This window comes from Sporosarcina sp. Y838, assembly GCF_056786515.1.
The window spans coordinates 1-83,413 of sequence record NZ_JBXCJD010000010.1 but is presented as its reverse complement, the minus strand read 5'-3'; the positions used below and the strand labels follow the sequence as shown (position 1 = coordinate 83,413).

Annotated in this window: 80 protein-coding genes, 1 rRNA gene, 1 pseudogene and 2 riboswitches; of the genes and pseudogenes, 24 read left to right on the top strand and 58 right to left on the bottom strand. The window is 41.3% G+C overall.

Annotation, left to right across the window (positions count from 1 at the left end):
• Positions 1–340 precede the first annotated feature (340 nt).
• A complete protein-coding gene (locus AC1TO4_RS13510) occupies positions 341–1,204 on the bottom strand; it encodes a nucleotidyltransferase-like protein (protein ID WP_482105766.1) in 864 nt (287 codons plus the stop codon).
• A gap of 127 nt (positions 1,205–1,331) precedes the next feature.
• On the opposite strand from AC1TO4_RS13510, the gene AC1TO4_RS13505 reads away from it, so the two are divergent.
• A complete protein-coding gene (locus tag AC1TO4_RS13505) occupies positions 1,332–1,709 on the top strand; it encodes a YgzB family protein (protein WP_482102971.1) in 378 nt (125 codons plus the stop codon).
• A gap of 44 nt (positions 1,710–1,753) precedes the next feature.
• Here the strand turns inward: AC1TO4_RS13505 and perR are convergent, their stop codons facing one another.
• The 3 genes from perR to bcp all read right to left on the bottom strand — a co-directional run bounded on the left by perR (position 1,754) and on the right by bcp (position 3,776).
• Entirely contained in the window at positions 1,754–2,197 is a 444-nt protein-coding gene (gene perR, locus AC1TO4_RS13500; protein ID WP_482102972.1) for a peroxide-responsive transcriptional repressor PerR, read from the bottom strand.
• A gap of 143 nt (positions 2,198–2,340) precedes the next feature.
• Positions 2,341–3,285, bottom strand: coding sequence for a D-2-hydroxyacid dehydrogenase (locus AC1TO4_RS13495; protein WP_482105765.1), 945 nt, complete (start codon positions 3,283–3,285; stop codon positions 2,341–2,343).
• A gap of 14 nt (positions 3,286–3,299) precedes the next feature.
• A complete protein-coding gene (gene bcp / locus AC1TO4_RS13490) occupies positions 3,300–3,776 on the bottom strand; it encodes a thioredoxin-dependent thiol peroxidase (RefSeq protein ID WP_482105764.1) in 477 nt (158 codons plus the stop codon).
• Positions 3,777–3,903: 127 nt separating this feature from the next.
• Here bcp and AC1TO4_RS13485 point away from each other — a divergent pair, with 127 nt between their 5' ends.
• Together AC1TO4_RS13485 and AC1TO4_RS13480 are read left to right on the top strand one after the other, a co-directional pair.
• On the top strand, positions 3,904–5,208 hold the full coding sequence (locus AC1TO4_RS13485) for a glutamate-1-semialdehyde 2,1-aminomutase (RefSeq protein WP_482105763.1): 1,305 nt from the start codon (positions 3,904–3,906) through the stop codon (positions 5,206–5,208).
• Positions 5,209–5,435: 227 nt separating this feature from the next.
• Positions 5,436–6,518, top strand: a complete 1,083-nt coding sequence (locus tag AC1TO4_RS13480) for an FUSC family protein (RefSeq protein WP_482105762.1) — start codon at positions 5,436–5,438, stop codon at positions 6,516–6,518.
• Between the two features lie 55 nt (positions 6,519–6,573).
• On the opposite strand, the gene AC1TO4_RS13475 is transcribed toward AC1TO4_RS13480, so the two are convergent.
• The 10 genes from AC1TO4_RS13475 to mutY form a co-directional block, all read right to left on the bottom strand.
• Positions 6,574–7,497, bottom strand: coding sequence for an ABC transporter permease (locus AC1TO4_RS13475; protein WP_482102977.1), 924 nt, complete (start codon positions 7,495–7,497; stop codon positions 6,574–6,576).
• 17 nt (positions 7,498–7,514) lie between these two features.
• Positions 7,515–8,519 (bottom strand): ABC transporter permease, encoded by a 1,005-nt coding sequence (locus AC1TO4_RS13470; RefSeq protein ID WP_482105761.1) that lies wholly within the window; start codon positions 8,517–8,519, stop codon positions 7,515–7,517.
• A gap of 108 nt (positions 8,520–8,627) precedes the next feature.
• Positions 8,628–10,247 (bottom strand): ABC transporter substrate-binding protein, encoded by a 1,620-nt coding sequence (locus tag AC1TO4_RS13465; protein WP_482105760.1) that lies wholly within the window; start codon positions 10,245–10,247, stop codon positions 8,628–8,630.
• Entirely contained in the window at positions 10,244–11,257 is a 1,014-nt protein-coding gene (locus AC1TO4_RS13460) for an ABC transporter ATP-binding protein (protein WP_482105759.1), read from the bottom strand. Before AC1TO4_RS13460 ends, AC1TO4_RS13465 begins: the two co-directional genes overlap by 4 nt.
• Positions 11,229–12,251, bottom strand: a complete 1,023-nt coding sequence (locus AC1TO4_RS13455) for an ABC transporter ATP-binding protein (protein ID WP_482105758.1) — start codon at positions 12,249–12,251, stop codon at positions 11,229–11,231. The genes AC1TO4_RS13460 and AC1TO4_RS13455 overlap by 29 nt, the downstream gene beginning before the upstream one ends.
• Before the next feature lie 140 nt (positions 12,252–12,391).
• A complete protein-coding gene (locus tag AC1TO4_RS13450) occupies positions 12,392–14,143 on the bottom strand; it encodes an ABC transporter ATP-binding protein (protein ID WP_482105757.1) in 1,752 nt (583 codons plus the stop codon).
• A gap of 95 nt (positions 14,144–14,238) precedes the next feature.
• A complete protein-coding gene (gene ntdP, locus AC1TO4_RS13445; RefSeq protein WP_482102983.1) occupies positions 14,239–14,784 on the bottom strand; it encodes a nucleoside tri-diphosphate phosphatase in 546 nt (181 codons plus the stop codon).
• Between the two features lie 177 nt (positions 14,785–14,961).
• Entirely contained in the window at positions 14,962–15,282 is a 321-nt protein-coding gene (locus tag AC1TO4_RS13440; protein ID WP_482105756.1) for a gamma-type small acid-soluble spore protein, read from the bottom strand.
• 63 nt (positions 15,283–15,345) lie between these two features.
• A complete protein-coding gene (gene fabL / locus AC1TO4_RS13435) occupies positions 15,346–16,092 on the bottom strand; it encodes an enoyl-[acyl-carrier-protein] reductase FabL (protein WP_482102985.1) in 747 nt (248 codons plus the stop codon).
• The gene (mutY, locus tag AC1TO4_RS13430; protein WP_482105755.1) at positions 16,092–17,156 is read right to left on the bottom strand and encodes an A/G-specific adenine glycosylase; all 1,065 of its coding nucleotides are present in this window, start codon (positions 17,154–17,156) and stop codon (positions 16,092–16,094) included. Before mutY ends, fabL begins: the two co-directional genes overlap by 1 nt.
• 119 nt (positions 17,157–17,275) lie before the next feature.
• Between mutY and AC1TO4_RS13425 the strand changes: the two genes are divergently transcribed.
• Complete coding sequence (locus AC1TO4_RS13425) at positions 17,276–18,259, top strand: metal-dependent hydrolase (protein ID WP_482105754.1); 984 nt, start codon at positions 17,276–17,278, stop codon at positions 18,257–18,259.
• A 70-nt stretch (positions 18,260–18,329) separates the two neighbouring features.
• Here the strand turns inward: AC1TO4_RS13425 and AC1TO4_RS13420 are convergent, their stop codons facing one another.
• Both AC1TO4_RS13420 and recX read right to left on the bottom strand, forming a co-directional pair.
• Positions 18,330–18,662: a YfhH family protein gene (locus AC1TO4_RS13420; RefSeq protein ID WP_482105753.1), complete on the bottom strand. Its 333-nt coding sequence runs from the start codon at positions 18,660–18,662 to the stop codon at positions 18,330–18,332.
• On the bottom strand, positions 18,652–19,464 hold the full coding sequence (recX, locus tag AC1TO4_RS13415; protein WP_482105752.1) for a recombination regulator RecX: 813 nt from the start codon (positions 19,462–19,464) through the stop codon (positions 18,652–18,654). Before recX ends, AC1TO4_RS13420 begins: the two co-directional genes overlap by 11 nt.
• A 107-nt stretch (positions 19,465–19,571) precedes the next feature.
• Between recX and AC1TO4_RS13410 the strand changes: the two genes are divergently transcribed.
• The 5 genes from AC1TO4_RS13410 (at position 19,572) to AC1TO4_RS13390 (ending at position 26,021) form a co-directional block, all read left to right on the top strand.
• Complete coding sequence (locus tag AC1TO4_RS13410) at positions 19,572–20,480, top strand: TIGR01777 family oxidoreductase (RefSeq protein ID WP_482105751.1); 909 nt, start codon at positions 19,572–19,574, stop codon at positions 20,478–20,480.
• Between the two features lie 48 nt (positions 20,481–20,528).
• Positions 20,529–21,332 (top strand): polysaccharide deacetylase family protein, encoded by an 804-nt coding sequence (locus AC1TO4_RS13405; protein WP_482105750.1) that lies wholly within the window; start codon positions 20,529–20,531, stop codon positions 21,330–21,332.
• 714 nt (positions 21,333–22,046) lie between these two features.
• Entirely contained in the window at positions 22,047–22,223 is a 177-nt protein-coding gene (locus tag AC1TO4_RS13400) for an SE1561 family protein (RefSeq protein WP_482102992.1), read from the top strand.
• 27 nt (positions 22,224–22,250) lie between these two features.
• Positions 22,251–23,792 (top strand): fumarate hydratase, encoded by a 1,542-nt coding sequence (locus AC1TO4_RS13395; protein ID WP_482105749.1) that lies wholly within the window; start codon positions 22,251–22,253, stop codon positions 23,790–23,792.
• A gap of 324 nt (positions 23,793–24,116) precedes the next feature.
• Positions 24,117–26,021 (top strand): heavy metal translocating P-type ATPase, encoded by a 1,905-nt coding sequence (locus AC1TO4_RS13390; RefSeq protein ID WP_482105748.1) that lies wholly within the window; start codon positions 24,117–24,119, stop codon positions 26,019–26,021.
• 56 nt (positions 26,022–26,077) lie between these two features.
• On the opposite strand, the gene AC1TO4_RS13385 is transcribed toward AC1TO4_RS13390, so the two are convergent.
• Positions 26,078–27,076 carry a YihY/virulence factor BrkB family protein gene (locus AC1TO4_RS13385; protein ID WP_482105747.1) on the bottom strand — a complete coding sequence of 333 codons (999 nt, stop codon included), beginning with the start codon at positions 27,074–27,076 and terminating at the stop codon, positions 26,078–26,080.
• Positions 27,077–27,102: 26 nt separating this feature from the next.
• Positions 27,103–27,483, bottom strand: a complete 381-nt coding sequence (locus tag AC1TO4_RS13380; protein WP_482105746.1) for a YtxH domain-containing protein — start codon at positions 27,481–27,483, stop codon at positions 27,103–27,105.
• Positions 27,484–27,703: 220 nt separating this feature from the next.
• Here AC1TO4_RS13380 and AC1TO4_RS13375 point away from each other — a divergent pair, with 220 nt between their 5' ends.
• The 3 genes and pseudogenes from AC1TO4_RS13375 (at position 27,704) to AC1TO4_RS13365 (ending at position 30,330) form a co-directional block, all read left to right on the top strand.
• Positions 27,704–29,218, top strand: coding sequence for an alanine/glycine:cation symporter family protein (locus AC1TO4_RS13375; RefSeq protein WP_482105745.1), 1,515 nt, complete (start codon positions 27,704–27,706; stop codon positions 29,216–29,218).
• Between the two features lie 135 nt (positions 29,219–29,353).
• A pseudogene (locus AC1TO4_RS13370) lies at positions 29,354–30,050 on the top strand (alanine:cation symporter family protein).
• Between the two features lie 58 nt (positions 30,051–30,108).
• Positions 30,109–30,330, top strand: a complete 222-nt coding sequence (locus AC1TO4_RS13365; protein ID WP_482102998.1) for a DUF1128 domain-containing protein — start codon at positions 30,109–30,111, stop codon at positions 30,328–30,330.
• Between the two features lie 51 nt (positions 30,331–30,381).
• On the opposite strand, the gene motB is transcribed toward AC1TO4_RS13365, so the two are convergent.
• Entirely contained in the window at positions 30,382–31,140 is a 759-nt protein-coding gene (gene motB, locus AC1TO4_RS13360; protein ID WP_482105744.1) for a flagellar motor protein MotB, read from the bottom strand.
• Positions 31,124–31,942, bottom strand: coding sequence for a flagellar motor stator protein MotA (motA, locus tag AC1TO4_RS13355; protein WP_482105743.1), 819 nt, complete (start codon positions 31,940–31,942; stop codon positions 31,124–31,126). The genes motB and motA overlap by 17 nt, the downstream gene beginning before the upstream one ends.
• A 170-nt stretch (positions 31,943–32,112) precedes the next feature.
• Between motA and AC1TO4_RS13350 the strand changes: the two genes are divergently transcribed.
• From AC1TO4_RS13350 to AC1TO4_RS13340, 3 genes are all read left to right on the top strand, one after another.
• On the top strand, positions 32,113–33,345 hold the full coding sequence (locus AC1TO4_RS13350) for an aminopeptidase (RefSeq protein WP_482105742.1): 1,233 nt from the start codon (positions 32,113–32,115) through the stop codon (positions 33,343–33,345).
• Positions 33,346–33,453: 108 nt separating this feature from the next.
• Positions 33,454–33,594: a hypothetical protein gene (locus AC1TO4_RS13345; protein WP_482105741.1), complete on the top strand. Its 141-nt coding sequence runs from the start codon at positions 33,454–33,456 to the stop codon at positions 33,592–33,594.
• 80 nt (positions 33,595–33,674) lie between these two features.
• Positions 33,675–34,247, top strand: coding sequence for a beta-class carbonic anhydrase (locus AC1TO4_RS13340; protein WP_482105740.1), 573 nt, complete (start codon positions 33,675–33,677; stop codon positions 34,245–34,247).
• Positions 34,248–34,357: 110 nt separating this feature from the next.
• Here AC1TO4_RS13340 and AC1TO4_RS13335 read toward each other — a convergent pair whose 3' ends face one another.
• Complete coding sequence (locus AC1TO4_RS13335; protein WP_482105739.1) at positions 34,358–34,903, bottom strand: GNAT family N-acetyltransferase; 546 nt, start codon at positions 34,901–34,903, stop codon at positions 34,358–34,360.
• Between the two features lie 7 nt (positions 34,904–34,910).
• The gene (locus AC1TO4_RS13330) at positions 34,911–36,713 is read right to left on the bottom strand and encodes a M3 family oligoendopeptidase (protein WP_482105738.1); all 1,803 of its coding nucleotides are present in this window, start codon (positions 36,711–36,713) and stop codon (positions 34,911–34,913) included.
• Positions 36,714–36,874: 161 nt separating this feature from the next.
• Between AC1TO4_RS13330 and AC1TO4_RS13325 the strand changes: the two genes are divergently transcribed.
• Positions 36,875–37,606, top strand: a complete 732-nt coding sequence (locus AC1TO4_RS13325) for a tryptophan-rich sensory protein (protein ID WP_482105737.1) — start codon at positions 36,875–36,877, stop codon at positions 37,604–37,606.
• A gap of 38 nt (positions 37,607–37,644) precedes the next feature.
• Here AC1TO4_RS13325 and thiT read toward each other — a convergent pair whose 3' ends face one another.
• Positions 37,645–38,202, bottom strand: coding sequence for an energy-coupled thiamine transporter ThiT (gene thiT / locus AC1TO4_RS13320; RefSeq protein WP_482105736.1), 558 nt, complete (start codon positions 38,200–38,202; stop codon positions 37,645–37,647).
• 83 nt (positions 38,203–38,285) lie between these two features.
• Positions 38,286–38,388: riboswitch (TPP riboswitch) on the bottom strand.
• Between the two features lie 107 nt (positions 38,389–38,495).
• Between thiT and AC1TO4_RS13315 the strand changes: the two genes are divergently transcribed.
• The 3 genes from AC1TO4_RS13315 (at position 38,496) to map (ending at position 39,871) form a co-directional block, all read left to right on the top strand.
• A complete protein-coding gene (locus AC1TO4_RS13315) occupies positions 38,496–38,837 on the top strand; it encodes a magnetosome magnetite crystal formation protein family (RefSeq protein WP_482105735.1) in 342 nt (113 codons plus the stop codon).
• A gap of 64 nt (positions 38,838–38,901) precedes the next feature.
• Entirely contained in the window at positions 38,902–39,018 is a 117-nt protein-coding gene (locus AC1TO4_RS13310) for a hypothetical protein (protein ID WP_482105734.1), read from the top strand.
• Positions 39,019–39,124: 106 nt separating this feature from the next.
• Positions 39,125–39,871 (top strand): type I methionyl aminopeptidase, encoded by a 747-nt coding sequence (gene map / locus AC1TO4_RS13305; protein ID WP_482105733.1) that lies wholly within the window; start codon positions 39,125–39,127, stop codon positions 39,869–39,871.
• Between the two features lie 62 nt (positions 39,872–39,933).
• Here the strand turns inward: map and AC1TO4_RS13300 are convergent, their stop codons facing one another.
• The 6 genes from AC1TO4_RS13300 to AC1TO4_RS13275 form a co-directional block, all read right to left on the bottom strand.
• Positions 39,934–41,076 carry a DEAD/DEAH box helicase gene (locus AC1TO4_RS13300; RefSeq protein WP_482103011.1) on the bottom strand — a complete coding sequence of 381 codons (1,143 nt, stop codon included), beginning with the start codon at positions 41,074–41,076 and terminating at the stop codon, positions 39,934–39,936.
• 77 nt (positions 41,077–41,153) lie between these two features.
• Complete coding sequence (locus AC1TO4_RS13295; protein ID WP_482105732.1) at positions 41,154–42,605, bottom strand: amidase family protein; 1,452 nt, start codon at positions 42,603–42,605, stop codon at positions 41,154–41,156.
• 217 nt (positions 42,606–42,822) lie between these two features.
• Entirely contained in the window at positions 42,823–43,434 is a 612-nt protein-coding gene (locus tag AC1TO4_RS13290) for a sterol desaturase family protein (protein ID WP_482105731.1), read from the bottom strand.
• A gap of 97 nt (positions 43,435–43,531) precedes the next feature.
• The gene (locus AC1TO4_RS13285; protein WP_482103013.1) at positions 43,532–44,746 is read right to left on the bottom strand and encodes a carboxylate--amine ligase; all 1,215 of its coding nucleotides are present in this window, start codon (positions 44,744–44,746) and stop codon (positions 43,532–43,534) included.
• A gap of 142 nt (positions 44,747–44,888) precedes the next feature.
• Complete coding sequence (locus AC1TO4_RS13280) at positions 44,889–45,731, bottom strand: glycerophosphodiester phosphodiesterase (RefSeq protein WP_482105730.1); 843 nt, start codon at positions 45,729–45,731, stop codon at positions 44,889–44,891.
• A 440-nt stretch (positions 45,732–46,171) separates the two neighbouring features.
• Positions 46,172–46,477: an alpha-helical endospore appendage domain-containing protein gene (locus AC1TO4_RS13275; protein ID WP_482105729.1), complete on the bottom strand. Its 306-nt coding sequence runs from the start codon at positions 46,475–46,477 to the stop codon at positions 46,172–46,174.
• 178 nt (positions 46,478–46,655) lie between these two features.
• Between AC1TO4_RS13275 and AC1TO4_RS13270 the strand changes: the two genes are divergently transcribed.
• The 3 genes from AC1TO4_RS13270 (at position 46,656) to AC1TO4_RS13260 (ending at position 49,199) form a co-directional block, all read left to right on the top strand.
• Positions 46,656–47,579: a S66 peptidase family protein gene (locus tag AC1TO4_RS13270; RefSeq protein ID WP_482105767.1), complete on the top strand. Its 924-nt coding sequence runs from the start codon at positions 46,656–46,658 to the stop codon at positions 47,577–47,579.
• Positions 47,580–48,311: 732 nt separating this feature from the next.
• The gene (locus tag AC1TO4_RS13265; RefSeq protein WP_482105728.1) at positions 48,312–48,458 is read left to right on the top strand and encodes a YjcZ family sporulation protein; all 147 of its coding nucleotides are present in this window, start codon (positions 48,312–48,314) and stop codon (positions 48,456–48,458) included.
• Positions 48,459–48,491: 33 nt separating this feature from the next.
• Positions 48,492–49,199 (top strand): methyltransferase domain-containing protein, encoded by a 708-nt coding sequence (locus AC1TO4_RS13260; protein ID WP_482105727.1) that lies wholly within the window; start codon positions 48,492–48,494, stop codon positions 49,197–49,199.
• Positions 49,200–49,269: 70 nt separating this feature from the next.
• Here AC1TO4_RS13260 and AC1TO4_RS13255 read toward each other — a convergent pair whose 3' ends face one another.
• Complete coding sequence (locus tag AC1TO4_RS13255) at positions 49,270–50,019, bottom strand: DUF2268 domain-containing putative Zn-dependent protease (protein ID WP_482105726.1); 750 nt, start codon at positions 50,017–50,019, stop codon at positions 49,270–49,272.
• Positions 50,020–50,360: 341 nt separating this feature from the next.
• Here AC1TO4_RS13255 and AC1TO4_RS13250 point away from each other — a divergent pair, with 341 nt between their 5' ends.
• Entirely contained in the window at positions 50,361–50,612 is a 252-nt protein-coding gene (locus AC1TO4_RS13250) for a hypothetical protein (RefSeq protein WP_482105725.1), read from the top strand.
• Between the two features lie 86 nt (positions 50,613–50,698).
• On the opposite strand, the gene AC1TO4_RS13245 is transcribed toward AC1TO4_RS13250, so the two are convergent.
• From AC1TO4_RS13245 to AC1TO4_RS13180, 14 genes are all read right to left on the bottom strand, one after another.
• Entirely contained in the window at positions 50,699–51,352 is a 654-nt protein-coding gene (locus AC1TO4_RS13245; RefSeq protein WP_482105724.1) for a M48 family metallopeptidase, read from the bottom strand.
• A 120-nt stretch (positions 51,353–51,472) separates the two neighbouring features.
• Entirely contained in the window at positions 51,473–52,837 is a 1,365-nt protein-coding gene (gene rlmD, locus AC1TO4_RS13240) for a 23S rRNA (uracil(1939)-C(5))-methyltransferase RlmD (RefSeq protein ID WP_482105723.1), read from the bottom strand.
• Positions 52,838–53,004: 167 nt separating this feature from the next.
• Positions 53,005–53,940 carry a diacylglycerol kinase gene (locus AC1TO4_RS13235; protein ID WP_482105722.1) on the bottom strand — a complete coding sequence of 312 codons (936 nt, stop codon included), beginning with the start codon at positions 53,938–53,940 and terminating at the stop codon, positions 53,005–53,007.
• Between the two features lie 112 nt (positions 53,941–54,052).
• Entirely contained in the window at positions 54,053–54,622 is a 570-nt protein-coding gene (locus tag AC1TO4_RS13230; RefSeq protein ID WP_482105721.1) for a thioredoxin family protein, read from the bottom strand.
• Positions 54,623–54,814: 192 nt separating this feature from the next.
• Entirely contained in the window at positions 54,815–56,245 is a 1,431-nt protein-coding gene (gene gatB, locus AC1TO4_RS13225; RefSeq protein ID WP_482105720.1) for an Asp-tRNA(Asn)/Glu-tRNA(Gln) amidotransferase subunit GatB, read from the bottom strand.
• Between the two features lie 2 nt (positions 56,246–56,247).
• Positions 56,248–57,711 (bottom strand): Asp-tRNA(Asn)/Glu-tRNA(Gln) amidotransferase subunit GatA, encoded by a 1,464-nt coding sequence (gene gatA / locus AC1TO4_RS13220; protein ID WP_482105719.1) that lies wholly within the window; start codon positions 57,709–57,711, stop codon positions 56,248–56,250.
• 25 nt (positions 57,712–57,736) lie between these two features.
• On the bottom strand, positions 57,737–58,024 hold the full coding sequence (gene gatC / locus AC1TO4_RS13215) for an Asp-tRNA(Asn)/Glu-tRNA(Gln) amidotransferase subunit GatC (RefSeq protein WP_482105718.1): 288 nt from the start codon (positions 58,022–58,024) through the stop codon (positions 57,737–57,739).
• Between the two features lie 73 nt (positions 58,025–58,097).
• Positions 58,098–59,225, bottom strand: coding sequence for a CamS family sex pheromone protein (locus AC1TO4_RS13210; RefSeq protein WP_482105717.1), 1,128 nt, complete (start codon positions 59,223–59,225; stop codon positions 58,098–58,100).
• Positions 59,226–59,231: 6 nt separating this feature from the next.
• The gene (ligA, locus tag AC1TO4_RS13205) at positions 59,232–61,244 is read right to left on the bottom strand and encodes an NAD-dependent DNA ligase LigA (RefSeq protein ID WP_482105716.1); all 2,013 of its coding nucleotides are present in this window, start codon (positions 61,242–61,244) and stop codon (positions 59,232–59,234) included.
• Between the two features lie 22 nt (positions 61,245–61,266).
• Positions 61,267–63,495 carry a DNA helicase PcrA gene (gene pcrA, locus AC1TO4_RS13200; protein ID WP_482105715.1) on the bottom strand — a complete coding sequence of 743 codons (2,229 nt, stop codon included), beginning with the start codon at positions 63,493–63,495 and terminating at the stop codon, positions 61,267–61,269.
• A 49-nt stretch (positions 63,496–63,544) separates the two neighbouring features.
• Positions 63,545–64,237 (bottom strand): heptaprenylglyceryl phosphate synthase, encoded by a 693-nt coding sequence (gene pcrB / locus AC1TO4_RS13195; protein ID WP_482105714.1) that lies wholly within the window; start codon positions 64,235–64,237, stop codon positions 63,545–63,547.
• A gap of 116 nt (positions 64,238–64,353) precedes the next feature.
• Entirely contained in the window at positions 64,354–64,683 is a 330-nt protein-coding gene (locus AC1TO4_RS13190; RefSeq protein WP_482105713.1) for a YerC/YecD family TrpR-related protein, read from the bottom strand.
• A 27-nt stretch (positions 64,684–64,710) separates the two neighbouring features.
• On the bottom strand, positions 64,711–65,766 hold the full coding sequence (locus tag AC1TO4_RS13185; RefSeq protein ID WP_482105712.1) for a DUF3048 domain-containing protein: 1,056 nt from the start codon (positions 65,764–65,766) through the stop codon (positions 64,711–64,713).
• A gap of 9 nt (positions 65,767–65,775) precedes the next feature.
• Positions 65,776–67,494: an adenine deaminase C-terminal domain-containing protein gene (locus AC1TO4_RS13180; protein WP_482105711.1), complete on the bottom strand. Its 1,719-nt coding sequence runs from the start codon at positions 67,492–67,494 to the stop codon at positions 65,776–65,778.
• A 160-nt stretch (positions 67,495–67,654) separates the two neighbouring features.
• Between AC1TO4_RS13180 and AC1TO4_RS13175 the strand changes: the two genes are divergently transcribed.
• Positions 67,655–68,347, top strand: a complete 693-nt coding sequence (locus tag AC1TO4_RS13175; protein WP_482105710.1) for a class I SAM-dependent methyltransferase — start codon at positions 67,655–67,657, stop codon at positions 68,345–68,347.
• Between the two features lie 192 nt (positions 68,348–68,539).
• Here AC1TO4_RS13175 and AC1TO4_RS13170 read toward each other — a convergent pair whose 3' ends face one another.
• The 14 genes from AC1TO4_RS13170 to rrf all read right to left on the bottom strand — a co-directional run.
• Positions 68,540–69,916, bottom strand: coding sequence for an MFS transporter (locus tag AC1TO4_RS13170; RefSeq protein ID WP_482105709.1), 1,377 nt, complete (start codon positions 69,914–69,916; stop codon positions 68,540–68,542).
• Positions 69,917–70,367: 451 nt separating this feature from the next.
• Positions 70,368–71,627, bottom strand: coding sequence for a phosphoribosylamine--glycine ligase (gene purD, locus AC1TO4_RS13165; RefSeq protein WP_482105708.1), 1,260 nt, complete (start codon positions 71,625–71,627; stop codon positions 70,368–70,370).
• Positions 71,628–71,640: 13 nt separating this feature from the next.
• Positions 71,641–73,176: a bifunctional phosphoribosylaminoimidazolecarboxamide formyltransferase/IMP cyclohydrolase gene (purH, locus tag AC1TO4_RS13160; RefSeq protein WP_482105707.1), complete on the bottom strand. Its 1,536-nt coding sequence runs from the start codon at positions 73,174–73,176 to the stop codon at positions 71,641–71,643.
• Positions 73,177–73,219: 43 nt separating this feature from the next.
• Positions 73,220–73,792: a phosphoribosylglycinamide formyltransferase gene (gene purN, locus AC1TO4_RS13155; protein ID WP_482103038.1), complete on the bottom strand. Its 573-nt coding sequence runs from the start codon at positions 73,790–73,792 to the stop codon at positions 73,220–73,222.
• Complete coding sequence (gene purM / locus AC1TO4_RS13150) at positions 73,789–74,847, bottom strand: phosphoribosylformylglycinamidine cyclo-ligase (protein ID WP_482105706.1); 1,059 nt, start codon at positions 74,845–74,847, stop codon at positions 73,789–73,791. Before purM ends, purN begins: the two co-directional genes overlap by 4 nt.
• Before the next feature lie 13 nt (positions 74,848–74,860).
• Positions 74,861–76,285: an amidophosphoribosyltransferase gene (gene purF / locus AC1TO4_RS13145; RefSeq protein ID WP_482103040.1), complete on the bottom strand. Its 1,425-nt coding sequence runs from the start codon at positions 76,283–76,285 to the stop codon at positions 74,861–74,863.
• Positions 76,261–78,495: a phosphoribosylformylglycinamidine synthase subunit PurL gene (purL, locus tag AC1TO4_RS13140; RefSeq protein WP_482105705.1), complete on the bottom strand. Its 2,235-nt coding sequence runs from the start codon at positions 78,493–78,495 to the stop codon at positions 76,261–76,263. The genes purF and purL overlap by 25 nt, the downstream gene beginning before the upstream one ends.
• Positions 78,479–79,165 (bottom strand): phosphoribosylformylglycinamidine synthase subunit PurQ, encoded by a 687-nt coding sequence (gene purQ, locus AC1TO4_RS13135; protein ID WP_482105704.1) that lies wholly within the window; start codon positions 79,163–79,165, stop codon positions 78,479–78,481. The genes purL and purQ overlap by 17 nt, the downstream gene beginning before the upstream one ends.
• Positions 79,162–79,416: a phosphoribosylformylglycinamidine synthase subunit PurS gene (gene purS / locus AC1TO4_RS13130; protein WP_482103043.1), complete on the bottom strand. Its 255-nt coding sequence runs from the start codon at positions 79,414–79,416 to the stop codon at positions 79,162–79,164. Before purS ends, purQ begins: the two co-directional genes overlap by 4 nt.
• A gap of 143 nt (positions 79,417–79,559) precedes the next feature.
• Positions 79,560–80,678 carry a 5-(carboxyamino)imidazole ribonucleotide synthase gene (gene purK / locus AC1TO4_RS13125; RefSeq protein ID WP_482105703.1) on the bottom strand — a complete coding sequence of 373 codons (1,119 nt, stop codon included), beginning with the start codon at positions 80,676–80,678 and terminating at the stop codon, positions 79,560–79,562.
• On the bottom strand, positions 80,675–81,163 hold the full coding sequence (gene purE / locus AC1TO4_RS13120; RefSeq protein WP_482105702.1) for a 5-(carboxyamino)imidazole ribonucleotide mutase: 489 nt from the start codon (positions 81,161–81,163) through the stop codon (positions 80,675–80,677). The genes purK and purE overlap by 4 nt, the downstream gene beginning before the upstream one ends.
• 364 nt (positions 81,164–81,527) lie before the next feature.
• Positions 81,528–81,627: riboswitch (purine riboswitch) on the bottom strand.
• Between the two features lie 87 nt (positions 81,628–81,714).
• Entirely contained in the window at positions 81,715–81,906 is a 192-nt protein-coding gene (locus tag AC1TO4_RS13115) for an NETI motif-containing protein (protein ID WP_482105701.1), read from the bottom strand.
• A complete protein-coding gene (locus AC1TO4_RS13110) occupies positions 81,903–82,439 on the bottom strand; it encodes a DUF2179 domain-containing protein (protein ID WP_482105700.1) in 537 nt (178 codons plus the stop codon). Before AC1TO4_RS13110 ends, AC1TO4_RS13115 begins: the two co-directional genes overlap by 4 nt.
• An 875-nt stretch (positions 82,440–83,314) precedes the next feature.
• Positions 83,315–83,413 (bottom strand): 5S ribosomal RNA (gene rrf, locus AC1TO4_RS13105); the annotation flags it as partial.

The following is an 83,413-nucleotide window of genomic DNA, read 5'->3' as shown; positions in this document are numbered from 1 at the left end:
CGACCGAAATCGACTTACTTCGAAACGTTTTGCTCAAGTGCGTTCACACTCTCGCGATATCTCATTGATGTTTTGCTGTTCAGTTTTCAAGGTTCATATTAACGAAGTTAACGAGTTTCATTCTTCGTTACTCATATCCGTCCTCCAAAAGCGACTTCTCTAATATAACATTTCGTATTTGTAGAGTCAAGTGTTTTTTTGAACTTCTTTTAAAACTTATTTTCAAAAGTTCTTTTCACTTTATCTCCCAAGCGACGTTAACTAGAATAACATGTTCAGCATTCATCTGTCAACTAGAAAAAAGGGACGAATGTAATTCGCCCCTTTTTCCTGTATCCAGTCAGATTACTTTGTAATCCCTATGATAGATTAATTCATTTTTAGAATCGCTCTGAACCACATGAATGAAGCCTTTATCAATCAAAAATTCGATGAATACCTCTAAATCAACTGAATACATTTTGGTTTCTTCGTGCTCGTGAAGCTGCTGTATTGTCCATATTTCTTGAGCCGCCATTACATCATTAATATGACGGGCTCCATCTTCTGTACGATTATGGATAAAGAACTCACTTGCAAGAAACAATAGTTCCAATCGTTTTTCTAAGGGTTCCTCACTCATGATAAGTTCTTCATATAGTTTATATATTGCCGGATCGATTCTTTTTACTTGGGACCACACTGTTACTTCCGGAAACAATCCATTCTCAATAACAGCTAGCCTTGCGAGGTGATGAAGTGATTTGACTACATGATGGTACGCGTCCATGAAGTTTCCTTCTTCAAAAAACGTCTTACCTTCCATATAACCTCTAACTAACTTTGAAAACTCCAACCCCATTTTCATATTACGCCCCGAATAAGGATATTCCTGTAATTCAATTCTCATTTTTTCTACGAATTCATTTCGATCAAAATAGACTTTTCCATAAAACAACCAGTCTACAACTTTCCTCTTTGTTCCTTGGACTACCCATTTCCGCAATTGCTTTTCACTAATTATATGCATAGCGGCTTTCTCATTTCCATTAGTGTAGTGTTTCGTAAAAATAGGGATTTCATCGTCAGCGGTTATGATGAGGAGAATCACATCGAATGTATCTGTAATCGGATCCCCTTTCCCTCTTTTCTCTACTAGAATGACGCCAAGCGTCTCTTGAAAACTTGCCCGCTCTTGATAAATTGGCCTTAATACCTGTTCCACTGCTACACCTCCCTGCCATTTCATTTCGACGAGAAGGTGCTTATATCCTTTAATCAAGTAGGATTGATACCGCGAAAAACGAAATATATGCTATAGTAATTGAGGATATATTGAGGAGGTATGATTGATGAAACCTTATAAAAATAAGATAAATCGAATTAGATCCTTTGCTCTTGCTCTAATTTTCGCGGGAGTCGTTATTATGTACATCGGGATTTTCTTCAGAAAATACGAGATTGTCATGCTCATCTTCATGTTTCTTGGTGTTCTTGCTATTCTTGCCAGCACAGTTGTTTACGCGTGGATCGGAACACTTTCTACAAGGGCCGTCCAAATTACTTGTCCAAGTTGCGGAAAACAAACAAAAATGCTCGGACGCGTCGACATGTGTGGACACTGTCGTGAGCCCTTAACGCTTGACCCTTCATTAGAAGGTAAAGAGTTTGACGAAACATATAACCGACCAAAGAGTAAAGCAGCAGCCAAAGAAGAGCCTAAAAATTAAAAGACGTCCGATGCCCCTTCGTATAGAAGGAGTATCGGACGTTTTTAATTGACCTTTACAACGCTTGAAGCACAAGTCGGGCATGTACCATATACTTCTAGTCGATGGGAATTCACTTTGAATCCCGTTACATGAGAAGCTAAATGTTCCACTTCTTCTAGCCCGGGGTGATGAAAATCAACGATCGTTCCACATTCGTCACAGATTATATGATAGTGATCGTGAGTCACAAAATCAAAACGGCTCGAAGCATCTCCATACGAAAGTTCCTTAATGAGTCCGGCATTTCGGAATACACGAAGATTATTATATACTGTTGCGACACTCATATTAGGAAAATTGTTTTCAAGTGCTTTATATATATCGTCAGCCGTTGGATGTGACTCAGAAGAGATAAGATACTCTAAAATCGCATGCCGTTGAGGAGTAATTCTAACTCCACTACTTTTCAATGTGTCCAGCGCGTCTTTCAATCTCACTTCAGACATCGCTCTGCACCTCTATTCATAAAGATTCTTACTTTGTAATTATTATCATTAGTGTACTTAAAATAGAGTACATATGTCAACTAAAGTGCTGTAAAGACCATTTCCTTTTGACTATATCAATTAGGCCTCGGCCTAATTGATTATCAGTAACCAAGCTTTAAATCAATTAAATTCGCTAAATCTCTTTCATTACGCAACCATTTTTCTAAATTTTCTTCAAATATGACGAGTGCTCTTTCAACATACTTGCCAGATAAACTTGATACATGCGGTGATACTGTGCAATTCGGGAGTCCCCATAGTTCATTTTCAACAGAGAGCGGTTCCGTTTCAAATACATCGAGCACAGCATGTCTGATTTCATCACTTTTCAATGCAGTAATCAGGTCTGCTTCAGCGAAAAGGTCTCCACGACCGAAATTCATGAAGACGGCATTGTTCTTCATTGCCTTGAAATGTTCTGCATTGAGCATCCCTCTTGTGTCGGGCGTGCTAGGTAAAACAGATATGACAAAGTCTGCTTCTCCTAATTTATCCATCAATGCTTCATAAGTAATCGTTTCATCCATAGATTCGCTTTTCTTGCCTGATCGGTTACAACCAATTGTCCGAACCCCAAACGCCTGAAGTAAACGCCCAATTTCAGAACCAATTGCGCCAGGGCCTAAAATTAGTGCGGTTGAACCTTTTAACTCAATTGACCGGACTTTCCGACCCCACTCTTTTGACCGTTGTTGTTCCTGGATAAGCGGTAGTGACCGTTGCAGTGCTAAAATATGAGCAAGAACTGATTCGGCCATTGGAGTTTTATGAATGCCCTTTGCGTTAGACATTATGATATTTCGTTCTGCCACTTCAGCAACCGGTATTTTTTCTATGCCTGCGGATGCAACCATAATCCATTCCAACGACTTTGCCCTTTCCAACAAATCACTATCTACGTCAACGCCATATGTCACAATCGCAGTTGCCGTCTGGACTTCTTGATCTGCCGGCTTCTTATTAAAATGCATTGTCACTTGTGGAAATTTTGCAAGAAGCGCTTCTTCCTGGTGTTTCTTAATATCAAATGTGAAAAGTACATCCATTATTAATCACCCCTTCAAGAGTTTATAAGTTGTTCTAGAGTCGCAAGTGCTTCGTCGATATGGCCTTCAACTTTCACTTTACGCCACTCCTTAACGACTGTACCTGTTGGGTCAATCAAAAATGTTGAGCGTTCAATACCCATATATTCTTTACCAAACATTTTTTTCAATTTCCAGACGCCATATTTCTCAGCAACAGAATGCTCTCCATCGACAAGTAATGAAAATGGCAAGCCATGTTTTCCGATGAATTTTCCATGTGAAGCTTCATTATCCGGGCTCACCCCTAGTACAACAGCATTTAACTTACCAAAATCTTCATATGCATCTCGGAAATTACATGCTTGTGTAGTGCAGCCGGGTGTTGAATCTTTTGGATAAAAGTAGAGTACTACATACTTTTCACCAGCAAAGTCTTTTAATGAAATCATTTCCCCGTTCTCATTCGGCAATGTAAATTCAGGTGCATGCATTCCTTCAAGTGTCGTCATTTTCCATTCCTCCAATGTATTCTTTCCTTAATCCTACAAGACACGCCCTTCAGTTTCAATTTCTTTGGCTATCTGAGACAATTTGTTTAGAATAGAGAGAGTAAAGAAATGAACGGAGGAATTTATAGTGATAAGAACAAATTCAGAGATTGTTTATAATGAAGCGTGTGAACATATTGTTGGAGGCGTAAATAGTCCGTCGCGCGGATACCATGCAGTCGGTGGTGGTGCACCTACAGTTATGGAGCGTGCAGAAGGTGCTTATTTTTGGGATGTTGACGGAAACAAGTACATCGATTACTTAGCGGCTTACGGACCAATCATTACGGGGCATGCCCATCCGCATATCACTGAGGCAATTGTCAAAGCAGCGCAGACGGGTCTACTTTACGGAACACCTACTCGTCATGAAGTGAAATTCGCAAAAATGTTGAAAGAAGCAATGCCTGGCATGGATAAGGTTCGGTTTGTAAACTCTGGTACCGAAGCAGTTATGACGACAATTCGTGTGTCCCGCGCATATACTGGCCGGACCAAAATCATGAAATTCGCAGGCTGTTATCATGGTCATTCGGATTTAGTCCTAGTTGCAGCAGGCTCTGGACCAGCAACCCTTGGAACGCCCGATTCTGCAGGTGTCCCGGAGTCCATCGCTAAAGAAGTAATCACCATTCCATTCAATGATCCCGAAGCTTATAAAGAAGCAATGGAAACATGGGGCGACCAAATTGCATGTATTCTCGTCGAACCGATTGTCGGCAACTTTGGAATTGTTGAACCAAAAGAAGGATTTCTACAAATTGTCCATGATATCGCAGCTGAACATGGAGCACTTATCGTTTATGATGAAGTAATCACTGCTTTCCGTTTCCATTACGGTGGCGCTCAAGATATGCTTGGATTAACACCTGACCTTACTGCATTCGGCAAAATCATTGGCGGCGGTCTACCCATTGGTGCTTACGGCGGCAAAAAGGCTATTATGGAACAAGTAGCGCCTCTTGGGCCTGCATATCAAGCGGGAACAATGGCTGGTAATCCGGCTTCCATGTTAGCAGGGATAGCTCTTCTCGAAGTTTTACAAACCCCTGGAATTTATGATGAAATGGACCGATTGGGTGCTATTCTCGAAGAGGGTATTTTGAAGTCTGCAAAGGAACACGGAATTACATTGACAACTAACCGCTTAAAAGGGGCACTCACGTTGTTTTTCACCGATGTAAAAGTAGAAAACTACGAACAGGCTGAAGCAACAGACGGAAAAGTGTTCGCGAAATTCTTTAAACTTATGTTAAAAAACGGCATCAATCTAGCCCCTTCGAAATACGAAGCGTGGTTTTTGACAACAGCTCATACTGAACAAGATATTATGGATACACTTGTTGCGGTTGATAAATCATTCAAAGAACTTGCAACACTCACAAACGGTTGACCTAGCGGAAAATAGCTTTAACTTCATTTTGATGAAGTCTTCCACTTCTATTAGTGTTGGGTATTTGCAAAATAGGCCTCCAACTTGGAAGGGAAAAAATTCTAGTTAAATGAAGTTACTGTCTCCAACAGATGCCGCAGACTTTTTAGAGGAATTTATCGAGCAGGTTCGATAAAAGTCTGGGCGCAAATATGCCAAGGCGTATTTGATTAGAAAGGATAATCCTTATGATACTTGGTGCCCGCATATTTAAAACGGGCATTGCGATTGTGTTCGCATTGTTCCTAGCGGAAGCTTTGCAATTGCCACATCCATTATTTGCAGGAATCGCAGCCATCTTCGCCATTCAGCCATCGATTTACAGATCTTATTTAACAATTATCGAGCAAATCCAAGGTAATATAATTGGTGCGGTCATTGCGATCTCATTGGTTCTATTATTGGGTAACCAGCTTATTACGATAGGTCTTGCAGCAGTTATTATTATTATAATCATGAACAAATTCGGTCTTGAGAAATCCATTTCATTGGCACTCGTAGTGATGATTTCTATAATGGAAATTAAAGGTGACGAATTCCTGTCATTCGCCTTTCTCAGATTTGTGACAATGATTCTAGGTATTCTAGCTGCTTTCGTTGTGAACTTGTTGTTTATGCCTCCTAAATATGAAACAAAATTATTTGAATCTATCCATCTGGCTCAAGACGAAATTATTCGTTGGACTCGTCTGGCTGGAAGGCAGGCTTCCGAACATATAGCAACAAAAAAGTCACTGAATAAATTGAAGGAACGTCTCACACAAGTCGACCAACTTTATACTTTATTCAAAGAAGAACGTAGCTACTTTAAAAAGAACACAAGGAACAAATCACGAAAGCTCGTCGTGTACAGACAAATGATCGCCACTTCAAGGAGCAGTTACGAGGTTCTAAAAAAACTACATCAGCATGAAAATGAGCTGATTGAATTACCGGAACATTTCCGAATGATGGTGCAGGAACGGCTTGATGCACTGCTCACATACCACGAACACCTCCATCTGAAATTCGTTGGAAAACTGAAGTCTGATGCGGTAGGCACTAGTCCAAATGAAGAATACATTCAGCGTTACGAAGTAATGGAGATATTTGCAAAAGAGATTGCCCTCACAAAAGAAGAAGAAGAGTTTTCGGCTTATCATCTACTTCATATCTTATCTTCCATCTTTAATTACGAAGAACAACTTGAACACTTTGACAAAATGATTGTTTTATTCCAAAAGTATCACCACAATAAAGTAAATAAGAAAATAACAGAAGAAATCTACTAAAAAAAGTCCCACAAGCCGATAAATTAATCGGTTTGCGGGACTTTTTTTCAACGCCTCAACTCTTCATTTTCGGATCCAGTGCATCACGTAAACCGTCACCCATTAAGTTGAAGCCAAGTACTGTCAGCATAATTGCAATTCCAGGGAAAATCATCGTCCAAGGTGCCGAATGAAGGAAACTTTTAGAATCAGCTAACATCTTTCCCCATTCAGGATCCGGCGCTTGTGCACCAAGACCCAAAAATCCAAGTGCGGCTGCCTCAAGAATTGCTGTTGCAACGGCAAGCGTCCCCTGAACAATTACGGGTGCCATCGAATTCGGCAAGATATGGGACACTAAAATCCGTGCATCTTTCATACCGATTCCTTTTGCTGCTGTAATATATTCATCTTCCTTAATGCTTAACACTTTTGAACGAATTAGCCGCCCAAAGTTCGGTACATTAATAATCGCAATTGCAATAAGGGCATTTCGTAAATTTGGTCCAAGTACAGAAACAATTGCAATGGCCAATAAGATAGAAGGAAACGCGAGCATAATATCGAATATACGTGAAATAATCGTATCAACCCAGCGTCCATAATACCCGGCTATAATCCCTAGTGCACTCCCTACAACGACCGATCCAATAACCGAGAAGAATCCAACCCATAGCGAAATTCGAGCACCGTGAATAATTCGGGAAAAAATATCCCTTCCAAGGTCATCTGTTCCAAACCAATATTCGCTAGAAGGAGGAAGAAGCCGGTCCGTTAGTTTTTGGTCGTTAATGCCTTCTAGTCCAATGTTCGAACCAAGATAACCTTGTTCAGCCGCAAAACCGAATCCCGCTAACAGGATAAAGAATAGAACAATAACCATGCCGACGACTGCAACTTTACTCTTTTTAAAGCCGTTCCAAGCTTCGCGCCATGGTCCTGCCATTTTTTCAGCTTTGACTTCTGTAACTCCATTGACTTTAGGTGCAAATTCAGACATTTACGCTCCCCCCTTCCTCAATCATATTTAATCCTCGAATCAATGAGACTATAGAGCAAATCGACAACTAGGTTAATTATTACAAAGAAGAGCGCAACTATAAGAATTGCTGACTGGATGACCGGATAATCTCGGAACCCAATTGCATCATATATATAACGACCCACGCCAGGCCAAGCGAAAATTGTCTCTGTTAAGATTGCGCCGCCTAATAACATGCCCATTTGTAAACCGATGATAGTTAAAACTGGGATAATTGCATTTTTAAGCGCATGTTTGTAAACTACCCAAAACATCTTTTGTCCTTTAGCGCGAGCTGTACGAATATAATCAGAACGCATTACCTCTAACATACTCGAGCGGGTCATCCGTGCAATAATCGCCATCGGAATTGTCGCTAGAGCTAAGCCCGGTAAAATTAGATGTCGGAAAACTTGCCACAACTGATCAAAGCGACCTTGAATAATCGTATCAAGTATATAGAGATTTGTTATAGCGTTGACAGGATCTCGCACTTGCTCACGCCCTCCTGTCGGCAACCATGAGTTTTCTACCGCAAAAACCCATTGTCCCATTAGACCAAGCCAGAAGATAGGCATAGATACACCAATTAACGCTAAAATCATCGCTGAATAATCAAACCATGAGTTTTGGAACCATGCTGAAATAATTCCTGCATTGATACCGATAATAACTGCTATAACAATAGCGAAAAGCGCTAATTCAAATGTGGCTGCCAAATAGGGCCAAATTTCATCTGCGACAGGTGCCCGCGTTCTCATTGATTCACCAAGATCGCCTTTGAAAAGATCACCAAGGTATTTAAAATACTGGATATACCAAGGATTATCCAGACCTAACTTTATAGTAAGCGCTTCCACAGATTCTTTAGTTGCCTGCTGTCCCAAAATAATCTGAGCTGGATTACCTGGAATTGCACGGATAATCATGAATACGATAAATGTCATTCCCAGCAAGACAGGAATGAGCTGTAGCAATCTTTTACCAATGTAGCTGAGCATAACTTTTCACCTCTCCAACTCTGCTATCAATTTGTATGTACAGATAATAAGAAAAGAAAAAGGGAGAAATCCGCTAGACCTCTCCCTTTCCTCTATACGCCCAATCTCTTACTTAAATTCTACTTTTGAAAGTAAATCAGATCCCGTTGGATGTGGAAGGAATCCTGTTAAATCTGTAGCTCCACCTAGTAATGGCGTTGAGTGAGCAAGTGGTACCCATGGAGCATCTCCATGAATGATGACCTGTGCTTCTTTATACAATTCATTACGCTTATCTTCATCGACTTCAGTTTGTGCAGCGATTAAGATATTATGGAGTTCTTCATTTTTATAGTACGTGTAGTTGTTACTGCCAATATTGTCTTCATCTAGCAACACATATAAGAAGTTATCTGCATCTCCGTTATCCCCAGTCCAGCCAAGCATAAACGCATCTGCATCTCCTTTACTTGCAAGTTCCAAGTAAGTTGCCCATTCATGTGAAACGATTTTCGCAGTAATTCCAATATCTGCGAGGTTTTTCTGAATAACTTCGGCTACCTTTTTACCATCTGGCATGTATGGACGTGGTACAGGCATTGCCCAAAGCTCCATTTCAAAACCATCTTCAAGTCCAACTGATTTTAGTAGTTCTTTTGCTTTTTCGGGATTATAGTCATATCCTTCAACATCTTCGTTATAACCTGAAATGGATGGCGGCATCGGATTTTTTGCGATATTCGCACGTCCTTCAAAGAATGAATCAATAATTGATTGTTTGTCAATTGCATGATTAATCGCTTGACGCACTTCCACTTTATCAAATGGTGGGCGAGTAACTGTTAGACCTAAATAGCCTACGTTCATAGAAGGACGTTCAAACAATTGTAGACTTTCGTGGTCTTCAATTGACTTACCGTCAGATGGATTGATGCCATCTGCAAGTTCGATATCCCCTGCCATCAATGCGTTTAAACGCGCCGAGTTGTCAGGGATTGAACGGAAAATAACTTTCTTCAGTTTTGGTAAATCTTCGTCCCAATAATCTTCGAATTTCTCAATTGTAATTGTTTCATTCGGTTTCCATTCAACAAACTTAAATGGACCTGTCCCAACTGGGTTTCTTTCGAAGTCATCGTCACCTTTTTCAAATGCAGTAGGACTTGCAATAGCAAACATACTCATTGCAATATTTTTAAGGAATGGTGCTTGTGAACGAGTCAGTTTGATAATGACTGTATTATCACCATCTGCCGTTACCGAATCAATAACGTGTCCTTCGTCTCCTTTGAAACCACCAAACATTGAATTATAATACGGGAACTTTTCTGCATCCCCATTTGCCCAACGCTCGAAGTTTTTAACGACAGCTTCCGCATTAAAATCTGTTCCATCGTGGAATTTGACACCTTCACGAAGCTTAAATGTATACGTTAAACCATCTTCGCTTGGCTCCCACTCTGTTGCAAGTCCCGGATTTATCGTTGTATCTTTCTCGCCGAAATTCAAGAGTGTTTCATACAGGTTAACTGTTACTTTGAAGGATTCACCTTCTGTTACTCTCGATGGATCGAGTGAAGTTGAATCTCCACCACGTCCAAATACTAAAGTATCTTTTACATTTTGTACGTCTCCAGTGTTTTCTTCTTCCTTCTTGCCATCGCCCGTATCAGACGAACAAGCTGCAAGAGCAGTCGTAAGAATGAGGAGCAACATCAACGCAAGTGAACCTAGCTTTCCTTTTCTCATAAAGACCCCTCCATCTGTTTTATATCATTGTCTACCTGTTCACTGTAAAGGTGGCAGGCGACAGAATGACCCGAATCATATTCAACAAGCTGTGGTATAAACTTTGTGCAAATATCCATTTTAAAGGGGCAACGCGTATGAAACGTGCAGCCACTTGGAGGATTTGCAGGATTTGGAATATCCCCTTCAAGAAGAACTTGCTCTTTCTGGTAATCAGGATCTGGTACCGGCACTGCAGATAGCAGTGCCTGCGTATATGGATGAAGAGGTTTAGCATAAAGCTGCTCGCTTTTCGCCATTTCAACCATCTTCCCGAGATACATTACTCCAACGCGATCGCTTATATGGCGAACGACCCCTAGATCATGCGCGATAAAGATATAAGTGAGATTAAATTCTTTCTGTAAGTCTTGCATTAAATTTAGCACTTGGGCTTGAATCGAAACGTCAAGCGCTGAAACAGGTTCATCTGCAATAATCAGTTTAGGGTTCGTCATCAATGCACGTGCAATACCGATACGCTGCCGCTGCCCTCCGCTAAATTGATGCGGATATCGCTTAGCATGATATCCGCTTAGACCGACTACCTCTAGAAATTCATTCACTTTCTTTTTCCGTTCTTTTGAATTATCAATACCGTGTACAATAAGCGGTTCTTCCAAAATTTTGCCGATTGTATGACGTGGATTCAACGACGCATAGGGATCCTGAAACACCATTTGGATATCCCGCCTAGTTCTCCGCATCTCTTCAGATGATAAAGAGGTCAAATCTTTCCCATCAAATTCAACTTTCCCCTCAGTTGGCTCCAGAAGACGCATTAACATTCGCCCTGTTGTAGACTTTCCACATCCAGATTCACCAACGATGCCGAGCGTCTCACCTTCATTCACGTAAAATGATACATCATCTACGGCCTTTACATAGCCGACTGTTCTGCCAAGAATTCCTTTTTTTACAGGGAAGTACTTTTTTAAACCTTCAACCTTTAATAAGGGCTTTGTCGTCATGCGTTTTCCCCCCTTCTCTGTCATATAGGAAGCATCTCGTCTGGTGAAAATCTGAGGTTTCATAGAGTTCTGGGTCTTCAATTTGACAACGGTCAAATGCAAATTCACACCGGGATGCAAATCTGCATCCTTGCCGTATTGAACCCGGTTTCGGTACATTCCCCGGAATGGAGTAAAGCCTGTCCTTTTTATAGCGCATATCAGGAACGGATTGGATTAACCCTTTTGTATAAGGATGCTGTGGATTATCGAAAATTGTCTTAACAGATGCTTCTTCGATAATTTGACCGGCATACATGACAATGACACGTTCACATGTTTCTGCAACGACACCCAAGTCATGGGTGATTAGGAGCACTGCAGTATTCAATCGAGTGTTCAAATCCCTCATCAATTTAAGAATCTGTGCTTGAATCGTTACATCAAGAGCTGTTGTCGGTTCGTCAGCAATGAGTACTTTCGGATCACAGACAAGTGCCATCGCAATCATTACTCGCTGCCGCATTCCTCCTGATAACTGGTGAGGATAGTCTCTCATCATTTCCTTTGCACGAGGCAAGCCCACAAGTTGTAACATTTCTACTGCCCGTTCTGCTGCTCTTTTTTTTGACCAACCTTTTTCATGAATTAATACAGCTTCAATCATCTGATTGCCAATTGAGAATAATGGATTTAATGAGGTCATCGGTTCTTGGAAAATCATTGCAATTTCATTCCCTCGAATATGACGCATCTGCTTTTCTGTCATTCCAAGTAAATCCTTATCTTCAAAAAGTATTTCTCCACCAACAATTTTGCCAGGAGGTTGTGGTACAAGTCCCATTATTGAGAGTGAAGTTACACTTTTTCCGCAGCCAGACTCCCCGACAATTCCAAGGATTTCACCTTCGTTCAAATGAAAGTCAATATGGTCTACGGCAGGTATTTCTCCTGAATCTGTAAAAAAGGTCGTCTGCAAATCTTTCACTTGAAGGACAGTTCGTCTTTCATCCATCAGATCACCTTTTTCTGAATTATCTAGATAGTTATATTATACAATTTTTCTCAACAAAGGCAATACTATCTTCATATATTAAGATACTAAAAAAACCATCTTATTGAAATTTTTCATTTCAATGAGATGGTTTCTATTTGTTAATTTCCAAGCGTTTGTACTTGAAATAGACCGTAATATATTCCTTGCAAAGCCATTAATTCTTTATGCGTTCCCATCTCTTTTAGCTGACCTGCATCAATAACGAGAATTTTGTCAGCATGGGTAATTGTTGACAATCTATGTGCAACAATTAGCGTTGTTCGTTCATTAGCCAGTTTTTCTAGCGATTCTTGAATGAGCGCTTCGCTTTCAAGGTCAAGTGCTGATGTCGCTTCATCCAATATTAAGAGCGGTGGGTTTTTCAAAAAGACACGCGCAATCGCAATTCTTTGCTTCTGACCACCTGAAAGTTTCACGCCACGTTCCCCAACTTTTGTATCGTACCCAAGGGGCAGTGTCTCGATGAATTCATGGGCATTTGCCGCCTTCGCAGCTGCAATAACTTCTTCGTCGGTCGCATCCGATTTCCCCATCAATATATTACTTTTCACAGAATCACTAAACAAAATCGTATCTTGCAAAACAATTCCAATCTGTTCGCGTAAAGACTTTATGTTAACGTCACGAAGATCATGTCCATCGACAAAAACAGCACCGCCCGTCACATCGTGAAAACGAGGTATCAAACCGACAATCGTCGATTTCCCTCCACCACTCATGCCTACAAATGCGATTGTTTCGCCTGGTTCAACAACGAAATTAATCCCATTCAGGACAGGTACTCCACCCTCTTCATAAATAAAGCTGACATTATCAAATTCGATTTTCCCGTCGATAGGCGGAAGTTCAATTGCACTAGGCTTGTTTGTAATATCATATTCCTGTTCCATTAAATCAAAAACTCGGTCCATCGACGCAAATGATTGGGTGAGCGATGTCGATGCATTAACCAGTCTCCGAAGTGGGTTATATACCCTGTCGATGTAAGCGATGAAAGCCACCATCGTTCCGATTGACAAATCATTGTTGATGACTTGATAGCCCGCATAGGCAATGACTAGTAGAGGTGCAACATCTGTAATCGTATTTACGACAGCAAACGCTTTCGCATTCCACCTTGTATGATCAAGGGCTTTATCGAGAAAATTGCCATTTGTTTTATTGAAACGACCTTGTTCTTCTTCCTCAAGTGAAAAACTTTTAATAACACTTACTCCCGCCACTCGTTCATGTAAGTAACTTTGAACATCCGCAAGCGCTTGAGAACGTTTCCCTGTCAACTCCCGCAGTTTTCCAAAGAAATGCTTGACGCTATATGCGTAGAAAGGGAATGCAAGTAGTGTGACAAGCGTCAGAGGAACGTCCATTGTCAACATGATGGTAACTGCTATGATAATTGTAGCAAGGTCTAGCCAGACATTCATAAGTCCAATCATTACAAAGTTTTTCGTTTGCTCAACGTCATTAATCACCCGTGAAATGATTTCTCCGGCTCGTGTATTTGAGTAGTAGGTTAGACTCAATTTTTGTAGATGCGAATACAATTCCTTACGGATATCATATAAAATTTTATTGCTCACATACTGAGCGTAATATTGCCGGTAATACTCAACTGGCGGCCTGATTATAAAGAACACGAGTACAGTCCCACCAAGCCAATAGAATAACTGTTTTGTCATCTCAGCTGCAGTAAGCGTTTCCGATAAGATGATGTTATCGATAACAATCTTCATCAGTAACGGGATGAATAACGGGATTGCAAATTTCACAATTCCGATAAGAATCGTCAAGGCGATTAGCCAGTTGTATGGTTTAACAAACTTCATGTAGCGTTTTATACTGTCACCCATCTTTTTACCTCCTACTAAGAAAAGCTTAAGGCGCCTGGAGTCTAGACACCGACCCGTGTAAAAAAAGCCTGCCGCAAACAATCGCGATCAGGCTTTCACTTATCGTTCTTGACCTGTTTATGAAATTCATACCTCGACGTCCATACTTCAATGAAGTCGGGTGCGAACGGTCCTCTGCGCTGTTTGATCCAACCTAGCAGAGTCTCCAAGTTCTTTTGTAATATCTGATCAATAACATCTGGATAGCCCATCTGTTTCCTATGATCCGCATACTCGTCCTCATCAAGGATCATATAACTCATATCAGGAAAGACTTTTACATCTAAATCATAATCGATATATTTCAGCGATTTATTATCGTAGATGAATGGCGAGCTCATGTTGATATAATAGTAAACGCCATCTTCCCTAAGCATACAAATAATATTAAACCAGTGTTCGGCGTGAAAATAGCAAATCGAAGGTTCACGTGTCAACCATGTACGCCCATCCGATTCCGTAACCAGCGTTCTTTCATTAGCACCAATGACAATGTTACGCGTGCCTTTCAACACTAATGTCTCCTGCCAAACGCGATGGATTTTACCATTATGTTTATAGCTATGTACTTGTATCGTTTCTCCTTCTGTAGCAATCGTCATGAATAACCCACCTTTTGGTTGCCGGAAAATTTCGAAGCCGCTATTATTTCATCATTATACCAACAGAACGGTACTATTTGAAACCTTTCAACTCTTTTTCCCTTTCACGACGTCACTTTTAGATACAAAAAACCGACAGAAGCATATAGCTTCTGTCGGCCGGCGGTATCCATCTACTTATTTCGAACCGTTTTCGAACTGATTCGCGCGTTGTCCAGAAGCATTTGCTTTGTTGGCTTCTGATTGTTGGTTTTGTCTCCTAACCTGATTAACATCAGTTTCGGAACCAAACTCCTCAGTCATCGCATTTGTTTGGTTTTGGTATTGCCCTTGTTGCTGTGATTGCTGGTTTTGTCTTCTAACTTGATTTACATCAGTTTCAGAAGCAAACTCCCCAGCCATCGCGTTCGTGTTCTGGTTTTGTTTTTGTTGTTGTGATTGCTGATTTTGTTTCCTTACTTGGTTCACATCAGTTTGGTTCGGGTTGTTTTTAGTCAATGGATTTTCACCTCCGTGCAACTATCATGTGCAAAGAGACATTTTTTATTCATTTGGAATATTTTACAGCAATACTGAACGTCCTCCGTCGACGATTATCGTCTGTCCTCGGATCATATCCGAATCGTCCGAAATGAGGAACATAGCCGTTTTCACCATGTCTCTGATTTCAACCATTCGACCCGCAGGCGTATTAATACGTGCATCTTCAAGCAACTCTTCCCGATTTGGGAAGTGTTTCAACGCTTCCGTGTCAAGCGCACCACCTGAAACTGTATTCACTGCAATTCCCATTGGAGCAAGTTCAACTGCCAAATAGCGGGTAATTGACTCAATTGCCGCTTTTGAAACACCGACTGTGGTGTAATTTTCAAGGTAACGGATAGACCCAAGCGAACTAACACCGATGATTTTCCCGCCTTTATCCATTAGTTTTGCTGCTTCCTGAGCTCCGAACAACATCGCTTTTGCGTTTATATTCATTGTCCAGTCCCAGTGTGTCTCTTCTAGTTCCATGATTGGGCGCAAAACACCTGATGCCGCATTTGATACAAATACATCCAACCGTCCAAATTCCTCTTTCACTTGCTCAAACATCACGCGAAGCTTTTTAACGTCACCAACGTTTGCGCGAATCATAATCGCACGCCTACCAAGTGCTTCAATTTCTTTCACTGTTTCTTCTGCCGCGGAACGGCTCCTTGCATAATTTACAACAATATCATAGCCTTCTTTTGCAAGTTCAATCGCTAGGGCTTTTCCTAGTCCCCTTGAGCTTCCAGTCACCATTGCCACTTTATTTTCAGTCATTATTTTATTCCCCCTCGTTTAATTTCTTCCCAAATTTTCAACACTGGAACAGGTTTCGGCAACGCTTCTACCTCTTCTTGTGTGAAAAAGTGGTAACCTTCCAAGATTGTATCCGTTTTCTCAATACGTGCGCTATAACTTTTCATTTCCCAAGTCAAATGGGTAAATATATGTTTGAAAGATAATATTTCAACTACATCCATCAGTTCGATAGCAAAATGCTCATGTGCCATTTCTTCTAGTGGTTGATTTTTTGCAGACTCTACCATTGGAAATTCCCATAAACTAGCCAATAGCCCTTTTGAGGGTCGCTTTCTCAGCAGCCACTCACCTTGCCTATTTTGAACCGCAAATGCAGTAACAGGTATGATTTTCTTTTTTATTTTTTTCGTCTTGACAGGCAATTCTTCCTGCCTACCTTCGTGAAACGCTAAACAAAAGTCCCTAACTGGACACAGTAAACATCTGGGTTTAGGTGTACAAATCGTCGCCCCAAGTTCCATAAGTCCTTGGTTGAAGGAAGAAGGATCATCTTTGTCTATTAAATCCATGACCACCGCTTCAAAAATCTTTTTTGTCCGTGGAATTGAAATATCTTCTTCTATTAGAAGTAATCTGGAAATGACACGCATGACATTGCCGTCAATCGCATGCTCCGGAACACCATAGGCAATACTGAGCACAGCTCCTGCAGTGTACGGTCCAACACCTTTTAGCGTAGATATTTCCGCGCGATTTGAAGGCACTTTTCCACCGTAATCTGAAATAACTTCTCTAACACCAGTTTGGAGATTTCTTACCCGGGAATAATAACCGAGACCTTCCCACATTTTCAATAAATCATTTTCTTCGGCATCAGCTAGTGCTTTCATCGTCGGAAAGCTTTCAAGAAACCGTTTATAATAAGGTATTACTGTATCGACTCTAGTTTGTTGCAACATCACTTCTGAAACCCAAATATGATATGGATCAGACGTCTTCCGCCAAGGTAAGTCTCTTTTTTCGCGTCTATACCACGAAAGAAGAGATTTACGGAATTCATCTTTGTTTATTATTATTTGCATCATTTCCTCCTTATCGCATATGCTTATCTTTGAGCATAAAAGGGTAGTGTTATGTATATGGCTTTTTATAAAGTCTATCCAATGCCGGTCGGAAACGTTTTGGCCAAAGGAGTGATTATTTGGATACTGGAACGCATATCGTCATGGGTTTAGCACTTGGTGGACTCGCTCTCGCAGATCCCGTCGTTGCGACTGAGAGTGCTACAATGAGCGCAGTTGTTGCTGGCGTCATTATTGGCTCACTTATCCCAGACGTAGATACCGTTTTAAAACTAAGAAATAATGCTGTCTATATACGGCATCACAGAGGAATAACACATTCAATTCCAGCGGTATTATTATGGCCGCTTGTTATTACTCTACTCATGTCGTTTTTGTTACCTAATGCTAACTTCATACATGTGTGGGCTTGGACATTTCTAGCCGTATTTCTCCACGTATTCGTTGATATTTTTAATTCCTATGGAACGCAGGCTTTAAGGCCATTTTCCAACAAATGGGTAGCAATCGGCGTTATTAACACGTTCGATCCGATTATTTTCGCATTACATGCTATCGCTCTGATTATATGGGCAATGGGTGTAAATCCGGTATTTACGATTTTGACACTATACACCATCATTTTCTTTTATTATTTACTGCGTTTTGCCGTTAAATCTGCAGTAAATAAAGCTGTCAAAAATACAGTTCCCGATGCAATAGAAATTATCATCGCACCAACGATTCGCTTTTTCCATTGGAAAGTAGCTGTTTCTTCAAAGACGTGTCATTACGTCGGACGTGCTTACGGAAGATCTGTTAATATTTACGACCAGTTCGACAGAGAGCCGATGCCGTTATCCCCTGAAATAGATGTAGCGATGAATGATAAGAACATCAAAGCTTTCACATCTTTTTCTCCCATCTACAGATGGTCAATCACGACGATTGGCGATATATGCGAAGTCCGTCTTATTGACCTTCGCTACCGCAGTAAAGGTTATTATCCTTTTGTCGCAGTAGTGCATATCGATAAGGATTTGAATGTCCTAAATTCATACACGGGATGGATTTTTTCTGAGGATAAGCTTAATAAAAAGCTTAACTTCAGTCCAAACTCTTAAAAACTGATTGAAATTAATGAATCATAATAGATAGAGAAAATTATAGATACATTTCTCTATCTATTATTTATTACTTACCCTCTTTTACCGATTTCAACATTGCAATTGGTAATGCCTCATCCGCACGTTCTCCACCTAGCCTGTAACCCCATGCAAAACGACCTTTTAAGTAATCAACCTGGAAAAACATACCTTCATCCCCTTCAATACGGTACATTTCTCCAGGCACGATTGTTTTCGGATCAATTAAATAAGACTGTGCCATAACCACTTTTCGCTGATACACCGCAAATTCATTCATAATTCCAAGTTGCTCGGCCTTACGTGCTTTTTCACGAAGCCTTCCGATTTCTGTACGCAGCTCATGTTCCGTCATTTCACTATACTTTTTTTCATTCTCCATCTTCCTCAATCTCCTTCTTTTCGATAAATTGATCGATTTTCTCCATAGGAATACCCTTTTGGTACATTGCCTGTTTCACTTTATCTTTTAAGGTTCGCCCGTTAAACTTTGAACTGTATCGATTCCATGCTTTCTCTCCGACTGTTTCAGCAATCGCTTTCCATTCATCTTCTTCGCGGTCGAAGTCTATATTCGCAAGCGCCTTCTTAATCAGGTCAAATGAATATCCTTTACGTAGCAGTGCATTTTGAATCTTTTGTTTTAATTGGGCGGGTACTGCGGAACGATTAGCATTTGCTGTCTTTTCAGCAAGCCTTGTTGCGGCTTCAAGTTGTTCATCTTCTGAATAAGATTCAAGTACTTTGTCTTGTACTTCCTTTCCGATGCCTTTTTTATGCATTTCCTGTTGAATTGCTCTAGGCCCTTTACTGGACGAGTTTTTTCGGGTTCGAAGCAATGCTTCCGAGAATGATTCATCATTAAGGAATCCAAGGTTTTTCAATTTCACAAGAGCTTCCAGTACAATTGCTTCTCCATACCCTAGGTCCAAAAGCTTCTTCTTTACTTCAAACTCACTGCGCATTCTAAACCCTAAATAATGGAGCGCACGATTAAATGCCTTACGAATTTCATCTTCGTAGACCATCTCGTCAATTGACCACTCTTCAAGCGTCATCCCTTTTGTTAGACCAAATTTAACAAGTACCGATTCATGGACGCTGTAAGCATACTTTTCATCCAAGAAAATATTGTATCTTTCAAGATCTTTTTTCTGTTGTGATATTTTAGTAATTACAGGCACTTTTAACACGCCTCCCCTGCTTTCTATTAGTATACATGTTCCATCCTTGTGCTTCAGCCTAATTTGTCTCAATATGGGGTAAATAATACTAACGGGGGTGTAGGTTAATGAAAATCGTCATTGCAGGCGGCTCGGGTTTCGTCGGACAGAAATTGACGGCCACACTATTGAATGAAGGACATGAAATTATAATTTTATCCAGGAAAAAAAGTATGAATGATGGCAATGTGAGGTATGTATCGTGGCTCCATGAAGGTACTCAGCCTGAACTTGAAATTATTTCCGCTGACGTCTTTGTTAACCTAGCTGGCGTGTCCATCAATGAAGGACGTTGGACGGAAAAGCATCGTAAACAAATTTATGAGAGTCGGATGGAAGCGACTGATGAATTGCTGCGAATTATTTCAGCATTGAGTGAAAAGCCGTCAGTACTGCTCAATGCGAGTGCGATTGGTATTTATACAGCATCAGAAAGCACTATATATACAGAGGAGTCTACTGATTACGCAGAAGACTTTCTTGGTAAGACTGTTACCGACTGGGAAATGAAAGCTAGCTCTGTGAAATCCAATAATACTCGGTCCGTTTTCATGCGATTTGGTGTCATTCTTGGAAAAGATTCTGGTGCCTTACCACTTATGGTAATGCCGTACAGATTATTTGCTGGGGGAACCGTTGGGTCGGGCAATCAATGGGTATCATGGGTCCACATTGATGATGTCGTGCGTGCAATCGTATTTGCCATCAATAACGAAGACCTTCACGGTCCTGTAAATGTTACATCGCCTTTCCCTAAGAGAATGAGGTATTTCGGAAAAACGATTGGAGCTGTGCTTCATAGACCTCACTGGATTCCTGTTCCCTCATTCGTAATGAAAGTCGTACTAGGTAAAAAAAGTGCGCTTGTTCTGGAAGGACAGCATGTAAGACCTGAAAAGTTATTGAACAACAAGTTTGAATTCCGATTTGCGACACTCGAGTCAGCTTTAAGTGAGTTATATAAGAAAGACGTATAAATTAGTTTCCTTCGCACATCCTATCGCAAAAGGAAAGGTGCGTTTACAATGGTAAAACAACATGTTTTCGGTTTTTTCTTAGCTACTTTAGTCGTTTTGGCAGGTTTTGTTTTCAATCCCTTTTCAGCAATTGCAGAGGAATTTCATTGGGGCTTTAAGAAATCCATCAATGGAGTGCCACCAAGTGCTGGCGCAGCACTTGACTCTATGCTCGACAATCATGGAGCTATTTACAAAGGTAAGCCCGATGAAAAATTCATCTATTTAACGTTTGATAACGGTTACGAAAATGGCTATACCGAAACTATTTTGGATACTTTAAAAAAGGAAGAAGTTCCTGCTACGTTCTTTCTAACAGGTCATTATTTAAAAAGCGCATTGCCACTTGTAAAAAGGATGATTGCGGATGGCCATGGGATTGGCAATCACTCCTATGATCACCCCAACATGGCAAACCTTTCCGAACAACGAATGGAGGAGGAATGGACTAAGTTTGATAAGCTCCTCCAAAAGGAAACGGGCGTTGAGCGCACCTACTACACGCGACCACCTGAAGGCGTTTTCAATGACCGGGTTCTTGCTAAAGGCAATGAACTCGGATACAGGCATATCTTCTGGTCGATCGCATTCATTGATTGGCATGCTGATAAACCAAAAGGCCGTGATTACGCATATGGCGAATTGATGAAACAACTCCATCCAGGAGCCGTCATTCTAATGCACACGGTTTCTTCTGATAATGCACAAGCTCTGCCTTCATTCATCCAAGATGCTAAGAAAGCGGGCTATTCATTCCTAACGCTCGACGACCTTGTCTTTGAATATGAAAACATAAACTCTATTCTTAGGTGAAAGTAATCAGAAAAAACGTCCTCTTTATTCGGTGGACGTTTTTTCTGATTATATAATGAAATATAGACGAGCATGCCGCCTCCTGTGAATGGAAAACTAATCTTGTACCTATATATACCCCCGTAGCATCCAAACCATTCTATGTACTTGAAAAACATCCTTTTCATACGAATGCCATAAAAATTCATAAAGGCCCAGTCCATATCTGATTATCAGAATACGACTGAGCCTTTATGTATGAATTGAACCTTCACTTTCCATTTCCATTTGCATAAGTCGTATTCGTCTCCCGGCATACTGCCAGCGGACCTTTACGAATCCCCTCCTTCTAATTATCTATCACTTCTTCTTTACTATATCTTCTTCTTTACTATCCCTTTCTACGTAATCCTTAATTTTTGAATTAGTCGTTTTTCAACGTGCTTAGCTATGATTTGGAGCATCGCCTCCGCTAACTTTTATTTGGAACAACGAATCTTGCATAGTTAAGCTGATTCTATCTCTAGTAAAGTTATCAGCCTCCTTGTTCTTCGTTCTAATCAACCTAGCTGATACCCTCCCTTTCATTTGATTATTTGAATCATAACATATAGATTTAGTATTGTAAAGATTCTGTTAAGTTTAATATTCTATAATTTACAAAGGACTATTCTGCTTCATTGATAAATCCGGTTTTTTCGTTTACGATTATACTAAAGAAAAGAGGTGTACGGATTGGATAAACCACAAAATAGCGGCCATGTTGAAGGCTTAAAAACAAGACTTCATCAATTCCTTGAAACACTTGATACGATTGAACCAGAAACAGCAGACCTTAAGGAAATTGATCAGCTCATAGGCTTGTTGGACGACCTGGAAGAACAAATGGAAAAGATAAAATCAGACAAATAACAGTTGCGCTATAAGGGGGAAACGAGAATGTACATAGAACAGTTTGAGAAAAGCATGTATAATCTCATTTGCGAAACATCAACAAATCTACCTAAAGACGTAAGAAGGAAAATCCTCGCGGCGAAAGAAGCCGAAGACGCAGGTACTCGTGCCGCAATGAGCCTTGATACAATTACAAAAAATATCAATATGGCTGACGAGAAAATATCTCCAATCTGCCAAGACACCGGCATGCCTACATTCAAAATTAAAACACCAGTCGGGGTAAATCAAATCGAGATTAAAGCTGCTATCAAGCGTGCAATCGTCCAAGCTACAAAAGACACTAAACTCCGCCCGAACTCAGTGGACTCATTAACTGGCGACAATAGCGGAGATAACTTAGGTACCGGCGTCCCTGTCATGAAATTTGACCAATGGGAACAAAACCATATCGAAGTGAAACTGATTCTAAAAGGCGGCGGCTGCGAAAATAAGAATATTCAATATAGTCTTCCCGCAGAAATCGAAGGACTCGGACGCGCTGGACGCGACCTCGATGGAATCCGAAAATGTATTTTACACTCCGTTTATCAAGCCCAAGGGCAGGGTTGCTCTGCAGGCTTCATCGGTGTTGGAATCGGTGGCGACCGCACATCAGGCTATGAACTTGCGAAAGACCAGCTTTTCCGCGCTGTCGATGACTTGAATCCCAATCCGGAACTTTCAGAACTTGAAGATTATGTTTTGGAAAAAGCAAACAAACTTGGTATCGGAACAATGGGATTCGGAGGCGAAGTGACTCTTCTAGGTTGCAAAATCGGCGTCATGCACCGTATCCCTGCAAGCTTCTATGTTTCCGTAGCGTATAACTGCTGGGCATACCGTCGCATGGCCGTAGATATCGATGTTGAATCTGGTGAAATTACAAACTGGCATTATGATGAAGGTGAAAAAATAGCTTTCTTGCAAGATGAAGACAGTCAAAAAGACGTTAAACAATCTTCGCGTACCGTCGAACTTACTGCTCCCATCTCTGAAGAACAAATCCGCGATTTGAATGTCGGTGATGTCGTCAAAATTAGTGGAATGATGTATACAGGCCGCGATGCTATTCATAAATATTTATCAGAAAATGATTCCCCCATTGATCTTAATGGACAAATCATCTACCATTGCGGCCCAGTCGTCATGAAAAACGATGACGGCAGTTATGATATTAAAGCTGCTGGGCCAACGACTTCTATTCGTGAGGAACCCTATCAAGGTGACATTATGAAGAAGTTTGGTATTCGAGCTGTAATTGGAAAAGGCGGGATGGGACCAAAAACGCTAGCTGCTCTAGCTGAACACGGCGGTGTCTATTTGAACGCGATAGGCGGCGCAGCACAATATTATGCCGACTGCATCAAAGCCGTTGAAGGTGTCGACCTTCTTCAGTTTGGTATTCCTGAAGCAATGTGGCATCTACGCGTCAAAGACTTTACGGCAGTTGTCACGATGGACTCACACGGTAATAGTTTACATGCCGATGTCGACAAGTCTTCTCTTGAAAAACTGAGTCAGTTCAAAGAGAGCGTGTACAACTAACCTATTAAGGCACCTTTTTTCGGAGAAATTTTCCGGGACAAGGTGCTTTTTTAATGACTACACTAGCGGAACTGATCGATTCCAAACACCCCCTCGCTACCACTTACAATTTTATCCACCCCTCGCCATTCCAAAACTTTTACTGTTGAATCAAAATAGTTTCCCTTACCTCAACATGGTGCTATAATCTTATTAATAATAATTACAATATGATAATGAATATAATACGATACATAAAGTCGTTCCTAATTCGTAGGGAACGACTTTCATAATTTATTCAGTTATTTGAAATTGAATATCATTCTCAATTGGGAGGTAATTTACATGGTTGTTCTCGATAATAGACAACTTAACAAATCTAAAGATTGGCTTGTTCATCTTGAATTGGTCGCCGCTATTCTATCAGGCGTAGTCATAATTGCCGCTTGGTCTAGTGGCAAGTATGGTGTAGAAACGATTACCGTTCCTCTATATATCATTGCTTTTTTGATAGGAGGGTTTGCAAAAGCCAAAGAGGGAATCGAAGAAACAATTAAAAACAGAGAATTGAATGTGGAAATGCTAATGGTTTTCGCAGCAATTGGTTCCGCAATAATTGGCTACTGGGCAGAAGGTGCAATCCTAATTTTCATCTTTGCACTCAGTGGAGCACTTGAAACCTACACTATGAATAAAAGCCACAAGGAAATTTCATCACTAATGGAACTCCAACCTGAAGAGGCATGGCTTATTCAAAAAGATGGATCTAACATCAAAGTACCTATCACCTCACTTAAGGTCGGCTCAATTCTTCTTGTAAAACCTGGGGAACGGATTCCCGTCGACGGAATCATCACGCATGGTAGCTCTTCCATCGATATGTCCGCCATTAACGGGGAATCCATTCCTGTTAATAAAAAAGAGGACGACGAACTATTTGCCGGTACTGTCAATTTGAACGGTACCATACAGATGAAAATGATAAAGTCGAGTTCTGAAACTCTTTTCCAAAAAATCATTACACTTGTTCAAAATGCACAAAGCGAGAAATCACCTTCCCAACAATTTATCGAACAGTTCGAAGGTACTTACGTAAAGATTGTATTAATTATGGTTCTAATTATGATGTTCCTACCGCACTATATACTTGGCTGGGATTGGACGACCACGATATACCGAGCGATTGTCTTACTAGTCGTCGCCTCTCCATGTGCGCTGGTTGCCTCAATTATGCCAGCTACGCTTGCAGCTATCTCTAACGGGGCTAGGCTTGGCTTGTTATTCAAGGGTGGTGTCCATCTCGAACATCTAGGGTCGCTAAAAATGATCGCTTTCGACAAAACAGGTACTTTAACGAACGGTAAACCGATTGTTACAGATTTTTTTGTACGAGACGATACAACTAGAATAGAAACACTCAAGCTCCTTGCAAGCATAGAGTCCCAATCTAATCATCCACTAGCAGTCGCGATTACAAATTTCGCTATTGCTGAAGGAAACACTATAGATAGCAATCTACAAATAGAAGACATACCAGGTCATGGTATTCGTGCATTCATTGGAACACGGGAAATACTAATAGGAAACCCCCGTTTTGTCGGGAAAGATTTGGCGGAAGCATTTCATTCAGGGATTGCGGCAACGCTCGCAGATGAAGGCAAAACAGTTATTTTCATGAAAGACGATAATGGCATTGTCGCGGCCGCTGCAATGAGAGACACTTTACGACCTGAGGCCATTGAAGCTATCCAACAGTTAAAGCAAGCAGGTATTGTGACAATCATGCTGACTGGGGATAACGAAAAAACAGCTGCGTTTATCGCGAAAGAAGCTGGTCTCGATTCATATGTCGCAGAATGCTTACCTGAAATGAAAGTTAAACATTTAAAACGACTACTCGCCGAACATAAAAATGTCGGAATGGTCGGCGATGGTATTAATGATGCACCAGCACTTGCTACTGCGACTTCAGGTATTGCAATGGGCGGAGGAACCGATGTCGCGCTAGAAACTGCTGATATTGTCCTAATGCAAAATGACTTGAGACGTATTTCCTTTGCTATTAAACTTTCTCGTAAAATGCAACGGATTGTAAAACAGAATATCTTCTTCTCTATTTCCGTCATAGTGGTACTCATCATTTCAAACTTCCTGCAAGCTGTTGACCTGCCACTCGGCGTCATCGGCCATGAAGGCAGTACAATTCTTGTCATATTAAATGGGTTAAGGATGTTAAATCGAATTGAATGAGCTGACTAGCCACTAAAACCCTTTAGATGAATACCAAAAAAAGCAATGCGTCATTGTTACATGACTGCATTGCTTTTTACTTTTGCACGTTTTGCATTAACTCTCTCTGTCATGACGGCATTAAGCTGTCCGCCAAGCATTAGAATAATTGCTGAGATGTAAAGCCACATCATTAAAACAATAATCGCTCCAATACTTCCATATGTACTCGAGTAATTTGCGAAGTTACTAACGTAGTACGAGAATGCAAGTGATGTTAGAATCCAACCGACCGTTGCAAAGAGTGACCCTGGAAGCACGCTTTTAAAGCGAACCTTCAAGTCAGGAACTAGCCAATAGACTAGGGAAAATACAAAGAATATAAGAATTGGAGGGATTATCCAACGTAAACTTCCCCACAAGATTAGGAAACCTTTCTCAAGACCTAAGTAAGAGAATACGAGCATACCAATCTGCTGACCAAACACGGGCAAAATCAGTGCCACAATGAGTACAGCGATGAGCATAACTGTAAATACGACCGACATTCCGCGTGCCACTATGAATGATCGTGATTCTTCAGTAAAATAAGACCGATTTAATGCTTTTGTAAGGGCGTTCATTCCCTTAGAAGCCGACCATATTGTCGCAAGTACACCAATTGACAATAAACCACCGTTTCTATTTTCTAATATATCGCTGAGTGTATCTTCAATCAGCATGGCAACACTCGCTGGCGCGTAATCTCTAATCATTAAGAATATTTCAGCCTGATCGAGATTTAAAAAAGGAAGCAATGTCATAATAAAAATCAGTAGTGGAAATAAAGACAAAAGGAAAAAGAAGGCGAGTTGCGAGCCTAAACCCGTAACATCGACTTTCTTTATCCGAACAAGCAGTTCCTTAAAAAAACCGTTCGTTGTCGTAACGTCAAATTCCTCAAGGCCCCCACCTTTTACATCCTCAAAGAATTTCATAACCGCGGAGTCCGCCAAAAAGCCATCCGATTTCTTTTTTCTATTCCCGGACTCTGCTAGTGGAATAGGTGCAGGAGTTGAACGCTCATTCCCCTTCACACTTTCGTCACTCCTTTCTATACCAGTTACTTTTTTATTTCATTATTATTTTGTGGCGGAACTTGACTGACAAGCGATTTAATTTCCTCTTTTGACTCAACAAACGCATCTTTTGTATCCATAACGAGATCTTTCACTTGCGGAGTTAGTGTTTTTAACTCTTCGACCTGTTCTTTTATATATGTAGCATCACCTGAAAGTTGTTCGAAGACAGATTGATACTTTTCTTGCTGTTCTTTTAATTTCCATTTTAGCACATCGGTATTTTTTGAATAAAACTTCATTTGCGTCATTAGGTTATTTGAATTTCTGACAACTTGATTTCGCGTACTCCTGTCGAACATACTGATAATCGCACCCGTAAGTGCACCCAATACAATAAATTTCCTAAACTTACTAGTTCCCATTACAAACCCTCCAATTCAAACTCTTTCCATAACCAATTATACCCCGTGAGGAGTAAATACAAACTTTAAATACAATTTATAAAAATAATGCTTGACGAAAGGGAGGAATTTTCGGAATATTAACAATAAGAATGACAAATTGAGATACTGAGAGGATGTGAGAATTAGTAGAAATTGGGGTGTTTACATCACGGGAAACTAAATTTGGGGAGTGGGCAAAATGTTCGATCAAATTGTTAACACAATCGTTAGTTGGCTTTGGAGTCCTGTTTTAATTGCTTTCATCGTTTTTTGTGGCATTTATTTTAGTGTACGAACAAGGTTTTTACAGATTCGACTCATCAAAGAAATGATTAAACTTGTGTCCTCAGGTAAGGGTTCCAGCGCAGGTGTTTCTTCGTTCCAAGCGTTAGTGATGTCTCTATCAGGTCGTATTGGGGTAGGGAACATCGCTGGTACAGCAACAGGTATTGCTTTTGGTGGTCCTGGCGCCATTTTATGGATGTGGGTCATTACCTTCATCGGGGCAACATCGGCTTATGTAGAGTCGACACTTGCTCAAATCTATAAAGAAAAGCAAGATGGAGAGTATCGTGGTGGACCCGCATTTTACATTGAAAAAGGACTTGGTTGGAAATGGTTTGCGGTCGTATTCGCGGTGGCAACACTCGTTGCAATGGCTTTCTTGATGCCAAGCATACAGTCAAATGCAATTGCAGACAGTATCCATAATGCTTTTGGTCTTGACAAGACCGTCACAGGTTTAATTGTTGTCGGACTTGTTGGTTTCACTATTTTCGGTGGTGTTAAACGGATTGCAAAAGTAGCAGAATGGGTCGTTCCTTTTATGGCAACTGCTTATGTAATTGTTGCACTTATCGTAATTGGAGCAAACATTGGAGACGTTCCAGCGGTCTTTGCACTCATTTTCAAAAGTGCTTTCGGAGCAGATCAAATGTTTGGTGGTATTATTGGTTCAGCGGTCATGTGGGGCGTAAAACGTGGTCTATATGCGAATGAAGCGGGTCAAGGTACAGGCGCTCACCCAGCGGCAGCAGCGGAAGTTTCCCACCCAGCGAAGCAAGGTCTTGTACAAGCTTTCTCGATTTACCTAGATGTATTCTTAATTGTTACAGCGACCGCCATGATGATATTATTTACAGGACAATACAATGTGATCGATGAAAAAACGGGGCAACCAATCGTTGAAAACATTCCAGGTGTCGAACCAGGAGCTGGTTATACACAAGCAGCAGTTGATACGATCTTCCCAGGATTCGGTGCAGGATTCGTTGCCATCGCCCTATTCTTCTTTGCCTTCACAACCATTTATGCTTATTACTATATCGCAGAGACAAACTTGGCATACCTAGTACGTGGTAAATACAGAGGAATTTGTTTCATCATTTTAAAATTCGTCCTTCTAGGATCCATTTTCCTAGGGTCAATAAAAACAGCTTCAACAGCATGGGCAATGGGTGATATTGGACTCGGAATTATGGTATGGCTGAACTTAATTGCGATTCTATTATTATTTAAACCAGCCAATATCGCTCTAAAAGATTACGAAGAACAACTTAAGCAAGGCAAAAATCCAGTGTTCAATTCAACTAAATATGGAATCAAAAACGCCGATTTTTGGAAAGATGGTTACAAGAGACCAGATGATGTCAAAGACGAAGAACAACTTAAGCAAGGCAAAGGCAAAGATCAAGATCAAGAGCAATTCAACTAAATATGGAATCAAAAACGCCGTTTTTGGAAAGATGGTGACAAGAAACCAGATGATGTCAGAGACAAAGTAAAATCATCAAGGTGAGAGTATTTTAATAACTTGATTTAGAAAAAAGAAAAACCACCGCCTTTACTTATACTTCTTGTCGGAACACGTCTTTTTTTAACGGTATGACTAGGACTTATACAAATACGTATTTTACCTTGTGCTTTAAAACTAGTTTTCTCATGATTTCAGGATAAAACGTCGGAAGGTGATCTCTCCAACTTCCAGGCACTTATGGCTACGATGGCCGCCACAGTTGGTGTCGGTAATATCGTCGGAGTTGCAACAGCAGTTTACTTTGGGGGTCCAGGTGCAGTTTTCTGGATGTGGATGGCTGGATTCTTCGGGATGGCAACAATGTATGGTGAAGCAATCCTTGCTGTTAAATACCGCGTCAAGGATGCCAATGGTCAAATGGCGGGAGAACCGAAGTACTATCTAGAACATTGTCGTTGCAATTGGATTGATATTCTTTGCAACATCAACAATTTTCGGCTGGGCGTATTACGGAGAGAAATTTTTCCAATACTTGTTCCCGAGTCCGAAGGTTTTAATTTACTACTGTTTCGTATTTATCGCAGTCATCTTTGTAGGTGCAACAGCTACTCTTGATGCTGTTTGGTTATTCTTCGTCGTAATGAATGGAATAATGGCAATAACAAACTTAATTGGGCTTCTCGGGTTGTCCGGAGTCATTGTCTTTGAAAAAAAACGTTTCAATGCAAAACTCAAAGAAGAAAGAGCAGAAGAAGCGGCAGCAAAGCGAGGTAAATCTTCTGCCATTTGACAGTCTGGGAGAATAATGAAATGATGAGTCCAAAGTATATTGAAAGGTGGACGAAACTATGGATTTATCAAACCCAACTCCAGAAAACGTTTCTTATATGATTGACAAGATTACAGAAAAACTTCGTATGGTCAATGTTGACGCTATGAAAGCTGAAAACTTCAGCACTTCTAAATATGAAGACTTGCACTATATGTACGAAATGGTTATGAAACGTGCTACTATCACACCAAATGAAATGCAAGCAATTGCAGCAGAACTTGGCACATTAAGAGGTTAATTAAAAAAAGATTCGCCTGATCTATAGATCAGGCGAATCTTTTTTTAATTTTCATTCAAACGCAGTTCCATCTTTTAAGACCAGCGGCTGTATTAATACTTCAACCCGTCGATTTTTACTTCTTCCAAGCGCTGTTTCATTTGATTCGATTGGTTGGAACTCCCCGTAGCCTTTAGCACTGAATAGCAATGGGTTAATTTCACCGTTCTTCACAATACTCTTCAAGAAATTCACCGCACGCATGACGCTTAGTTCCCAATTTGATTCATACTGCGTATTTTGAATCGGTATATTATCAGTGTGACCTGTCACAATGATTTGACGCGGTGGATCAAAAACGAGCAAGTTCGCAATATCATCTGCAATTCCAATATACTCTTTTTCTATATCAGCATTTCCCGGTGTGAAAAGGATGCTATCCCTAATCGTTACAAGCAAACCTTCATCAGTCAGTTTTGTTTCAAATTGGTTCTCCAATTCATTCACTGCAATATATTCATCCACTCTATCCTGAATTTCTCCTAGGGATTTCTGGTCTTCTATAAATGATGAGTTCTCTTCATTCTTGCTATTGGAGTCCTTGGGTATTGGAACTGGTGAGGGAGCCGAATTGTCCATCACACCCTGTCCACCGTCAAATACTTGACTGAACACCGCGGACATTTGATTGAGCTTTTCTTCATCAACCGTACTCGATGCAAATAACACAATAAAAAGTGCGAGAAGAAGAGTCATAAGGTCGGAGTATGGCAATAGCCAGGACTCATCTATGTGGGGTTCATCCTTTTTCCTCTTACGTCTCTTCGACAAAGTTACCCTCCTCCTTGTTGTCGTCGTTGTTTTTAACAGCTAATTTCCGGCGCTCTTCTGCAGACAAATAAGAAGATAGTTTCTGCTCGATAACACGTGGAGCTTCTCCTTCAAGAACTGAAAGTACTCCTTCAATCATCATTTTCTTCTGCCTTACCTCTTCATGCGATTTACGTCTCAATTTATTTGCAAATGGATGCCAAAGCACGTACCCCGTAAATATACCCAGCAACGTCGCTATGAACGCTGCCGAAATCGCCTGTCCAAGCGCGTCAATATCGTTCAAATTACTAAGGGCAGCAATAAGACCCACCACCGCTCCCAGCACACCAAGCGTAGGTGCGTACGTTCCTGCCTGGGAGAATATTTGCGCTCCAGCAGAATGTCTATCTTCCATCGCTTCTACCTCTTCACTCAAGACATCACGGATATAATCTGCGTTTTGACCATCAATTGCAAGACTTAATCCATTTTTTAAAAACGGATCATTAATGTCGTCGGTTTTTGCTTCAAGTGATAATAACCCTTCACGCCGTGCAATATCTGCCCAGCCTGAAAACATACGGATTATGTCAGAATCAGAGGCCAGCTTCTGTTCCTTAAAAAGGATACCGAACAATTTTGGAACACGCTTTAACTCGTTCATAGGAAATGCAATTACAACTGCTGCCAATGTCCCTACAATGATTATCAATATAGCTGCCATATTAAATAAGTTTTCTATCGGGACACCTTTCATCGACATTCCTACAAGTAGTGCTACAAACCCTAGTACGAGCCCTAGTACTGTTGACAAATCCATAGTTGACCCTCCAAATATTCCATTCTTCTTCTTATTTCGGCATCTTTAGTCTTTTCTTTAGAAGTGTGCAAGTAATAAATATATGAGATTTATCTTCCTGTAACCTTTTCGTTGCAGGTTCTATCTGCAAATTGATACTATAAAGAAGATAAGGAAAGGAGTCATTACACATGACAACATTTAACAAACAACTATCTCGATACGCCGATCTGGCAGTTCAAGTCGGAGTCAATATTCAGCCTAATCAGTACCTTTATATCAGTGCCTCTACAGAAACAGCGGAATTTGTCCGACTTGTAACTGAAGCCGCTTACGATGCAGGTGCACGTCAAGTATTTGTAGATTGGTCAGATGATATAATCACTCGACTGCGTTATGAAAAAGCACCCACTGATTCTTTTGCGGAATTCCCTGAGTGGAAAGTTTTGGAACGTGAACAACTCGCAGAAAAAGGCGCTGCGTTCATGAGCATCATTTCGCAAAGCCCTGACTTATTAAAAGGTATTGAGTCGTCGCGCATAGGCGATTTCCAAAAAGCTACTGGTCAAGCACTCGACAAATATCGTCAATACGTTCAATCCGACAAAATCAGCTGGACTGTAATTGCCGCTCCTTCAAAAGCATGGGCCTCAAAAGTATTCCCCGAACTTTCTGAAGAAGAGCAGGTTCCAGCATTATGGACAGCCATTTTTAAAGCAGTACGTACAGACAAGGAAGATCCGATACAAGAGTGGATTACCCACGATACTAACTTACATGCCAGAGTTGACTATCTGAATGGTAAGCGTTTCCGAAAACTCCATTACAAATCTTCCGGCACGGACTTGTTAGTTGAATTACCTGAAGGGCACTTGTGGTGCGGAGCTGGTAGTGTCAATGAAAAAGGCCATTCTTTCATGGCGAATATGCCAACAGAAGAAGTATTCACTGTTCCTTTAAAAACAGGAGTTAATGGTTATGTATCTAGCACAAAGCCATTAAGCTACGGTGGAAACATTATCGATAACTTCAAAATAACATTTAAAGACGGACGTGTAACAGCTGTTTCAGCTGAGCAAGGTGAAGACGTATTGCAACGCTTGATCGATACCGATGAAGGCGCGAAACATCTAGGTGAGGTGGCACTCGTCCCTCATGCATCACCGATTTCGCAATCAGGTCTACTCTTCTATAATACACTGTTCGACGAAAATGCATCTAATCACTTTGCTCTTGGCAGTGCATATGCATTTTGTATCGAGGGAGGTAAAACGATGTCGCGTGAAGATCTTGAAAAAAATGGTTTAAACCAAAGTATTACTCATGTCGACTTCATGATTGGTTCCAACGAGATGGATATAGATGGGATTTTTGATGACGGAACAAGTGAAGCTGTGTTCCGTAAAGGCAACTGGGCTTTCTAAAAAACGTCACAATTACTAAAAACATTTAATGAACCTCTTAATTTAAATGGGTTTTTACTGTATACTAAAGAAAGTATCAAATTATCAATTTAGAGAGGGGTCATATATATGGGCTTAATGTTCACTACAGTTATCGGTTTTGCAATTGTCATGGCTATAGCATGCTTGTTTACAATGCACTATCTTTCTACGTCTATGATATCCGCTGATTCTACAACAATTGATCCAAAACCAGAAACGAAGTTCTAAGAGTTGCCAGTCGGCAACTCTTTTCTTTTTACATATTTTCATCTATACTAAATAAAACCTAATAGAAAAGGGAGAATACAATGACAATTCTATCGGAAATACTTGACTTCAATGAAACGTTTGTTAATGAAAAGCAATACGAACAATACGCAACAACTAAATTCCCCGACAAACGAATTGTAATATTAACATGCATGGATACAAGATTAACTGAATTGCTGCCTAAAGCAATGAATTTAAAAAATGGCGATGCCAAAGTTATCAAAAGCGCCGGAGCAGTTGTCACCCACCCTTTCGGCGGTATTATGAGGAGCCTCCTTGTAGCCGTTTATAATTTGCAGGCGGATGAGGTTTACATTGTTGGCCATCATGATTGCGGAATGAGTGCAGTCGATACAACTAATCTCATAGAGAAAATGGTAGACCGTGGTATTGATAAAAACATATTTAACACCCTTAGATACTCTGGCGTTGATATGGAAGAGTGGCTACACGGTTTTGGAGATGTGACCGAAAGTGTTAAGATAAGTGTCGATGCTGTTCGGAACCACCCCCTTATGGATAAAAAAGTTGCCATACATGGACTTGTTGTCCATCCTGACACTGGGAAACTTGACATCATTATAGATGGTTATAAATTCAACGCGGAATAATAATAATAATTTCGACCTATTTCCCGGGAAATAGACAAAAGCCGATTCCTATTTCACAGGAATCGGCTTCTTATTTTAGAAGTAAGTTTCCGCAAAGCGGTCTTTCCCTTTCAAAAATCATTTTCAATTATTGCGTAGATATAATGATCTTCCCAGACACCATTGATGTAAAGAAGTTTACGCAGTAAACCTTCCTGATAGTATCCGGACCTCTCTAGCACTTTTATCGATCCGCTATTGCGCGGCGATACATATGCTTCGACCCGATGCAATGCAACTTTTTCGATAGCAAAAGCAGTGACTAGTCGAACAGCCTCTGTGCCTATCCCTCTGCCTGTTGAATATTCATCAATTGAATATCCAACAAAACCACTGGAGAAAGGAAGTCTTTTAATACCATAAAGCGAGATATGTCCAATCAGTTGACTCGTTGTCGAATTAAAGATGCCGAAGTTGTATTCTCTGCGGTCCCTCATCTGATAAATCGCCTCTCTGATTTTATCCCTTTGAACAGCAACAGTAAAATAACTACTTTCGTGCCGCGGTTCAAAAATGGACCAGTATTCTCTATTAGCGCTAAGTAACTCTGTAAATATAAAAGCATCATCTTCAGTCAATATCCGTAAGTAACAGGTTTGCCCTTCAAGCAAAATCAATTCATATTCACCCTTTTACCGAAGTAAGTTCCAAGAACTCCTCAACATCTTTAATACACAATGTTACACCTTTTTCCCAAAACGCTTGTTTTGAAATATCTTCTCCAAGATGTTTCATCGCAAGATCTTCAACACTCATAATTGCAGTATCCTGTAAAAGCGCTATATATTTTTGTTCAAATCCTTCTCCAACTTCCAGAGCTTTTGCATAAATGCTCAAGGAGAACAAATAACCAAACGTATACGGAAAATTGTAGAACTGTACTCCTGTAATATAGAAATGGAGTTTCGAGGCCCAGAAATGTGGGTGTACCGTATCAAGGGCATCTCCATAAGCTTCTTTCTGCGCTTCTGCCATTAACTCATTCAACCTTGCGGCAGGAACATTTCCATTTCTCCGTTCTTCATAGAACCTTGTTTCAAAGAGGAATCTAGAATGGATATTCATAAAGAATGCAACGCTTCGCTGAATTTTATCTTCTAACAAAGCGATCTTTTCATCTTTTGTTTCAGCCGCTTTAACTGCAGCATCCGCAACAATCATTTCCGCAAATGTTGAAGCCGTTTCGGCCACTCCCATTGCATACTGTCGATTCATCCAATGAACAGGACGCAACGCATAAGAATGGAATGCATGACCAAGTTCATGTGCAAGCGTCGCAACATTCGACATTGTTCCACTATAAGTCATAAAGATACGTGATTGCTCTGACATCGGCATACCTGTACAGAATCCACCCGGTCGTTTATTTGGTCGGTCTTCCGCCTCTATCCAACTCTCTTCAAACGCAATTCGTGAGAATGATTCAAGTTCTGGACCGAATTCACCAAAGTGTTTTAATATGAATTCTGCTCCTTCCTGATAGGTCATCTTCTTTGTAGATGTTGTAACCGGTGCATCCATGTCATACCAGTTCATCTTATCAGTACCTAGCATTCTCGCTTTGGCGTTCAAGTATTCCACGAAAGGCGCTTTATTTTCGCCAATTGCTCCCCACATTGCATCGAGCGTCTTTTCACTCATTCGATTGCGGAGCAAGGGTTCTTTCAATACGGAATCCCAGCCGCGTTTCTTGTATACTTCCAGTCTAAATCCTGCGATATGATTTAAGGCAGATGCAAAAAAGTCTTCTTTTCCTTGCCATGCTTCTTCCAATGCTTCAAATGAATGTTTTCGTATGGATGCATCTGCATGTGAACTTAGATTATTCGCCTGCCCTACAGAAAGTTCTTTTTCTTCTCCGTCAAGTTCAATTTTTATCTTAATATCACCGACCAACATATCGTACAATTGTCCCCACCCATGATAACCATCTACACTCAAAGAAGTGATAATACTTTCTTCTTCTTCGGACAATTTCAATTCCACTTCTTTGCGCCATTCATTCAGTACGAATGCAAATTCTTTTAATTCATCTGATACCATAAGCCCATTCCATGTATCTTCATCAGCTTTAGCAAGTGTTTGTTGAATGATAAGCCAGACTGTTGAGAAGCGTGCCCCTAGTGAAGCCGTTTCCCCTTGCAGTTGCAATGCTTTTTTATCAGTCGTGTCAGCCGCGAGAAAACAGCCAATGACAGCGCCTGCCTGCGACATATTAAGTGCTGCGTCAACCAGTGATTCAATAAGATTTGCAACGGCTTGTGAATCGGTTGCAGACTGGGGAACTGGAAATTTTGAAGCTGTTTCTTCTAACGAACTGATTTTCTCCTTTACACCATCTAAGTGTGTCCGCAATTCGTTTGATTCACTTCCACCTTTGAAGAAAACGTCAAGATCCCAGACTTCCGAATATTTTTTAAGCGCCATATTAATTCCCCCTTCACTTCATTCTAAATCTTCTAAAAACACCATCTAATTATAACATGAATCTTCGGTATGCGAAATTATGCAATTGTGACGGAAGGTTCATACTTTCCTTCGCAGGGTCCAGCTTTCCTCTGTATACTATTCAGTAGGGGGATTTAAATATGTTTAGAATACTACTCATGGTACTTTCACTCATTGCAGTTATTGTTGTCAACGCAACTGCAAATATATTACCTATCAATGGAAAAACAACTGGTGAAATCTCAAATAGTTTACCGGTATTATTTACACCAGCTGATTATGTCTTTTCAATATGGGCAGTTATATATATGCTAATGGCTTTCTGGTTATATGGCTTCATACGGAATAAGGCAAACGTTGAACACGCATTGTTCAACCGTAGAGCAGTTTTTTTTGTAATCAGCTGTCTTTTTAATGTCGCTTGGATTCTACTTTGGCATTTCGGTTATTTTGAATGGACGATTGTTATCATATTAGGACTTCTGTTAGCGCTATTGTCCATTTATTTTACCTACTCCAAAAAAGATAATTCCTTTTTCGGTAGGGTTCCAATTGCAGTCTATCTTGGATGGACTTTTGTCGCAGCAATTACAAATATCAGTTATGTCCTCACTTTGCATGAGTGGAGTGGATTGGGATTAAGTACCCCATTATGGACCGTCATTTACTTGACCATTGCTACTGCAATTGCTCTTCATTACCTATACCATTATGCAGATATTTCTCTAGCTCTCGTCTTTGTTTGGGTATTTATCGGTATCGCTGTAAAAAATGGTATAAATGAGTTATTTGTTACTACCGCAGCTCTGTTTCTTGCAGCCACCATTATCGGCTTCATGGTCATCAATAGAAAATCGCTTGCAACCAAATAAGAAACCGCCATTCTTCCATAAGGAAGGACGGCGGTTTCTTATTTAGGCTCAAGTAGCCTGGGTGCTGTAGTAAATAATATGGATGCAACGATTGCCGTCAATATAATTGCAGGGATCATATAGGAAGCGTTATAAACAAGAGAATATAACCAGACAGGCTGTCCTTCAGGCGCATAGGAAGCAAAGAACACAATGCCACCGATGAAGTGAATCAGGTATCGGAGAAGCCCCCCTATGATTGTCCCAATGACGATTGCGGCAACCACTGAACCTTTCTTACCTTTCGTTTTACTACTTAACAGCCAAGCTAGTGTTACGCCTGCCAGACCCACAACGGCATAAGCCACGAAATAATCGAGCGCCGCTTGAACAGGGTTTAATACATAGCCCCCTGTTACCAACTGCAGCAGTCCACTTACAAAACCTGTAAGCATACCCCCTGCAATTCCCCAACGGAATGCCATAACAACTACCGGTAGCATTGACAACGTAACCGATCCGCCTTGAGGCATTGAAAATCCGATTTTATCTAGAACAAAAGAAATTGCTCCTAAAATAGCAACCTCAAGTAATAATTGAAGTCTTTTCCTATCCATCTCAAATTCTCCTCCTACCTAGTTGTAGCGTAGGATGTGGGCATAAAAAAAAGACATCCCGGATAGAATGGGACATCAAATATGTCAGTTTCCATCCACATTCCTACGCAAGAATAATCTTACAGGTTCTAAGGGTCAGAACTTCATGTCCAATCTCAGCCAAAACAGGCACCCCTTGTGGTTAAAGTTATTCAAATGTCTATTTCATTGTATAGGAGGGTAATCCTATAAGCAAGATGATTAACAAACATAGTGATTTTCCTATATAGTAAAAGTTGAACGGAGGAATCTACATGACAAACAGTAAACTATTAGCTGCTCTATGCTATTTTAGTGTCTTCTTCTCCCCTTTGCTTCTTCCCATCATTGTTTATTTTGTTACAGATGATCGAGAAGTGAAATCCCATGCAAAACGTTCTTTAGTTTCACACCTTGTTCCTGTCATCCTCCTTATTGCTACAATTGTCATATTTTCTTTTTCAATGTTTTCCTTTACGGAAAGTATCAATGGAATGCCGAGCACAAACTTCGGATTTTGGCAACTTACGCCATTCTTATTCATGCTTATCTATGGACTACTGCTTATGGCCATTCTAGTATGGAATGTTTTTCAAGGTGTTAAGGTATTGAGATGAATGTTTACTAAACCTCTATTTCGGGAAAATGATAAATATATGCTTTCACTAGGAGTGATTATTTATGAAAATTGGAAAACTTTTAAAAACCGCTATGAAATGGGCGCCCATTATCTACCCGGTTGTGAAAAAAGCCATGTCAAATAAAAAAACATCAGGTACATTAAAACCAAGAAGATAATAAGATGGTCTACAAACATTTTTATGGTTTGTAGACTTTTTTGTTCTGTTTATTATGATATAGTATGATATAGAAAAGAATGCACGGTAGAAAGGACTTGGAAATAATGATTGCAAAAACGGTAGAGGAAATTGAAGCTTTAAAAAAAATCGGCAAAATTGTAGCCGAAATCAGAGACGTGATGAAAGAAGCGACAATCCCCGGTAAAACAACAAAAGAAATTGATGACATAGGCGGACGTCTCTTCAAAGAGAAAGGCGCAATTTCAGGACCGATTGCAGAATATGACTTCCCTGGAAATACATGCATTAGCGTCAACAGTGAAGTTGCGCATGGCATGCCAGGTTCCCGCATTATAGAAGATGGAGATCTCGTTAACATCGATGTCTCCGGTTCATATAATGGATACTTCGCTGATACTGGTATTTCTTTTGTCGTCGGTACGCCTGATGAAAAGAAACAGCAATTATGTGATGTAGCTAAAAGTGCATTTGAGCGTGCAATGACGAAGGTCAAAGCCGGTTCCAGTTTAAACCAAATTGGAAAAGCGGTTGAACGCGAAGCAAAAGAACATGGCTTGAAAGTCATCAAGAACTTGACTGGTCATGGCATTGGTAAAGCATTGCACGAAGAACCATCCCATGTGCTCAACTATTACGACGCTTGGGATAAGACACTTCTGAAAGAAGGCATGGTTCTAGCGGTCGAGCCCTTTATCTCTGAAAAAGCAGAGCATATCATCGAGTCTGGGGACGGATGGACCTTCATCACACCTGACAAGTCGCTCGTTGCACAAATCGAGCATACGATTATCGTTACAAAAGGTGAACCAATTATACTGACACAACTCTAATAACAAAAAAGGGCTGTTCCCCGTCAATCCAATGTAGCTGGGTTGACGGGGACAGCCTTTTTTCATTTCTTTTTGGGAAGTCCAATTGTTTTCGAATTGCCTTCTGCAAGATGGCCTTTATACCATACTTTTTGAACCGTTTTAATACCTTTTGTCAGTTTTCGGTAATCGCGTTCTTCAGCATATGATAATAGCGTCAATACTTCTCCATCACCACCTGCACGTCCTGTTCTACCCGAGCGGTGCAAGTACTGTTCAACTGTATGTGGCACGTCTACATGGATAACGTGCGTTAAGCCATCGATATCCAGTCCTCGTGCAGCCAAATCAGTTGCTATTAAAATCTGTAATTCACCTTTACGGAAACTTTCCAATGTTTGCTGTCTTTCAAATTTCGTCATTTCTGAATGAAGGACTGCTATTGGTGCTTCGTTATACTTGAGCTTCATTTCTTTCATGCGAAGCTGATCCACATTGTTAATAAATGCAAGAGCACGAATTCCCTTCAAATAAGAAATCCCACGCAATACATCTGTTTTGTCCCGTGCATCTGTCTTCACAAATGAATGAACGACGGTACCTGACTTCGGCATTTCTTCCGGGCCAACTTGGATACGAATTGGATTATTCATAAACTTGCTAGCAACAATTTCAATTTCATCTGTTATTGTTGCAGATACGGCAACAACTTGTCTTTCCGGATTTGCCGCCTCAATCATACTTTTCACGATAACGCGATGATCACGCGCTAGCAGCTGATCGCCTTCATCGAGTACGATGTGACGGATATCGTGCATTTTTAATTTTTTCACTTTAATGAGTTCAGCCAAACGACCGGGTGTTCCAACAACGATTGTCGGTTTTTTCTTCAACTGTTCAATCTGACGCTGCATATTAGCCCCGCCAATTAATTGTGTCACAGTAATACCCGTCCCTGTCACCCATTCTCTGATGACGTTGACGATTTGCATCGACAGCTCCTGAGAAGGTGTAATAATCAATGCCTGTGTCTGTTTTTTATCGCCATCGACCAATTGTAGAAGCGGTAGTACAAATGCAAGTGTCTTACCCGAACCAGTCGGTGATTCTGCCACGATATCTTTGCCTGCAATCATTTCTGGAATCATTTTTTCCTGGATGGGCATTTCATATTCAAATTTCCATTTTTCTTTAATCATATCGTCAAAATTCTCTAAGAAGGACATCATTATCCCTACTTTCACTCTAATCTCTTCAGTTTATCATAAGAGGCCCTTGGAGACTCTATTTCTGACAAAACTGTTTAAGGTTTTCGTCTTGCGTTGACTAACTGTTCGAATGCATAAGCAAAACCTATAAGCTCCGGCTCAGTAAATGCTTTACCTGAAAACGTTATACCGAATGGCTCGCCTACTTCTGTATAAGCCGCTGGGACCGTAATGGACGGAAAGCCCGCTGCCGCTCCGAAACTGCATCCATGATCTTGTGGAAAAACCAGCGCTTGAATATCGTGCTCTTCAAACACTTTTCCAAGTGCAATATCACCCGCTAGATGACGATTCCGAAGAAGCGCCTCGATATAAGCACGTTCCGTTAGTGTCCCGCTTGTCCTCTCAACCTTCTCCAACATTACTTGACCGAATTTCAATGTCTCATCTGCGTGTTCATTGTTGAAACGGATGATGTCTGCCAATGTGCGAATCGAGTTTGTCGCTGGTGTTCCTCCCAGATAAGCGTTCAAAGATGCCTTAAACTCGTAAAGAAGTACGTTGTAGCCAAGGTCATTTTCCATTGTACCCAAGTCGATAGCATCGATAATCACAGCGCCTGCTTCTTCAAGTTTTTTGAGTGCCATGTCAAATAAAGACAAACGTTCTGTCGACGCTTCCCGTTCAAAAATTGAACGGGCAACGCCAAGACGGACACCTTCTAGCGCCCTGGTATCGAGGATAGACATCCAATCGACTTCGTCTAAACTGGACGCGCCAGCAGTTGCAGAGTCTTCCTGGTCTGAACCGATTAGCAGACTAAATGTAATAGCCACGTCTCTTACAGTCCTCGCCATTGGTCCTAGTGTATCTTGCGTATTAGATAGTGGTATCACCCCAGTTCGGCTAATCGCACCAACAGTTGGTTTGAGACCGACAAGCGAGTTCTGGGCTGACGGATTGAGGATTGACCCTGTTGTCTCCGTGCCGATTGCCACGGCCCCCATATTCGCCGCAATAGCTGCACCTGCACCCGAACTCGATCCCCCGACATCGAATAAACCATAGGGATTATTCACTTGTCCCCCACGCGAGCTCCAACCATTCGTCATCCGGTCAGACATAAAATTCGCCCATTCTGTCATATTCGTCTTTCCTAGAATAACCGCTCCCGCCGCACGTAATTTCTTCACTAAAAATGCATCATCAGCGGCATAGAAATCTTTGAATGCAAGAGATCCACAACTTGTATGCATTCTATCCTTCGTTCCCATATTGTCTTTCAAAAGAACCGGAATGCCGTGGAGGAGTGAGCGCGGTCCTATTTCAAGCCTTTCTACATCAAGTGCCTTTGCAATCTGAACAGCTTCCAAGTTCAATTCCAGTACTGCATTTATATTTCTATTCCTATTTGAAATTGTATCAATATACATGTATGTAAGTTCTTCGGATGACAAATCCCCACTGCTCATCTTTTCCTGCATAGCAGTAATTGTTGCTTCATCTAACCAATCTTTTTGAAGTTTCTTCAATTTATTATCTAACATCGTATGTCTACCCGCCTATCTTTAGCCTTTAGTCTTAGTTTACCTCAATTACCTAATCATAAAACAATGTCATTTAAAAATGCCGGCTATCGGAGTTGTTCCGGCCGGCAAAAAGTTAATCGTTACGTATGATATATTTTTTACAGCTGCGAAAAGCGGAAGTTTATAGTGGTGTTTACCATGTTGCTTGAAATCACGTTTGTTTCAAACATCCTCCTTACATCCTGTTTTCTAGATTACGTGCAGTGAGACTCTTTTCAACTTCGCTATTCTCTTTAAATGTTCCCAGTGTTTTATCGAATGACCTATGCGTAACGCCGAACCAGTAATTTTCATTTTTAAAGTGATGCAGTAGATGATGTTTTTTAATGTTTTTCCCCATTTTCGTCCGGGGCTGTATGGGTCTATGGGCAACATAATGTTTCCACTCATAAAAAAGGAAATAAGCAACCAATCCAGTCGAAAATGCCATCGTCAAGATGATACTCTTTGTAATCAAGTAAAAAATTAAAGAATAAAAGATAAATCCTGGCACGCTAAACCATAACGGTAAAAACAATAATTTAAGATTATCTGGTTCTACATGATGATCATAATGCAGCCGCTTGATTGTCTTTAGCAAAAATGGATTTTCTGGCGTTTTAATGTGAAACAAAAACCGGTGGACCATATATTCACTCGTCGCATAGGTTAGCAATCCCACACCCATTGCAACCCACGTCCAAATATGGAGTACATTCGGAACCGTAAAAGAGGCACAAATTAACAAAATAACTATCATTACCGCAACATCAGGAAAAGCAACAAATTCCTTGAGGTATTTCCTCATTTTCAAGCATTCTCCTTTTCTCTTGATTATATATCGACTATTCAGATATATCAACAACATAACAAAAATCCCCTATACGCTGGCATAGGGGATTTTTTCACCATGTACTATTTTTATACTTCTGATAGTAATTAACCTGTCTAAGAAATAGGTAAATTTTACGCTTGAAGTGACGATCCTTTTTATAAAACAAGGGATTGCCATATTTACCAGCTCGAAGTAATTTTTTTACGTGTTTAAGTACTTTTGGGTTTTTCACAAACTTCTTAAGTACAATTTTAGGTACTACGGTGAACAGAAAGTTTTCATTGAGTAGTGTTAGTTCTTTCTGTTGCCCATGAATGACATCATCGACTAGATACTTTGCCATATTATGTCCACAAGCAGTGATATAGTAACTTGATCGTCCTTGTCTTATATTCACTTCAAACACTTTGAACTTGCCATCCCGCTCATCATACTTCAAATCGAAGTTCGCATACCCTACGTAGTTCAGTGCTTCGAGGAATCCTTTTAACTTCATCATCATTTCTTCGTTGTATCGTGTGATGAGTGCTGTATAATTCCCGATTGCCGTTACAGTATGCTCTTGCAGTACGACTTGTGCAAAAGTAATCAGTTCGGCTTTACCACGACTGTTCATGTAAAAAACAGAATCCCACATATACGTGTCGTCGCCTGGAATATAGTCCTGGATAATTAAATCTTCCTTGTAGCCACTTGCTTTGATTTTCTCTATTACGACTTGAATTTCATCGTAGGAATCGACTTTGTACACTTTTTCCATACCTGTAAACGGATGCTTATAATACTCAACACCGTTGCTAGGCTTAATAATAATCGGAAACATGACCTTTTCCGTGAATGCCTTGTCGTCTTGGCAAGAATAATAATAAGTTGCCGGTGCATCAATGCCATGTTCAGCACACAACTTATAGAAATTTGATTTGACAAGTACATCGTTCATAAGCGGTTCCGGTATGTAATTAAACACGAAATCACTTTTCAGCTCTTCCGCATTTTCAATAATCATTCGTACGTAAAGATCATTCGTTCCAATAAGGAGCATTCTCTTTCCAGGTTCGGCGTATTTGACTGCAACTTCTTTCAAAAAACTAACAAACACTTTTTTTTCTGGAAGTTTCGGATTGAGTTCTATCTTTTTAATAATTGAACTTAAACTGGTGAATGATAAAGGTTCTTTTCCCACTAAAATCGGTTTAATGCCGTACTCCTCATGGAATGAAATAGCCATGTTGTAAGCATTCATGTCTGTTCCTATAATGATTGGTATGAAAGTATGATTTGTCATTTTGTCCTCCAACTATCTTTTCTACTCATAAGTGTAGGGCTCCTGTTTTTCATTGTCAAGAAAGCCAGATAGGTGTGACAAATAAATAATCCAGTACTCCCTCTTATATAGGTATGTACTGGATTTAAATTCCCATCTTATATTAGTCTTGCACTAAGCGAATTGGCCCTTCAATCGGCCAGATTGAAAAGTCTGTTATTATACCGTCCACATTGTATTGATAGGCTTTGTCCACCCATCTCTGGTTTTTCGTAGACCAAACTAATACTTTTCCACCCTGATTATGTATTTCATTAATCACACGCTTATTGATATATGAGACATTGAAATTAATATATGTTGCAAAAGAAGTCATATCATTTATCTCTTGGAAAGACACATTTTGAATAGATGGCTTCATAAGAATTGCCACTTCTAATTCAGGAAGCAATGTCGTCATTTTCCTCATCGATTCCATATCGAACGATTGTACAATAATGCTGTTCAAATCCTTATATTCATTTAGCAAGGCTACTACTTTCTCTTCCATTCCTGGATACATTAACGGTTTTTTTAACTCTATTAACAAGCCGGCTTGCCCATAAAACTCGTCTAACAATTCATCAAGAGTCATAATTTGTTCACCTGCAAAAGATGCGTGAAATTTCCCTCCTGCATCCAATTCTTTTAATTCGGCAAGTGTAAAATCTTTCACATAGCCCTTCCCATTTGTAGTCCTGTCCACTTTGTCATCATGTATTATTATTAGCTCACCATCCTTCGATAGGTGAACGTCACATTCTAAGAAGTCTGCTCCAAGCTCTATTGCTTTTTGAAAAGCAGCTTGCGAATTCTCCGGCGCAAAATTAGCCGCACCCCTGTGTGCAATACTAATCATTCCTTTCAACTCTGCATGATAGAAAGGCCTAGCCTCGTAACCTACTAGAAGCAACATACATATACATCCAAAAATAAATAGTAATTTCCTTTTCTTTACCTCTCCCATAGTCATAACCCCACAGCAAATGGTGAATACTGATTATTCAGACCATTCTTTTCATTTATTATATCATATGCGAAAGGTCCTGCAAACGTTATTTTTAGCACAGGATAAAAGATATATGTTGAGTCATTTAGATGTATTACTTAGGTTCAAAATATTAGTGAAAAGAAGCACATCTTGCTTACTTCTCGCATAGGTTATAATACAAATACATAACGCAGTACATCTAGTGCTACCAGACTATAGATACGGAAGATACCGTTCCTATTAAACTTTCCTTCGATTTATGTATATACATAGTTTAATCTTTTTTATGTAGCTATGTGGTTTAAAAAAGCATGCCAACTTTTTCAGAAGTTGGCATGTGTAAATGTTTTTCTTTTATGCAGTTCACCTATATAATGTGCGTTATATTGATGGATGCATTATTCAACTACGTTTTTTTAGTAAGGTGCTACACCGTTCATGATATATCTGCCTTGTTTAATCTTTTCAACGATTTGTTTTTCGATACAACATACTTGGTCCAATACATTAGCTACAGATTGATCCAGACTTATTAGATCTCCAACATTTGCGTTGTTTTCAACTGCTTCCTCGATTTTTCCTGCTTCAGCAAATATTAGATCTGCAAGAGCGAATTCAGTGACTACAGCCGTAAGAATAACTAGACCTCCGAGAATGTCTTCACCCGTGTTAGCTAAATTCATTGCAGCTTGAACATTTGTAAATGCTTTGATTTGATTCATTTTGTGCACCTCCTTTTTCATTTTCTATACTTGTACAGGTACATTACTAGCTCATGTCCAACAATTCATCTCGCCTGGACAAATAGACAAGATTTTTCGCATTCCATCACACTTTCATTTTAATCAATTACGTCTCGTCGCAATTGCGTCCAGATTTTCTTGAAGGGAGCCGAAAAATATCGCTATACGACCACCTCAATTACAAAAAGGAGATACTGTAGGCATTGTTACGTTAGGAAGTCCATTGGCAGCTAGTAGAATAGACGCCGGAATTGCTACCTTAAAGAGAATGGGGTATAAAGTGCTTGTTGGGGAACATGTCTATTCAGCGTCTGGATTCCTAGCAGCAACGCCTCAAGAAATGGCATCAGATTTGATGCAAATGTTTTTGAATCAGGATGTGAAGTGGATTTTACCTTCGAGAGGCGGTGTAGGGGTAGCAAGTATTCTCCCTTTCCTCAACTTTTCTGTAATTTCACAAAACCCAAAAATTGTTTCAGGCTACAGTGACATTACGATATTACTAAATGCATTATATGAATATGCGGACTTAATAACGTTTCAAAGCCTCCTTCTACTTGACTTTAACTCGAATACCCCTTCCTATAATTTCAACCAATTCTTCCAAGCAACTTCAACATTAACCGCCCCTTGGGAAATAAAAAACCCACCAGGTATGACGTTGATTGGTAACGTTCAAGGAAATGTAACGGGTCCAGTTGTTGGAGGTAATTTAACTTCTTTCATCGGAACTTTAGGGACCTCTTTTGAAATCAATACAGCAGGTAAAATTCTCGTACTGGAAGAGACACACGAGCCCATTAACACTGTTTACAGATATCTAAACCACCTGTTCTTAGCGAAGAAGTTTGACGAATGCATTGGAATTATTATGGGGGAATGCACAAATTGTGAGATTGCGTATGGAAAATCATATACAGATCTTATCAATGATTTTCTAGTTCCCTTAGGCAAGCCTCTCATGAGCAACCTGGCAACTGCACACGGCACATATAAAGCAACAATTCCTATCGGTGCTACTTTAAATATGGACACAGTCAACCGGACATTAACTGTCATGGAACCCCCTGTTAGCCCTTAAGGTCTGATTGTTTATTGGATTCCACAAAAAAGACACTTAATACAAAATGAAAAATAGAGAGCAAAGTTCGTGTGAAAATATGTTAAAAGGGATCCTATTCTACTGAATAAGATCCCTTTTTCATATTTTAAATGGTTTAAATCTTATACCGAGCGAATGTAAATAATAACAGTTCTTATACAGGGAACGATTCAGAAATCCTGCTAATACCGCTGCAGCGCTTTGTGGATGCCTCCCGCGATAAGCCAGAAAGAAGATCTCTTTCAGTCTTATCGCTTCGGCTACCACGAAGTTGCGCCTTCGCTGGATGGTCTATGTAAGAAAGCGTTTTTCGTTATTGAGGATAAGACCTGCAATCTATAATGCGTCTTTCTTGAATTAATTTAGTATCAAATAGTAATCACATTACAATCTCATGCTATACATCTCCGAATTACAACTCTCTCAATAATGTACACTCCAGCGCAGGCGCGGCAAAGGGGTAGCCGAAGCCGTGAGACTGGATGCGAAGCGTAAATCCAGGCTCATGGCCAGAGGCATCCCCAGAGCGCCAAGCGGTATAAATTCCACATTCTGAATCAACTCCCTTAATAGTGAACACCCCAGCGCAGGAGCGGCTACCTCGAGGTTCTTTATTTCAACATCAAAGGTCCAGATAAAATTCTTTGCTTTAGCCCTGTGATTCTCTAATCTCACTCATACTCTATTAATAGAAATAGAAGGAGGGATAAAATGTCTTCAAGTATAGATAAGAACGTTGGATACAGCGGGAATGGATCGGGCTTTGCGTTAATTGTTGTTTTATTTATCCTACTAATTATTGTTGGAGCTGCTTTCATAGGAAATTGCTTTGACGATGATGGCTATGGCTATTGCTAAACCGAAAACAAAGGTAGACTAGGGGAGTATCGATTGTTAAATAACTATCTAGACTTAGTAGCTTATTTTGGAATTGGTGGTGCGCATCCTGGTGGGTTTTCTTTATCGCAGTCCATACTGATGAACGAAAACATTCAACCTTTTGAATCTGTGTTGGATATCGGTTGCGGTACCGGTCAAACAGCCGAATTCTTAGCCCTAACATTCAATTGTAAAGTTACAGCAGTAGATAATCATCCGGTTATGTTAAAAAAGGCTAGAGAACGCTTCGAGAATAATAGTTCATCTGTTTTAGTAATTGAAGGTGACGCTCAAAAACTCGAGCTTCACGACAATTCCTTTGATTTACTAATTGCAGAATCTGTTATCACATTCACTAATATCCCCAGTACATTAAGCGAACTCTCCAGATTATTAAAAAGTGGCGGTCGTATGATTTTGATTGAAATGACTGCTGAACAATCCCTATCGGAAGAATTACAGAAAAAAGCTTGCAGCCTGTACGGTGTTAATGAAATTTTAAATGAATCAGAATGGATAGCGAAAATACAACAAGCTGGGTTTACACAAATAGAAATAATTGACACCCCAGCTGACCTAATCCAAACTGATATTAAAGATATAAATCCGTCTGGAAACATACCTATCGACTTCTATGATTTATGGGATGAGCATAACCGTTTCATTTCTCAATACCATGAATTCATCGGCTTTCGTGTGTTTCGGTGTTATTTACCATAAACTCAAAACAATCTTATTCCTAGATAACTATCTAGGAATAAGATTGTTTTATTACAGATATCTTTTGAGATTAGTACAACTTACTCTCCGGAAAGATAGAACCTGCAATCAGTTCATCGGAGGACTTTCGGTATAACTCATAATCGTTAAATGGTCCATTCTTTTCTTTGTAGGTATCAATAATTTGAAAACCTATATGATATCCAATCCATTTGGGAAGTCTACTTTTGCCATTTCCGTATAAAAAGGTTTGATGGTTCCCTACCCCCATCAAGTTCAGTTGTTGAATAAAGTGTTCATTCCACACTTTGATAGATCTTTCAAGTGAATACAGATTTGTCCATGGAGCCATCCATTTTTCACCGTATAATTCTTTGACAGCAAACTCCCCTAAACCTTCTATAACTAGCGATTCCTTTAAAGATATTTTGGTAGATTCTATCCCTAAATAGTTTAATCGACAAACATGGTTGTATTCATGTGCAAATAAAGCCTTTATTTCTTCTCTTACGAGTCCTTCAGTTAAAAATAAAAACAACCCTCCTTTATATGCTACGCCATTTTTAGATGGTGCTTGCTCTTCCTCTTTAAGTTTCATTTTACTTATCGGAAAAATATAGATGGATATCTCTGGACCTTGCCATAAACCTTTTAAAAACTGATATTCCTCATCAACAATTTGCCAGACGCTTTGTTTCTCCATTTCCCTCACTTGTTTTTCTATGTCAGTCCATTCAATTGGATCAAATAAGCCATGGTTTAGAAGTTCATATTGCAATTCTTCGGGGCTAATTTCAGGAAATGACTTTACAAGTGGCACACAAAGTATTTCACATTGCCAAAAACATGGACTCTTGCTCGATTGTTCTACACATGCTTTAAAAAACTCATAGAGCCATGTATGCGTTTGGATAACCGACGATTTCCTCATCCTTTTATAATTTATTTATCCAGTGGAAATAAAGAATCCCATTGAACGTTGCGGCGCTAGGGGTAGCCTTCGCTCCGTTATAAGCTAGATTCAATACTTCAACTTAACTAATCACAACAATATATATTAGTACGGGACTAGACGTTTATCTATTACAGAATAGTATTTTCACCATATCCTATCAGTACATGCTTGTAAGTAAGTAAATATGTTTGAAAGGAGGATAAAAAATGTCTCAAACTGACTTTTATAATGTTTGCTCCAGATATCAAGGTAAAACTGTGAGAATTACTTGTCGTGATGGCCGCGTTCATACGGGCGAGATTACTAGATTAAATAGAAATATGGTATGGATTCGACCGATTGGTGGTCTTGGTGGATATGGATATGGTTTTGGTGGATATGGTAGAAGGAATTTCGGATTTGGTATTGCACTTGGTGCGATCACGGGGATCGTTCTAGCATCAGCATTCTTTTGGTAAACCAGTTCTTTCATGAAAAAACCTAGTTCTGAAACAATTCCCATTTGCTTCAGAACTAGGTATCTTTTTATTCTATAAAAGTGTTTTTAAAGTGACATTGAATGTCCATGCCTATCCAAATACGCTTCCTTCTCTTTATAATCTGGCATAATGCTTCCAACACGTCTCCAAAACGAACGATCATGATTCATATGAAGTATATGACATAGTTCATGGATTATCACATAATCAATAACTTCAATTGGGGCCATAGCTAGACGATAATTAAATGTTAGTTTTTTATCGGAACTACAACTTCCCCACTTCGCCTTAGACTCTATTATTTCAATGATTTTAGGTTTAACTTTCAATTGTTCTTGATAAATTTTTATCCGTTCTCCTATAACAGTCTTGCAGCTATTAATATAAAACTTCTTAAGCTTTCTTTTAAGCACATCTTCATTTAATTCGCTACAATCTACCAACTCTTGGAGAAAACACTCCTTTCCAAGATATAAGAACTTCCCTTGAGCATGATACTCTCTTTTTTTAGGGGTTTCTCGAGCTACTGCAATTTCGTGTATCTTCTCCAATATCTTTTTCGCTCGACTTTCTATAGCACTGATAATAATTTCTTCACTTGTGTCTTTAGGTACTTTAACAGTTATGAAACCAAACGAATCTATATGAATGGTTAGCTTCTCTCTTTTTCCATACTGAACATTAAATTCTATAATTTCATTTTCAATTTCAACTTTCATGTCTGGCATCTTCCTTATACATTTAATTACATCATCTATTTTTTATACTTCCCGATTGTATTATATTAAGACAAAAGCCCGTGAATTCACTATCAATTCTCGGGCACGTCTACTTTTTATTTAAGCAAGTTCTAGCAACGCTACGCACTCAACGTGTGAACTATGTGGAAACATATCAACAGGCTGCACTTCCTGTGTACGATAACCGCCATCTTCAAGGATCCGTAAATCCCGCGCAAGCGTTCCTGGGTTACACGATACGTAAACCACGCGCTTCGGTTTAAACTCCAGAATCGTTTTCAACAACTCTTCGTCGCAACCTTTGCGCGGCGGATCGACAACAAATACATCGAATCGCTTGCCGTCTGCATACCATTTTGGAATCACGACTTCAGCAGGACCTGCTTCGAAATAAGCATTATCAATGCCGTTCAGTTCTGCGTTGCGCTTAGCGTCTTCGATTGCTTCGGGAACGATTTCGACACCGTATACTTCTTTTGCTTTTTGTGCGAGGAACAACGAGATTGTACCAATACCACAATATGCATCGATGACGGATTCGTTTCCTGTCAACTGTGCATATTCAAGTGCTTGCCCGTAAAGGACTTCTGTCTGTTCAGGGTTCACTTGGTAGAATGAACGTGCTGATATTTCAAAGTCGATATTTCCAATTGAATCCATAATAACCGGTTTTCCGTACAGTAAAACGGTTTCTTCACCAAAAATAACGTTTGTTTTCTCCGTGTTAAAGTTTTGCATTATCGAGGTTACACCTGGAATAACTCTTTTAATAAGTTCAATCGCTGCAGTTTTCTGCGTAAATTTCTTTTTGCGCGTCACTAAAACAACCATTACTTCACCTGAAGTACGCCCTTTACGTACAATTAAGTGACGCAACAAACCAAGATGCGTCTTTTCATCATAGGCATCGATGCCGATCGCATGCAGTTCATATTTCAACATAGCCATCAGGTCATCTGCTTCGTGACTTTGGATAAGACAGATATCCGTGTCTACAATATGATGTGTACGGGATCTGTAAAATCCAGAAACGACTTTACCATCTCGCTCACTGAAAGGTATTTGTGATTTATTGCGGTAGCGCCACGGATCGTCCATCCCTTTTACGGGGTGAACCGGCACGTGCGGCAGTTTTCCGATACGGTCCAGTACATCGCGTACCGTTTTACGTTTTTGTACCAGTTGGCCTTCGTAAGACAAATGCTGCATCTGGCATCCACCGCATTCTGAGAACACATGACATGGCGGTTTAACGCGGTCGGGAGATGGTTTAGTGATGTTTAACAGCCTGGCGAAACCGTAATTTTTCAGTGTTTTTCCTACTTGTATGTCAACCTCTTCACCTGGCAGTGCGCCCGGTATGAAAAGAGGATAGCCTTCCACTTTTGCAACACCCGAGCCATCATGTGTTAAATCTTCTACATGGACGCTAAGGCGATCATTTCTATTCACATTATAAGACATTGTTTTTTCCTCCAAATTTCAGATACATTTAGTTTACCATAGGGTCGGTCCATGGTGTTACCTAGTCAGTCTATGGAGTTACATGGCCGAGTCAGAAAAAAATAAGCTGTGAGGATGTCAGATTTAGCATCCTTACAGCTTATTTTTCCAAATCATTACCTAGGTAATTACTCCTCAGAAGAGTCTGTTAAACCTATAAGATCCTCTTTCCGTAATTCAGCCAAAGGCGCAAACATTTCAATATGCCTGTAAAGGTTTTCGAACGTCGCTGGCAATACACCGCCGAATTCTCCATCTAGGTTCAAGAGCACCTTGTCAGTTGATGTCACTTTAATTGTTTCCGCTTTGGTTGAAATGACTAGCGGATCACCAAGATGCTCTCCTCTAAGTGCGAGTGTAACGACCCGGATGAATTCTGCAATATTACATTTCTTCAGAATAAGCAACGTAAATTTACCGTCATTGATGCTTGAACCCGGAGCAAGCTTTTCAAAGCCGCCGACAGAATTCGTCAAGCCTACAAGAAACATCATCGCTTCTTCGTCAAACACTTCTCCATCATATTCTATCTTGAGATGAGTCGAGTGAAAAGACGGTAACATTTCAATACCCTTTAAATAATAAGCAAGTTGCCCTAGTACCGTTTTCAATTTACTCGGCACATCATATGTTAATTCCGTCAATCTGCCACCGCCTGCGATATTAATGAAATGGCGATTGTTCATCATACCGACATCGACAGGTATCGTTTCCCCTCGAACAATAATATCCACTGCTTCATTAATATCGCGTGGAATACGCAGTGCACGTGCAAAGTCATTCGTTGTCCCTGTTGGAATAAGTCCAATTTTAGGACGCTGCTCGAAAGGACTGACACCCGCGATAACTTCGTTCAGCGTACCATCTCCGCCTGAAGCAATGATAAGGTCAAAACCGGATTCCACAGCGTGTTTAGCCGCTTCTGTCGCGTCCCCTTCGCGTGTTGTCGCATGACAAGATGTTTCATATCCGGCTTTCTCAAGTTTCTCTAAAACTTCACTGAGATGTTTGCGGAATGCTTCACGTCCCGATGTCGGATTGTAAATGATTCGTGCTCGTTTCATCCGAATTTCCCTCTATTCGTACATATGTTATTTTTTCAATATTATTCCGATAGACGACACAATTTCAGCCGGGCTGGTTGCATTTACTATTCGGAACTTAGATATTTGGTACTTATGATTGTTTCTGCAATACAGGAAGGAATGTTTTGCGGATGTCATCGTAGACCGTCAGCCAAAGTTCCGGCTTGGAAGTGTACTCTGCACTAATCCGTTCAATGAATTCCTGTTGTTTTTCTTTGAACTCCGGTGAATCCGCTGCTGGAATATCTTTTCGCAGTTCCAAAACGTATTCTTGGATCGAAGCTGCCCGCGGTCCCCATTTCGCTTCAACTTCCCCGTTTTCGTCAAGCAACAAGTAAACCGGGATCGACCTTCCACCGTTCGTTAAATGTTTATCGATCAAATCCGTATCCGTATCTCGATATGCAGTACGTACGTCTAAATCCGCAGCCTCCGCTATTCTTCGTAGAACCGGATTGTTCATCATTGCGTCCCCGCACCAATCTTCTGTAATGACTAGGATATTCGGTTTCTTTTCCTTCAACAGTCCTATGAATTCGTCATCCGCCGGTACTTCAAATTGTTCATAAATGCGGAAGCTTTCTTCCTTATGTTTGTCCATCTTATTCATATACTGTTCGAGTGAAATGGCTTCATTAAAATAGTCTTTTTCAGTTTTCAAAATCATCCACACTCCTTTTCTATAATTGTACGTCGTCCCTTCCCGCGAATCAAACTACGAGACTAAAAAAAGACGCTCCGCCGTGAGACTTGTTATTGTCCTTGACAGAGCGTTCCTTTTAAATGGTGTCTAATCGCCAAGCGCTCAGATCATAAGAGAGTAGCGTCTAAACGGCGCCTTGCACTTTTCTTTTTACCTTTTCACGATTTCTTCGAGAAGGATTTTATTGACCAGTGGCGGATTTGCTTGCCCTTTTGTCGCTTTCATAATTTGACCAACGAGGAAGCCGACTGCACGCTCTTTCCCGTTTTTATAGTCTTCGATTGATTGTTCATTTGCATCTAGTGTTTCTGTGACGATTGTACGGAGTGTGCCTTCGTCAGAAATTTGGACAAGTCCTTTTTCTTTGACGATGACTGCAGCGTCTCCACCGTTTTCAATCAATTCCTTGAATACCTTTTTCGCGATTTTGGATGAAATCGTTCCATCTGAAATCAGTTTGATCATACTTGCAAGTCCTTCAGGCGTTAATGCAGTAGCATCAAGCTCTTTCGCCTCTGCGTTCAGATAACCTGATACCTCACCCATGAGCCAGTTGGAAGCAAGTTTCGCATCCGCTCCAGCCGCAACCGTTGCTTCGAAGAAATCAGACATATCCTTCGTCAATGTTAAAACCATTGCATCGTATGCAGGCAAATCTAGTTCATTGATATAACGTTCCTTCCGTGCGTCCGGAAGTTCAGGGATTTCCGCGCGGACCCGTTCAATCCATGCTTCATCGATGTGAATATCCGTCAAGTCAGGTTCAGGAATAAAACGATAATCGTTCGCGGGACCTTTTACACGCATTAGAAGTGTTTTACCTGTTGCTTCATCATAACGGCGTGTTTCCTGATCAATTTTCCCACCGGATAGTAAAACTTTTTCTTGGCGTTCCACTTCATATGCTATTCCTCTGCGAACGAAGTTGAACGAGTTCAAGTTCTTCAATTCCGTTTTCGTGCCGAATTCCTCTTGTCCAAACGGACGGATGGAAATATTCGCATCACAACGAAGGGATCCTTCTTCCATGCGGACGTCGGAAACACCTGTATATTGAATGATTGCTTTTAGCTTTTCAAGGAATGCATACGCTTCTTCTGGAGACCGGACATCCGCTTCTGTCACAATTTCAATAAGTGGAGTCCCTTGTCTGTTCAAGTCGACAAGTGAATGACCTTCATCGGTATGTGTCAATTTCCCCGCATCTTCCTCAAGGTGGACACGTTCAATTCGGATTTTTTTCTTCTTGCCCTCGACTTCAATTTCGACCCAGCCGTTTGCACCGATTGGATGTTCATCCTGAGAGATTTGGTACGCTTTCGGATTATCGGGATAGAAGTAATGCTTGCGATCGAAATTAGTGACTGGCGCAACTTCACAATTAAGTGCCAATGCCGCTTTCATACCGAAGTCAACCGCACGTTCATTCATCACCGGCAACACACCAGGATAAGCTAAGTCAATCACGTGGATGTTCATATTCGGTTCCGCACCGAAATGGGCGTGGGCAGGTGACATGATTTTTGAATCGGTTTTAAGTTCTACGTGGACTTCAAGTCCGACTACTGTTTCGAAATTCATAATTATTTCCCCTCCCATGTGACTGGAGTCTGTTTATGGAAATCAGTCGCTTGTTCATAAGCATGCGCCACTTTATACAATGTCGCTTCATCATAATGTTTCCCGATGATTTGAAGACCAAGCGGCAGTCCGTTTGAAAATCCGCATGGAACCGAAATCGCTGGCACACCCGCAAGGTTAATTGGAACCGTTAATACATCGTTTGCATACAACGCCAATGGATCGTGAATTTTTTCGCCGATTTTATAAGCTGTTGTTGCGGATGAAGGCCCGATAATCACATCGTATTTTTCGAAAAGAGTTGCAAAATCTTGTGCAATTAATGTCCGCACTTTTTGTGATTTTACGTATACATCTTCGTGATGAGCTGCTCCCAGCGCATACATACCAAACAAAATACGTTTTTTCACTTCATCTCCGAAAGCTTCGGAACGGGAACGTGAATACAATTCCTCGAGATCTTTGACACCTTCAGCACGGTAACCGTAGCGGATGCCGTCGAAACGTGCGAGGTTTGATGATGCTTCGGATGAAGAAATCGCATAGTACACAGGTGAAGCGTACTTCGAGTGTGGCAGTGAAACTTCTTCCCATTCAGCACCAAGTGATTCAAGAACTTTCAGTGCTTCCATTACCGCATTTTTCGCTTCCGGAGATATACCTTCACCTAGATATTCAGCCGGTACACCAATTTTCAGGCCTTTGATGTCGCCAGTGAGAGCGGCTCTGAAATCAGGCACGTCTAGTGGCGATGTCGATGAGTCTCTTGGGTCTAAGCCTGAAATTACGCTAAGCAACAACGCATTGTCTTCAACATTGCGTGTAATCGGACCGATTGTATCCAACGATGACGCGAATGCAACCAAACCTGATCGTGACACGCGACCGTATGTGGGCTTCATGCCGACGACGCCACAAAAAGCTGCTGGTTGACGAACAGATCCACCTGTATCCGAACCTAGGGCGAATGCCACTTCGCCAGCTGCTACTGCTGCCGCTGAACCGCCTGACGAGCCGCCTGGAACGAAGTCGAGATTCCATGGATTATGCGTAGTTTGGAACGCAGATCTCTCTGTTGTCGATCCCATTCCAAATTCATCCATATTCAATTTCCCGATTGTTACAAGTCCAGCTTCGTTGATTTTTTCAACAACTGTAGCATCATAGACAGGAACGAAATCTTCGAGCATCTTACTTGCAGCAGTCGTAACGATTCCTTTTGTGACGATGTTATCCTTCAATCCGATTGGTAATCCGAATAGAGGTCCGCGCCCTTCCAATGGTTGCTTGTCCAACTCTTCCGCTTGTGCAAGAGCCTGTTCTCCGTTTGTAAGGAGGAAAGCTTTTACTTTTCCATCCATTTTCGCAATACGGGAAACTGACTCCTCCGTCAGTTCTTTGACAGACACTTCCCGATTATGTAATAGCGACTGAAGCTCTGTTGCCGTCTTTTTAAATAACGTCATTTTTCTTCCTCCTTAAATCCGTTCATCAAATGATAGTCGGCACTTTAATTTGTCCTGCTTCGTGTTCTTTCACACTCTTCAACATCTCTTCCCGGTCCAGTGCATCTGTAGGGATATCCTGACGGAGAACATTGTATAGAGGCAACGGATGAGTCATAGGAGCTATATGGTCCGTATCCACTTCTTTCAGTTTATCGGCAAACCCGATAATTTCATCAAGTCGTCCGACAAACACTTCCGCCTCAGCATCCGTCATAGCAAGCCTAGCCAGTCCTGCATGGCGTTGTACTTCACTTATCGTTAATTTCGTCATTTTTTCTCCTCCTCATCTTTGAATTGTACGATTAATCATATCATCTTCCCAGAATGTTGAATAGTTATGATCTTTAATAGCCGTAAATATGCACAAAAGGTTTTTCATCACCCGGCTCTTTTACGATTAATGCTTCCGGACCATTTGTGGACGTTATTGTTACTTCAGTATACAAATTTGGAAAGTACTGATTCACAAGCTCTGTCATAAATTGTGTGAAACCAATTATTTCACTTGAACCGAAAAATTGGATAGGCATTTCTATTCTTAAAGACTTTAAGTCATCGTCTTTATAAAACCCTGTTCCGATTACGTTAACAAAACTAGGGAAATACGCATCAATGTCTTGTTTAAAGTTCTCAAATGTCGTATTCATATCCCTGTATGCGCCTGTCTTTGAAGACGCTGGGAACACCACATATTTCTCATTAACAACTTTCCAGCCAGTCGGAACTGCTTGACCTTTTCCAGCTACAGCTTTCGCAAAGTATGCACCTGGAACAATGGAGTTACGACTTTCTTGTTTAAATAACCCAACAACAATTGGGATATCTGAGAGCCCTTCCTGTGTTCGAAGGCGTTTCACAATTTCTTCAGCCATTTTCATACCTTGCTGTTCGATTACCTTATCCGGTATAGTGGTTTCCTTTCCACTTCTCGAATAGCTAACCGAATTAAGTGCAAGGCCTACTGAAATACCGGCAAGGCGGACTTTTTTTTCATCCGTCATAACGAGGTAATTCTGCTCAATGATATGAGCCAAATAAATCGGCGCTTCTTCGGAGGCCTTATCTTCATTCATATCTTTCGGGATGGGGGGATTCAAACCAGCTTCATCAGTGGAACTTCTAGACAACCAAGACCGCGCTGTTTCCTTATCAATATGCTGACCTTCCTGAAAAAAGTGGTTTTCGGGTGAATATTGCTCGTTCGAAATACGTAAAAGCCCTTCTTCCGCTTCCTGCATGTCGTATTTTGTATAGATATTGCTAACAATTAGACCGCGGCTTGCACTTTTTTTGAAAGGTAGCAGTGTTTTGTAGAACTCATCTTTCAACTGAACATCGGGAATCACAACTATTTCCTCGACGCTCTCTTCGTTTTCCTGAATAACTTCCTCTTTTTCTGTACCAAATTGAGGTAAACATCCCGAAAGGAAAAGAATAGCTGCCATTGTGGGTAATATCAATAATCTTTTCATTTCAACTTACTCCTTCTCGCCAAGCGCTTCAATCAACTCCGCTTCATTCCACACTGTAATTTCAAGCTCCTCGGCTTTTGCCAATTTAGAGCCGGCATCGTCCCCCGCGATAACGAGATCTGTCTTTTTACTAACACTGCCGCTCACTTTTCCACCAAGCGCTTCAATTTTCTCTTTCGCCTCGCCACGCGTCAAAATAGTCAATTTCCCAGTTAGCACGACAGTCTTTCCTGAGAAAACCCCGTCTGTCGGAACGTCTTGCCTGTTTCGCCCAATGTATGCCATATTCAATCCGTATGATTCCAGCTTTCGAAGTACTTCAAGCACTTCTTCTTTGCTGAAATAAGTAGTAATTGAATCAGCAACCTTGTCACCGATTTCATGGATTGTTATGAGTCGCTCCACATCAGCTGTCATTAATGCAGAAAGTGTACCAAATTCCGCCGCAAGGATAGTCGCCGCTTTTACACCTACATGACGTATGCCAAGCCCGAAGAGCATTTTTTCCAAAGAGTTTACTTTCGATGCTTCGATTGCTGTTAACAAATTGGAAACGGATTTTTCACCCATCCGCTCAAGCTCCAGCAACTGTTCTTTTGTCAGCGTATATAGATCTGAGACATCGTGAACCAGATTCGCGTTATACAATTGGTCGACTACCCGTTCGCCGATGCCTTCAATATTCATTGCGTTGCGGGACACAAAATGAATGATTGCTTCTTTCATTTGTGCAGGACACTGTGGATTAACACATCGGAGTGCTACTTCTCCTTCAATCCGAATCAATTCGGATTCGCAGACTGGACAGTTTTCCGGCATATCAAAAGGCACTTCATCACCAGTCCGTTTTTCTATAATTGGCGCAACGACCTCGGGAATGATGTCCCCTGCCTTACGGATAATAACTGTGTCTCCGATTCGAATATCTTTCTCTTTTATGAGGTCTTCATTGTGCAGAGAAGCACGACCCACTGTCGATCCTGCGACCTGAACCGGTTCCAGTATCGCTGTAGGAGTAACAACACCTGTCCTCCCGACACTAAGCTCAATATCTAGCAATAATGTGACTACTTCTTCTGCAGGGAATTTATATGCAGTCGCCCATTTAGGACTTCTTGCCGTGAAACCAAGCTGTTCCTGATCTTCAAAATTATCAACCTTTACAACAATCCCATCAATTTCATATGCTAAATTTAAGCGGTTTCCCACCCATTTCTCGATATAATCGATTACCTCATCTATAGTGTTGCAATGCTGCCGTTCCTTATTCGTTTCAAACCCTAGACTATCAAGGTAATTGAGTGAATCTGAATGGCTGTCCTGTCCATATGCACTGCCATCGCCGCCGATTCCATAGATGAATATCGCCAAGTTACGACTGGCCGCTATTTTCGGGTCGAGCTGACGAAGTGAACCTGCAGCTGCATTGCGCGGATTAGCGAACGGTTCCTCACCAGATTCGTCACGCTTTGCATTTAAGTTCACAAATGACTTCTTGGGCATATAGGCCTCGCCACGGACTTCAATAGAAACAGTTTCTTTCAATCGCAGTGGAATTGTCCGGATTGTCTTTAGACTTGCCGTTATATCTTCTCCAACAGTCCCGTCTCCACGTGTCGATCCTTGGACAAACTTGCCGTCGACATATCTAAGCGAGATGGCAAGCCCATCTATCTTTAATTCACAAATATATGAAACATCCCGCCCGGCCGCACTTTTCACCCGCTTGTCAAATTCTCTTAACTCTTCATCATTGAATGCATTGGATAGACTGAGCATCGGAAACTCGTGGACGACTTTCCCGAATCCTTTTAATATCTCGCCTCCAACGCGTTGCGACGGCGAATCCGGATAAATAAGGTCAGGGTTTTCTGCTTCAATGGCTAGTAGTTCTTGCATATAACGGTCATAATCCGCGTCAGAAGTGAGTGGTTTATCGAGCACATAATAAGCATGGCCATACTTATGAAGAAGGTCATTCAATTCTTCCACCCTTTTTTCAAGTCCCACTCGATCCATCGATTTACTCTCTCCTTCTCTATTAAGCTTTTTCAATTGGTGCAAACTTTGCCAGTAATCGCTTGAGACCGACCGGTTGTGGGAATGCGATATCCAGTTCGACTTCTTCGCCCATCCCTTTCACGCTAACAACCATACCTGTCCCCCACTTTTTGTGAACTGCTTTGTCGCCCGGGTTCCATCCCATTTTGTCTCCACCACTCGTTTTATATACAGGTTTTTTAACAGCTGATCGAGTAGGTATAGCCTTGCTTCCACCACCGATGGAGAATCCGGAGTTTGCAGAGAGCATTTCCGTGATGTCTTCCGAAATCTCTGCTATGAACCTTGACGGGCTATTATAGCTTGCACGTCCATAAAGTGTTCGATAAGAAGCAGAGGATAAATATAGTTTTTGTTCTGCACGTGTAATACCTACATAAGCGAGACGTCTCTCTTCTTCCATCTCCTCGTCATCACCCATCGAACGAGAGTGAGGGAAGACATTTTCTTCCATCCCAATTATGAATACAACAGGGAACTCCAATCCTTTTGCTGCATGCATTGTCATTAAGACGATTTTTTCCGAGGATTTGTTCTCTTCTTTATCTAGTGAATCAATATCAGCGATGAGTGCAAGATCTGTCAGGAAAGCGAGTAATGATTTATCGCCAGTATCTTCTTCTGCACGTTTTTCAAAAGACTCTGTGACGGATAGGAACTCTTCGATGTTTTCCAGACGACTTTCTGACTCAATTGTTTTTTCACGGTGAAGCATTTCACGGTAGCCAGATTTATCGAGCACTTGCTCAACAAGTTCAGTTACTGATAAATATTCCTTCATTTGAGTGAAGCCTGCAATAAGTTCACGGAACTTGGCAACTTCATTTGCAGCTCTTGAGGTGATTCCCATAAAGTCGACTTCCTGTAATGCGTCAAAAACGGAGCGGTCGTGTTCAATTGCGAAGCGCGCCATTTTATCGAATGAAGTAGCACCGATACTACGCTTCGGCTCATTAATAATTCGGGCTAACGCAAGGTCATCATCATTGTTGGAAATAAGTTTTAAGTAAGCAAGTAAGTCCTTAATCTCTTTTCGTTCATAGAATTTCGTGCCGCCGACGATTGTGTAATCGAGATTTGATTTTACAAGGTATTCCTCAATAACACGCGATTGTGCATTCGTACGATATAGGACTGCAAATTGATCGAGCTTTAGTTTCTCCTGCTCTTGCAATTCAATAACTTTACCTACGACAAACTGCGATTCATCTTTTTCATCGCTCGCTTTGTACACATAGATTGATTCACCTTCGTCATTATCCGTGCGTAGCTTTTTATCGTAACGGGTCTTGTTATTTGTTATGACGTCGTTGGCCGCTTGCAAGATTCGTTTCGTCGAGCGATAGTTTTGCTCAAGCATGATCATTTCAGCATTATTATAGTCCTTTTCAAAGGATAGGATATTGCCGATATCCGCACCGCGCCATCTGTAGATGGACTGATCAGAGTCTCCGACAACACATAAGTTTTTGAATTTTGCCGCTAGCATATTAACAAGTCTGTACTGTGCGTTATTGGTGTCCTGATACTCATCGACATGAATATACTGGAATTTGTTTTGATAAAATTCTAGGACATCCGGTACCCGTTCGAATAATACGAGTGTCATCATAATTAAATCATCAAAATCGAGCGATTGGTTTTGACGCAGCCGTTTTGCATAGCCATCGTATACATCCGCAATCGTCTTTTCATAAGGGTTGTGGGAATTGATTTGCGAACGGTACATTTCTGCATCAATGCATTCGTTTTTTGCGGAACTAATCGCATTTAGCATTGTTCTTGGCTCGTATTGTTTCGCATCAAGGTTCAACGATTTCAAAACACTTTTAATAACCGATAATTGATCGGCTGAATCTAGAATCGAGAAGGATTTAGAAATACCAATCCTGTCGCTATTCCTACGCAGTATCCGTACACACATCGAGTGGAAAGTAGAAACCCACATTCGTTCACCCGTACCTGCACCTAGCAAGCCGTCGATACGGTCGCGCATTTCACGAGCCGCTTTGTTCGTAAATGTAATCGCGAGTATATTGGATGGATATATATTTTTTTCTACGACTAAATAGGCTATACGATGTGTCAGGACACGTGTTTTACCAGAACCTGCACCCGCCATAATGAGAAGAGCACCTTCCGTCTTCTTCACTGCTCTTGCTTGTTCGGGATTCATGCCTATTAGTAAATCTTCAGCTATTTTGTTCATTTACATCGCCCTCTCGGAACATTTGTTCTTTATTATACACCGTATTGTCTTAGCGGGAAACCGATTTCACTGCATCGACTGTTGACAATGCTGCATTTAAATCTTCATAAATGATGTTGCCAACGATAACTGTATCCGCAATTTCTGCCATCTCTATGGCTTTTGCGGCGTTGTTAATCCCACCGCCATATACAAGACGTGTGTTTTCTAGTACACGTGATGCTGCTTCCACAATTTTAGGATCACCGTACTTGCCACTGTATTCCAGATAAAATACCGGTAGTTTGAAAAGATGTTCTGCCATGCGAGCATAAGCGATTACATCTTCTTCGTCAGGCACATCCGTCACGCCGGTCAATTTCGCCGCTTTGCAGTCGGGATTCATAATACAATACCCTTCCGTTTGAATTTCGTTCCAGTTCATCATATGACCGTATTCACGGAGAGCGGAATGATGAATTCCATTAATCCACTCCACTTTTGTTGAGTTAAGCACTGTCGGTATCAAAAAATAATCGAATCCAGGCGTAACGGAGTCAACTGTCGATATCTCAAGTGCAACAGGAACGGAATACCTTCTAATTCGAACGAGTAAGTCAAGTATATTATCAAGTGTAACCCCATCTGTTCCGCCAACGATAATACCATCTGTTCCTGACTCGGCAAGCAGTTCTAACTGTTCGTCGGTCACTGTTTTTTCGGGATCTAATTTGAAGGCATGACGCCATATAGTGAAATCCATGTCTTACCACCCAATCTTTTAATGTTCGTTGTTTTAGTATACCAAAAAAACCGGTCAGATTCTTTCTCTGTCCGGTTAAACTTGAAAGTATAAAGTGTTCAAAGTCTGATTAAAGCTTATTTCGTTTCTTTTGCTGTTTCAGCTTCTTCATTCGCCTGGGGATATAATCGTCCAAGCACTTTTCCGTATCCTCCTGAACCATAGTCAACACAGCGTCGAATCCTAGAAATCGTCGCTGTACTGGCACCTGTCTCACTTTGAATCGTATCGTACGTCTTTTTCATCATAAGCATTTGTGCCACTTCGAGCCGCTGCGCGAGCGACTGTAATTCACTTATGGTGCTGATGTCGTCGAAAAACGCATAACATTCATCGAGGTCTTTTAATTCGAGCATCGCTTTAAAAAGCTGATCCGTTTGATGACCACGGATTTTATCAATTTGCATATGTCTCCCTCTCTCTGAATGAATTCTTTAAGGGGTATAAGTAACACTCGTTGCCATTCCAGGTTGGGTAGAAACAATATGAATCCATGTCTTTCCTGGAACAAGTTGAGCCGGAACACCATTTTCCATTGGCGTTAGGATCCCATCAATATTTTCCCACTCAATTTCTTTTGCAATACCTGCATGGAACAACATTCCTTTGCCGCCCGACTCGATGTCAACCGACTGTCTTCCGACGTTATCGATTGTACGAAATGCGGTTTCCAACACAATAACATTGGCAAGCGCAACCGGTTTTTCCCCGAATTTATCAACAGTCAATATTCCATTTACCATCCTATTGTATGTCCCTAGTTCTCCATCGTAGGCGTAGGTGCTCGTAAAGTCCGGATCGGTACCCGTTCGAACGACGAGCATAGATGCAATATCTCCTATTTTAGCACTTTCAATTGTCTCATGGAAAGAAAATACTGGGATTAATGACATTTCTATTGGTGAATTTGTTTTTTCCATAGCAGCGAGCACATTATCTCCTGATATATAGGAGTTATGTGGCGATATCCTTTCTCTCGATCGATGGAAAAGCGTTCCGTCATATTGCATACCATTTACATTATCAACAAAGCGGCTTTGCAACAGCTGTTTAGCATCTGGACTATAACCGTGGGCAACATAAAAAGCATCAAGCCCTTTCGCGATATGAATGAAGTAATCTCTCGCACTGCGGATGGGACCTATTTCTTCAGGCAACTCACTTTGGAATAACGCCAATAGTCTTGTAATATTTCCCTCCGCTGCAAGTTCATAAATGATATCCGCATCACTTATGCCAGACTGAGGCCTTGCTAAAGGATGATTATTAATTGTCGCAAGAACCGGGCGACGGGTATTCTCCTCTTCTGTGAATACTCCGGTGAACGGTGACTTATACAATAGATCCGGCTCTTCTTCAACGATTACTGGATTTTCATCCTCTTTTACGACGGGTATCGTATCTTCCGCCTTCTCTTTTGTTGAACAAGCTGACAGCAGCAACATTGCGATTACTATGGAAACTAACAATCCCCTCATTTTCTTCTCCATTCTTGTCCCCTATCTTCCGGTAGCCGGAATGATTATTTCTTTTTTCATAACATCATACAGTCCCATCTGTGTGATGCGGATATAGGGCAGATGTGTAGATTGGAGGAACAGGAATGTATAGACAGCATCGCCTTTCGTGTATCCTCGATCTGCAAGTGCCTTTTTCAATTCTAGTTCCTGTCCAATCAATATAGGGAGCGGTTCTGCCGATAATCCCCCGCCTATCGGTAGTGGGATTGTCGCGATTGCCACTCCGTTTTCAGACAGCACCATGCCGCCCCCAATCCGCTTAATTTCTTTAAAGGCGTTGTGCATTTCTCTTTTTTCTTTTCCGATTAAAATAATATCTCCTGTATTCGAATAAGAGGTTGCAAAACCTTGAATATTTGTAGCAAACCCTTTAATAATTGTATTCATATGCCATTTCCCATTTCGATCAATAAGCATTAGGAAACTTTCATCATGATCACTTGCCAATGTTTCAACCTTTGTGTCGATTGTCACATTATATGGCTTCGTTATTACATCATTAACCATTTCAATTCCAATCGAGTCTTCAAATATGAAATCATTTTCGTTAAGATCAAAGTCAGGAACGAACGGTTCTACAAATGACCAATCGATAGCCGGGAATGGTTCTGCAGATTTGTTTTCACGTTTCAACCACTTTCCTTTCGATAAAACATCCGTTGGCACAGGACTAAATTCATCTTCAAGGATATTTAGCGTCGCATAACGGCCAGTCGCAATGACTCCGTGTAAATCAGTCATATCATAGTAGCGCGCTACATTATAAGAAGCCATCTGATAAGCATCGATTGGTGGAACACCTGCTTCAAGCGCGACACGAATACATTTGTCCATAACCCCATCAATGTGAAACGAAGGTGTCGACCCATCCGTTGTCATCATCAGATGATCAAACACATTGAGTTCTTTGTCAACAATGTCTTTTAATAAATGCGGAAGATCAGGTCGAATGGACGAATGCCGAAGCGTCACTCCGTAACCGTGTAACAACCGGGCTTCCACTTCTTCAATAGTCATCGATTCATGATCCCCATCCGTTCCAAGCAAACGCATACGTGCAAGTGTGCGCTCAGAGGCACCGGGTAAATGACCTTCTATTTTCTTACCACCAACTTTTGCAGCATGCACGGATGCGACCATATTTGGCTCCCCAGCTATCAGCCGCGGCCAACCTGTCAGTTCTCCCCCTAGCAATACTTCAGGGCGTTCAATCCACTCTTTAATTGCTTCCAAATTAAATAATTCCATTTCATTTTGTAGAAAGGTCTGCGAGTCAAATCGAGCCCACCAGTAAAATGAAAATGGCAATTCATTCATCTTATCAAGAAGCGCAAATGATGTTTCGTTTTTTAGTGACATAAATAATATTAGATTATCAGAAATGAATGTTGTCGTTCCAAGCTGCGCCGCATATTCTGCGAATGTCCCTGGATTGTACAATTGAAACGGGTGAACATGTGGTTCAATATAGCCGGGAACAATTTTCTTTCCCGATGCATCGACGATTTCTGCCCCCTCCAGCATTACTGGCATTTCCTTCCCAGCATACACAATGCGATTGCCAGCAATCCAAATGTTTCCCTTCATCCATTTCTTATAGATTGAATGTAAATACTCTGCATTGGTGATAATGATGTCCGGTGCTTTCTTGCCGTCAATCATATGTAGTTGTTCTTTTATTTCACTGGATTCCCACATAATACTCTCTCCCTTTTACTGAACTATTCATACTATTTATCGTAGCATAGCATTGCTGAAATAAATAGGAGCTAGAAGACTCTGACGGGCTTACCTCAATAAAGGATTTAACCCTTTTTTGACGAAATAGATATTACTACAGATGATTGGATTTGATTTGATGACGGACAAAATGGAATTCAATGAAGAAATGGCAACAGAGTATGACAAAGGGGTGCGGAGAACATTACCGACGTATGACTCCATGTTTAGACTCGTCCAAACGTATTTACGAGCAAATACAACTGCGCGGCCAAACATCCTTGTGGTTGGAGCTGGCGGTGGCACCGAACTCGCTACGTTTGGACCTGCTAATCCGACATGGACATTCACCGCTGTCGATCCCGCCGCACCTATGCTCGAACTTGCTAGAATGAAAGCAAATCAGTTAAATATGGCAGACCGCGTGGAATTCATTGAAGGCACAATCGATAAAGTTGGAAGAAGCCATCTTCATGATGCAGCGACATGCATGCTTGTCCTACATTTCATAGCTGATGTTGATGATAAACTGCGGCAATTGAAGAGTATCCGACAACGTCTAAAACCGGGAGCACCTTTCGTCATCGCGACGATGTTCGGCAATTCCAATGATCCAGCATTCGATGCGTTATTCTCACTATGGAAAGCATACTGGCTAGACACAACAAATATGACTACAACCGAAGTGGATGAAATGGAAAAAACCGTTCGGAAGCTTTCCTTCATTCCCGAAGAGGAGATTGTCCGTTTACTTCAGGAAGCTGGTTTTGGGGAGATTGCTAAGTTTTTCACGACGAATATGTTTGGCGGGTGGATTTGTAAAGCTGAATAAACAGGACAATCCCTTTGCTTTTATCAATAAACAAAGAGGTTTTTCACCCTTCAGTTCTAATGTTCTTGCTAGTATAGATTACTAAATGACTCCTATAACCGTGTTCTTTCAATCAGATAAATTCAAGTGTTCTCTAACTTGAAATAGACACAGGCTCTTCCGATATTCGGAAAAGCCTGTGTCTATTATTCTTTAAGAGCCCATCGAATCCTTAGGTGTTGTAAAAACCACTGACAGCATGGACAATATGCAAAATGCTGCACAAATTCCTAATCCAATCATCGCTGCAAAATCTGCACTGTCGCTGATTGATAATACGCCGAAGACACTTGCACAGACCGCGATTCCGGTCGATCCGCCAAGCGTACTCGACATTTTGTAAATACCTATTGCAACCCCCGCCTTCTCAGCCGGCGAATTTGAAACAGCCGTATCTGTTGAAGGCGTCGCGTAGAGGCCGAGTCCTGTTCCAAAAAAAATGAAACCAACGATGACTGCAATGGTATAAGCTAGATCCCCCAAAAAAGTGAGCGTCATGAGCGCAATGCCGATACTTGTAATCAACGGACCAATCATCATTGGCTTCCTTGCACCGACTTTTTTTATCATTTTTTCCCCTATTCGAATTGTTATCATAATACAAATAAGATAACCGATTGACAGTAGCCCCGACTGGAATGAAGTGAACCCTCTCGCTAATTGAAGGTATGTGTTGATGATGATTAAAGAACCAGCTACCATGTTCAATAAAAAATTCGACAACGTCGCACCCGAATAAGCCCGGTTTTTGAAGATGGAGAAATCGATAAAACTATCGTCCCCTTTTTTGAATCCGTTTATAAAGAACATAATCACTGACAATACAAAGAGTATAATCAATGACATAGTAATCCAACTCATCCACCCGAACGAGCTCCCCCGAGTAATAACGAGGTTCAAACTGATCATTGCGACAATAAAAGGCACAAGACCTACATAATCAAATTTCTTGCTAGATGCCACCGTCTTCGTCTCCGGTGTACCTTTCAGCAACACGAGTGAAATGACAGCTACAACGATGGAAAAAACAAATATCCATCTCCATCCCATCGATGTCGCAATTGCACCTCCGGCCAACGAACAAATGCCTGTGCCTCCCCAAGATCCAATCGCCCAGAAACTTAACGCACGTTGACGGGCTTCCCCGTCATAATAAGCTTTTACAATTGAAAGAGTCGCAGGCATGATACACGCCGCCGAAAATCCTTGTATGACCCGTGCGCCAATGAAGAGGGGCGTACTGTGTGCCATAATTAGTAACGCCGAGCCCGCAATACTTAGAACCAGTCCGATGACCGTCAGTTTCATTGCTCCGAAACGATCGACAAAACCGCCTGCAACGACAACAAATACACCTGAAAATAGTGCGGTAATGCTAATTCCTATCCCAATCGTACTGACATCCACACCCAAATCTTTTTGAATGTCCGGGACCGTATTCAATAACGCCTGGGCGAACAGCCAATATGTAATAATCCCTAGTACGAGACCTAGAATTAATTTATCGTTACCTTTGTATGTGCTATCCATAAGTGCACCTCATCCGGTTTGACTTATTTTCCATCTATACAGCTGAAGTAAAACATACGCTTTATAAACTGAGCTTAGGCGCCTTCCAAGGGCTAACAGGAAAAGTTGAAAGCGCTCGGGTAGGTGCGACTAGCATAAGAAAGGTTGACGACGTGCACTTTTTGATTGGAAAAGATACATGTCAATTCTTCCTAGAGAAAGATACAGTCAATCATTCCTAGTTAGGTTGGCTTGCGACCACGAGCATCTAGCATCTAGCATCTAGCGCTAGAAATCTAGGTCACCGAAGCTATGAAACTAGTAGTCTAGCAGGTGAGCCTACGACGTGAGTCATCTTCTAGAACCTAAGTAGATTAGAAGGGACTCTTTATTAACTTAAAAATCCGAACCCCAGACCAATTAATGTATGTCCGGGATTCAGATTAGTGTCCTGCCATCTTATATGTTTAACTCATTCAAACGTGCGCCAGCCAATATCTGTTCTATAAAAGAATCCGTTCCATTCTAATTGAGACAAGCCTTTGTAGACGTTCTCCTGCGCTTCTTTTAATGTATCTGCTTTTGCTGTAATCAAGAGTACCCGACCGCCATTGCCAGCGAATCCAGTGCCATTTGATTTTGTACCTGCATGGAAGACTTCTAATTCTTGTGCTGACAAAATATCAAGGTCAGGCAAAGCCGCACCCTTCACGACATCTCCCGGATATCTATCCGCCGCAATGACAACGCCTAACATCGCTTTGTCATCCCACTTCAAGTCAAAAGGTTTGCCGGACATCAGTGCAGTCATGAATTCTCCAAAGTCCGATTCCATCCGTGGTAGGACGACTTGTGTTTCAGGATCGCCGAAGCGGGCATTGAATTCAATCACTTTCGGTCCATCTTCTGTGAGAATAAGTCCCGCATACAAAATACCTGTAAAGGGGGTTCCTTCTGCAGCCATTGCTTCAACAGTCGGAACAACGACTTTATCGTATGCCTCTTTCACAATTGCATCCGAAATTTGTGGAACCGGTGAGTATGCACCCATACCGCCCGTGTTCGGTCCTCTATCACCGTCATACGCCCGCTTATGATCTTGTGCGACTACCATCGGGTAAATCTGACCGCCATGGACGAACGACATGTAAGAGAACTCCTCGCCGTCCAGAAACTCTTCGATAACGACACGTGACGATGATTCGCCGAACTTCTGGTTGCCAATCATATCATCGACCGCTCCAAGTGCCTCTTCGAGTGTCATCGCAACGATAACACCTTTCCCAGCTGCAAGTCCGTCTGCTTTAACCACAATTGGTGCACCATTTTCACGGATAAACGCTTTCGCTTCTTCTGCATCGGTAAATGTTCCGTACGCAGCCGTTGGAATAGCATACTTCGTCATAATTTCTTTCGCAAATGACTTACTTCCTTCAATTAGCGCAGCCGCTTTTGTTGGACCGAACGCTGTTAATCCGTGTTCAGCAAAGTAATCAACAATACCTTCCGCTAGTGGTTGTTCAGGACCGACAAATGTCAGGTTCACATCATTCTCTTTGGCGAATGAAACTAGTGCCTCAAAATCCAACGCGTCGATTTGCACACATTCAGCGTCCTTTTTCATACCATCATTGCCTGGCGCTACAAATACTTTTGAAACTGAAGGGGAGACATTGAACTGTCTGGCAATCGCATGCTCGCGGCCACCGCTCCCGATAACGAGTATATTCAATGTACTTCGCTCCTTAGTGTTTGAAATGACGTACGCCCGTGAACACCATCGTGATGCCGTAGTCGTTCGCTTTTTTAATCGAATCTTCATCTTTCACTGAGCCACCGGGTTGGATAATTGCCGTAATGCCCGCTTTCGCAGCAGCTTCGACAGTATCGTCCATCGGGAAGAATGCATCAGATGCAAGTGCTGCACCTTTCGCGCGTTCGCCAGCTTGTGTTAGCGCGATATTCGCGGCTCCAACACGGTTCATCTGCCCAGCTCCAACACCTAACGTCATACGATCATCTGTTACGACGATTGCATTGGACTTCACGTGTTTAACAACTGCCCAACCAAGTTTCATCGCTTCCCACTCAGCTTCCGTCGGCTGACGGTCTGTTGCAACACGAATGTCTGCATCCGCAAACCCGTATGTATCCGGCTCTTGTATGAGCAGTCCGCCTTCAACAGATACTGTATTCCATCTGTCTTTTTTGTTTTGATCAAACGAAATCGTCATCAAGCGAATATTTTTCTTCTTCGTTAAGATTTCAACTGCTTCACTTGTGAATGCAGGCGCAATAATAATTTCAAGGAAAATTCCTGATAATTTTTCAGCAGTTGCAGCATCTACTTCGCGGTTTAATGCAATTATGCCACCGAAGATAGACATTGGATCTGCTTCATATGCTTTGTTGAACGCATCGAAAATTGTTTCTCCTGTTCCAACACCACATGGATTCATATGTTTTACTGCTACTGCAGCCGCTTTATCAAATTCTTTGATGATTTGAATAGCCGCGTTCGCATCTTGAATATTGTTGTATGAAAGCTCTTTGCCGTGTAATTGTTCCGCATATGCAATCGAGAAATCTGAACCAAGTGGTCGGCTATAGAAAGCTGCTTTTTGGTGTGGATTTTCTCCGTAACGAAGCGGTTGTTTTAGTTCATATGTATACGTAACCTGCTCCGGGAATTCTTCGCCTGTAAGGTCAGTCAAGAAACCGGCAATAAGTGCATCGTATGCCGCTGTATGACGGAAGACTTTAGCTGCTAAACGTCTGCGCGTTTCAAGTGTCGTTTTACCGTCTGCTTTTATTTCGGAAAGTACTTGATCGTAATCTGCTGCATCGACGATAACTGTAACGTAGGCATGGTTTTTCGCAGAAGCACGAAGCATTGCCGGTCCACCGATATCGATATTTTCGATTGCATCTTCGTTGGTTACATCCGGTTTTGAGATTGTTTCTTTAAACGGATACAAGTTTACACAAACGACGTCAATCGGCTGGATGCCATGCTCTTCCATTTGTGATATATGAGAAGGGTCGTCCTGTTTTGCAAGAAGTCCTCCATGAATCAATGGGTTAAGCGTCTTCACGCGGCCTTCCATAATTTCCGGGAATCCTGTTACTGCATCTACTGCCGTTACTGCGACACCATTGTCCGCAAGATGTTTCATCGTACCGCCTGTAGATAACAGTTCATAGCCAAGACTTTCCAATGCTTTCGCAAACTCCAAAATACCACTTTTGTCCGACACGCTGAGCAATGCACGTTTTTTCACGAATAAAACCCTCCAATTAGTTTGAATATGACCTGTAAAAAAGTTAATGGCTAAAAAGTTCGTTTAATGTATCTTTGTATAAATTGTGTTCAACAGCGTGAATCGCTTCAGTCGTTTTGACAGCATCGCCATCGACGACATCGACAGCACACTGTGCGAGAATTCGTCCCGTATCCATTCCCTCGTCGACAAGGTGAACTGTGACACCTGTTACTTTCACACCATGTGCAATGGCTTGCCCAATTGCATCTTTCCCTGGAAACGAGGGGAGCAGTGACGGATGAATATTAACGATGCGTGATGGATAAGCCGTCAATAGTACTGGACCCACAAGACGCATATACCCCGCAAGGATAAGCCACTCTGCCCCCGATTCTTGAAGTGCATGTAAGATTGCTTCTTCGTAAGCATCTTTCGTTTCGAAATCTTTCGGTCGAAATGCTGCGACTGGAATACTACCTTTTTCAGCACGTTCAACAACAAACGCTTCCGGCTTGTTGGTAACCATAAGTACAATTTCAGCGTTCAACTCACCTTTACGGCATGCTTCTTCAATAACTGCAAAATTACTACCGCTTCCAGATGCGAAAACGGCAATCTTTATTTTTGAATTCATTTGGCAAGACTTCCGTCATGTGTTCCTATAAACGTGACGCCTTCACCTTCAATAACACGTCCGATAATGAACGCTTCTTCCCCGTGCTCGGCTGCAATTTTCAGGGCAGCATTCGCTTGTTCTTCAGGAAGCGCAATCACAAATCCGATACCCATATTGAATACGCTGTATAGATCTTTATCTTGTAGTTCGCCTTTTTCTTTTAGCATGTTGAAAACGGGAAGTACTGGCCATGAACCTAAGTCGATTTCTGCTCCGAATCCTTCAACTAGCATACGCGGTAGGTTTTCATAGAAGCCACCGCCTGTAATATGACCCATTGAGTGAACATCAAGTTCATTATGCATTTGAAGAACGGGCTTTGCGTAAATTTTCGTTGGTTCAAGAAGTGCGTTGCCAACTGTTCCAAGCTCTTCATATCCAGCAATAAGACCATCAATTTCATAGCCTTGATCTTCAATTACGATTTTACGGACAAGTGAATAGCCGTTCGAATGAATACCGCTTGAAGCAATTCCGACAAGAACGTCGCCAGCTACAACTTTTTCCCCAGTAACCACTTTACTCTTTTCACAAGCACCAACAGCAAAACCAGCTAGATCATACTCGTCGATTTCATATAGACCTGGCATTTCTGCCGTTTCTCCGCCTATCAAAGCCGCTCCTGATTGCACACAGCCATCTGCGATTCCTTTAACAATTGCTTCAACTTTTTCGGGTACAGCTTTTCCAAGCGCAATATAGTCAAGGAAGTATAGAGGTTCCGCACCTTGCGCCACGATATCATTTACACACATAGCGACACAGTCAATACCAATCGTGTCATGCTTATCAGCCATGAACGCTAGTTTCAACTTTGTTCCAACACCATCAGTACCAGAAATAAGAACTGGCTCTTTATATTCGAGTGCAGAAAGATCGAACATGCCACCAAAACCGCCGAAAGTTCCCGTTACACCCTTACGAGCAGTACGAGCAACATGCGATTTCATCCGTTCAACTGACTCGTAGCCAGCCTCGATATTTACCCCTGCATTTTCATACGCTTTTGACATGTGAAATTCACTCCTATCTAACATTTTCTTTTTCGTGTGGCATTACAGTATCTGAATAGATTTCAGTCGGATACTCTCCAGTGAAACAAGCAAGGCATTGTCCGCAGTTTTTTGTATTATCCGGCCGGCCAATTGCTTCAAGCATTCCTTCAGGAGATAGAAACGTCAGTGAATCTGCACCGATGATTTCACGGATTTCATCAATTGACCTATTCGTCGCAATCAATTCTGAATCTGTACTTATATCAACGCCATAAAAACACGGGCTGACAAGCGGTGGTGATGCAATCACAACGTGAACTTCCGTCGCACCCGCTTCTTTCAACAAATTGACAATCCTTTTCGACGTTGTACCGCGAACAATTGAATCATCCACCATAACAACCCTTTTACCGTTCACAACTTGACGAACTGGAGAAAGTTTCATCTTCACGCCCTTTTCACGTAACTCCTGTGATGGCTGGATGAACGTCCGTCCTACATACCGGTTTTTAATGAGTCCAAGTTCATAGGGAATTCCACTTTCTTCAGAAAATCCAATAGCCGCTGAAATACTTGAATCGGGGACACCTGTGACGACGTCCGCTTCGATATGTACTTCACGTGCAAGTCGCTTACCACAACGTTTTCGTGCCGAGTGAATATTTATACCGTCAATATCCGAATCAGGACGTGCAAAATAAACATATTCCATCGAGCACATGGCAGAATCTGCAGCTGGTGCAAAACGTTCAGACTGAAGACCACTATCATTAATCATGATTAGTTCTCCCGGCTCTACGGAGCGAATCCATTCCGCACCAATAATATCGAACGCACATGTTTCTGATGCAACAACCCATGCATCCCCCACTTTCCCAAGAGAAAGTGGACGGAGCCCATTTGGATCCTGTGCAATCATTAACCCGTCATCTGTTAAAATGACAAATGCAAATGCACCTTTTAACATAGACAGCGCCTTTTTCACACGGTCGCGCTGGGTTAAAGCTCCAGCGCTTTTCTTGATTAAATGAGCCAGTACTTCTGTATCTGAATTTGTTTGGAAAATGCTACCTTGGCGCTCAAGATGTTCACGCAGTTCGACCGCATTTACAATATTACCGTTATGTGCGATAGAAAGACTTCCCGTCGTTGAACGGAAAACTAGTGGCTGGACGTTCTCAGCTCCGCGGCCATCTTCCGATGAATAACGGACTTGTGCAATCGCAGAATTCCCTTTTAAATCATTTATTTTATCGCCAGCAAAAACTTCATTGACAAGACCTTCGCCTTTTAAGACTCGAAGCTTTTTGCCTTCCTTTGTTACAATTCCGGCTCCTTCTTGCCCTCGGTGTTGCAGTGCGTGCAGACCATAATAACTCATCTGCGCCGCTTCTTCATGGCCCCATATACCAAACACGCCGCACTCTTCATTTAAGCCTCTGAGTTCAGCAAGCATTGAATAGCCCCTCTCCAAGCGGATCGTAATTCATCAACCATACCATCGATTAACGTACTTCCATCGCTACCATTGATAATGATGCGGTTGTTATCCGTTACTGCACCAATTTTAATCGCATTTTTTACAACTTCTTCAAAAGCTACTGCATTTTCTTCTTTAACCGAAACCAAGAAACGTGATTGTGTTTCACTGAATAAAGCCGTTACTGCCGATCCTGAAACTGTAACGCCAGCTCCAAGGCCTTCTGCTCCAAAAGCTTTCTCACAAAGCGCTACCGCGAAACCGCCTTCTGACAAATCCGTTGCAGATTGTACAAGCCCTGCTTGGATTGCTGTAAGAAGTTCTTTCTGGCGTGCCGCTTCAACATCTAGTTCAATTGACGGTACTTGTCCGAAAATCTTACCTTCCGTCATTTGTTGCAATTCACTGCCACCAAAATCAAGTGCTGCTTCGCCGATAACATAGATAACATCGCCTGCGCGTTTGAATTCAGTAGTTGTTACATGTGTTAAATCGTGAATAATACCAACCATACCAATCGTAGGTGTTGGATAGATTGGAACGCCGTTCACTTCATTTGATAAGGAAACGTTCCCACTAATTACAGGTGCATTCAGCTTACGACATGCTTCTGAGATTCCTTCTGCAGATTTCTCAAGTTGCCAAAATACTTCTGGCTTGTCTGCACTACCAAAGTTTAAGCAATCTGTTATTGCAATCGGCTCTGCACCTGAACAAATAATGTTACGTGCTGCTTCCGCGACTGCAATTTTACCACCCGTTTCCGGATCTAGGTACACAAAACGAGAGTTACAATCAGACGTCATTGCGAGTCCTTTATTCGTTCCACTAACACGAATGACACCTGCGGAAGAACCTGGTGCAACGATTGTATTTGAACGTGCTTGCGTATCAAATTGGTTATAAACCCATTCTTTCGATGCAATCGTCGGACGTTGTAGCAAATCCTTTAACGTTTCATGCACATTATTCACTACAGGCTCTGTCATTTCCATAGCTTGAAATTCTCTAAAGTAAGCTGGTTCCTCAGATTTCTTATGGTAAACAGGTGCATCTTCTGCTAAAGTATCCGCTAAAATTTCCGCAACCACTTCACCTTTATGAAAAAGACGTAGCATTTTATCGTCTGTTACTTCACCTATCGAAACTGCTTCAATCTCATATTTCGCACATAGGTCGGTCACTTCTTGTTCACGGCCTTTTTTCACAACAACAAGCATCCGCTCCTGTGATTCCGAGAGCATCATTTCGTATGCTGTCATTCCCTCTTCACGCTGCGGTACTAAATCTAAGTTCAGTTCCACGCCATATCCTGCTTTAGATGCCATTTCAGCAGCAGAAGATGTTAGCCCGGCAGCACCCATATCTTGAATACCAATAAGTGCATCCGATTTCACAAGCTCCAAGCATGCTTCCATTAGAAGTTTCTCTAGGAAAGGATTTCCCGCCTGCATAACCGGTAGTTCCGCTTCTTCTTCTTCAACAGCTACTTCCACTGAAGACATCGTTGCACCATGTATACCATCGCGCCCCGTTGTTGCACCTACATACATAACTGTATTGCCAACGCCTGCAGCGACACCTTTTTGAATATCTTCATGGTTCAATAGGCCAACAGCCATTGCATTAACTAAAGGACGTTTTGAATAACAATTGTCAAACTGTACTTCACCAGCAATTGTAGGAATTCCAATTGCATTACCGTAACTTGCCATACCTGCCACAGCTTCTTCGAATAAATACCGATCACGTGCATTCGATAATTCCCCAATACGTAGGGAGTTGACGAGTGCTACTGGGCGTGCCCCCATTGAGAATACATCACGTAGAACCCCACCGGCACCTGTTGCCGCGCCGATAAATGGTTCGATGGCAGATGGAGAGTTATGTGATTCCATTTTGAACACAACTGCCTGGTTATCACCGATATCAACAATTCCAGCACCCTCGCCTGGCCCTTGAAGAACACGCGCACCTTCAGTTGGGAATTTACGAAGTACCGGTTTTGAGCTTTTATATGAACAATGTTCAGACCATAGTGCCGAGAACAGGCCTGTTTCCGTATAGTTTGGAAGGCGTCCTAACATCTCTTCTGCACGTTCAAATTCTGCGTCAGACATTCCCATTTGCAAATATAATTTTTCATCTTTAATTTGTTGTGCGTTCGGTTCATGCTTGGCTGACATTATTTTCACTCCACCTTTTCAAGATTGAATTAAATAGAAGCAATCCGTCTGTTCCTCCGATGATTTCCTCTACTGCACGTTCAGGAAGTGGCATCATGCCGAGTACATTGCCCGTTTCGTTCAACACGCCTGCGATATCTGCTGTGCTACCATCTGCATTGCCGTCCGCATATGTAAATACGATTTGGTTATTATTTTTTAAATCTTCTACTGTCTTTTCGTCAACATAGTAGTTGCCATATTCATGAGCAAATGGAATTGTAATTTCTTGCCCTTTTTCATAGCCTGCTGTAAATATAGAATCTACATTTCCGACAGTCAATTTCGTTTTACCTGATCTGAACTTCAATCCTTTATTGCGCAAGAAAGCTCCTGGTAAAAGGCCTGCCTCGGCAAGAATTTGGAATCCGTTACCCACGCCAAGCACTGGTTTCCCTGTTGCAGCAAATGCCTTCAAACTAGCAATTGCAGGTGAACTTTGTGCTAATGCACCCGGTCGCAGATAATCTCCATATGATGCTCCGCTCGGAATGAGTACTGCGTCAAATCCATCAAGAATCGCTTCTGTATGCCAGACATACTCTACTTTATAGCCTAAAACATTATTTACCGCGTGGTGCATGTCGATGTCACAGCCCGATCCTGGGAAAACAAGAATAGCGAACTTCATTTGACCGCGACCTCCCCAATTTCGTACCGGTAATCTTCAATGACCTCGTTGACTAAAAGCTTTTCGCACATTTCTTTGACACGTGCATCGATATCTGTAGCTGACCCGTCTACTTCTAGCTCGATTAATCTGCCAATACGTACGCTTTCGACTTCTTTAAAGCCTAATGTTTGAAGTGCATCTTTCGTTGTGATTCCCTGTGGATCAACAACACTTTCACGAAGTGTTACGTATACGTTTACTTTAGTCATGTTTTTTTCCTCCCAAATAAAATTAGTTTAATTTGTTCCTGGAAATGGACTTCTTTCAAAATCTATGGCTCCAGCAAGTTGCATCTGTTTTGACTAGACCACTCTCGTAACCGGATGGATATATCATCAATACCATCCTCGAATTATGACCAGATGCTTGTAGCTTCAATCTCTTCCAGCGTTTTTTCAATGCTGTTGGTCATGATAGTAACATGCCCCATTTTACGCTTTTCCTTTGCCTCTGCCTTACCGTATAAATGGATGGACCAATCAGGATGCTCTTTAACCACTTTTGTTAGTGGCGCGACATGTTCACCAAGTACATTCACCATAATTGAAGGTGCCCACAAAATTGGTTTGCGTAGAGGCCACCCACAAACAGCTCTGACGTGCTGATGAAACTGAGAAATATTACATGCCTCAATGGAATAATGTCCCGAGTTATGTGGACGTGGTGCCAATTCATTTATAACAATTTCGCCGTTTTCTAAAACGAACATTTCGACGGCTAGTGTTCCGACTAAGTTGAGATGATCTGCAATTCTTGTTGCTGCTTCTTCAGCTCGTACCAAAACGCTTTCGAGAACTCTAGCTGGCACGATTGATTCATGCAATATATGGTGTTTATGAATATTTTCAGCAATTGGAAGACAATAGGACTGTCCTTCTGCATTGCGCTGAATGATAGCGGATATTTCTTTTGTGAACGGGACAAATGCTTCCGCAATACATGCCGAATGCGTAAAGAGTGACTCAGCCAAGTGAAGATCTTGTTCTTTATCAATTTTCACTTGGCCTTTACCGTCATAACCGCCGAATGCTGTTTTGACGATACATGGGAAGCCAATGTCACCAATTTTCATCGTTAGTTCTTCGAATGTCTGTGCCGTAACATATTTCGCAACAGGTACACCTGATGCAGTGATTTCAGATTTTTCGATTATTCGGTTCTGCGTAATCCGGACAAGTTCAGCTCCCTGAGGTACATGTGCAATTTCAGAAAGTCGTTTGAGTCCTTCGTAATCAATATTTTCGAATTCATATGTGATGACATCGCTCACTTCACCAAGTTCTTGAAGCGCCGCTTCATCATTGTAAGGCGCAACGATACGGATATCAGCAATCTGTCCACAGGGTGAATCCATAACTGGATCCAACACAGCAATCTTGAAACCCGCTTCTTTTGCTGCAAGTCCCATCATTCTGCCAAGCTGACCACCGCCAATAATCCCTATCGTTTGTCCAGGTAAAATTGTTTTCAAAGTAAGTCACCACTGCTTTCTAATGCCGCGTCACGCATGTTGTCGCGGCGTTCTTCAATACGTTTCATTAAAGCTGAATCATGCACTCCGAGCATCTGCGCCGCAAGCAAACCTGCATTTACAGCACCCGCTTTCCCAATCGCCATAGTAGCAACCGGAACACCGCCTGGCATCTGGACAATCGATAGCAGAGAATCCATCCCATTTAGCGCTTTTGATTGAACAGGAATACCGATAACAGGTAGTAATGTTTTTGCTGCAACCATCCCCGGCAAATGTGCCGCGCCGCCTGCTCCTGCGATAATAACTTCCAGACCTTTATCTTGCGCTTGTTCAGCATATTCAAACATGAAATCAGGAGTACGATGCGCGGAGACAACTTTCTTCTCATACGGGACTTCAAGTTCGTCCAAAATATCACACGTATGCTTCATCGTTTCCCAATCACTTTTACTTCCCATAATAACACCGATTTTCGGTTCCAAATTTAATCCGCTCCTTTATTGGAAAAGCGCAATGCGCCGTCTTTGATGTAGCAGGCGCGAGATAAGCGCACGAAGTGAAGTTCTTTGTTACAAATCAGGATCGGCATATGATACGACCATATAGTCCAATCCACTATTTTTTTAGATAACTGTTAAATTCCAAATACAAATGTGTCGAGGTTCAATCACAAATAATCCATGTTTGATGTTGCCAACAATACGAGTTTCCCCAATTTCTCAAGTAATTAAAAAACCTCGAATAGACTGCTTTTCAAATGCATGAAAAGCCGGCCATTCGAGGACGTTGAAATATGCGTTAAGATGAATGTACCCATTGGTACCCACACACCTTTCGCTAACATTCTTGAAAGTCGCTTTCCCGCATAGTCCGGACATTACGGTGTCCTGGTAGAAACACTGTGGCCAATTCCACAGCATATATGGGGATTCGTATTTACTACTTGTATTTTAGCAAGTTCTAGCGCATTCGTCAACGATAAAAGACGAACAATAATATATTATACTTTTAAATCGTTCGTCTTTAAGCTGCTTTATTCTTCTGTTCGTATCCCTTTGAATTTGATAACCTGCCTGATAGGTATAAATTCACCATTTACCTCTTCAAACAGCGGCTCTTCCTTTCGAGCAGCAACTGTATACCCGTCATCCGTCATTCTCTTCAAGCACTCTTCAATCGTCTCATCCGTTTTAACTTCATACCACATCGTCTTATTTTTACTCACTTAAATAACTTTCCTTTCCTTACGCTCTTCACCCAGAACCCGCCATGTATGGTTTTCGCTTCATAGGCAATAATAAAAGCTTTTGGGTCTATTTCTTTTATTGTAACGTATAGCTTCAATTCATATTTACGCGGAGTTAGAATCTGCATGGATGTTCGATCACCATCTAGGCCATTTGCTGACCAATCTGTAACTCCGTATCCTTTTTCTCTTAATATACTCGGTAATTTCAAATTTTCCTTTGAGGTGATTACGTTCACCGTAATATAACCCAGCGCCATTTTCTCTTCAATTTTCGTACCTATAATTACACCACAACCATAACCGATTGCATATGCAATTAAATTCTGAATTTCATCTAAATTATCCAGTACCAAACCAAGACCGATAACATAAACGACAACTTCCACCATACTCACTACCGCAGCGATATACCTATACCCTTTTAAAGTCATAATCATGCGTACCGTGAAAAATGTTACGTACACGATATTGATGGCAAAGATAATGAGCACCATTTGCAAAATAACCATCCCTTTCTTTTGCGTAACTTCATCCTATCGTTGATAGACTCCGATTTCAAGACATTAAGAATAGGTCCATATATCTTCGAGTGATTGAATTACAAGTGCCGATGATATTCCGATAGAGTTTAAATAGAGGTGTAGCATATCGGCTGAAATTTCCGGAAAAAGTGTATATAAACCGAGCGATAATGCGATTAAATAATTCCCTATTATATGGAACGAACTGAAAATCCTACCAATATTGCTTCGACACTTTATGGATGCCTCCCGCGATAAGCCAGAAAGAAGACGCTCCTGCGCTGGATAGTCCGTGTAAGAAAGCACATTTCGTTATCAGGGATTAGACCTGCAATCTGTAATGCATCTTTCTTGAATAAAATTTGTATCAAATAGGAATCACATTATAATCTCAGTCCATACATCTGAAAATCACAACTCTCTCAATTATGAACACCCCAGCGAAGGCGCGGCAACGGGGTAGCCGAAGCCGTAAGACTGGATGCGAAGCGCTAATCCAGGCTTAGGGCCAGAGGCAACCCCAGAGCGCCAAGCGATCTTCAATCCACACTCCGAATCAACAACTCTCTCGATAGTAAACACACCAAACCATTCCTCAAAATTCCGTAAGCCATGCCTTAAAGACGTTAGCTTATTGGATTTACTTATTTAAATAACGGTTGAAATTGTACAGAACGGAAAAATTATCTAGAGTTAGATATTGAAAAAGACGACATTTCATTCGAAATTGAACGAAATGTCGTCTTTTAAAATTAGATTCATTCTCAGGATTTAAAAACATACGTTTTACAGTAGCCAACAATAAGGCAAGAAGCTAAAAATAACCAAAGAAAAAAGCCATTACCTATTGGCAACGACCTTGGGCCTGGCGACGTCCTACTCTCACAGGGGGAAACCCCCAACTACCATCGGCGCTGAAGAGCTTAACTTCCGTGTTCGGTATGGGAACGGGTGTGACCTCT

What these genes read in the sequence shown, in the direction of transcription:
- AC1TO4_RS13300 (WP_482103011.1), bottom strand. Translation starts at nt 41,076, where the DNA reads ATGTCCTTCTTAGAGAATTTTGACGATATGATTAAAGAAAAATGGAAA.
- AC1TO4_RS13235 (WP_482105722.1), bottom strand. Translation starts at nt 53,940, where the DNA reads ATGAAACGAGCACGAATCATTTACAATCCGACATCGGGACGTGAAGCA.
- gatC (WP_482105718.1), bottom strand. Translation starts at nt 58,024, where the DNA reads ATGACGAAATTAACGATAAGTGAAGTACAACGCCATGCAGGACTGGCT.
- AC1TO4_RS13210 (WP_482105717.1), bottom strand. Translation starts at nt 59,225, where the DNA reads ATGAAAAGATTATTGATATTACCCACAATGGCAGCTATTCTTTTCCTT.
- ligA (WP_482105716.1), bottom strand. Translation starts at nt 61,244, where the DNA reads ATGGATCGAGTGGGACTTGAAAAAAGGGTGGAAGAATTGAATGACCTT.
- motA (WP_482105743.1), bottom strand. Translation starts at nt 31,942, where the DNA reads ATGGATTTGTCAACAGTACTAGGGCTCGTACTAGGGTTTGTAGCACTA.
- AC1TO4_RS13495 (WP_482105765.1), bottom strand. Translation starts at nt 3,285, where the DNA reads ATGGATGTACTTTTCACATTTGATATTAAGAAACACCAGGAAGAAGCG.
- purQ (WP_482105704.1), bottom strand. Translation starts at nt 79,165, where the DNA reads ATGAAGTTCGCTATTCTTGTTTTCCCAGGATCGGGCTGTGACATCGAC.
- AC1TO4_RS13265 (WP_482105728.1), top strand. Translation starts at nt 48,312, where the DNA reads ATGTCTTCAAGTATAGATAAGAACGTTGGATACAGCGGGAATGGATCG.
- AC1TO4_RS13250 (WP_482105725.1), top strand. Translation starts at nt 50,361, where the DNA reads ATGTCTCAAACTGACTTTTATAATGTTTGCTCCAGATATCAAGGTAAA.
- AC1TO4_RS13290 (WP_482105731.1), bottom strand. Translation starts at nt 43,434, where the DNA reads ATGAGGAAATACCTCAAGGAATTTGTTGCTTTTCCTGATGTTGCGGTA.
- AC1TO4_RS13310 (WP_482105734.1), top strand. Translation starts at nt 38,902, where the DNA reads ATGAAAATTGGAAAACTTTTAAAAACCGCTATGAAATGGGCGCCCATT.
- AC1TO4_RS13470 (WP_482105761.1), bottom strand. Translation starts at nt 8,519, where the DNA reads ATGCTCAGCTACATTGGTAAAAGATTGCTACAGCTCATTCCTGTCTTG.
- AC1TO4_RS13395 (WP_482105749.1), top strand. Translation starts at nt 22,251, where the DNA reads ATGTACATAGAACAGTTTGAGAAAAGCATGTATAATCTCATTTGCGAA.
- thiT (WP_482105736.1), bottom strand. Translation starts at nt 38,202, where the DNA reads ATGGATAGGAAAAGACTTCAATTATTACTTGAGGTTGCTATTTTAGGA.
- AC1TO4_RS13475 (WP_482102977.1), bottom strand. Translation starts at nt 7,497, where the DNA reads ATGTCTGAATTTGCACCTAAAGTCAATGGAGTTACAGAAGTCAAAGCT.
- AC1TO4_RS13405 (WP_482105750.1), top strand. Translation starts at nt 20,529, where the DNA reads ATGGTAAAACAACATGTTTTCGGTTTTTTCTTAGCTACTTTAGTCGTT.
- AC1TO4_RS13110 (WP_482105700.1), bottom strand. Translation starts at nt 82,439, where the DNA reads ATGGTTATTTTGCAAATGGTGCTCATTATCTTTGCCATCAATATCGTG.
- AC1TO4_RS13365 (WP_482102998.1), top strand. Translation starts at nt 30,109, where the DNA reads ATGGATTTATCAAACCCAACTCCAGAAAACGTTTCTTATATGATTGAC.
- AC1TO4_RS13340 (WP_482105740.1), top strand. Translation starts at nt 33,675, where the DNA reads ATGACAATTCTATCGGAAATACTTGACTTCAATGAAACGTTTGTTAAT.
- purN (WP_482103038.1), bottom strand. Translation starts at nt 73,792, where the DNA reads ATGAATTCAAAAATAAAGATTGCCGTTTTCGCATCTGGAAGCGGTAGT.
- AC1TO4_RS13460 (WP_482105759.1), bottom strand. Translation starts at nt 11,257, where the DNA reads ATGACGACAAAGCCCTTATTAAAGGTTGAAGGTTTAAAAAAGTACTTC.
- AC1TO4_RS13285 (WP_482103013.1), bottom strand. Translation starts at nt 44,746, where the DNA reads ATGACAAATCATACTTTCATACCAATCATTATAGGAACAGACATGAAT.
- AC1TO4_RS13275 (WP_482105729.1), bottom strand. Translation starts at nt 46,477, where the DNA reads ATGAATCAAATCAAAGCATTTACAAATGTTCAAGCTGCAATGAATTTA.
- AC1TO4_RS13280 (WP_482105730.1), bottom strand. Translation starts at nt 45,731, where the DNA reads ATGGGAGAGGTAAAGAAAAGGAAATTACTATTTATTTTTGGATGTATA.
- ntdP (WP_482102983.1), bottom strand. Translation starts at nt 14,784, where the DNA reads ATGACGATTGCTACAGAAGGAGAAACGATACAAGTACATAGCTATAAA.
- purL (WP_482105705.1), bottom strand. Translation starts at nt 78,495, where the DNA reads ATGTCAGCCAAGCATGAACCGAACGCACAACAAATTAAAGATGAAAAA.
- mutY (WP_482105755.1), bottom strand. Translation starts at nt 17,156, where the DNA reads ATGCAAATAATAATAAACAAAGATGAATTCCGTAAATCTCTTCTTTCG.
- AC1TO4_RS13410 (WP_482105751.1), top strand. Translation starts at nt 19,572, where the DNA reads ATGAAAATCGTCATTGCAGGCGGCTCGGGTTTCGTCGGACAGAAATTG.
- AC1TO4_RS13420 (WP_482105753.1), bottom strand. Translation starts at nt 18,662, where the DNA reads ATGGAGAATGAAAAAAAGTATAGTGAAATGACGGAACATGAGCTGCGT.
- purS (WP_482103043.1), bottom strand. Translation starts at nt 79,416, where the DNA reads ATGACTAAAGTAAACGTATACGTAACACTTCGTGAAAGTGTTGTTGAT.
- AC1TO4_RS13350 (WP_482105742.1), top strand. Translation starts at nt 32,113, where the DNA reads ATGACAACATTTAACAAACAACTATCTCGATACGCCGATCTGGCAGTT.
- AC1TO4_RS13245 (WP_482105724.1), bottom strand. Translation starts at nt 51,352, where the DNA reads ATGAAAGTTGAAATTGAAAATGAAATTATAGAATTTAATGTTCAGTAT.
- AC1TO4_RS13465 (WP_482105760.1), bottom strand. Translation starts at nt 10,247, where the DNA reads ATGAGAAAAGGAAAGCTAGGTTCACTTGCGTTGATGTTGCTCCTCATT.
- AC1TO4_RS13505 (WP_482102971.1), top strand. Translation starts at nt 1,332, where the DNA reads ATGAAACCTTATAAAAATAAGATAAATCGAATTAGATCCTTTGCTCTT.
- AC1TO4_RS13380 (WP_482105746.1), bottom strand. Translation starts at nt 27,483, where the DNA reads ATGGGAACTAGTAAGTTTAGGAAATTTATTGTATTGGGTGCACTTACG.
- AC1TO4_RS13455 (WP_482105758.1), bottom strand. Translation starts at nt 12,251, where the DNA reads ATGGATGAAAGACGAACTGTCCTTCAAGTGAAAGATTTGCAGACGACC.
- AC1TO4_RS13480 (WP_482105762.1), top strand. Translation starts at nt 5,436, where the DNA reads ATGATACTTGGTGCCCGCATATTTAAAACGGGCATTGCGATTGTGTTC.
- AC1TO4_RS13345 (WP_482105741.1), top strand. Translation starts at nt 33,454, where the DNA reads ATGGGCTTAATGTTCACTACAGTTATCGGTTTTGCAATTGTCATGGCT.
- fabL (WP_482102985.1), bottom strand. Translation starts at nt 16,092, where the DNA reads ATGACTGAAAATAAAGTGGCAATGGTGACTGGAAGCTCAAGGGGACTA.
- perR (WP_482102972.1), bottom strand. Translation starts at nt 2,197, where the DNA reads ATGTCTGAAGTGAGATTGAAAGACGCGCTGGACACATTGAAAAGTAGT.
- gatB (WP_482105720.1), bottom strand. Translation starts at nt 56,245, where the DNA reads ATGAATTTCGAAACAGTAGTCGGACTTGAAGTCCACGTAGAACTTAAA.
- AC1TO4_RS13375 (WP_482105745.1), top strand. Translation starts at nt 27,704, where the DNA reads ATGTTCGATCAAATTGTTAACACAATCGTTAGTTGGCTTTGGAGTCCT.
- pcrA (WP_482105715.1), bottom strand. Translation starts at nt 63,495, where the DNA reads ATGAACAAAATAGCTGAAGATTTACTAATAGGCATGAATCCCGAACAA.
- AC1TO4_RS13180 (WP_482105711.1), bottom strand. Translation starts at nt 67,494, where the DNA reads ATGTGGGAATCCAGTGAAATAAAAGAACAACTACATATGATTGACGGC.
- pcrB (WP_482105714.1), bottom strand. Translation starts at nt 64,237, where the DNA reads ATGGATTTCACTATATGGCGTCATGCCTTCAAATTAGATCCCGAAAAA.
- AC1TO4_RS13315 (WP_482105735.1), top strand. Translation starts at nt 38,496, where the DNA reads ATGACAAACAGTAAACTATTAGCTGCTCTATGCTATTTTAGTGTCTTC.
- gatA (WP_482105719.1), bottom strand. Translation starts at nt 57,711, where the DNA reads ATGACGTTATTTAAAAAGACGGCAACAGAGCTTCAGTCGCTATTACAT.
- AC1TO4_RS13330 (WP_482105738.1), bottom strand. Translation starts at nt 36,713, where the DNA reads ATGGCGCTTAAAAAATATTCGGAAGTCTGGGATCTTGACGTTTTCTTC.
- purM (WP_482105706.1), bottom strand. Translation starts at nt 74,847, where the DNA reads ATGTCAAAAGCGTATGAAAATGCAGGGGTAAATATCGAGGCTGGCTAC.
- bcp (WP_482105764.1), bottom strand. Translation starts at nt 3,776, where the DNA reads ATGACGACACTTGAAGGAATGCATGCACCTGAATTTACATTGCCGAAT.
- rlmD (WP_482105723.1), bottom strand. Translation starts at nt 52,837, where the DNA reads ATGTCTTATAATGTGAATAGAAATGATCGCCTTAGCGTCCATGTAGAA.
- AC1TO4_RS13295 (WP_482105732.1), bottom strand. Translation starts at nt 42,605, where the DNA reads ATGTTAGATAATAAATTGAAGAAACTTCAAAAAGATTGGTTAGATGAA.
- AC1TO4_RS13190 (WP_482105713.1), bottom strand. Translation starts at nt 64,683, where the DNA reads ATGCAAATTGATAAAATCCGTGGTCATCAAACGGATCAGCTTTTTAAA.
- AC1TO4_RS13390 (WP_482105748.1), top strand. Translation starts at nt 24,117, where the DNA reads ATGGTTGTTCTCGATAATAGACAACTTAACAAATCTAAAGATTGGCTT.
- AC1TO4_RS13170 (WP_482105709.1), bottom strand. Translation starts at nt 69,916, where the DNA reads ATGGATAGCACATACAAAGGTAACGATAAATTAATTCTAGGTCTCGTA.
- AC1TO4_RS13325 (WP_482105737.1), top strand. Translation starts at nt 36,875, where the DNA reads ATGTTTAGAATACTACTCATGGTACTTTCACTCATTGCAGTTATTGTT.
- map (WP_482105733.1), top strand. Translation starts at nt 39,125, where the DNA reads ATGATTGCAAAAACGGTAGAGGAAATTGAAGCTTTAAAAAAAATCGGC.
- AC1TO4_RS13450 (WP_482105757.1), bottom strand. Translation starts at nt 14,143, where the DNA reads ATGGGTGACAGTATAAAACGCTACATGAAGTTTGTTAAACCATACAAC.
- purF (WP_482103040.1), bottom strand. Translation starts at nt 76,285, where the DNA reads ATGCTTGCTGAACTCAGAGGCTTAAATGAAGAGTGCGGCGTGTTTGGT.
- AC1TO4_RS13175 (WP_482105710.1), top strand. Translation starts at nt 67,655, where the DNA reads ATGACGGACAAAATGGAATTCAATGAAGAAATGGCAACAGAGTATGAC.
- AC1TO4_RS13185 (WP_482105712.1), bottom strand. Translation starts at nt 65,766, where the DNA reads ATGGAGAAGAAAATGAGGGGATTGTTAGTTTCCATAGTAATCGCAATG.